This window comes from Streptomyces sp. JHA26, from assembly GCF_002005565.1.
GTDB lineage: Bacteria > Actinomycetota > Actinomycetes > Streptomycetales > Streptomycetaceae > Streptomyces.
In genome coordinates, this window is the sequence record NZ_BDJC01000035.1 from 1 (window position 1) to 81,605 (window position 81,605).

The 81,605-nt window shown below is 73.2% G+C and carries 70 protein-coding genes, 4 tRNA genes and 1 pseudogene; 31 read left to right on the forward strand and 44 right to left on the reverse strand.

From position 1 onward, the window contains the following. Nucleotides 1–135 precede the first annotated feature (135 nt). The 4 genes from JHAT_RS21225 (at nt 136) to JHAT_RS21240 (ending at nt 3,365) form a co-directional block, all read left to right on the forward strand. The gene (locus JHAT_RS21225; protein WP_077799828.1) at nt 136–915 is read left to right on the forward strand and encodes an HAD-IIA family hydrolase; all 780 of its coding nucleotides are present in this window, start codon (nt 136–138) and stop codon (nt 913–915) included. Nucleotides 916–1,018: 103 nt separating this feature from the next. Continuing rightward, the gene (locus JHAT_RS21230) at nt 1,019–1,585 is read left to right on the forward strand and encodes a hypothetical protein (RefSeq protein WP_077799829.1); all 567 of its coding nucleotides are present in this window, start codon (nt 1,019–1,021) and stop codon (nt 1,583–1,585) included. Between the two features lie 2 nt (nt 1,586–1,587). Further along, complete coding sequence (locus JHAT_RS21235; protein WP_077799830.1) at nt 1,588–2,277, forward strand: class F sortase; 690 nt, start codon at nt 1,588–1,590, stop codon at nt 2,275–2,277. A gap of 50 nt (nt 2,278–2,327) precedes the next feature. After that, nucleotides 2,328–3,365 carry a glycoside hydrolase family 6 protein gene (locus JHAT_RS21240; protein ID WP_077799831.1) on the forward strand — a complete coding sequence of 346 codons (1,038 nt, stop codon included), beginning with the start codon at nt 2,328–2,330 and terminating at the stop codon, nt 3,363–3,365. Nucleotides 3,366–3,453: 88 nt separating this feature from the next. On the opposite strand, the gene JHAT_RS21245 is transcribed toward JHAT_RS21240, so the two are convergent. From JHAT_RS21245 to JHAT_RS21255, 3 genes are all read right to left on the reverse strand, one after another. After that, entirely contained in the window at nt 3,454–5,391 is a 1,938-nt protein-coding gene (locus JHAT_RS21245) for a kelch motif-containing protein (protein ID WP_077799832.1), read from the reverse strand. After that, a complete protein-coding gene (locus JHAT_RS21250; protein WP_077799833.1) occupies nt 5,388–7,457 on the reverse strand; it encodes a glycosyltransferase family 2 protein in 2,070 nt (689 codons plus the stop codon). The genes JHAT_RS21245 and JHAT_RS21250 overlap by 4 nt, the downstream gene beginning before the upstream one ends. Before the next feature lie 287 nt (nt 7,458–7,744). Next, nucleotides 7,745–7,818, reverse strand: a tRNA-Lys gene (locus JHAT_RS21255). A gap of 199 nt (nt 7,819–8,017) precedes the next feature. Between JHAT_RS21255 and JHAT_RS21260 the strand changes: the two genes are divergently transcribed. From JHAT_RS21260 to JHAT_RS21270, 3 genes are all read left to right on the forward strand, one after another. Next, a complete protein-coding gene (locus JHAT_RS21260) occupies nt 8,018–9,106 on the forward strand; it encodes a peptidoglycan-binding protein (RefSeq protein WP_077799834.1) in 1,089 nt (362 codons plus the stop codon). Between the two features lie 69 nt (nt 9,107–9,175). Then, nucleotides 9,176–10,393, forward strand: coding sequence for an SPFH domain-containing protein (locus tag JHAT_RS21265; RefSeq protein WP_077799835.1), 1,218 nt, complete (start codon nt 9,176–9,178; stop codon nt 10,391–10,393). 155 nt (nt 10,394–10,548) lie between these two features. After that, nucleotides 10,549–11,154, forward strand: coding sequence for a lytic polysaccharide monooxygenase (locus JHAT_RS21270; RefSeq protein WP_077799836.1), 606 nt, complete (start codon nt 10,549–10,551; stop codon nt 11,152–11,154). Nucleotides 11,155–11,206: 52 nt separating this feature from the next. On the opposite strand, the gene JHAT_RS21275 is transcribed toward JHAT_RS21270, so the two are convergent. The 6 genes from JHAT_RS21275 to ehuB form a co-directional block, all read right to left on the reverse strand. Further along, a tRNA-Lys gene (locus tag JHAT_RS21275) sits at nt 11,207–11,280 on the reverse strand. Between the two features lie 98 nt (nt 11,281–11,378). Next, complete coding sequence (locus JHAT_RS21280) at nt 11,379–12,137, reverse strand: IclR family transcriptional regulator (RefSeq protein WP_171990995.1); 759 nt, start codon at nt 12,135–12,137, stop codon at nt 11,379–11,381. Between the two features lie 202 nt (nt 12,138–12,339). Beyond that, nucleotides 12,340–13,125: an ectoine/hydroxyectoine ABC transporter ATP-binding protein EhuA gene (ehuA, locus tag JHAT_RS21285; RefSeq protein ID WP_077799838.1), complete on the reverse strand. Its 786-nt coding sequence runs from the start codon at nt 13,123–13,125 to the stop codon at nt 12,340–12,342. Then, nucleotides 13,115–13,765, reverse strand: coding sequence for an ectoine/hydroxyectoine ABC transporter permease subunit EhuD (gene ehuD, locus JHAT_RS21290; protein ID WP_077799839.1), 651 nt, complete (start codon nt 13,763–13,765; stop codon nt 13,115–13,117). Before ehuD ends, ehuA begins: the two co-directional genes overlap by 11 nt. Continuing rightward, nucleotides 13,762–14,466 (reverse strand): ectoine/hydroxyectoine ABC transporter permease subunit EhuC, encoded by a 705-nt coding sequence (ehuC, locus tag JHAT_RS21295; RefSeq protein WP_077799891.1) that lies wholly within the window; start codon nt 14,464–14,466, stop codon nt 13,762–13,764. The genes ehuD and ehuC overlap by 4 nt, the downstream gene beginning before the upstream one ends. Next, on the reverse strand, nt 14,463–15,392 hold the full coding sequence (ehuB, locus tag JHAT_RS21300; protein ID WP_077799840.1) for an ectoine/hydroxyectoine ABC transporter substrate-binding protein EhuB: 930 nt from the start codon (nt 15,390–15,392) through the stop codon (nt 14,463–14,465). The genes ehuC and ehuB overlap by 4 nt, the downstream gene beginning before the upstream one ends. 107 nt (nt 15,393–15,499) lie before the next feature. Between ehuB and JHAT_RS21305 the strand changes: the two genes are divergently transcribed. After that, nucleotides 15,500–15,994 carry a DUF3830 family protein gene (locus JHAT_RS21305; protein ID WP_171990996.1) on the forward strand — a complete coding sequence of 165 codons (495 nt, stop codon included), beginning with the start codon at nt 15,500–15,502 and terminating at the stop codon, nt 15,992–15,994. 69 nt (nt 15,995–16,063) lie between these two features. Here JHAT_RS21305 and JHAT_RS21310 read toward each other — a convergent pair whose 3' ends face one another. Both JHAT_RS21310 and JHAT_RS21315 read right to left on the reverse strand, forming a co-directional pair. Next, on the reverse strand, nt 16,064–17,458 hold the full coding sequence (locus tag JHAT_RS21310) for an amidase (protein ID WP_077799842.1): 1,395 nt from the start codon (nt 17,456–17,458) through the stop codon (nt 16,064–16,066). A gap of 74 nt (nt 17,459–17,532) precedes the next feature. Continuing rightward, entirely contained in the window at nt 17,533–18,480 is a 948-nt protein-coding gene (locus tag JHAT_RS21315; RefSeq protein ID WP_077799843.1) for a D-2-hydroxyacid dehydrogenase, read from the reverse strand. A gap of 185 nt (nt 18,481–18,665) precedes the next feature. Between JHAT_RS21315 and JHAT_RS21320 the strand changes: the two genes are divergently transcribed. From JHAT_RS21320 to JHAT_RS21330, 3 genes are all read left to right on the forward strand, one after another. Next, on the forward strand, nt 18,666–19,502 hold the full coding sequence (locus JHAT_RS21320; RefSeq protein ID WP_077799844.1) for an aspartate/glutamate racemase family protein: 837 nt from the start codon (nt 18,666–18,668) through the stop codon (nt 19,500–19,502). Continuing rightward, the gene (locus JHAT_RS21325) at nt 19,499–20,230 is read left to right on the forward strand and encodes an aspartate/glutamate racemase family protein (RefSeq protein ID WP_077799845.1); all 732 of its coding nucleotides are present in this window, start codon (nt 19,499–19,501) and stop codon (nt 20,228–20,230) included. The genes JHAT_RS21320 and JHAT_RS21325 overlap by 4 nt, the downstream gene beginning before the upstream one ends. Before the next feature lie 170 nt (nt 20,231–20,400). Continuing rightward, nucleotides 20,401–20,853, forward strand: coding sequence for an iron chaperone (locus JHAT_RS21330; protein ID WP_077799846.1), 453 nt, complete (start codon nt 20,401–20,403; stop codon nt 20,851–20,853). Here JHAT_RS21330 and JHAT_RS21335 read toward each other — a convergent pair. After that, a complete protein-coding gene (locus tag JHAT_RS21335) occupies nt 20,850–23,831 on the reverse strand; it encodes a LuxR C-terminal-related transcriptional regulator (RefSeq protein ID WP_077799847.1) in 2,982 nt (993 codons plus the stop codon). The two genes, JHAT_RS21330 and JHAT_RS21335, sit on opposite strands and share 4 nt — an antisense overlap. A gap of 149 nt (nt 23,832–23,980) precedes the next feature. On the opposite strand from JHAT_RS21335, the gene JHAT_RS21340 reads away from it, so the two are divergent. Continuing rightward, nucleotides 23,981–24,451 carry a pyridoxamine 5'-phosphate oxidase family protein gene (locus tag JHAT_RS21340; RefSeq protein WP_077799848.1) on the forward strand — a complete coding sequence of 157 codons (471 nt, stop codon included), beginning with the start codon at nt 23,981–23,983 and terminating at the stop codon, nt 24,449–24,451. A 36-nt stretch (nt 24,452–24,487) separates the two neighbouring features. After that, nucleotides 24,488–26,350, forward strand: a complete 1,863-nt coding sequence (locus tag JHAT_RS21345; protein WP_077799849.1) for an SMI1/KNR4 family protein — start codon at nt 24,488–24,490, stop codon at nt 26,348–26,350. Between the two features lie 68 nt (nt 26,351–26,418). Here JHAT_RS21345 and JHAT_RS35375 read toward each other — a convergent pair. Further along, a pseudogene (locus JHAT_RS35375) lies at nt 26,419–26,614 on the reverse strand (IS5/IS1182 family transposase); the annotation flags it as partial. Nucleotides 26,615–26,725: 111 nt separating this feature from the next. On the opposite strand from JHAT_RS35375, the gene JHAT_RS21350 reads away from it, so the two are divergent. Next, a complete protein-coding gene (locus JHAT_RS21350; RefSeq protein WP_077799850.1) occupies nt 26,726–27,826 on the forward strand; it encodes an LLM class flavin-dependent oxidoreductase in 1,101 nt (366 codons plus the stop codon). On the opposite strand, the gene JHAT_RS21355 is transcribed toward JHAT_RS21350, so the two are convergent. Further along, nucleotides 27,802–29,787: a bifunctional diguanylate cyclase/phosphodiesterase gene (locus tag JHAT_RS21355; protein ID WP_290439810.1), complete on the reverse strand. Its 1,986-nt coding sequence runs from the start codon at nt 29,785–29,787 to the stop codon at nt 27,802–27,804. The genes JHAT_RS21350 and JHAT_RS21355 overlap by 25 nt on opposite strands. A gap of 300 nt (nt 29,788–30,087) precedes the next feature. Here JHAT_RS21355 and JHAT_RS21360 point away from each other — a divergent pair, with 300 nt between their 5' ends. Further along, nucleotides 30,088–31,446, forward strand: a complete 1,359-nt coding sequence (locus JHAT_RS21360) for a M6 family metalloprotease domain-containing protein (RefSeq protein WP_171990997.1) — start codon at nt 30,088–30,090, stop codon at nt 31,444–31,446. 90 nt (nt 31,447–31,536) lie between these two features. On the opposite strand, the gene JHAT_RS21365 is transcribed toward JHAT_RS21360, so the two are convergent. The 7 genes from JHAT_RS21365 to JHAT_RS21395 form a co-directional block, all read right to left on the reverse strand. Beyond that, nucleotides 31,537–31,610, reverse strand: a tRNA-Lys gene (locus tag JHAT_RS21365). Then, nucleotides 31,601–32,185 carry a bifunctional DNA primase/polymerase gene (locus tag JHAT_RS21370; RefSeq protein ID WP_077799851.1) on the reverse strand — a complete coding sequence of 195 codons (585 nt, stop codon included), beginning with the start codon at nt 32,183–32,185 and terminating at the stop codon, nt 31,601–31,603. The genes JHAT_RS21365 and JHAT_RS21370 overlap by 10 nt, the downstream gene beginning before the upstream one ends. A gap of 142 nt (nt 32,186–32,327) precedes the next feature. Next, nucleotides 32,328–32,699, reverse strand: a complete 372-nt coding sequence (locus JHAT_RS21375) for a hypothetical protein (protein ID WP_077799852.1) — start codon at nt 32,697–32,699, stop codon at nt 32,328–32,330. Between the two features lie 297 nt (nt 32,700–32,996). Next, complete coding sequence (locus JHAT_RS21380; RefSeq protein ID WP_077799853.1) at nt 32,997–34,349, reverse strand: AAA domain-containing protein; 1,353 nt, start codon at nt 34,347–34,349, stop codon at nt 32,997–32,999. After that, a complete protein-coding gene (locus JHAT_RS21385) occupies nt 34,346–35,944 on the reverse strand; it encodes a hypothetical protein (RefSeq protein ID WP_171990998.1) in 1,599 nt (532 codons plus the stop codon). Before JHAT_RS21385 ends, JHAT_RS21380 begins: the two co-directional genes overlap by 4 nt. Continuing rightward, nucleotides 35,941–37,137: a hypothetical protein gene (locus JHAT_RS21390; RefSeq protein WP_375603578.1), complete on the reverse strand. Its 1,197-nt coding sequence runs from the start codon at nt 37,135–37,137 to the stop codon at nt 35,941–35,943. The genes JHAT_RS21385 and JHAT_RS21390 overlap by 4 nt, the downstream gene beginning before the upstream one ends. Continuing rightward, nucleotides 37,034–37,987, reverse strand: a complete 954-nt coding sequence (locus JHAT_RS21395) for a phosphatase PAP2 family protein (protein ID WP_077799854.1) — start codon at nt 37,985–37,987, stop codon at nt 37,034–37,036. Before JHAT_RS21395 ends, JHAT_RS21390 begins: the two co-directional genes overlap by 104 nt. A 191-nt stretch (nt 37,988–38,178) precedes the next feature. Here JHAT_RS21395 and JHAT_RS21400 point away from each other — a divergent pair, with 191 nt between their 5' ends. Beyond that, nucleotides 38,179–38,805 carry a histidine phosphatase family protein gene (locus tag JHAT_RS21400; protein ID WP_077799855.1) on the forward strand — a complete coding sequence of 209 codons (627 nt, stop codon included), beginning with the start codon at nt 38,179–38,181 and terminating at the stop codon, nt 38,803–38,805. Between the two features lie 196 nt (nt 38,806–39,001). Here the strand turns inward: JHAT_RS21400 and JHAT_RS21405 are convergent, their stop codons facing one another. After that, a complete protein-coding gene (locus JHAT_RS21405) occupies nt 39,002–40,441 on the reverse strand; it encodes a hypothetical protein (RefSeq protein WP_077799856.1) in 1,440 nt (479 codons plus the stop codon). Between the two features lie 308 nt (nt 40,442–40,749). Here JHAT_RS21405 and JHAT_RS21410 point away from each other — a divergent pair, with 308 nt between their 5' ends. Both JHAT_RS21410 and JHAT_RS21415 read left to right on the forward strand, forming a co-directional pair. Further along, nucleotides 40,750–41,154, forward strand: coding sequence for a hypothetical protein (locus JHAT_RS21410; RefSeq protein ID WP_077799896.1), 405 nt, complete (start codon nt 40,750–40,752; stop codon nt 41,152–41,154). A gap of 87 nt (nt 41,155–41,241) precedes the next feature. Then, nucleotides 41,242–42,111, forward strand: coding sequence for a spermidine synthase (locus JHAT_RS21415; RefSeq protein ID WP_077799857.1), 870 nt, complete (start codon nt 41,242–41,244; stop codon nt 42,109–42,111). A 13-nt stretch (nt 42,112–42,124) separates the two neighbouring features. Here the strand turns inward: JHAT_RS21415 and JHAT_RS21420 are convergent, their stop codons facing one another. Then, nucleotides 42,125–42,688 carry a hypothetical protein gene (locus tag JHAT_RS21420; RefSeq protein ID WP_171990999.1) on the reverse strand — a complete coding sequence of 188 codons (564 nt, stop codon included), beginning with the start codon at nt 42,686–42,688 and terminating at the stop codon, nt 42,125–42,127. 142 nt (nt 42,689–42,830) lie between these two features. On the opposite strand from JHAT_RS21420, the gene JHAT_RS21425 reads away from it, so the two are divergent. The 3 genes from JHAT_RS21425 (at nt 42,831) to JHAT_RS21435 (ending at nt 46,582) form a co-directional block, all read left to right on the forward strand. Beyond that, a complete protein-coding gene (locus tag JHAT_RS21425; protein ID WP_171991000.1) occupies nt 42,831–43,547 on the forward strand; it encodes a response regulator transcription factor in 717 nt (238 codons plus the stop codon). After that, nucleotides 43,544–44,986 (forward strand): HAMP domain-containing sensor histidine kinase, encoded by a 1,443-nt coding sequence (locus JHAT_RS21430; protein WP_077799860.1) that lies wholly within the window; start codon nt 43,544–43,546, stop codon nt 44,984–44,986. The genes JHAT_RS21425 and JHAT_RS21430 overlap by 4 nt, the downstream gene beginning before the upstream one ends. 138 nt (nt 44,987–45,124) lie before the next feature. Next, nucleotides 45,125–46,582, forward strand: coding sequence for a cellulose binding domain-containing protein (locus tag JHAT_RS21435; RefSeq protein WP_077799861.1), 1,458 nt, complete (start codon nt 45,125–45,127; stop codon nt 46,580–46,582). 113 nt (nt 46,583–46,695) lie between these two features. On the opposite strand, the gene JHAT_RS21440 is transcribed toward JHAT_RS21435, so the two are convergent. Together JHAT_RS21440 and JHAT_RS21445 are read right to left on the reverse strand one after the other, a co-directional pair. Next, a complete protein-coding gene (locus JHAT_RS21440) occupies nt 46,696–48,123 on the reverse strand; it encodes a GH1 family beta-glucosidase (RefSeq protein WP_077799862.1) in 1,428 nt (475 codons plus the stop codon). Nucleotides 48,124–48,275: 152 nt separating this feature from the next. Continuing rightward, nucleotides 48,276–49,319, reverse strand: a complete 1,044-nt coding sequence (locus JHAT_RS21445; RefSeq protein ID WP_077799863.1) for a LacI family DNA-binding transcriptional regulator — start codon at nt 49,317–49,319, stop codon at nt 48,276–48,278. A gap of 494 nt (nt 49,320–49,813) precedes the next feature. Between JHAT_RS21445 and JHAT_RS21450 the strand changes: the two genes are divergently transcribed. From JHAT_RS21450 to JHAT_RS21470, 5 genes are all read left to right on the forward strand, one after another. Then, on the forward strand, nt 49,814–51,133 hold the full coding sequence (locus JHAT_RS21450) for an ABC transporter substrate-binding protein (RefSeq protein WP_077799864.1): 1,320 nt from the start codon (nt 49,814–49,816) through the stop codon (nt 51,131–51,133). A gap of 548 nt (nt 51,134–51,681) precedes the next feature. After that, a complete protein-coding gene (locus JHAT_RS21455) occupies nt 51,682–52,674 on the forward strand; it encodes a carbohydrate ABC transporter permease (RefSeq protein ID WP_077799865.1) in 993 nt (330 codons plus the stop codon). Nucleotides 52,675–52,688: 14 nt separating this feature from the next. Further along, nucleotides 52,689–53,612 carry a carbohydrate ABC transporter permease gene (locus JHAT_RS21460; protein ID WP_077799866.1) on the forward strand — a complete coding sequence of 308 codons (924 nt, stop codon included), beginning with the start codon at nt 52,689–52,691 and terminating at the stop codon, nt 53,610–53,612. Nucleotides 53,613–53,768: 156 nt separating this feature from the next. Further along, the gene (locus JHAT_RS21465) at nt 53,769–55,217 is read left to right on the forward strand and encodes a GH1 family beta-glucosidase (protein ID WP_077799867.1); all 1,449 of its coding nucleotides are present in this window, start codon (nt 53,769–53,771) and stop codon (nt 55,215–55,217) included. A gap of 175 nt (nt 55,218–55,392) precedes the next feature. Beyond that, complete coding sequence (locus JHAT_RS21470) at nt 55,393–56,448, forward strand: LacI family DNA-binding transcriptional regulator (protein WP_077799868.1); 1,056 nt, start codon at nt 55,393–55,395, stop codon at nt 56,446–56,448. A 92-nt stretch (nt 56,449–56,540) separates the two neighbouring features. On the opposite strand, the gene JHAT_RS21475 is transcribed toward JHAT_RS21470, so the two are convergent. The 3 genes from JHAT_RS21475 to JHAT_RS21485 form a co-directional block, all read right to left on the reverse strand. Next, nucleotides 56,541–56,613 (reverse strand) — tRNA-His (locus tag JHAT_RS21475). Between the two features lie 135 nt (nt 56,614–56,748). Next, on the reverse strand, nt 56,749–57,351 hold the full coding sequence (orn, locus tag JHAT_RS21480) for an oligoribonuclease (protein ID WP_077799869.1): 603 nt from the start codon (nt 57,349–57,351) through the stop codon (nt 56,749–56,751). A 172-nt stretch (nt 57,352–57,523) separates the two neighbouring features. Beyond that, on the reverse strand, nt 57,524–58,723 hold the full coding sequence (locus JHAT_RS21485) for a helix-turn-helix domain-containing protein (protein ID WP_077799870.1): 1,200 nt from the start codon (nt 58,721–58,723) through the stop codon (nt 57,524–57,526). Between the two features lie 815 nt (nt 58,724–59,538). Here JHAT_RS21485 and JHAT_RS21490 point away from each other — a divergent pair. Beyond that, nucleotides 59,539–60,066, forward strand: coding sequence for a universal stress protein (locus tag JHAT_RS21490; RefSeq protein ID WP_077799871.1), 528 nt, complete (start codon nt 59,539–59,541; stop codon nt 60,064–60,066). Between the two features lie 105 nt (nt 60,067–60,171). Here the strand turns inward: JHAT_RS21490 and glmS are convergent, their stop codons facing one another. The 14 genes from glmS to JHAT_RS21560 all read right to left on the reverse strand — a co-directional run bounded on the left by glmS (nt 60,172) and on the right by JHAT_RS21560 (nt 76,736). Then, on the reverse strand, nt 60,172–61,989 hold the full coding sequence (gene glmS / locus JHAT_RS21495; RefSeq protein WP_077799872.1) for a glutamine--fructose-6-phosphate transaminase (isomerizing): 1,818 nt from the start codon (nt 61,987–61,989) through the stop codon (nt 60,172–60,174). 38 nt (nt 61,990–62,027) lie between these two features. Beyond that, nucleotides 62,028–62,285 (reverse strand): hypothetical protein, encoded by a 258-nt coding sequence (locus tag JHAT_RS21500; RefSeq protein ID WP_077799873.1) that lies wholly within the window; start codon nt 62,283–62,285, stop codon nt 62,028–62,030. Between the two features lie 64 nt (nt 62,286–62,349). Then, nucleotides 62,350–63,243, reverse strand: a complete 894-nt coding sequence (locus tag JHAT_RS21505) for a DUF4429 domain-containing protein (RefSeq protein WP_077799874.1) — start codon at nt 63,241–63,243, stop codon at nt 62,350–62,352. A gap of 114 nt (nt 63,244–63,357) precedes the next feature. Continuing rightward, complete coding sequence (locus JHAT_RS21510) at nt 63,358–65,127, reverse strand: IucA/IucC family siderophore biosynthesis protein (RefSeq protein ID WP_077799875.1); 1,770 nt, start codon at nt 65,125–65,127, stop codon at nt 63,358–63,360. Beyond that, nucleotides 65,124–65,672, reverse strand: coding sequence for a GNAT family N-acetyltransferase (locus JHAT_RS21515; RefSeq protein WP_077799876.1), 549 nt, complete (start codon nt 65,670–65,672; stop codon nt 65,124–65,126). Before JHAT_RS21515 ends, JHAT_RS21510 begins: the two co-directional genes overlap by 4 nt. After that, nucleotides 65,669–66,952 (reverse strand): lysine N(6)-hydroxylase/L-ornithine N(5)-oxygenase family protein, encoded by a 1,284-nt coding sequence (locus JHAT_RS21520; protein ID WP_171991001.1) that lies wholly within the window; start codon nt 66,950–66,952, stop codon nt 65,669–65,671. Before JHAT_RS21520 ends, JHAT_RS21515 begins: the two co-directional genes overlap by 4 nt. Continuing rightward, complete coding sequence (gene desA / locus JHAT_RS21525; RefSeq protein ID WP_077799878.1) at nt 66,936–68,378, reverse strand: lysine decarboxylase DesA; 1,443 nt, start codon at nt 68,376–68,378, stop codon at nt 66,936–66,938. Before desA ends, JHAT_RS21520 begins: the two co-directional genes overlap by 17 nt. A 194-nt stretch (nt 68,379–68,572) precedes the next feature. Next, nucleotides 68,573–69,436, reverse strand: coding sequence for a siderophore-interacting protein (locus tag JHAT_RS21530; protein WP_077799879.1), 864 nt, complete (start codon nt 69,434–69,436; stop codon nt 68,573–68,575). A gap of 31 nt (nt 69,437–69,467) precedes the next feature. Continuing rightward, nucleotides 69,468–70,514, reverse strand: coding sequence for an ABC transporter substrate-binding protein (locus JHAT_RS21535; RefSeq protein WP_077799880.1), 1,047 nt, complete (start codon nt 70,512–70,514; stop codon nt 69,468–69,470). Nucleotides 70,515–70,616: 102 nt separating this feature from the next. Beyond that, nucleotides 70,617–70,868: a hypothetical protein gene (locus JHAT_RS21540; RefSeq protein ID WP_077799881.1), complete on the reverse strand. Its 252-nt coding sequence runs from the start codon at nt 70,866–70,868 to the stop codon at nt 70,617–70,619. A gap of 88 nt (nt 70,869–70,956) precedes the next feature. Next, nucleotides 70,957–72,117: an acyl-CoA dehydrogenase family protein gene (locus JHAT_RS21545; RefSeq protein ID WP_077799882.1), complete on the reverse strand. Its 1,161-nt coding sequence runs from the start codon at nt 72,115–72,117 to the stop codon at nt 70,957–70,959. Between the two features lie 4 nt (nt 72,118–72,121). After that, nucleotides 72,122–73,069 carry a hydroxymethylglutaryl-CoA lyase gene (locus tag JHAT_RS21550; RefSeq protein ID WP_077799883.1) on the reverse strand — a complete coding sequence of 316 codons (948 nt, stop codon included), beginning with the start codon at nt 73,067–73,069 and terminating at the stop codon, nt 72,122–72,124. Continuing rightward, nucleotides 73,066–75,081, reverse strand: a complete 2,016-nt coding sequence (locus JHAT_RS21555) for an acetyl/propionyl/methylcrotonyl-CoA carboxylase subunit alpha (RefSeq protein ID WP_077799884.1) — start codon at nt 75,079–75,081, stop codon at nt 73,066–73,068. The genes JHAT_RS21550 and JHAT_RS21555 overlap by 4 nt, the downstream gene beginning before the upstream one ends. A 38-nt stretch (nt 75,082–75,119) precedes the next feature. After that, nucleotides 75,120–76,736 carry a carboxyl transferase domain-containing protein gene (locus tag JHAT_RS21560; RefSeq protein ID WP_077799885.1) on the reverse strand — a complete coding sequence of 539 codons (1,617 nt, stop codon included), beginning with the start codon at nt 76,734–76,736 and terminating at the stop codon, nt 75,120–75,122. A gap of 97 nt (nt 76,737–76,833) precedes the next feature. On the opposite strand from JHAT_RS21560, the gene JHAT_RS21565 reads away from it, so the two are divergent. The 4 genes from JHAT_RS21565 (at nt 76,834) to JHAT_RS21580 (ending at nt 80,300) form a co-directional block, all read left to right on the forward strand. Continuing rightward, entirely contained in the window at nt 76,834–77,463 is a 630-nt protein-coding gene (locus JHAT_RS21565) for a TetR/AcrR family transcriptional regulator (RefSeq protein ID WP_077799886.1), read from the forward strand. Nucleotides 77,464–77,559: 96 nt separating this feature from the next. Further along, nucleotides 77,560–78,717, forward strand: a complete 1,158-nt coding sequence (locus tag JHAT_RS21570) for an acyl-CoA dehydrogenase family protein (RefSeq protein WP_077799887.1) — start codon at nt 77,560–77,562, stop codon at nt 78,715–78,717. A gap of 31 nt (nt 78,718–78,748) precedes the next feature. Then, nucleotides 78,749–79,615: an acyl-CoA thioesterase II gene (locus JHAT_RS21575; RefSeq protein WP_077799888.1), complete on the forward strand. Its 867-nt coding sequence runs from the start codon at nt 78,749–78,751 to the stop codon at nt 79,613–79,615. A 298-nt stretch (nt 79,616–79,913) separates the two neighbouring features. Then, a complete protein-coding gene (locus JHAT_RS21580; RefSeq protein WP_143660469.1) occupies nt 79,914–80,300 on the forward strand; it encodes a hypothetical protein in 387 nt (128 codons plus the stop codon). An 83-nt stretch (nt 80,301–80,383) separates the two neighbouring features. Here JHAT_RS21580 and JHAT_RS21585 read toward each other — a convergent pair whose 3' ends face one another. Next, complete coding sequence (locus tag JHAT_RS21585) at nt 80,384–81,184, reverse strand: phosphatase (protein ID WP_077799890.1); 801 nt, start codon at nt 81,182–81,184, stop codon at nt 80,384–80,386. 78 nt (nt 81,185–81,262) lie between these two features. Beyond that, nucleotides 81,263–81,605, reverse strand: a 343-nt coding sequence (locus JHAT_RS21590; RefSeq protein WP_143660471.1) for a helix-turn-helix domain-containing protein, incomplete at its 5' end; no start/stop codon positions are given.

The following is an 81,605-nucleotide window of genomic DNA, read 5'->3' on the forward strand; positions in this document are numbered from 1 at the left end:
CGACGGCCCCCGGCCGCCCGGCGAGGCCCGCGCGCCGGGCGGGGCCACCGGCGGCTGAGACGGCCGTTCCCCCAAGATCCCGCTCTGTTTAGGCTGAGGAGCACGCTGGACCGCGTACGGCAGGAGATCCCGCACATGGCAGACCGCAAGCCCATCGAGTCCTGGCTCACCGACATGGACGGGGTGCTCATCCACGAGGGCGTCCCGATCCCCGGCGCCGACGCCTTCGTCAAGAAGCTGCGCGAGTCCGGCAGGCCCTTCCTCGTCCTGACCAACAACTCGATCTACACCCCGCGCGACCTGCACGCCCGGCTGCGCCGCATGGGCCTGGAGGTGCCGGTCGAGTCCATCTGGACCTCGGCGCTGGCCACCGCCCAGTTCCTGGACGACCAGCGGCCCGGCGGCTCGGCGTACGTCATCGGCGAGGCCGGACTGACCACCGCCCTGCACGACATCGGCTACATCCTCACCGACCACGACCCCGACTACGTGGTCCTCGGCGAGACCCGCACCTACTCCTTCGAGGCCATGACGAAGGCGGTGCGGCTGATCAACGCCGGCGCCCGGTTCATCTGCACCAACCCCGACGAGACCGGTCCCTCCGCCGAGGGCCCGCTCCCGGCGACCGGCGCGGTGGCCGCGCTGATCACCAAGGCGACCGGCAAGCAGCCCTACTTCGCGGGCAAGCCCAACCCGCTGATGATGCGCACCGGGCTCAACGCGATCGGCGCCCACTCCGAGTCCAGCGCGATGATCGGCGACCGCATGGACACCGACGTGCTGGCCGGCATGGAGGCCGGGATGCAGACCTTCCTGGTGCTCACCGGCCTGACCCGGCCCGAGCAGATCGAGGACTTCCCGTACCGGCCGTCCGAGGTCGTCGACTCCATCGCGGACCTCGTCGAGCGGATCTGAAACCCCCGCGTCCCCCGCGTCGCCCGTTCGGCGCAACACCGCCCCCGCACCGGATGCGGGGGCGGCCCTCGCGGGGGAGTCTCCAGGTGACTGGAGGTACACGATGGGCTCGCTGAAGGTAACTCTCTGTGCCGGAGCCGCGCTGGCCGCGGTGTGCGCGCCGGTCGCACCGGCGGCGTACGCGGCGGACGGGACCGGGGTGTCGGTGGCTCCGTCCTCCCCCGCTCCCGGCACCGACGTCACGCTCCGTGTGCCCGACTGCACCGAGCGGACGGCCGTCGCCGTGTCGGCGGCGTTCGAGTCGGACGTGCGGCTCTCCGCGGCCGCCGGGGACGGCGTCCTCGTCGGTTCCAGCCAGGTCCGCACCACGGCGGCGGCCGGCGCCTACGCCGTGCGGGTCACGTGCGGCCGGGACGCCCGCCAGGGCACCATCACCGTCGGCGGACCGCATCGCACGGAGCACCGCCCGTCCGCGCCCGCCTCCCCCGTCGCCCCCGTCGACGCGGGCGGCGGCGGCACCGCGGAACTGGCCGCGCCGGACACCGGGGACGGGGCGCGCGTCGATCCCCCCGGCACCGCGCACACCGTGACCGGCCTGGCGCTCGCCGGGATCGCCGCCGTCGCCGTGGGGCTGCGCGGGGTGCGCAGCCGGAGCCGCAGGACGGACTGACCATGTCCGACCACGATCGACACCGGGAACCGGAACACATACCCCCCGTCGGCCCCGGCCGCCTGGTGAGCGGCACCGCCTGGGTGGTGCTGCTCCTCGGACTGTGGCTGTGGGGCCGCGAGGCCACCGACGTGCGCGAGGGCGTGTCCCGTCCGGCCACCGGCGACATGGCGGCGGCCGGACGGCCCCCCGGCACACCGCTTCCCCCCGCCCACGCCCCCCTCGGCGACGCCCCGCCCGAGCGGCTCGACGTCCCGGAACTCGGCATCAGCGCCCCGGTGCTGGCGCGCGACCTCGACGCGAAGGGCGCGATCGAGCCGCCCCCCTTCGACCGGGCCGGCGCCGTCGGCTGGTACGCGGCCGGTGCGGCCCCCGGGGCGGCCGGGACCGCGCTGATGGTCGGACACGTCGACACCGAGACCCGCCCCGCCGTCTTCTACAAGCTCAGCACCCTGGAACCCGGCGAGACGATCCGGGTGGTCCGCGCCGGCGCCGAGGCCGCCGAGTTCACCGTCGACGACGTCCAGGTCCTCGACCGCGACGGCTTCGACGCCCGGCAGGCCTACGGGCCGCACGACGCGGGACGGGCCGAGCTGCGGCTGATCACCTGCGGCGGCACCTTCGACCGCGCCACCGGCGGCTACACGGCCAACGTGGTCGTCTCGGCGTACCTCACGGGCACCGGCTCATGACCTTCGTGTGTCAGGATTGAGCCCTCGAACAGGGCACCGAGGGGGGCTGGATGTACGGCAGCAGGGGGGCCGGGGCGGCGGCCGCGAGGCGGGCGTCCGTAGCGCTGCTGGGGGCGGCACTGCTGGTCGCGGGGTGCTCCTCGTCCGGCGACGGCGAGGACAAGGGCGCCCCCGAGGAGGTGGGGGCGAAGATCACCCAGCAGCCCGAGGAGACCGACCCGTTCTGGGTCAACCCCGGCAGCAACGCGGCCCAGCAGGTGGAGTCCCTGGAGAGGGCCGGGAAGAAGGACCAGGCCGCCCTGATCCGCAGGATCGCCCAGCAGCCGACCGGCGAGTGGATCAGCCCGGAGAACCCGGAGGAACAGGCCCGCGGCTTCACCGAGGCCGCCGACAAGGCCGGACGCACCGCGCTGCTCGTCCTCTACAACATCCCGCGCCGCGACTGCGGCCAGTACTCGCAGGGCGGCGCCGCCGACGGCGACACCTACCGGAAGTTCATCGACGACGTGGCCAAGGGCATCGGCGACCGCGCCGCCACCGTCGTCCTGGAACCGGACGCGGTGCTCCACCTGGTCGACGGCTGCACGCCGGACCAGTTCCACGAGGAGCGCTACGACCTCCTCAAGGGTGCCGTCGCCAAGCTCGCGGCGCTGAAGAACACCAAGGTCTACCTGGACGCGGGCAACGCCGGCTGGGGCCGCCCCGACCAGATATTCGAGCCGCTCAAGTGGGCCGGCATCGACCAGGCCGACGGCTTCGCGGTCAACGTGTCGAACTTCTACAGCACCGAGGACTCCATCGCCTACGGCAAGCAGCTCTCCGCCAAGGTGGGCGGCAAGCACTTCGTCGTCGACACCAGCCGCAACGGCAACGGCCCCTACACCGAGGGCGCCCCGGACGAGCGCTGGTGCAACCCGCCGGGCCGCGCCCTCGGCGAGACCCCGACCGTCAGGACGGCCGACCCCCTGGTCGACGCCTACCTGTGGATCAAGCGCCCCGGCGAGTCCGACGGCGAGTGCAAGGGCGGCCCGAGGGCGGGCGTGTGGTGGACGGACTACGCCCTGGAGCTGGCCGGGGGAACCGGCTGACGGCACGGCCCCGCACCCGGGGCGTCCGGCCGACGACGAGGTCCCCGCGCCCTTCGGGCGCGGGGACCTCGTCGCATGCGGCGCGGCGTCAGGGCACGCGCACCCACTGCGCCTTGGAAGGCGTTCCCTCGCCGTCCGTGGCGAACAGCATGTACCACCCCGACTGCACCAGGTTCCTGCCCTTCGGCACGGTCACCGTCAGCTTGTCCCCCTCCGCCGTGAAGTCCAGGGCGATGGACCGCTGGTCGACGTCCGTGACGTGCGTCGAGGCGCTCGGCCGGATCAGCCGCACCTTCTTGATCGTCGAGGCCGCCCGCGAGGTGAACGTCCCCGACCCGCCGCGCGCGATGGTCTCCGGGCCGCTCGACAGGTCGGGCCGCGAGTCCCGGTACAGGTACGGCGGCGTGTAGATCTCGATGCGCTGCTCGAACTTGCCCGGCTTGGTGTTGGCCTTGTCGGCGTACAGCGAGTCCGAGCCGAAGAACATCAGGCGCCCGTCGGGCAGCAGGATCGACCCCGAGTGGTAGTTGCGGCCCACCAGCGGGTCGGCGACCCGCTCGAACGTGTTGGTATCCGGGTGGTACAGCCGCGCCTGGAGGATGTTGGAGTCGCTGCGGCCCCGGTAGTCCTCCGAGCCGCCGGAGACCAGCACGCTGTCGTCGGGCAGGATCGAGGCCTGCGGATAGCGCGTGCCCTTCTCCAGCGACGGCCCGTCCACGAACTTCGGGTCGTCCGCCTTCAGGTCGACGATGCGGGTCTTCTCGCTGGACAGCTTGGACTCGCCGACCCCGCCGCCGCCGATCACCATGTACTTCTCGTCCTGCGCCGGAGGCAGCAGCACGGTGCCCGAGGTCTCCAGCATGTTCGGGTCGCTCATGCCGGGGATCTTGGTGAACTTGTTGGTCTCCACGTCCCAGACGCCCGGGTCGCGCCCGACGTCGTCGGGGCCGTAGCCGGCGTTCGAACCCGAGTAGAAGACCTTGCCGTTCTGCATCAGGAACAGCGCCGGGTACGTCGGGAACTGGCGGACCTCGTCGGTGTAGGTCCACTTCCTGGTCTTCGGGTCGTAGACCTCGTTCTTGCCCGGGACCAGCTGGCCGATGTCGTCGAGGCCGGAGACGCTGAGGATCTTGCCGTCGCTCAGGGTGGTGAGCGTCGGGTACCAGCGGGCCTCGTGCATCGGGTCGACCTTGATGTACTTCTCGGCGACCGGGTCGAACTCGAAGGCGTCCCGGATCCCCTGGAAGTCCTTCTTGTCGAGGGCGAGCTTCTGCGCGATGCCGTAGGTGTTGCGCGCGTCCGCGCCCGACAGGCCCTCGACGGTGTAGTTGTCCTGGGTGCCCGTCTCGTACGCGGCGCCGCTCTTCTGCGCCTCGACGTAGATCCGGCCCAGGCCCGGGTCGTTGCGCAGGTACTCGCCGGTCACCGGGTCGAAGACCTTCTTCGCGCGCGGCACCAGCACCGGGTCCTTGGAGACGAACGTCTTGCCGTTCCCCTTGCCGGTGAACCTGGTGCCCGCGGGCAGCGTGATCGGCTTGTCCGGGTTCTCGTTGTGGACGATCATCAGGCCGCCGGCCTTGGTGACGTCACCCTTGAGCTTCTCGTACCGCTTGGTGCCGCCCGCGATCAGCAGGTTGCCGTTGGCGAGCTGGGTGTGGCCGGTGCAGAACAGGTCGGCGGGCGTCGGCACCTTCTTGATGGTCCCCTTGACCGGGTCCCAGATCCGGGTGTCGAACTTCTTGTCGTCGAAGTTGTCCTGGTTGTTGCCCGACCCCGCGACGAGCAGCACCTTGCCGGTGCGCAGCAGCGCCGCGTGGATGGTGTTCTGCCGGTACTCCTCGGGAAACTCGATGATCTCCCACTTGCCGTTGGCGGCCTTGTACTCCGGCTTGTTGATCTTGTACTGGTGGTATTTCTCGGTTCCGAAGCGGTAGAGCCACGGCCCGTTCATCCCGGCCAGCGCTACTACCACCGCCGTGCCTATCGCGAAGCGACGGGCCCGGCGGCGGCCGGCACGGTCCTTCATTCCTTACGTCCCCCAAGTCCACCAAGGGCGATCTGCATGGTCTGGTCGCTCTCCCCGTCGGGGGAGGCGGCCCAGCTGGGCTTCTGCTGCGGCGCGTGCGCGCCGTGGACGCCGGGCGCGGCGTGTGCGCCGTACGCACCGTGGGCGCCGTACGCACCGTGCGCTCCGTGGGGGGCGTCCTGCCCCGGCGGCGTCTGGTGCGGGTACGGGCCCGCGGGCGCCGCGTCCTCGGGCCGGGGCTGCGGGGCCGCGGGGGCCTTCGAGGCGGGCTTCTTCCTCGCCTCCCGCAGGGAGTGCCGCCAGGCGAAGATCGGCGAGGCGGTGATCAGCAGCGCGAACGTCGCCCAGATGATCATGGCGGGGTGCGAGTGGCCGAGGGTGATCCCGGCGGCGATCGAGGCACCGAAGATCACGATGAAGTACCAGTGGTACCGGAAGGTCCCGAACAGGGTGTCCGGGCTCGCCGAGTCGCCCTTGGGCGTGACCACGAACTTGCTCTTGCGGCGCAGCACGGAGTCGACGAGCGCCTTGGCGTACAGCGGCGCCGACAGCGCGGACATCACCATGCCGGCCACACCGCCGGAGCCCTCCGGCTCGTGCGGCGAGACGTTGTGGCGGCGGTTCCAGACGTACAGGCCGATCTGCAGGGCGGAGGCGTTGCCGTAGAGCATCAGCCAGACCACCGGGTCGATGTTCACGCCCGAGGCGCCGGCGCCCAGGAACAGCGCGCAGCTCAGCGCCGCCAGGATCCAGTTCAGGGCCGACATCGGGTAGAAGATGATCATCATCGTGTAGTTGAAGAGCTTGCTCGGCGGGAGCGAGTACCAGCCCTTCCAGTACTGCTTGAGGATCGTCTCGTACGTCCCTCGCGACCAGCGCATCTGCTGGGTGAAGAAGTCCGTCCAGGCGTTCGGGCCCTCGCCGACGGCGAGCACGTCCGGGGTGTAGACCGAGCGCCACTTGCGGCCGGTGACCGGGTTCTTGTGGCGGTGGATCTCGAAGCCGGTCGCCATGTCCTCGGTGATCGAGTCGTACAGACCGCCGATCTGCTTCAGCGCCTTGATGCGCACCGCGTTCGAGGTGCCCACGAACATCGGCGCGCCGTAGCGGTTGCCCGCGCGCTGGATCAGCGCGTGGAAGAGGAACTGCTGCGACTCGGCGGCCTTGGTGATCGGGTTGTCGTAGTTGCCGTAGACCTGCGGGCCGATGACGAAGCCGACGTCCGGGTCGCGGAAGAAGCCGAGCATCCGCTCCAGGTAGTTCGGCAGCGGCACGTGGTCGGTGTCGACGGAGGCGAAGAAGTCGTAGTCGTCGCCGTGCGCGTCCAGCCAGGCGTTGTAGTTGCCGTGCTTGGTCTTGGCGCGGTGCGGGCCCTTGGCCGTGTTCCACCTGGCGACGCCCTTGCGGGAGAAGTGGCGCACGCCGAGGCGCTCGCAGACCGCCTTCACCTCGGGGTCGTCGCCCTCGTCGAGGAGCCAGACGTGCATCAGACCGCGGTGACGGATCTTGACGGCCGCCTCCAGGGTCTTCGTGACCATCTCCAGCGGCTCCTTGCCGGGCACGAAGGAGGTGAGGAAGGCGACCCGGGTGCCGGTCTCGGGCACCACGGGCACCGGGTCCCGGGCGACCAGCGTGGCGTGCGCGTTCGACAGCACGTTCAGGCAGCGGAACAGCTCGATCAGGCCGATCGAGACGAGCATCACGATGTCGAGCGCGGGCAGCCAGTCGAAGGCCGGGTAGTCGCGCTCCGTCCAGTGCTCGGGCCGCAGCAGCCAGACCAGCAGCACCACCGAGAGCAGCGGCGCCGCGACCAGCATCAGGGCGACCCGGATGCGGTGCGGCTCCTGCGAGAGCAGCGAGCGGTACTGCACCTTGTAGGGCTTGTGCGGGTCCGGCTGGGTGAGGGGACCCGCGAGCCGGCTGTAGTGCTCGTAGTCGTACTTCGGCAGCGCCTTGCGTATGCGGCGGAACGAACCGGTGTTCCAGGTCCGGTGCGCGGGCACCCTGAGCTGGGTGGTCTGGGACGGGTCGTGGTCCTGCCCGGCGCCCGTCGGCGTCGACGTCATGAGTCATCCCCCCACACGCGGGTCACCGCGCGTTTGGTCGCTTACTTCGTCCGCCCGGTCCCCCACGACCTCCACGGACGTCACAGTGGTGGGTTGCTGTCACCACGGCATCCACACCTTATAGACATGGAACGGCGACCCCCGGTTGCATGATGCCCCCCACGGCACCCGGGCCCCCAACCGGACCAGGGTTCTACGGCGTTCGTCATGATCGCAAGGGGCCCGGGGCCCGGGCCCCGGGTACGCCGAAGGCCCTCCGTGTGCTACGGAGGGCCTTCGACCGTCTGTGCGCCGCCAGGGACTCGAACCCCGGACCCGCTGATTAAGAGTCAGCTGCTCTAACCAACTGAGCTAGCGGCGCCTGCTGACCTGGAGAACTCTACCCGACGCCGACGGGTGCCGCGGACCACGGCCGTGGCGGGCGTCCCCCGTGCGCACCACCCGGGTACATCGTTCGGACCGTCAACATGCGCGTGAACAAGACGGTTGGGAAACTGATCACCGTGCGCCGGTGCGCACACCGACGCGGACTTTTTCACCTGCAGTGTGAGGGGAATCGCATGGAGACTCCGGTATTCGAGGAAGTCGATCCCGTGAGCGACTGCGACTGCCCCGGGTGCCGGCACTGGCGCAGCGTCCTGCCGCACTCCCGGGCCGGCCGGGCCCCGGCCCATCCGGCCGCCCACCGCGTCCTCGCCGTCGCCACCGCGGCCACCGCCGCCGCCGCTCTTGGCGCGGGCCAGGCGGCGGCGGCCCCGGCCGCCCACGCCCTCCACCGGCCCGGCGTCCCCGCGGGCGAGGAGAGCGACACCCCGCAGGGGCTCCGGGCCCCGCTGCACGGCCCGGCGGGCCGCCCCGCGAGTCCCGCGGCCGGTACGAAGCTGCCCGCGATCACCCGTACGGACATCATCGCGCGGGCCAGGAAGTGGGTCACCGCGAAGGTGCCCTACAGCACGTCCTCCTTCTGGTCCGACGGTTACCGGCAGGACTGCTCGGGCTACGTGTCGATGGCCTGGAAACTGCCCACGAACGAATGGACCGGGAGCCTCGGCGCCTTCGCGGACCGGATCACCGAGGAGGAGCTCCAGCCCGGCGACATCCTGCTCTTCCACAACGCGTCCCACCCGCGGGCGGGCTCCCACGTGGTGATCTTCGGCGGCTGGACGGACGGCACGCGCACCTCCTACACGGCCTACGAGCAGACCTCGCCGCACACCCGCAAGCTGTCCACGCCCTACGCCTACTGGAGCAACTCCGCCAAGTACCTCCCCTACCGCTACAAGGGGGTGACGGACGGCACGACGTCCGCGGCGGGCGGTACGACGTCCACCGCGGCGGGTGAGGCGGTGCCCGCGACGGGCGGCACGGCGTCCGCCGCGGCGGGTGGGGCGGTGCCCGCCTCGCACGGGGTGCCCGGCTATCCGGGCCGGGCGATGTTCCGCCCCGGCGCGGACAACCCGTATGTCACCCGGCTCGGCGAACAACTGGTGAGGAAAGGATTCGGCACGTACTACACGAGCGGACCGGGACCGCGCTGGGGCGAGGCGGACCGGCGGAACGTCGAGGCCTTCCAACGTGCCCAGGGCTGGCGCGGGGGCGCGGCGGACGGCTGCCCGGGCCCGGAGACCTGGCGACGGCTCTTCTCGTGACCGGCCCCCCGGGGTCACCGTTCGTGATCACCCGTTCATGACGCATCTGGCGCGGAGGCTGGAGCACGCATGAGTACGACCTCTTCGACGACACCTTCGACCACCCCGGAGCCGGCACCGGTCCCGGAGCCGGCATCGGCACCGGTTCCGGAAGCGGCCCCGGCACCGGCTCCGGCTCCCGCCCCGGCTCCCGGGCCCGGTGGCCCGGTGGAGGGTGCGGCCCGGCCCACGCGGATCATCCACAACGAGGCGACCACCGAGATCCCGGTCCACCTCCTGTTCCGGGACGACCCCGCCCCGTCGCCGGTGCCGCTGCGGCCCGCGGTCGTCGGCCGCCGGCAGGGCACGGGGGAGCAGCCGCGGTTGCGGCGCCCCACCGCGGCGCGGCCCCGGCCCGTGGCCACGGTCGACCCGGAACTGTCGGAGCGTCCGGCCCGGGTGCTGCCCGGCGCGGCCGGTGTGGTCGCGGGTGTCTGCGGAGCGGTGGGCTGCGCGGTCACCTCCTGGTGGGCCGGAATCGTGCCGCCGCTCGCCGCCGAGGCGCTGGGGCTGCCGGCGCGGGCGGGCGCCGGGCCCGGTCCCGCGCAGTGGGCGGCGTACGTGGCCGCCGGGACGCTGGGGCTGTTCGGCTTCGGCGGGCTGGCCCGGGGCCGGACCGGGCAGGCGTGGGTGCTCGGCCTGTTCGGCCGCTACCGGGGGACCGTCCGGCGCACCGGCCTGATGTGGGTGAACCCGCTGTTCCTGCGCCGCCGGGTCGACGTGCGGCTGCGGCACTGGCGCAGCGAGCCGATGCCCGCGGCCGACGGCAACGGCGTCCCGCTGAGGACGGTGACGCTGGTGGTCTGGCGGGTGCGGGACACCGTGCGGGCCACGCTGGGCGTCGAGGACCACGAGGCGTACCTGCGCGAGTGCGTCGAGGCGGCGCTGGCCCGGGTCCCGGTGGAGCCGGCCGGCACGGTCCGCGGCGCGGCGGACGTGGCGGGGGAGACGCTGACCCGGCTGGTGGCGGCGGACGCGGCGCCGGTCGGCCTGGAGGTGTTCTCGGTGCGGCCGGTCCGGGTGGAGTACGCCCCGGAGGTGGCCGCCGCGATGCACCGGCGCCGGATCGCCGCGCTGGACGCGGCGCAGCGGGCGAGCGTGCTCACCTCGGTCGTGGACTCGGTGGAGGACACGGTGACCCGGCTGACGATGCGCGGGCTGGTGGAACTCGACGACTACGAGCGCAAGGTGCTGGTGAAGGACCTGACGGTGGCGTTCTGCGCGGGACGGGGTGAGCCGGGGGTGTGAGCGGGGCCGGGGTGGAGCCCGAGCGGGACCGGGGCGGGTCCCGGACCGGGTTTCCCATTGGTATGGACATGGTCAATCCACGGCCATAACCTGTGACTTGGTCTAGACCAAGAAAGTTCGCTGCACTTCCCTCCCCACGTCACAGGAGAAGCAGTATGCGCACAAGGACCAAGCTGTCCGCCGCCGCGGTGGGCATCGCGACCACCGGCGCCCTGGTGCTCTCGTCCGCCGGCGCCAGCGGCCACGGCTACACCGACCTCCCCGTCAGCCGGCAGAAGGTGTGCCAGAACGGCACCGTCACCGGCTGCGGCTCCATCCAGTGGGAGCCGCAGAGCGTCGAGGGACCCAAGGGCTTCCCGGCCGCCGGACCGGCCGACGGGAAGATCTGCTCCGCGGGGCACGGCACGTTCGCCTCGCTCGACGCCCCCCGGCAGCCCAACGGCCAGGCGTGGCCGACCACCAAGGTGAACGGCGGACAGAGCTACACCTTCCGCTGGCAGTTCACCGCCCGGCACGCCACGACCGACTTCCGGTACTACGTCACCAAGCCGGGCTGGAACCAGGACCACGCCCTGTCCCGGTCCGACCTCAACCTCACGCCGTTCTTCACGGTGCCCTACGGCGGCAAGCAGCCGCCGGCCACGCTCTCCCACAGCGGCACGCTGCCGTCCGGGCTGAGCGGGCACCACGTGATCCTGTCGGTGTGGACGGTCGCCGACACGGGCAACGCGTTCTACGCCTGCTCGGACGTGACCTTCTGACGGCCTTCCGCACGAAGGAGGGCCCCTCGCGTGTGCGAGGGGCCCTCTTCTGTGCGCCGCCAGGGACTCGAACCCCGGACCCGCTGATTAAGAGTCAGCTGCTCTAACCAACTGAGCTAGCGGCGCATGACTCCCGCCTTCCGCTTCCCGCGGTCGGCGACGAGGAAAATACTACCTGGTCCTCAGGGGTGCTCACGACCACCGGTCACGCGGACCGGATCGGCCTAGAGCGCCAGCGGCAGCAGGACCCGTGCCGCGCCCCGGTTCAGGGCGTCCGCGGCCCGCCGCAGCCGGTGCGCGTGCGCGACGGGCAGGGACAGGGCCAGGCAGCCCGCGGCGGAACCGGCCGTCAGCGGCACGGCCGCGCAGACCGTGCCCACCGCGTACTCCTGGAGGTCGAGCACGGGCACCGTGGGCGGCTGCGACTCCAGCCGGGACAGCAGCAGGCGGTCGCTCGTGATCGTGCGGGAGGTCAGCCGGGCCATCCGGTGCCGGGCGAGGTGGTCGCGGCGCCCGGCGTGGTCCAGCTGGGTCAGCAGGCTCTTGCCGACCGCGGTGGCGTGCGCCGAGACGCGGAAGTCCACCCACTCGTTCACCCGGGGAGCGGCCGGACTGTCGGCGTACTGGGTGACGCTGACCTCGCCGTCGACGTACCGGCTGAGGTAGACGGCGGCGCCCACCGAGTCGCGCAGCCGGTCCAGGGTGTGCTGGAGCGTGTCGCGCAGGGCCTCCTCGCGGCCGTGCGCCGAGCCCAGGCGGGCCAGGGCCGCGCCCGTGACGCAGGTCCCGTCGGCGGTCTGCTCGACGTAGCCCTCGCGGCGCAGCATGCGCAGGAGCGGGGTCAGCCGCTCCCGGCCGAGGCCGGACTGCCGGGCGAGTTCGGTGTCGGTGATTCCGGTGCTGTGCCGCGCCACCGTCTCCAGGACGCGCAGGGCGTCCTGGACCGAGTGGTACGACGCGGTCGGCTTGTGCTGCAGCGCCACGGTGGTCTCCCCCTGCGCTCGCTTCGAAGGCCCTGGTCCGGACAGCGGGTCCTCCTCACGATAGCCGCCGGGCGGCCCCCGCAGAGGGGACGTCGGCGAGAACGCGGGCCTCCCGGCCGTGGCGCCGACCCTCTGGCACATGCCAGGGGCCTGCCCCGTCGCCCCGGCCTCGGGCGTCGGGGCGTCGGGGCAGGCCCTGTTCTCACAGCACCGCGCTGAGGAACTCCCGGGTCCGGTCGTGCTCCGGCTCGCTGAAGATCTTCTCCGGCGCACCGGCCTCGATGACCCGTCCCGAGTCGAACATCAGGACCTGGTCCGAGATGTCCCGGGCGAAGTTCATCTCGTGGGTCACGCAGAGCATGGTGATGTCGGTGCTGCGCGCGATGTCCCGCAGCAGGTCGAGGACGCCGGCGACCAGCTCCGGGTCCAGCGCGGAGGTCACCTCGTCCAGCAGCAGCACCTTGGGCCGCATCGCCAGCGCCCGGGCGATCGCCACCCGCTGCTGCTGGCCGCCGGAGAGCTGGGCCGGGCGGGCGTCGCACTTGTCGGCCAGGCCCACCATGTCGAGCAGGCCCTTGGCGCGCTCCACCGCCTCGTCCCTGGACATGCCGAGCACGGTGACCGGCGCCTCGGTGATGTTGCGCAGCACGCTCATGTTCGGGAACAGGTTGAACTGCTGGAACACCATCCCGATCTGCTTGCGGGCCTCGCGGCGCTCCTTCTCGGTCGCCGGGAAGAGCTTCTGCCCGTCCACGGTGATGGTGCCCTCGTCGGGCTTGAGCAGCGTCATCAGCAGCCGCAGGATCGTCGTCTTGCCCGACCCGGACGGACCGATCAACGTGACGTGCTTGCCCGCGTCGACGGAGAAGTCCAGGTGGTCGAGGACGGTGTTGTCCCCGAACCGCTTGGTGACCTGCTCCAGGCGGATCAGCTCGCCGGTGCTGCGCTCGGGACTCTTCTCGGGATGGGGGAGGGTGTCAGTGGGCAAGGCGTCGCTCCAGGGCTCGCAGGGCAAGGGAGGCCAGGTAGGAGACGATGACGAAGGCCACGCCGATCACCGTCAGGGGCTCGGTGAACTGGAAGTTCTGCTGGGAGAACAGCCGTGCCTCGCCGAGCATCTCCAGCACCGTGATCGCCATCAGCAGCGGCGTGTCCTTCAGCATCGAGATCACGTAGTTGCCGAGGGCGGGCACCACCCGGCGGACGGCCTGCGGCAGGATCACCGCGGTCCACGTCCGCCCGAGCGGCAGGTTCAGCGCCGTCGCGGCCTCCCACTGGCCGACCGGCACCGCCTCGATGCCGGCCCGGTAGACCTGCATCGTGTACGTCGAGTAGTGCAGGCCGATGCCGATCACGCCGGTGGTCAGCGCCGAGGCGGTCACGCCCCACTCGGGCAGCACGTAGAAGAGGAAGAACAGCTGGACCAGCAGCGGGGTGTTGCGCACGAACTCCGTGACCACCCCGACCGGCCAGGTCACCCAGCGCGAGGGCACCCGCATCAGCAGCGCCCACACCAGGCCCAGCGCGAAGGAGATCAGCGAGCCGAGCACCAGGATCTGCAGGGTGACCAGCAGGCCGTCCCAGAAGTGCGGCATGAACTCGGAGACCGCGTTCCAGTCCCACGTCATCGGGCACCCCCGATCCCGGCCGGCTCAGGGGCGACGGTCCTCCCCTTCGGGACCGCCTTCCCGACGCCCGCCTTCAGCTTCTTCTCCAGACCGCGCATCCCCCGCGTGAGCAGGAAGGCGATCACGAAGTAGATCAGCAGGACGTACGTGTAGATCTCCGCGCTCTCCTGGAGCGCCAGGCGCACCAGGTTGCCGCTGAAGGCCAGGTCGCCCATGCCCATGATCGACACCAGGGCGGTGCCCTTGAGCAGCTCGATCAGCAGGTTGGAGAAGGGCGGGATCATCTCCGGCACCGCCTGCGGCAGCAGGATCAGCCTCATCCGCTGCCAGGGCGTGAAGCTCAGGGCGATGCCGCCCTCCTGCTGTGCCGGGTCCACCGCGGCGAGCGCGCCGCGCACGATCTCGGAGCCGTACGCCCCGTAGGTCAGGCCCAGCGCCAGCGTGCCCGCCCACATCGGCACCAGCTGCCAGCCGAAGGCCGGCGGCAGCACGAAGAACACCCAGAAGATCATCACCAGCGCGGAGGTGCCGCGGAACACCTCGGTGTAGAAGCCCGCGAGGAAGCGGACGATCCACAGCCGGTGGGTGCGCGCGACGCCGACCACGAAGGAGACGGCGGTCGCCAGCAGCGCGCTGAAGAAGAGCAGCTGGACCGTGACCCAGACGCCCCGCAGTACGAGTTCCCACAGTCCGGATGTCATCCGCCGCACAGCTCCTTCGCGGTCAGATCGGTCATCTCGTCCTCGGTGAACCCGAACGGCTTGAGGATGCGGAGCAGTTCACCGCTCTCCTTGAGCTTGCGGAGCTCGACGTTGAAGGCGTCCCGCAGATTGGTCTCGGTCGGCCGGAAGGCGAAACCACCGCCGTCGACGTGCGGCTTGCCGCCCACGAGCGGCTTGAACGCCTCCGTCACCTCGGCCTTGCTCGACTTCTTCACCACCTCGCGGGTGGTCAGCGCCGTACCCGCGAAGACGTCCACGCGCCCGGCCTCGACGGCGTTGAGACCGGCCACCTGGTCGGGGACGATCAGGATGTCGCCCTCCTCGTACCCGGCCTCCACCGCGTACTGGATCTCGGCGTAGCCGGTGCCGGTCGCGAACCTGGCCTTCTTCTCCACGACGTCCTGGTAGTTGCGCAGGCCCAGCGGGTTGCCCTTGCGCACGATGAAGGAGTCGAGCATCTGGTAGTCGGGGTCGGAGAAGACGACCTGCTCGCAGCGGTCCGGGTTGATGTACATCCCCGCCGCCACGACGTCGAACTGCTGCGACGCCAGCCCCGGGATGAGGGAGCCGAACTCCGTCGGCACCGGCTGCACCCGGTCCACCCCGAGCCGCTTGAAGACGACCTTCGCCAGCTCCGGCGCCTCGCCGGTCAGCTCCCCGTTCTTGTCGATGTACCCGAAGGGGATCTCGCCCGCGATGCCGAGCCGGGCCACGCCCTGCGCCCGCAGCCGGTCGAGCAGGTCACCACCCTTCACGTCGGACGCGGTGGCGACCCGCGAGCAGCCGGCGGCCCCCAGTGCGCCGAGCGCCGCGACCCCCGCGAGCAGCGTTCGGCGAGTGGGCCCCGAACTCCCGGGCCTTCGGACGGATATGCCCCATGGAGGGGTTCTGTGTGGTGGAGCCATGGGCGCGCAGCTACCCGAAGCCCCGAAGGTTATGCCGATCTTTTTCGGTCCGATACGTCGGCCTGCCACCCTTGACCTCGGCGCCCCGGCCCACTGCCATGGAGGGCATGGCCGATCGCTACATCGAAGTCTCGCTGGTCACCCGCGGAATCACGTGCACGGCCCGACTGCTGGACGAACGGGCCCCGCTCACCTGCGCGGCCGTCTGGAACGCGCTCCCCCTGGCCGGCGACGTGTACCACGCCAAATACGCCCGTAACGAGATCTACGCCCTCTTCCCGCCCTTCGCGGCGGAGGAGCCACCGCTGGAGAACCCGACCGTCACGCCCATCCCGGGCGACCTGTGCTATTTCGCCTTCGCGGGCGCCGAGTTGGGCACCAGGGCGTACGGCTACGACCGCGAGGTCCACCCCGGCACCACCCTCGTCGACCTGGCCCTGTTCTACGAGCGCAACAACCTGCTGCTCAACGGCGACGTCGGCTGGGTACCGGGCACCGTATGGGGCGAGGTCGTCGAGGGCCTGCCCCCGATGGCCGAGTCCTGCAACGACCTGTGGCGCACGGGAGCAGCGGGAGAAACCCTGAGCTTCCGCCGCAGGTAGCCGCGGGCAGGGGAGGCGCCCCGTCAGCGCCGGGCCGCGCACCCCACGCCCGGCCCACGCCCACGCCGGTCACCGACCGTCCGACCTCCCCACCCCCGCCCCGTACAACGCATGCGCCGCCCGCAACACCACATCATCCCGATGCCGGGCAGCCACCAACTGCAACCCCACGGGCAACCCACCCTCGTCCCACCCCACCGGCACCGTCGCCGCAGGCTGCTGCGTGAGATTGAACGGATACGTGAACGGCGTCCACCCCGTCCACCGCCGACACCCCGACCCCCTCGGCACCTCGACACCCGCCTCGAACGCGGTGATCGGCAACGTCGGCGTGACGAGCAGGTCGTACGTCTCGTGGAAGCGACCCATCCGGCGGCCCAGTTCCATCCGGACGTCCACCGCGGCCAGGTAGTCCAGCGCCGAGTACCGCGCCCCGGCCCCGCAGATCTCCCGCAGCCCCGGGTCGAGCACCTCCCGCTGCGCCGCCCGCAGCCCCTGCGCGACCCGCGCGGCCCCGCTGAACCACAGGGTGTGGAAGGCGTCCACCGGGTCCGCGAAGTCCGGGTCGGCCTCGGTGACGTACGTGCCCAGCTCCGCCAGCCGCTCCACGCCCCGCCGCACCGCCGTCGCCACCGCCGGGCGCACCGCCACCTGCCCGCCGAGCGAGGGCGAGTACGCCACCCGCAGCCCCCGCACCCCGTCCGCCAGGGCCTCGGAGTACGAGCCGGGCGCCGGGCCCAACGCCGACCAGTCGCGGGCGTCCGGCGTGCCGATCACGTCCAGCATCAGCGCCGCGTCCGCCGCGTCCCGGGTCATCGGACCGACGTGCGCCAGCGTGCCGAAGGCGCTCGCCGGATACAGCGGAACCCGGCCGTACGTCGGTTTCAGGCCGAAGATCCCGCAGAAGGACGCCGGGATCCGCACGCTGCCGCCGCCGTCCGTGCCCAGCGCCAGCGGCCCCGCCCCCAGGGCCACGGCCGCCGCCGCGCCCCCGCTGGAGCCGCCCGCGGTGCGGGACGGGTCGTGCGGGTTGCGGGTGACGCCGCTCAGCGGCGAGTCGGTCACGCCCTTCCAGCCGAACTCGGGCGTCGTCGTCTTGCCGACGAGGACCGCGCCGTGCTCGCGCAGCCGGGCGACGGACGGCGCGTCCTCGTCCCAGGGGCCGTCCGGGGACACGGCCAGGGAGCCGCGCAGGGTCGGGTGGCCGCGCATCAGCAGGATGTCCTTGACCGTGACCGGCACCCCGTCCAGCCGCCCGACCGGCTCCCCGCGCCGCCACCGCTCCTCGGCCCGCCGCGCCTGCTCCAGCGCCTCCTCGCCGGTCAGCCGGACGAACGCGTTCACCTCCGGCTGGACGCGTTCGGCCCGGTCCAGGACCGCCCGCGTCACCTCCACGGGGCTGAACTCGCCCTTGCGGTAACCGTCGACGAGCCGCACGGCGGTCAGCTCGGTGAGGTCGGTCATGCACCCTCCCGCTTCCTGGGAACGCTTCCTTGAGCCGCTTGCCGGGGACCTTGCCGGGACCGGTCGCGGGGACGTCAGGGCCCGGGCACGTACCCACGCCTCTTGTCGACCACGTTCGGCAGCGGCTCGCCCGCCGCCCACCGCTCGTACAGCTCGACGAACTGCGCCCCCAGGTCGTCCCGCCAGCCGACCGTGTCGCCGCTCATGTGCGGGGAGACGATCAGCCCGGGGACCTGCCACAACGGGCTGTCGGAGCCGAGGGGTTCGTGCGCGAAGACGTCCAGCGCGGCGCCCGTGATCCACCGCTCGGACAGCGCCTTCGCGAGGTCGGCCTCGACGACCAGCTGTCCGCGCCCGACGTTGACGAAGCGGGCGGAGGGCTGCATCACGCCGAACCGGCGGGCGTCGAACATGCCGCGCGTGTCGTCGGTGAGCGGCGCGGCGGCCACCACCCAGTCGGCGCGGGCCAGCAGCCGGTCCAGGTCCTCCGGGCCGTGCACCCCCGGCCGCGCGGTCCGGCCGACCAGCGCGGTGGTGACGCCGAGGGCCTCCAGCGTCCCGGCGACCGCCCGTCCGATCGGCCCCGAGCCGACCACGCAGGCACGGGTTCCGGCCACCCGCTGCGACGCGCGGTGCCGCCAGGTCCGCTCCCGCTGCAGCTCCAGCGTGCGGGGCAGGTCCTTGGCCATCGCCAGCACCAGGGCGGCGACGTACTCGGCGATCGGCTGGTCGAAGACGCCGCGCGCGTTCGTCACCACCGTGTCGGAGTCCGCCAGTTCGGGGCACATCAGGTGGTCGACGCCCGCGCTCGCCGTGTGCACCCAGCGCGGACGCGGCCCGTCACCGGGCCAGGCCCGGCGCACGGCGTGCGACGCGAAGTCCCACACGAGCAGCACGTCCGCGTGCGGCAGCCGCTCGGCGAGGGTCGCCTCGTCCGCGTGCTCGATCCGGACCCGGCCGGTCAGCCGGCCCAGCCGGGGCGGCTGACCGGCGTCCAGGACGAGGAGGGTGGGCATGGTCATCGGCGACGGCTCTCCGGAAGGCGGGAGGGGCGGCTGGCGGAGCGGCGACGGCGGGTCGGCCGGCTGTTCACCTCCTGGTGACACGGGCGGATTGACCACGCTCGCACCAGAACCTACCTTCGTCAACACGGCCGTGCGTACGGTGCGTTGCCCTCTCCTTCCTCTGTGTGAGGCCGGTGCGTGCCATGGACATCTCCTTTCTCGGCGGACCAGCTCCGCAACGCGGGGTCGGCGTGGTCGCCCCGTTCGACTTCGCGCTCGACCGCGAGCTGTGGCGGTGGGTGCCCGACGAGGTCTCGCTGCACATGACGCGAACCCCCTACGTGCCCGTCGAGGTCGGCCTGGACCTCGCCCGGACGGTCAGCGAGCACGAGACGCTCGGCGAGGCCGTGCGCACCCTCAACGCCATCACGCCCGAGGTCGTCGCCTACGCCTGCGCCTCCGGCAGCTTCGTCGGCGGCATCGCCGGCGAGCGCGCGATGTGCGAGGCGATGACCTGGGCCGGCGCGGTCCCGTCCGTCACCACCTCGGGCGCGCTGCTGGACGCGCTGACCGAGCTGGGCGTCCACCGGGTCGCGCTGGTGACGCCGTACACCGTGTCGGTGACCCGGGTGCTGGAGGAGTACGTCGCCGAGGCGGGCGTCACGGTCACGGGCTGCGCGTTCATGGGGCTGACCCGGCACATCTGGAAGGTGCCGTACCGGGACGTGGCCGAGATGGCACGCCGGGCGGTGCCGCACCCGGAGGCGGCCGACGCGCTGTTCCTCTCCTGCACCAACCTCCCCACCTACGACGTCATCCCGCAGCTGGAGGCCGAGCTGCGCATCCCGGTGATCTCGGCCAACCAAGTGACGATGTGGGCGGCGCTGCGCCGACTGGGTACCCGTGCCGTGGGGCCGTACCAGGCGCTGACCGACCCGGCGGCGCGGACCGGCCCCGCGGTGCCGGGGCCGGCCGGTCCCGTACTGCCGGAGACCCCCGAAGTCCCCGGCACGGAACAGCAGCAGGAAGGGTGGACATGACAGCACTGGGGTTCCTGTACCCGGGCCACTCCGGCGAGGACGACTACCCACGCATCGAGCAGCTCCTGGGCAGCGACATCCGAGTGGACCTGGTGCACACCGACATCGGCGAGGACGCGCACCGCGTCGACGCCCTGCGCGAGATGGGCTCGCCGCAGCGGCTCGAGGCGGGCACGGCGGAACTCCGTCTGGCCGGGGCCGACGCCGTGGTGTGGGCCTGCACCAGCGGCAGCTTCGTGCACGGCTGGGAGGGCGCCCAGGACCAGGTGCGCACCCTGGCCCGGACGGCGGGCCTGCCCGCCTCCTCGACCTCCTTCGCCTTCGTGCACGCGGCGAAGGAGCTCGGGGTGCGCCGGGTCGCCGTCGGCGCGACGTACCCCGACGACGTGGCCCGGTTGTTCGCGGACTTCCTGCGCACCGCCGGCCTGGAGACCGTCGCCGTCGTCGGCTCCGGCGTCGTCACGGCCGCGGAGGTCGGCACCTGGACCGAGGCCGAGGTGCTGGCGCTGGCCCGCGCGGCCGACCACCCGGACGCGGAGGCCGTCCTCCTGCCCGACACCGCCCTGCACACGGCGGCGCACATCCCGCTCCTGGAGAAGGAGCTGGGCAAGCCGGTCCTCACCGCCAACCAGGTCACCGTCTGGGAGGGGCTGCGGCTGGCCGACCGCCGGGTCAACGCGCCGGAGCTGGGGGCCCTGTTCACGCGGGAGCCGGTGGTCCAGGTGTGAGGGACGCGCGCCGGCGGGCCCGTACCGGCTCCGGGCCGGTTCCGTACCGGGTTCCGTGGTGCTGTCCGTGGTCGGCACGGAGGCGTGGGCGCGGCGGCCGGGAGAGGCTGTGACCACAGCGGCCGGACACGGACCCGGCCGAACCCGCATCACGACTCACGGGAGTGACCATGACCGCCACCGGCGACACCGCGTACGAGGGTTTCACGGCCGACGAGCGCGCCGCGATGAAGGAGCACGCCCAGGAGCAGAAGAAGGCGGCGCGGCGCGGCTCGAAGGCGGAGAAGGCGGCGGAGGCCGAGCGGGACCTGCTCGCGAAGATCGCCGAGATGGAGGGCTCCGACCGGATCATGGCCGAACGCGTCCACGCCGTCGTCACGGCCACCGCTCCGCAGCTCGCGCCGAAGCTCTGGTACGGGATGCCCGCCTACGCGCTGGACGGCAAGGTCGTCTGCTTCTTCCAGAGCGCGGCGAAGTTCAAGGCGCGCTACGCGACGCTCGGTTTCAACGACCCGGCGCAGCTGGACGACGGCGCGATGTGGCCGACCGCCTTCGCCCTGACCGAGGTCACGCCCGAGGTGGAGGAGCGCATCGCCGCCCTCGTGAAGCAGGCGGTGAGCTAGGACGTGCGCCCCGGGGCCGTGCGCCCCGGGCCCGTGAGCCCCAGACCCGTGAGCCCCAGACCCGTGAGCGCGGCCTCGCCGGCGGCGGCGTGCCCGCCCCCGGCGAGGAGCAGGGTGCGCGCCGACTGGTAGGGGCAGCCGGCCGCGTCGAAGGCCGCCGCGGCGGCGAGCTGCCCCGGCAGGTCACCGTCGAGCAGCGCCTCCGCGCGCTCCACCTGGGCGGTGGCGACCGGGTTCCCGGCGACCGTCTTCCGCGCGGCCTCGACGCGGGCCCGGGCCTCCGGGTGACCGGCGAGCACCGCCGCCTCCGCCCTGAGGGCCACGTACCAGTGCAGCCAGATCCAGCACACCCACTTCCACACCTCACCGGGGTCCGGCGCGAGGCGCTCCAGCGCCGCCCCGGCGTCCCCGTGGTGCAGCAGGACCATGGCGTCGAGGACCGCGCCGTAGCCGAGACGGTGCTGCTCGGGAGCCGTGTCCGCCCGGTCGACGACCGCCAGCCAGGCCGCCCGCTCGTCGTGCTCGCCGCGCAGGCCGTGCACCATGGCGACCGACGCGGCGGCGGCGCCCAGGGACAGCGACGGCCGGCGGCCACTGTGCTCCCACGCCTCCAGGAACCGCGTGCTGCGGCCCAGCACCTCGTGGCCGTGCCCGGCGAACGCGTCCGCAGTCAGCAGCCACGCCGTGGCGTGGTGTCCCGCCTCGGCCAGCAGCGGGTGGCCGGCGAGCCGTCCGCCCCACCGCCGGGCGTCCGCCAGCGCTCCCACGCCGAGGGCGGTGGCGGCCGCCATGGCGAGGGCGTCCATCGACTCGTGCGTGGCGGCCGGGGCGGGCGCGGCGGAGGCCAGGACGTCGACCCGGCGCCGGGCCGCCGCCGCGACGGCGAAGGCGTCACCGGCCCAGCCCCGGGCGCCGGACAGCGCGTCCAGGGCGGCGGACTCCGTCACCGGGTCACCCGTGCGCCGGGCGAGCGCGACGGCCTGCTCGGCGCGGCCGACGGTGTCGGCGACGGTGCTCTCCGCGGTGCCCTGGACCGCGCCGTACGCGTCGTCGAGCACCGCGGCCTCGGCCAGCGCGACGGCGGCCTCGGCCGCGGGGGAGCCGTCGGACCGCTCCCGCGCCCCGGCGAGCAGGGCCGTCACCTCCGCCACGGGGGGAATCCGCGGGAACAGGGTGGAGAAGCGGTACGCGACGGTGGCGGCCGCCGCCAGGTCGCGGCACGCCCCCGCACCGTCCCCGGCCCGCCGGGCGGCATCGGCGGCGGCGCGGTGCAGGCGGTACATGTCGTCGCCGAGCCTGCGGCACCCGGCCACCGCGGCGGCCTGCCGCAGCGCCTCGGCGGCGGCGGTGCCGTCGTCGGTGAGGGAGGCGGCCTGCTCGTAGCGCTGCTGGGCCTCGCCGAGCAGGGTGCGGGTGAAGGCGAGCCGGGCCAGCGACAGGGCGAGACGGTGGGCGTCCGCGCGCCGCTCCGGTCGGCCGGCGGCCCAGGCGAGGGCGGCCCGGCAGTCGTCCGCGAGCGCGTCGAAACGGGCCCGCCAGTCCGGCCCCGACGCGTCCTCCAGCGCGGTCGCCGCCGCCAGGCACCAGGCCAGGTGCCGGGCGCGCACCACGGCCGGCTCACCGGCCTCGGCGAGCCGCTCGGCCCCGTACTGGCGGATGGGCTCCAGCGCCTGGTACCGGGTGCCGGTCGGCGACGGCGTCACGATGAGCAGACTCTGCTCGGCGAGCCGCCCCAGCCCGTCGACGACGGCGGCGCCCGCGCCGGCGGCGAGCCCGACGACCTCGCCGGCCCCGGTGCCGGCGCCGGCGGTGCGTCCCGCGGCCCCGGTGGCGTCCTCGCCGACAGGCCGTCCCGCGGCGTCGGCGTCCCCCGTGGCGAGCGCCGCGTCCCCCGCCGCGAGCGCCGCGTCCCCCGCCGCGAGCGCCGCGACCTCCGTGGCCGCCTCCGCCGTGAACGGGGCGACGAAGACCGACACCCGGCGCAGCAGCGCCCGGTCCCACGGGTCCAGCAGGTCGTGGCTCCAGTCCAGTACCGCCCGCAGCGACCGGTGCCGGTCGTTCGCGCGGGGCCCGCCGGTGAGGATCCGCAGGGGGTCGGAGAGACCGGCCGTCAGACCGTCCAGGCCGAGCGTGGACCAGCGTGCCGCCGCCAGCTCGATCGCCAGCGCCATGCCGCCGAGCCGTTCGCAGACGGCCACGATCCCGTCGCCCGCCGCCGGACCGGGCGGCTGCCCGACGGCGACGGCCCGGTCCATGAACAGCGCCACCGCCTCCGACGCGTCACCGCCGGCCACGGACAGCGGCGGTACCGGCAGCACCCGCTCGAACGGCACCATCAGCCGGGCCCGGCTCGTCACGAGCACCCGCAGCCCTGGACAGGCGGCCAACAGCCGTTCCAGGAAGGGCGCCACGCCCTCGCGCACCTGCTCGCAGTTGTCCAGCACCAGCAGCGCCCGGTGGTCCGCCAGCGCGGCCGCCACCGCGTCGTCGACGCCGTGCCCGGGCTGCTCGCCCACGCCGACGGCCGCCGCGACCGCCGCCCCCACCCGGTCCGGCTCGGCCACGGGGACGAGGTCGACGAACCACACCCCGTCCGCGAAGTCGCCGGCCACGTCCGCCGCCACGGCCAGCGCCAGACGCGTCTTGCCGACCCCGCCCGGACCGGTGACGGTCACCAGCCGGTGCGCCTTCACCGCCTCGGCCAGCTCGCCGCGCTCCCGCACCCGGCCGACGAACGACGTCAACGGCGCCGGCAGCGCGGGCGCCGACCGCGACCGCTCCGCCCGCGCCACCTCGGCCGCGTGCCGGGCGAGTGCCCGCCGGTCCGGCAGCCCCAGCTTGCGCAGCAGCGAGGAGACGTGCGACTCGACGGTGCGTACGGAGAGGACCAGCCGGGCCGCGATCTCCGCGTTGCTGAGGTGCTCCCCGAGCAGCGCGAGCACTTCCGCTTCCCGCGCCGATATCCCTGGACTGGTCACCGGGTCATTATCCGTGGCGGTTCGTCGTCCGTGGCGATTTCCGTGGTCGGCACGGAAGCGGCCCGCACCCCGGCCGCGGGAGGCTCCGACCACGGCGATCCACCCGGCCCGAACCGGGTGGTCGCGACCCTCGGCCGACAGGAGTGACCATGAGCACCGCCACCGCCACCGCCACCGTCGCCCGCTCCCGCGCCCGGCGCCGCCGGGACGCCGAGCACCGGCTCACCCACGACGTCGACGTCTGGGTGGCCAGCGCCTCGGCGGACGGCGCCCCGTACCTCGTACCGCTGTCCTTCGACTGGGACGGCGAGGTGCTGCTGGCGGCCACGCCGGCGGACAGCCCCACCGGCAGGAACCTCGCCGCCACCCGGGCCGCCCGGCTCGCCCTCGGCCACACCCGCGACGTCACCGTGATCGACGTCGATGTCGAGGTCCTGGAGCTCGACGCGCTGCCGCCGCAGCGGGGCGACCGGTTCGCCGCGCGCACGGGCTTCGATCCGCGCGCTTCGGCCACGGCGTACCGCTGGTTCCGCCTCGTCCCGCGCCGCGTCCAGGCCTGGCGTGAGGAGAACGAGCTGACCGGCCGCGAGCTGATGCGCGACGGCCACTGGCTCACCTGACGCCCCGTGTCGGTGCCGGATGACAGGATGCCCGGCATGACGACGGACGGCGATTTCGACTGGTGCGAATTCCTGGGGCGTTGGCAGGCGGAATGGGTGCCGGACGAGCACGGGACCCACCGGGAGCGGCTCGGCGGGCCGCCCGCTCCGGAGGCGGCCGTCGTGGCGGCCGAGCGGCGGCTCGGCACGCGACTGCCGCCGTCCTACCGGAAGTTCCTGACCGCTGCCGACGGCTGGTGGGTGGACGCGACGGCGTCGGTGTACCGGCTGGGCGGCGTCGGGGAGATCGACTGGTTCGGGGACCCGTACGGGCTCACGGAGATCTACGAGGAGTTCCTGGACGAGGCCCCGAGCGACGAGAATCGCCTGCTGGCCGGCATGTGGCGGCGGGCGCTGCGGCTGGAGACGGAGTCCGACATGTCGCACGCCCTGCTCGACCCCGGGGACGTCGGCGAGGACGGCGAATGGGCGCTGTACGTGTACCAGGGCTGGAGCGGCGACCTCCCGGACCGGTACCCGTCGTTCCGCGCCTACATGGAGGCGCGGTACCGCGCGTTCCACGCGGACCGGGCCGGCTCCGTGCCCGGGTTCGAGAACGCCACCACCCGCGCCCAGGACGCCAACGTCGAACGGGCCAGGGAGGAGGCGCTGCGCGGACACGGGGACGCGGCCGCCGGACTGCTCGCCGAGGCATGGTCGTTCGGCCGCCCCGGGTCGGCGGCCCTGCTGCGGCAGCTCACCGTACGCCCGGCCGTCAACCTGCGCTTCGCCTACGCCGCCCTGGTCACCGACCCCCGCTACACCGACGAGCTGCTGCCGGTGCTGGCGGCCGCGCACCTGGAGGACAACCGGTACCGGCAGTCGCCCGGGCCCCTCACCCCCGGCTTCGAACTCGACGACGCGATGCGGGCGGCGGCGGACGACCTCGTCGCCCGCATCCGGGACGGTGTCCACCGGTACGAGCCCGGCGGGGCGTTCGGGCGGGCGGTGGCCGAGGCGCGGGAGGCGGCCCGCTGGGGTGACGTGGACGGGGCGTGGCGGACGATCCGGGCGGCGCTGCCGTCCTGGTCACCGCCCGGCCCGGCCCTGGTGGCACCGGTGGGCCTGACGGCCGACTCGGTACTGCGGCAGGTGGTCACGCCCGAACGCTGGCGGGAACTGGTGTCCACGCCCCGTGCGGGCCGCACCGGCCCGGCACCGGAGCCCGCGCCCGACGTGGACCCGCCGGGGCTGCGCTGGCTGGTGGACGACGCGCGCAACCGCATACGCACCGGCTACCGCTGCCTGTGGGTGGAGGGCACCGACCCGGCCGGCCTGCCCGGCCTGATCGGGGAGCCGGGCGGCACGGGTCTGAGCCCGCAGCCCGTCGGCCCCCGGGAGCGCGTCTTCGGGCACCCCGGCCCGGGGGCGGGCACCGGCGAGCCCTGGGAGGACCGGGCGGTGCTCTCCGTGGGCCGGACGGCGTCCGGGTGGACGTTCGGCTTCGAGGAGGCCCCCGCGCAGGCGCCGGGCGGCCAGTTCTTCGCCTCTCCCGCCGCGGCGGCCTCCGCGCAGGGGCGCTGCGTGACGCTCTGGGTCCAGCCGGCCCGGATGCACACGGACCGAGTGGTTCACCTGTCGGTGGCGGAACGCGGACGTGAGCAGTTCGCGTTCACCGTACGGGGCGAGGAGACCGAGACCACGGGGGAGGTCCCGGCCCCCTTGGACCCGGCCCGGCTGTTCGAGGACACGACGGACGAACGACGCCTGCTGGCGGCCCTGGAAACCGAGTTCGCCCTGTCCCTGCCCCGCTTCGCCCTCACCGACGGAGCCCTGCACCGCTTCACCACCCACTCGTGGACCAGGGCACCCCGCGAGGGGGAGGGCTACGCCGTCTTCACCTGGTCCCGGCTCGGGTGAGGCTCAAGCCGCTCGTCGCCACCTGAGCCGGGCGACCAGCCGACCGATCAGCCCCATGGAAAACGGGCCGACCGGCTCACGGCCTGCTGACCTGCGGAGAGCGTCTCCCAGCGGTCTCGGAACGGAACCCGGACCGTTCCGAGGGCGTCCTGACAGCCCTTGTCGCCCCAGCACGTGATGCCGGCGCCGACGAGGCCGTGCCCGCGGGCCGCGCGGACGTCGTGGGACAGCTCCGGGCAGGACTGGGTACGCCCTCACCGCCCTCACCGCCTTCCCCGACGCCCTCGAGGCACCCGCCGGGGAATAACCGGAGGCACCCTCCTGTTAGGCAGCGCAGCGACTCGCGAACCGGCATACAACAGGAGGCACCCCACCATGGCCGCAGACGCCGCAGAGGAGATCCGGGGCACCGCCCACGGCACCGCTCCCGTCCCCCTCTCCGTACTGGACCTGGTGACCGTCGGCGCGGGCCGCACCGCCACGGACGCGCTGCGGACCAGCGTGGACATCGCGCGCCTCGCCGAGGCCCGCGGGTACCACCGCTACTGGGTCGCCGAGCACCACTCGATGCCCGGCGTGGCCTCCTCCTCGCCCGCCGTGATCCTCGCCCACCTCGCCGCCCACACCGGCCGCATCCGGCTCGGCTCCGGCGGCGTCATGCTGCCGAACCACGCCCCGCTGGTGATCGCCGAGCAGTTCGGCACCCTGGAGGCCATGGCGCCGGGCCGCGTCGACCTCGGCCTCGGCCGCGCCCCCGGCACCGACGGGGCGACCGCCGCCGCCCTGCGCCGCACCGACCGGCTGAACGAGGGCGCCGACGACTTCCCGCAGCAGCTCGCCGAGCTGATCCGGTTCCTGGACGACGACTTCCCCGACGGGCACCCGTACCGCCGCATCCACGCCGTGCCGGGCCCGGTCCAGGCCACGTCCCCCGGCGGCGTCCAGTCCCCGCACCGGCCGCCGGTGTGGCTGCTGGGCTCGTCCGGCTTCAGCGCCCGGCTGGCCGGCGCCCTGGGGCTGCCCTTCGCCTTCGCGCACCACTTCTCCGCGCAGAACACCGTCCCGGCGCTGGACCTGTACCGCGAGTCCTTCCGCCCGTCGGCCGTGCTGGACGCGCCCTACGCCCTCATCGGCGTCGCCGCGCTCGCCACCGACGACGAGAAGGAGGCCCGCCGGCAGGTGCTGGCCGCCGCGCTGAACATGGTCCGGCTGCGCACCGGGCGCCCCGGACTGGTGCCGACGCCCGAGGAGGCGGAGGCGTACGACTTCAGCCCGATGGAGCGGGAGTTCGTGGCGTCCTGGAACGCCAACGTCATCCACGGCACCGCCGACGAGGTCCGCGCCGGCCTCGACGACCTGCAGAAGCGCACCGGCGCCGACGAGCTGATGCTCACCGCCAACGCCCACGGCGGCGACGTGCGCCTGCGCTCCTACGAGCTGATCGCCGACGCCTACGGCCTGCCGGCGCCAGCCTGAACCCCGGGCGTCCCGGAGGCGCCCAGCAGCGCGGAGATGCGGTCCGGCGCCACCGGCCGGGAGTACAGCCAGCCCTGGCCGGTGTCGCAGCCGATGCGGCGCAGTCGGCTCGCCTGGTCGGAGGTCTCCACGCACTCGGCGGTGACGGTCAGGCCGAGGCGGTGGGCGAGCTGGACCATCGCCTCGACGATGACCTCGTCGGCCGGGCTCGCCGCGTCGTCGGACGCCTCGGCGGCGCCGGCGACCCCGTCGTACTGGAAGCCCCGGACGAAGGCGCCGTCCAGCTTCAGCACCGACACCGGCAGCCGGCTGAGGTAGGCCAGGTTCGAGTAGCCGGTGCCGAAGTCGTCGATGGCGATGCGGACGCCCATGTCGCTCAGCGCCTTCAGCACCTGCAGCGGCCGGCCCGCCGAGCCCATCACCGCGGACTCCGTCAGCTCCAGCTGGAGCAGGTGCGGGGCGAGGCCCGTCTCCTCCAGGGTCGCCGCCACGTCCGCCACCAGGTCGGAGTCCCAGACCTGGCGGACCGCCACGTTGACGCTGACGAAGAGGGGCGGCCCGTCCGGGTGGTCGAGCTGCCAGCGGCGGGCCTGCCCGCAGGCGGTGCGCAGGATCCAGCGGCCGAGCGGGACGATCGAGCCGTCCTCCTCCGCCAGCGCGATGAACCGATTCGGCGCCAGGACGCCGAACTGGGGGTGGTTCCAGCGGACGAGCGCCTCGACGCCCCGCACCCGGCCGTCGTCCATGCCCACCAGCGGCTGGTACTCCAGGGCGAACTCACCGCGGTCGATGGCCGGACGGAGCGTGGCGGCGAGGGCCTGGCGGGTCATGCGGCTGGCGTTGCGCTCGGGGTCGAACAGGGTCCAGCGGGCCCGGCCGTCGGCCTTGGCCCAGTACAGGGTCGTGTCGGCCGCCTGCATCAGCGCGGTGGGCGTCGTCCCGGCGGCGTGCCGCTCGACCACGCCGACCGACGCGGTGACCGACAGCCGGCGGCCGGAGAGCTCGAAGGGCTCCTGGAGGGCCGCCAGCACGGACTCGGCGAGGTCGGCGAGCTGGTCGGTGCCCGTGGAGTCCTCCACCAGCAGGGCGAACTCGTCGCCGCCGAGGCGGGCCACCAGCGGCACCCCGGCCCGCGTGCCCGCGGCCTCCTCGGCGCAGCGCGTGAGCCGCTCGGCGACGGAGGCCAGCAGCCGGTCGCCGACGCGGTGGCCGAGGGTGTCGTTGACGGCCTTGAAACCGTCCAGGTCCAGGTAGCACAGGCCGACCCGGCCGGTGCCGCCGTGCTCGTACGCCTCCGCCTCCAGCGCGGCCGTCAGTCGCTCGAAGAACAGGGAGCGGTTGGGCAGCCGGGTCACCGGGTCGTGCATCTGGAGGTGGCGCAGCCGGGCCTGGAGTTCGCGCCGGGCGCTGATGTCGGAGACGGAGAGCAGCAGACCGGGCGTGTCCCCGGCCAGCCGGGTCACGGTGACCTGGACCCACAGGGAGTGGCCGTCGGCCCGCTTCAGACGGCGGGTGCAGCGCAGCCGGGGCTGCCGGCCGCACAGCACCTCGCGGTACGCGTGCCAGGTGTCCGCGTCGGACGCGAGGTCGACCAGGTCGGCCGCCGCGCGGCCGGTCAGGGACGCGGGATCGGTGCCGAGCAGCGTGCCCAGCGTGTCGTTGGCGCTGACGACCAGGCCCTCGGGGTCCACGACGGCCATCGCGAGCGGGGCGGCCGTGAACACCGAGCGATAGGGCGGGGGGCCCGTACGAGCGGCCTGGGCGGTGTCTGCGGCCGGTCCGGCGCCTGCGATCGGTCCGGCACCTGCGATCGGTTCGGTACTCGCGATCGGGACCGTGTCTGCGGCCGAGTCGATACCTGCGACCGGTCCGGCACCTGCGGCCAGGTCGGTGTCACTGTCCGTGACGGCCGACCGGTCGAGGTCTGCCGCGGGCGCCGGCCCTTCGGAGGTTCCGTTCACCGCTCGCTCCCGCAGTGCCTCGATCTCGGTCCGTCTGTCCGTGCAGGAAAGTGTGCCGATCATAGAGGTTGGCTCCGGGCCCTTCCAGCCGCCGATCCGCCTTCCGGACCTAGTAGGCCCTCCGGGTGATCGTTTCTGCCCGTCTCTGGACGACTCCGTCACGCCTCCGACCAGTTGTGACGTTCCGTGAAGGGGCCGGGGGCGTCGGCTCCGGCCCGCTCCGGCGGAATCCCGCGTGACTCACCCATCCGGTGCAGGCGAACAGGGCGCAGTACGACAAACCAGCACAAGCTGGGTGCGGTGTCCCGTGAACCGCATCCGGAGGTCCCCGTGCCGCGCCCGTTCCCCCTGAGGCGACTTCCCCGCGAGGCCCTCGAGGGGCTCGGCGCGAGGTGCCTCGCGACGGGGGCGGTCCGGCCCAGGCTGCGCAGCACGGCCGCGGTGTGCACCACCCTGTCGGCACTCGCCGCGACCTCCCTGATCGCCGCCCCCTCGGTCGCCGAGCCCTTCTCCCCGCGGCCCTGCGAGCTCCGGCGCACCGCGGTCCACCACTCCGAGGGCCTGGACACCTGGAACGCCGCCTACCCGCGCCCGGCCCGCGCGCTGGCCGCGGTGATGGTGTTCCTGTCCTTCCCGGACTCCCGGCCGCTGACCACACCGGCCGAACTGGCCGCCGACCACTTCCCGGCCACCACCCGCTTCTTCCAGCGCGCCTCCTACGGCGCGTTCACGCTGCGCCCGCACCCCCTGCGGAACTGGATCCGCATGCCGAGGCCGTCGACGGCGTACGACATACGGCGCGACTGGAGCGCCGAGCACCGGGGCGCCTACCTGCACGACGCGCTCGCCGCCGCCGACCCGCACGTGGACTTCTCCCGCTACGACATCGTCTACTTCGTCGCCGACCCGGACGCCCCCGGCGTCGACTCCGACGCCACGAAGGTCGTCAACCTGAGCTCCCCGCTGCGGGCCGACGGCGCCGACGTCCGGCGGGTCGTCACGGTGTTCGAGAACCATCCGCCGGACCGGCTGGTGCTGGCCCACGAGACCGGGCACGTCTTCGACCTGCCCGACCTGTACCACCGGCCCGCCGACGGCAGGGGCGACTGGGACACGTTCGTCGGCGACTGGGACCTGATGGGGAGCCAGTTCGGGCTGGCCCCCGACCTGTTCGGCTGGCACAAGTGGAAGATGGGCTGGCTGCGGCCCCGGCAGGTGACGTGCGTGCGCGGCAGCGGACCGACCCGGCTGACCCTGGAGCCGCTCGGCGCGGGCCCCGGCGTGGTGGTGGCGGGGACCGCCGGGGCGCCGAGCTTCGGGCTCGGCCGGGGCACCAAGCTGGCCGTGGTCCGCACCGGGACCGACAGCGCCCTCGCCTTCGAGGCGCGGGGGCCGGTGGGCAACGACGCCGCCGCCTGCCGCGCGGGGGTGCTGGTGTACCGGGTGCGCGGCGGGACGCGGTCCGGGGGCGGACCGGTCGAGGTGATCGACGCCCACCCGCACACCGAGGCCTGCTGGGAGGACTCGGTCTACCCGCCGCTCGCGGACGCCCCGGTGGGCCTCGGCGAGAGCTTCACGGTGCCGGGGGACGGCGTACGGGTCGAGGTGGAGGGGCGGACGGGCTCGGGGGCCTGGACGGTGAAGATCACGCCCGGCTGAGCCTCCCGGGCGGGCCGCGCCGCGACCGCGCGGGAACGACGATGGCGAGGCCGTTCGCGTTTCCGCGAACCCGCCTCGCCATCGACAACGTGCGCCGCCAGGGACTCGAACCCCGGACCCGCTGATTAAGAGTCAGCTGCTCTAACCAACTGAGCTAGCGGCGCCTGCTGACGTCGTAGACCTTAGCATCCGGGTCGGCGGAGGGAAAAATCGAAATCCGCACCGCGGCCCTGGCCGCCCGCACGGCCGCCCAGAGCAGGACCTCCGGACCCGGCAGCCACGGCAGGCGGGTGTCGGGGGCCACCAGCCAGCGGGCGCCGGAACGCGGGGACGGGTCGGCGAGGGCCGGGACGGTCACCGCGTCCCCGGCGCCGTGGCACAGCAGCGGCGGCACGGCGCCGGCACGGCCGTCCCGCCGGCCGCGCGCGCTCCACTCCTCCCACTCCAGCAGCGAGGGCAGCCGCTGGGCGGTGCCCGGCGCGGCGAACAGCAGCATCCGGCCCCGGAACTCGGCCACGGGTCCCGACCCCGGGCCCTCGTCCCACATCCGGTCCAGCATCCGGCGCCCGAAGACCGTGGGGGCGCTCACCACGTCGAAGGCCGAACCGCAGGGCAGGACGACCGGGGCGTCCGGCCGCTCCTCCCACAGGGCGAGGGTGCTGCGCGGGTAGGCACCCGCCGAGGCCAGCCAGGCGGCGCCGTCCGCGGTGACATCCGAGACATTCCGTGTGCTGCTCATGCTCCCCAGGTCTACCGGGCGTGAGGGAACCGCTCCGCTGGGTTGCGGGAAACCGGGACAGGGGGAGTGGCGAGCGGGTATCTTGCCCGTCTGGCATATGCGTCCGGCCTGGTCGAACAGACGGACGGGCGCCGGGGCGCGGTCACACCGGGTCGGCGTGCCCCGGTCCGCCGGCCTCGGCGCCGCGCAGCAGGTCCCGGCCGAACTCCACCATCTTCTTGGCGTAGTCCTCGGTCCACTCGGCGCGCTCGGCGATGTCCGCCGTCGTCAGCCGGTCGAAGCGGCGCGGGTCGGCGAGCTGGGCCGCCGCCACCGCCTGGAACTCCGTCGCCCGGTCCGCGGCGGCGCGGAACGCGAGCGTCAGCTCGGTCGCCCGCTCCAGCAGCGCGCGGGGGTCGTCGATCGACTCCAGGTCGAAGAAGTGCTCGGGGTCGGAGGCCGCCTCCGCGGGCTCGAACAGCAGGGGCGCGGGGCGTAGCCGCGGCTGGTCCCGACGCGGCGTGTGCTCCGCCATGACTTCTCCTTCGTACGTCGCGATCGACCCCCTCGATGTCGGGTGGGCCACCGTCCATTGTCCCGCGCCCCCGCAAGAGGGCCTGAGGACCCTGAGGGCCACACCCCCCGGGCACCGCGAGAATGGCTTCCCAGCCGTCCGGGCCGTATGCATGGACCGCTGTCCCATGCCGGGGGCTTCGGGGGAACAGGGACGCACTGCTCCGCGTCGTCCGCCCCGTGGCCCCCCTCTCCTTCGCCCTGCTGCCGTAGCCGCGGGCGGTCGGAGCCGCTCGGGTCGGGCAGGCGGGGCCGTCGGTCAGGGGCGCCACCTCACCCGGTGTTCCGCCAGGTGCGCCAGGACCGCGTGGTTCGCCTCCCAGCCGTCCGGGAACTTCACCAGCGTGCCCAACTGGACCGGCTCCGTGGACGGGTAGTCGTCCAACAGGTCGGTCACCCCCTCGCGGCAGACCACGATGCAGGCGTGGCGGTGGCGGGAGGCCAGGACGCACAGGCGGCCCGTCTCCAGGTGGAAGGCGGTGGCGTCGGGGCGGCCGGAGAGGGGGTGCAGGACCACCGTGACGTCGTACTCACGGCCCTGGAGCCGGTTCGCCGTGTCCACGGTGACGTCCGGCACGCCGAGTTCCGCGAGGGCCGCCCGGACGGCGGCGGCCTGGTCGCGGTGGGCGGTGCCCACGGCGATGCGGCCGGCGGTGAGGGGGGTGGGGTCCGGGGAGCGTTCGGAGGTCGCCGCTCCGCCCCGGTCCAGGAGGCGGCGGACCACCAGCGCGACCGCGCGCACCGCCTCCGGGTCCGTGCGCGGAGTGTGGCGGGCGGGGAGTTCCAGCAGGCCCCAGCCGGACTCCGCCGCCTCGTCGATCACCCGGTCCGGGGCCGAACCGTCCGACGGGACACCGAAGGAGAGGCGGCGGTCGCCGTGGCCCGTGCCGCTGCGGAACGGCGTGTACGGGTAGAACGCCGCCGACACCAGCGGCGCCGCCGACGCCGGGAGCCGCCACGACACCGGCAGCCGGTGCTGCGGCAGGTCCGGGTTGTGCGCGAGGAGCGTCGTCACCGCGGAGGCCGACGGGTCGTACGACAGCCCCGCCCACTGCTCGCTGCCCACCGTCGCGAACGGGTCGAGCTGGCCCGGGTCGCCCACGAACAGCGCCCGCTCGAACAGGCCCGCCACGGCCAGCAGCGCGTCGGAGCGCATCTGGTACGCCTCGTCCACGATCGCGTGCCGCCACGGCTCGTCCACCGTGACGTGCGCCCACTTCGCGGCCGTCGACAGCACCACCGCCTGCCCGGCGAGGTCCGCGGCCTTCGCCGACGTGCGGACGTTGGCCAGGCCGTCGAGCGCCTTGTCGTACGGGTCGGCGTCGCTGCTGTGCAGGCGGCCCACCGGGAGGTCCGGGTCCCTCTCGGCGAGCCGCAGCACCAGGTCGTCCACCTGGGCGTTGGTCTGCGCGACCACCATCAGCGGACGTCCGGCCTCGGCCAGCTCCAGCGCCGCCCGCACCACGAGCGTGGACTTGCCGGCACCGGGCGGGGAGTCCACGACGACACCGCGCTCGGCGCCGTGCAGGGTGTCGTGCAGGATCGCCGAGGTGGCGCGGGCCGCCTCGGCGCCCGGGTCGGATCCGGCCCGAACGGGGGCGGTGGTGGTCACAGGACGTCCTCCGGGGTCTGGGCGTCGGCGGGCTCCGGCACGGCGGCCGCCTCACCGGGCGGCCCGCCGTGCGTCCACGGCGTCTGTTCCGGGGCGGGCAGCTTCGCGCCGCCGCGCTGCTCGTGCTCGAAGAGGGTGAAGCAGACCAGGTCGCCCTTCTCGGGCACCGACCCGGCCTCGGGCTCCCTGCCGCGGCCCATCTTGTCCAGGATCCGCAGGACGAGGCCGCCCTCGTCGTCCTCGCCGACGTACTCCGCGGCCTGCGGCCTGCCGCCCAGCGACCGGTACACCTTCACGCGCTCGCCCAGGTGCGGCCGGTCGTCCGTGCGGACCGTGACCAGCGGGCGCGGACCGGGCCGCCTGCCCTCGCTGTACGCCATGACCACGTCCACGACCTCGCCCACGAAGGCCTCCCCGGACAGCCGTCGCCCGGCCATCACCAGCGGGTCGTCCAGCGCCTCCTGCGCCTCCAGCCGGGCCTGCTCGCGCTCGCGCGTGGCGAGCTTGTTCGCCGCCGTCACCGCGTCGTCCCGCCGCGGCTGCGGGGGCTCACCGGCCAGGACGCGGTCGCGGTGCGAGGTGAACGACCAGCGGTCGCGCGTCCACCGGTCCTCGACGTGCGCCCCGGCGGGCAGCTCCCGCAGCAGGTCCAGGCCCCGCCACACCGCGTCCCAGGTGGGCCGCGTACGGCTCTCCACCAGAGCGCGGATCTCCCGCTCGGCGGCCGCGAGCGCGCCCAGCCGGTCGTCGGCCTCCAGCCCGTCCTCGGCGGCGGCGAGCGCCGTGCGCGCGCGGTCGTAGCGCTCGACGGCCGGGGCGAGCAGCTTGTTGTCGAAGGCCGGGTCGGTCGCCGGGCCCGCGGGCGGGCACCGCAGCTGGCCGTCGGCGTCGCGGGCGAGTTCGGCGTGGCGCGCGGCCTCGGCACCGCTGGGGAACCCCTCCGGCGGGTCGATCCACCCGAGCAGCGCCCCCAGGTGCTGGTCCTCCAGGGAGGACTGACCGGTCGCCCAGTGCCGGCCCAGCAGGTCGGTCATGGCGAGGAGGAGGGACGAGCCGGGCACCCGCGCCCGTTCGCCGTAGTGGGTCAGCCACCGGCCGAGCAGCGGCACCCTCGGCGGCGCGGGATGCGGCGTCTCCGGATCCTCCTCCGCCGTACGCCGGAAGCGCATCGACCGGCCGAGCAGCCGCACGAAGTCGATGCCCGCGCGGCTCGGCACGATCAGCTGCGCCGCGTCCGCGCACAGGTCGACCTCGACCTTGACCCGCTTGCCGGTCGCCGGGTCGGTCTCGGTGCGCTCGGCGGCCTCGACGTCCTCCGCGCACGCCTCGACGTGCGGCAGCACGATGCCGGCCAGCTCGGCCAGGAACGCGAAGCGCAGGTCGCGGTCGCGGGGCTGCGGGACGACCAGCAGGTGCGGCGCCCGACGGTCGGTGCCGACCAGCGCGCCCAGCGGGGCGCCCGCCTCACCGGCGGTGGTCAGCGGCACGAGGACCAGCGGGCGGTCGGACAGGTGCCGGTGCCGGACGGTGGCGGCGGGCTGGGCACGGCCGCTGCGCACCGCCTCGAGCCGGGCGAGCGTGGTGATCAGCGTCATACGGTCACCCCGCCGGTCCCGGCACCGGCCGTCGCGAGGGCCTCCGCCCGCAGCCGCGCCGCCCGCCGCAGGGCCGCCACCGCCGGGTCGTCCGGGTCGCCGGCCTCCCCGCGCGCCGCCGCCAGCACGTCGTCCACCGTCGACAGCCCGCCGAGCTCGGCCCGCACCGGGCGGCCCAGCGAGGTCACCGCGCCGGTCTCCCGGGAGCGGGCACGGCAGTGGAAGGCCAGCTCGCACGCGGACAGGCACTCGGGCGCGTACGTCGCCGGGACCACCTCGACCGCGGCCGTCAGCTCGTCGGCCGGCAGCGCGGGGGAGAAGCAGACGCCCTCGGGGAGCGCCTCGGCGATCTCCTCGATGCGGGTGAGGCGGGCCAGCTGGCGACCGGTCACCGCCCGCTGCTTGCGCACGTCGACGGCGGACGCGGTGGGCAGGTTGGAGAAGTCCTTGGGGCAGACCAGGAGGACGCGGTGCCGCACGCGCGGCGCCGGGTCCAGACGGGCGGCGACCTCCTCCAGCGCCAGCACGTACACCGCGGCCTGCCGGGCGGCGGCGCCCACCTTCGCCGGGTCCGCGGAGCCGTCCAGCATCGGGAAGGACTTGATCTCGACGACCGTCCAGGTGCCGTCCGGGTGGACGACCACCGCGTCCGGCTCCAGGAAGGCGGGGGAGCCGGCGACGTCCAGGGCCAGCATCGGGTGGTCCAGGAGCGTCCAGGTGCCGGACGCCCGGGTCGCCTCCCGCAGCGCCAGCGAGGTACGGGCGGTGCGGCCCTCGGGGCCGGTCGCCGACAGGTCGGGTACCTGCGCCCCGGCGGGCGGCTCGGCACCCCGGTCCAGCCTCTCGTGCACGAGCCGCAGCAGTTCGGCGCCGCCGTCCGCCTTCACCCGCGCCTCGAAGGCGTTGCCCCGGGTCAGGGCGAACTGCGACTGCCCGAAGACCGACGGCGACCCCAGCGCACTCGCCAGCGAACCCTTGTCCACCCCGGCGCCGTCGAGGATCGCCCGTCGCCTGCACCCCGGGTTGGCGGCGAGGGCGGCCAGGGCCCGCGCGTCCAGCGCCTTCGCCGGGACGTCGGGACCGCGCAGCTCAGCGAGCCGGTGCCGGAGTCCCGTCCCCCGCGTCCGCGGGGGAGGTGTCCGGCTCGGCTCCCGCTCCGAGCCGCTGTTCGCGCTGCCGTGGAAATCGCTCACCCGCGGAAGTCTGGCATCCACCGCTGACAATCGGGGAGTCGGCACCGCCGGAACCCTGCGGGGCGGAAGCGGGACGCGCGGTGAACAGGGTCCGCGCCCGGTCCGCGACCCGCATCACGAACGGCGCCAGCAGGAAGCCCGCGCCCATCACGGCGGCGCCCGCCACCGCGTCGAGGAAGTAGTGGTTGGCGGTGCCCATCACCACGATCGTCGTCACCAGCGGGTAGACGACACCGGCCGCCTTCGCCGTGCGCGTGCCGCCGTGGCGCCACAGCATCACGCCGCACCACAGCGCCCAGCCCACGTGCAGGCTCGGCATGGCCGCGTACTGGTTGGTCATCCCGCCCAGACCGCGCGGCGCGCTCGCCTCGCCGCCCCACCAGCCGTACGAGCTGTAGTGGGCCATGGTGTCGACGAACCCGTGGCTCGCGTCCAGCAGCCGCGGCGGGCAGGTCGGCAGCAGTGTGAAGCCGATCAGTCCGATGAACGTGGACGTCATCAGCCAGGTCCGGGCCGCCCGGTAGCGCACGGCGCGCGAGCGGAACAGCCAGACCAGGATCGCCGGGGTGACGGCGTAGTGCAGCGACGCGTACCAGAAGTCGGCCGGGACGCCGAGCCACGGTTCGCGGGTGAAGAGCCGGTTGAGCGGGTGCTCCGCGTTGAGGTGGAGCGCCTTCTCGATGTCCAGGAGTGCCAGCCCGTGGTCCACGGCGTCCGAGACGTCACCGCGCACCAGGAGGCGGCCCGCGGAGTAGCAGGCGTACACGAGGACGATCAGCGGGAGCTCGGTCCACCAGCGGAGCCGAGTCTGCGGGGCCGCCTCGGTGCCCGGTGTCTCGGTGTGCGGCAATCCGATCGCCCTCCCCCTTCTTCTCGCGTGCCCGACGGCGTCGGGCGTGCCACTCTACGGCGTCCGGGGGCCCCGTCCGCGGAGCGCCCCCGGCCCTGAGAGACGCCGGGACGTCCCCCCGGGTTGCCCGCCCGCGGTGTGAGCGATGATGGAGGGGACTCCTGCGACACCCCTCCCGGAAAGGCCCCTCCATGGCACCGCGCATCCTGCTGGCCCGGCACGGACAGACCGAGTGGTCGCTGGCCGGCAAGCACACCGGCAGGACCGACGTGCCGCTCCTGGAGGAGGGCCGGCGCGGTGCCGAGCTGCTCGGCGAGCGCCTGCACCGGGCGCCCCTGGACGGCCTGCCCGGCGTCGAGGTGCGCACCAGCCCCCTGTCCCGCGCCCGCGAGACCTGCGAACTCGCCGGCTTCGGCGAGCGCGCCCGCACCTGGGACACGCTCATGGAGTGGGACTACGGGGCGTACGAGGGCATGACGCCGGCCGAGATCCAGGCGGTCCGGCCCGGCTGGCTGATCTGGCGGGACGGGGTCCCGGAGGGCGAGAGCCTGGCCGACGTCACCGCGCGCGCGGACGAGGTGGTCGCGTGGGCACGGGAGGCGGACCGGGACGTCCTGGTCTTCGCCCACGGACACATCCTGCGGTCGATCGGCGCCCGCTGGCTGGGCCTGCCGCTCGACTTCGCGTCCCGGATCCGGCTGAACCCGACGTCCCTGTCGACCCTGGGCTGGGCCTACGGCGAACCGGCCATCGAATCCTGGAACGACCTCGGCCACCTGACCGACCGGTCGACACCGCGTCACCGCGTCACCGCGTAACCGCGGCGCGGCGTCACCGCGTGGTCGCGGCACTGTGTAGCTGCGGCGCTGCGACACCGTGCAGCTGCGGGCGAGTCGTGCCTCCCCGGTGCCCGAACGGCTCGGGAGGCACCCCTGGGGCGGCACGGGCTGGCACAGCGGCACCCGGTCGGCACCGGCCGAGCGACCCACCCTTACGCCCGCCCCCCCCGGCCGGTCAGGCCGTCCGTGGCAACGACGCGTGCCGTTCCAGGAACGCCGACACCCCCGACGCCCGCCGGTGCGGCAGCAACACCCGTGCCGTCCCCGCCAGCATCGTGTGGATCCGCGACGACTGGACCTCGCCCAGCAGGTCCAGCACCCGCATCCCCGCCCCGGCCGCCTCGTCGGGCCGCCCGCCCCGCGCCAGGTCGTCGGCCAGTTCCGCCGAGTACAGCGCGAGGTTCCGCGTGAAGTGCGGGTCCTGCAGTTCGGCCGCCCGGCGCGCGTGCCCGGCCGCCCGGGACCAGTCGCCGAGCGTGGACCAGCACTGCGCCTCCAGCCCCTCCAGCTCGGCCTCCCCGTAGAAGCTCATCCACTCGGGGTCGGCGTCCGAGGGGCCCCGTTCGAAGAGGAGCTGCGCACGGGTCAGCGCCTGCTCGCAGCCGACGCGGTCCGCGAGCCCCGCCCAGCCGCCCGCCTCGCGCAGCGCGAGCAGGGACATCAGCCGCGCCGACCCCAGCGGGCGGGCGGCGCGCTGCGCGGCCTGCGCCGCCCGTACCGCCTCGCGCGGCCGGCCGGTGTCCCGGGCCAGGAACGCCGTGTTGCAGAAGGCGTGCGCCTCCAGCCCCGGGTCACCGGTCATCCGGGCGGTGGCGAGGGCCTCGGCGTAGTGGGAGCGCGCGTCGTCGAAGCGCCCCGAGTCGTGGGCCAGCCAGCCCACGGAGATGGCGAGTTCCCCGGCGCCCGCGTAGAGCCGGTCCGCCGTCGCCTGCCGGGTCGCACCGGCGTCCAGCAGCGCGTACGCGGCGCGCAGCGGGGCCGCCGCACGCCGGTAGAGCCCGTCGGCGCCGTGCCGGTCGTCGAGCAGCCGGATCCGGCGGACGGCCTCTTCGAGGGCGCCCGCGTCGCTCGTCCCGGCCCGGTGCGCGGCGCGCGGCGTCGCCTTGGCACCGGTGGCGAACCCCAGGGGACCCAGCGAGACGGCGGTCAGGGTGACGCCGCTCGTCATGAATGCGCGACGCAGCACGTCGCTCTCCTCGTTGTCGTCGTGCGTGTCGTACAGGCTGTGCGTGTCATACGGTTCGCCCGCCCCACCTGACTCACTCGTGGCACTCGGCGGCCGGCCGAGGTGCGCCGGGAGCGCGTCCTCGTCCGTGCGCGCCCGGCGTCCGCGTACGGACGAACGGGGCGCGAACCCCAGATCGGTGAGCGCGCGGCCGGGGAACATGTGCAGGAACACCCGCTCGTACGCGTAGTTGGGGCAGCGGATCTCGCCCGCCTCCACGCGTCCGATGTAGCGCGCGTCACAGCTGACCCGCTCGCCGATCTCGCGCGCGGCACGGCGTACCGCCGCGGCGAACTCGGCCGGCGAGCGCTGTCCGCGCAGGCGCCGGAAGGCGAGGTTCGGCCGCGGTGGCCGATCGGGCTGGGCGGAGGTCACCGTTGACGACGCCATGGCCGGGTCCTCTCGTGCGAACCGTCGAACCACGCCGGAAGGGGTGTGAGTTGTGGGGATTCTCCCGGTTGTCACCCCGTTTCCGGCGAGCAAGAACGTACCTGCTGTGACGGACCCGCCACGCGCGGTTCAGCCACAAACCGGATATCTCACCCGGGATCTGCCATGAAGTGCCATCCTTTGCGGCGGACTTGTCCCGTAGCCGTTGACGGCCTGCCGCGTTGAACCCTGTGGTCCGGGAGGTCCCCGACTCCCGGCCGACTCGTCCGAGGAGGAGTTCCGTGGTGGAGGCCGGGATGGAAGCCGGGATGCAGACCAGTCGGAGCGGCGGTCTCGCAGGCGTCCGAGGCGCGGGCGACGACGGTGACTGCGACGTCGTCACCGTGCCGGCGCGGCAGGGCCTGGAGGCCGTCGACATTCTCAGGCGGGGAGCCGGTGAGTCGGTGGGCCGTGTGCTCCACGACCACGGCTGCGACACCCTCGGTTTCCTGGTGCCCCCGGGCACGGCGGCCGCCTGGGACGTGCCGGGCAGCACCTGCACGGAGACGGCCGGCCGGGGGACGAGGCTCGCCCCGGTCCCCGAGCCCCCGGTGGAGGGCTCCGACTGGCTGCTGCCGCCCGGCGACGCGGACCTCGCGACCGACCCCGCCGTCCTGCGGGCCGCGCTGGGGGAGGCGGCCCGGCTGATCGAGGCCGCGGACAGCTGCCGCTGAGCACCGGGCGCCGCACGCCCCCCGGCGCCCGGACCGGCTACCCGCCCGGCCGGACGCGTCGGCGGGGAAGCGTTCGATAATGGCCCGATGGGAAAGTCCAGGAGCGCCCGCCGCGGGCGCGCTGCCGTGGAGGCCGTCGTCGAGGACGTCGACGGCGGGATCGCCGAGCTGATACCCGACCGCGAACGGGCGCGGGCCTGGACCCTGCTGATCGACGGCGCCCCGCAGTCGCACGTCGACCTGGACGACCCGGCGTACCTGTCGTTCGAGTACCAGCGCCGCATCGGGCACGTCATCGACCTGGCCGCCCCGCCCGGAAAGCCCGTCCACGCCGTGCACCTCGGCGGCGGCGCCCTCACCCTCGCCCGCTACGTCGCCGCCACCCGCCCCCGCTCCACCCAGCAGGTCGTCGAGCGGGACGAGGCCCTGGTCCGACTCGTCCGGCGCGAACTCCCCCTGGACCCCGGCGCCCGCATCCGGGTCCGGACCGCCGACGCCCGCGCCGGGCTCGCCAAGGTGCCCGACGGCTGGGCGGACCTGGTCGTCGCGGACGTGTTCGGCGGGGCCCGCACCCCGGCGCACCTGACGTCCACCGAGTTCCTCGACGAGGTGCGGCGCGCGCTCGCGCCCGGCGGGGTCTACGTCGCCAATCTCGCCGACGGCCCGCCGCTCGCCCACCTGCGCGGCCAGATCGCCACCGCCGCCGACCGCTTCCCCGAACTCGCCCTGATCGCCGACCCCGCGGTGCTGCGCGGCAAACGCTTCGGCAACGCCGTCCTGGCCGCCGCCGACCGCCCGCTGCCGATCGCCGAGCTCACCCGCCGCGCCGCCTCCGACCCGCACTCCGCGCGCGTGGAGCACGGCAGGGCCCTGACCGACTTCACCGGAGGCGCCCGGCCCGTGACGGACGCGGCGGCGGTCGCCTCGCCGGCTCCGCCGGCCTCGGCCTTCCGGTGATCCGGCAGCCGGCTCAGTAACTGCCGACCTCCACCCGCGGCGGGCCGTCGTGCCAGGTGCAGAACACCGACACCCGGTCCGCGCCGGAGGCGAACTCCACCCGGATCCACATCTCCGTCTTCCACACCTGCATCGACCAGCCCGCGGCCGGGGCCGCCGACACCAGCGACGCGGACGACGACCCGAGGGCGAACACCGCGCGTCCCCCGTCGGTCTCGTAGCTCCGGACCCGGCCGGAGGCGGTGGGGGGAGGGGGCGCGGGGGCGGGAGCGGTGGCCGGCGCGGTCCGCGAGGGCGCCGGACCCGGCTCGCGGGGCGTCCGGCTCGGCGTCGCCGACGGGCTGCCGGACCGGCTCGCCGACGGACCGCCCGACGGCGAGGGGCGCGTGGTGGACGATGCCGACGGCCCGGAGTCCCGCGCGTCCCGCGCGGCCGCGTCGACCGCCGTGACGGGCAGGGCGCGGGGCGCGTCGTAGGCCGTGCCCGCCATCACCGTGTGCACGCCCCACCACGACAGCGTGACCGCCGCGCCGGTGGCGAGCAGCCAGGCCAGTACGTGTACGAGTCCTCTGCGCATCGCGGCCATACTGCCCCACGCGTCGCACGCGTGTCGCCCGGACGGGGTGGTTCCGAAGGGCGTCCCCTCCCGCTCCCGGGGTCCGCCCGGAGTTGTCCACAGGCCCGCACCGGGCTCGTCCGCATGGCGTACGGTGCCGCCCATGGCAAGTGTGCTCGTGGTGGAGGACGACCAGTTCGTGCGCTCGGCGCTCATCCGGCATCTGACCGACGCCTCGCACCTGGTGCGCAGCGTCGGTACGGCGCTGGAGGCGCTGCGCGAGGTCGCCCATTTCCGGTTCGACGTGGTGATCCTCGACCTCGGACTGCCCGACCTCGACGGCTCCGAGGCGCTGAAGATGCTGCGCGGCATCACCGACGTGCCCGTCATCGTCGCCACCGCCCGGGACGACGAGGCGGAGATCGTCCGCCTGTTGAACGCGGGCGCGGACGACTACCTCACCAAGCCGTTCTCGGTCGAGCACCTGTCGGCCCGCATGGCCGCCGTCCTGCGCCGCGCCCGCACCGGCGGCGAGGTGCCGCCGTCCACCGTCCTGCGCGTCGGCGGCCTGACCGTCGACCCCCTGCGCCGCCAGGCCGAACTGGACGGTGTGCGCCTCGACCTGACGCGGCGTGAGTTCGACCTGCTCGCCTTCCTCGCCGGCCGCCCCGGGGTGGTCGTCCCCCGCAAGGAGCTGCTCGCCGAGGTCTGGCAGCAGTCCTACGGCGACGACCAGACCATCGACGTCCATCTGTCCTGGCTGCGCCGCAAGCTGGGCGAGACCGCGGCACGGCCCCGCTACCTGCACACCCTGCGCGGTGTCGGCGTGAAGCTGGAGCCGCCGGTCGCGGAGCCCTCCGGAGCGGAGCCGCCACGATGAGGTGGGCCCTGGTCAAGGTGTCGCTGGCGGTCACCGCCATGGTCGTGATCGCCTTCGCCGTCCCCCTCGGACTCGTCATCCGGGAGATGGCCCGGGACCGCGCCTTCTCCAACGCCGAACGGGAGGCGGCCGCCGTCGCCCCCGCGCTGTCCATCACCACCGACCGGGACCAGCTGGAGCGCGTCGTCGCCTCCGCGGGCTCGGACGCCGGGATGTCCGTGCACCTGCCGGCGTCCGCCGGCAGGAACGGCGGCGAGGACGTCGGCAAGGGTGGTGACAAGAACGGCGGCACCCGCATCGGCCGGCAGCGCGTCACCGACGAGGACATCGCCGCCGTCCGCGCGATGGGGCGCGCCTCCACCGCGGAGGTGCCCGGCGGCTCGGCGCTGCTCCAGCCGGTCGCGCTCAGCTCCGGCGAGATCGCCGTCGTCGAGGTGTACGTCCCCGAGTCCGAGGTCACCAACGGCGTCGGCACGGCCTGGGCGGTGCTCGCCGGGGTCGGCGCCGCGCTGATCGTCGGCTCGGTCGCGGTCGCCGACCGGCTGGGCGTGCGCATGGTGCGGCCCGCGCGGAAGCTGGTGGAGGGGGCGCACGAGCTGGGGGAGGGCAAGCTGGGCGCCCGCGTGCCCGAGGAGGGGCCGACCGAACTGCGGCTCGCGGCGGTCGCGTTCAACTCCATGGCCGACCAGGTCGTCCAACTCCTCGCCAACGAACGCGAACTGGCCGCCGACCTGTCCCACCGCCTGCGCACCCCGCTGACCGTGCTGCGGCTCAACGCGGCCTCGCTCGGCGACGGACCGGCCGCCGAGCAGACCCGGGCCGCGGTCGAGCAGCTGGAGCGCGAGGTCGACACGATCATCCGCACGGCCCGGGACGCCAAGCCGCAGACGGCCGCCGCCGGCCCCGGCGCCGGGTGCGACGCGGCCGAGGTGGTCCGCGAGCGGATGGGCTTCTGGTCCGCGCTCGCCGAGGACGAGGGACGCAAGTGGCGGGTGGCCGGCGCCGACCGGCCGGTGCGCATACCCGTGGCCCGCCCCGACCTGGCCGCGGCCCTCGACGCCCTGCTCGGCAACGTCTTCCGGCACACCGCCGAGGGCACCGCCTTCGCGGTCGACCTGCACAACGGCGAGGACGCGGTGATCGTGCTCGTGTCGGACGCGGGTCCCGGCATACCCGACCCCGAGGCGGCGATGGCCCGCGGCCGGGGCTCGGGCACCGACGGGTCGACCGGGCTCGGCCTGGACATCGTGCGCCGGCTCGCCGAGTCGACGGGCGGGGACGTCCGGATCGGCTCGTCCGTGCTCGGCGGGACCGAGGTGCGGATCTGGATCCAGCTCGACGGGCGCACGGCACCGGTGCGGCGCGGGCACCGGGGAGCCGTGCGGCGCCGCAGGCCCCGGCCGGCCCGCACCTTTAATCGGTCCCGATCCCTTCCTTAAGCCCACCCTAAGATCGCCAACCCCCGCCCGGATCAGGCACTTTGCCCGGTTCCCGCTCGCTAGCGTGCTGCCGCACCCCCACCCCGCCCCCGTCGGTCCCCCGCCGGGGGCACCGTGAGCAGCGAAGGCAGGCACGTGATGCGCACGCACCGACGCAAGGTCAGTGGCAGGAACAAGGCGATCGGCGCCCTCGTCGCGGCGGCCGTGGCCGGTGGCGGGGCGCTGCTGTTCACCAGCACCGCCCAGGCGGCCCCGGTCGGCGCCGTGTACACGAAGACCAGCGCGTGGTCGACGGGCTACACCGCCCAGTACGTCGTCACCAACACCAGCGGGCAGGCCAAGGCCGACTGGACCCTGGAGTTCGACCTGCCCCCGGGCGCGAAGCTCGGCTCGCTGTGGAACGCCGAGTCGAAGGTCAGCGGGCAGCACGTCACCGTGACCCCGCCCACGTGGGACACGGACGGGCTGAAGGCCGGCGAGTCCGTCACGGTCGGCTTCGTCGTCAACGGCACCGCCGACCCGACCGGTTGCCTGGTCGACGACGCCGAGTGCTCCACCGACACCGGCGCCACCCCCGAGCCCAGCGGCCGCCCCACCGAGCCCCCGGCCCCGACGCCGACCCCGACCGGCTCCGCCGAGCCGACCCCGACCGGCACCCCCACCACCCCGGCGCCCACCGGCACCCCCGGCAACGGCACCGCCGCGGGCGCCGGCTTCGCCCCGTACGTCGACACCTCGCTCTACCCGGCCTTCGACCTGCTCGCGCACTCCGCGGCGACCGGCGTGAAGGAGTACAACCTCGCCTTCGTCACCGACGGCGGCGGCTGCACCCCGAAGTGGGGCGGCGTCACCGACCTCGGCAACGACGCGGTGGCGAACCAGATAGGCGCCCTGCGCGCGAAGGGCGGCGACGTCCGGGTCTCCTTCGGCGGCGCCTCCGGCTCCGAACTGGGCACCACCTGCACGTCGGCCGACGCGCTGGCGGCGGCGTACGGCAAGGTCGTCGACGCCTACCAGCTCACCAAGGTCGACTTCGACGTCGAGGGCGGCGCGCTGCCCGACGCCGCCGCCAACACCCGCCGCGCCCGGGCCATCGCCGCGCTGCAGAAGCAGCACCCCGGCCTGGACGTCTCCTTCACCCTCCCGGTGATGCCCGAGGGCCTCACCCAGGCGGGCGTCGACCTCCTCGCCGACGCGAAGGAGAACGGCGTGGACATCGGCGCCGTCAACATCATGGCGATGGACTACGGCCCCGCGTACAGCGGCGACATGGGCACCTACGCCGAGCAGGCCGCCACCGCCACCCAGGCCCAGGTCAAGGGCGTCCTCGGCCGGTCCGACGCGGACGCCTGGAAGACGGTCGCCGTCACCCCGATGATCGGCGTCAACGACGTCGCCAGTGAGGTCTTCACGGTCGACGACGCCACCCAGCTGGTGGAGTTCGCCAGGTCCAAGGGCCTGGGCGGACTGTCCATGTGGTCCGCGACCCGCGACAAGGCCTGCCCCGGCGGCCCGAAGCCCTCGGCCGACGCCACCTGCAGCTCCGTGGACCAGCAGCCGAACGCCTTCTCCAAGGCGCTCGCCGCCTACAAGTAGGACCGGCATCCTCCCCGTGGGGCCGGCCCCACACCGGCCCCACGGGCGGGGTACGGCACTCCCCCCGGAATGCCGTACCCCGTGTTCATGTGCCCCGTAGGCTTCCCGAGGCCCTACCCGACCGCGTCCAGCGGCGGCAGCGTCCCCGTGCGGGCCGCCCGGCCGTACCACAGGGCGCTCGACTTCGGGGTGCGCTCCTGGGAGGCGTAGTCGACGTGGACCGCGCCGAACCGCTTCTCGTAGCCGTAGGCCCACTCGAAGTTGTCCAGCAGGGACCACAGGTAGTAGCCGCGCACGTCCGCGCCGTCGGCGATGGCCCGGTGGACCGCCCTGAGGTGGCCGTCCAGGTAGGCGACCCGCTCCGGGTCGTGGACCGTGCCGTCCGCGCCGGGCTTGTCGTCGTAGGCGGCACCGTTCTCGCTGATGTAGAGCGGCAGGCCGGGGGCCTCCCGGTGGTAGCGCATGATCAGCTCGTGCAGGCCGGTCGGGTCGACGCTCCAGCCCATCGCCGTGCGCTCGCCCGGCGGCTGGTGGAACGCCACGTCGTCCGCGGCCGGCCACGGCGAGTGGTCGCTCGCGCCGTGACCGTCGGCGCCCGGGACGCGGGAGTCCGCGTCGGCGGCCGACACCACGGTGGGCGTGTAGTAGTTGAGGCAGACCGCGTCCAGCGGCTGGCGGACCAGGCCCAGGTCGCCGTCCCGGACGTGCGACCAGTCGGTGACCGGCGCCGTCGCCTCCAGGAGGGTCTCCGGGTAGGCGCCGTGCAGGATCGGGCCGTGGAAGATGCCGCCGGACAGGTCGTCGATCTTCCGCGCCGCCGCCAGGTCCTCCGGCCGCTGCGACAGGGGCCGCACGACCGAGGTGTTGAGGCTGATCGCCACCGAGTTGCGGGTGGGCATCACGGAACGCAGCGCCACCGTGCCCAGGCCGTGCGCCAGGTTCAGGTGGTGGGCGGCGCGCAGCGCGGCCGCCGGGTCGGTACGGCCGGGCGCGTGCACCCCGGAGGCGTACCCCAGGAAGGCCGAGCACCACGGCTCGTTGAGCGTGATCCACTGCTCCACGCGGTCGCCGAGCGCCTCACCGACGATCTGCGCGTACTCGGAGAACCGGTACGCCGTGTCCCGCACCGGCCAGCCGCCGGCGTCCTCCAGCTCCTGGGGCAGGTCCCAGTGGTAGAGCGTGACGGCCGGCTTGATGCCGGCGGCCAGCAGCTCGTCGACCAGGCGGCGGTAGAAGTCCAGGCCGCGCTGGACGGCGGGACCGCGGCCGGTCGGCTGCACCCGGGGCCAGGAGACGGAGAAGCGGTAGGCGCTCAGACCGAGGTCCTTCATCAGCGCCACGTCGTCGCGGTAGCGGTGGTAGTGGTCGACGGCGATGTCACCGGTGTCGCCACCGGCCGTCTTCCCCGGTGTGTGGCTGAAGGTGTCCCAGATCGAGGGGGTGCGGCCGTCCTCCCGCACCGCGCCCTCGATCTGGTACGCCGAGGTCGCGGCGCCCCAGAGGAAGGCGGGAGGGAAGGAGACAGACGTCGCTTCTGGCATGGAATCGCTCCCACGGTGTCGGGGCCCTCATTATGCATGGGAGCGCTCCCACCGCAAAAGACCCGTCCGGACCGCGACCACACCGCAAAAGACCCGCCGGGGCCGCACCCGCACCGCGCCCGGCTCCGGCGCAGACCGCACCCGGGCCGCACTCAGGCCGACTCCCGCACCACCAACCGCGTCGGCAGGACCACCCCGCGGTGCCCGGCGCCGCGGTCGGCGATCTCGTCCAGCAGCAGCCTCGCCATGGTGCGGCCCATCTCCTCCAGCGGCTGCCGGACGCTGGTCAGCGGCGGGTCGACGTGCCGGGCCACGATGGAGTCGTCGAAGCCGACGACGGCCACGTCGCCGGGCACCCGCCGGCCCGCGGCGCGCAGCTCCAGCACGGCGCCGGAGGCCATCACGTCCGAGGCGGCGAAGACCGCGTCCAGGTCGGGGCGGCGGCGCAGCAGCTCCCGCATGGCCGTGCGCCCGCCCTCCTCGGTGAAGTCCCCGTGCGCGACCAGCTCCTCGGTGACGGCGGCACCCGCCTCCCGCAGCGCCTCCCGGTACCCGGCGAGGCGCTCGCGCGCGGCCTCCATGTCGAGCGGCCCGGTGATGGTGCCGACGGCCCGGCGACCGCCGGCCAGCAGGTGCCGGACCGCGGCCTCGGCGCCGCCGCGGTTGTCCGCGCGCACGTGCCCCAGCGGCTCCCCGTCACCGCGCCGGCCGGCCAGCACGGTCGGGATGGCCAGCGCCTCCAGCTGGTCGGGCAGGGTGTCGTCGCTGTGCACCGCCACCATCAGCACCCCGTCCACGCGCTGTCCGGACAGGTACGGGGCGAGCCGCGCGTACTCCTTCTGGTCGTGGACCATGACCAGCAGCATGCGCATCCCGGCGTCCGCGAGACCGGCGGACACGCCCCGGATGATCTCCGAGAAGTACGGCTCGGAGAACAGGCGGGTCTGCGCGTCGGGGACCACCAGCGCCACCGAGTCCGTGCGCCGGGTGGCCAGGGAGCGGGCGGCCTGGTCGGGGACGTAGCCGAGTTCGGCGATGGCCCGTTCCACGGCCGCGCGGGAACGGTCGCTGACCTTGGGCGAGCCGTTGATGACCCGGGAGACCGTGCCGCGGCCGACGCCGGCGCGCGCGGCCACCGCGTTCAGGGTCGGGCGCCGGACGTCCGCGGCGGTGGGCGGCTGTTCGGCAGGGCTCATCGTTCACCTTCCGGCGTTCGGTGGGGGGACCGGCTTCATTCTGGCCCAGGAGGCGCCGACCTCGTCCGCGCGGCTCCCTCCCGCACCCCGGTTGTCTGCCAACCGGCCCATGACCTGCGGGAATTCGGATCCGCCGGGCCGAGATCCCGGCAAAACGCGGCCCCCGGTGCGACACATTCCCGTGACGTGCTGAACACGCTTACGCAACAACGCCGTTTTCAAGTCTTGACACCCGACCCCGCCACCAACCAGTCTTCGGGGCAAGCCGCGTGGGAGCGGTCCCACGGAGTTCCGGGGCCGTCTTCCGTACGGAACGAAGCACCATCGGCCCTTCCCTCCACCTCGCATGGCACACCGTTGACCAGCATCTTCGCACCGCATTCCGCGTTGCTCTGGGCTGGCCGCTGCTCGAACCGAGAGGGCAGGTCCGGACCGTCGAACCCGGCGGTCTGATTCCTGAGGTCCCCGTTCCCACTGGAACAAGGAGTAGTGGAATGCGCATCACCCGAACCGGCGGCGTCCGTGGCCGCAGAGCAGCGGCCCTGACCACGTCGGTCCTGACGGCCTCGGCCCTGCTGCTGACCGCCTGCAGCAGCGACAGTGACTCGGACGCTTCGGAATCCGACGGGAAGATCGTCCTCAAGGTGGCCGACTTCGGGCAGTTCGGCTACAAGGAGGCCGGCCTGTTCGAGAAGTACCAGCAGCTTCACCCGAACATCGAGGTGAAGGAAGAGACCACCGCCAACGAGCAGGACTACTACCCGAAGCTCCTTCAGCAGCTGAACTCGGGCAGCGGTCTGGGCGACGTCGTCGGCGTCGAGGTCGCCCGCATCAAGGAGGTCGTGGACACCCAGGCGGACAAGTTCACCGACCTCAAGGGCAGCATCGACACCAGCCAGTGGGTCGACTGGAAGGCCAAGCAGGCCACCACCAAGGACGGCAAGGTCATCGGCGCCGGCACCGACATCGGCCCGATCTCCCTCTGCTACCGCAGGGACCTGTTCGAGCAGGCGGGTCTGCCGACCGACCGCGAGAAGGTCGCCGAGGCGATAGCGGGCGGCTGGGAGGACTACATCAAGCTCGGTGAGCAGTACAAGGAGAAGGCGCCCAAGGGCACCTACTTCATGGACTCCGCCAGCGCCATGTTCAACGGCGTCGTCAGCTCCTCCGAGAGCCAGTACTACGACGCCGACGGCAAGGCGATCTACAAGGACAGCCCGTCGGTGCAGAAGGGCTGGGACCTCGCCGCCGATGCCGCGGACAAGAAGCTGAGCCAGGGCGTGCCGCAGTTCCAGGACCCCTGGAAGGCGGCGCTGCGCAACGGCACCGTGGCCACCGTCGTGTGCCCGGCCTGGATGGCGCTGCAGATCCAGAACTACTCCGGCAACGACTTCGCGGGCAAGTGGGACATCTCGCGCGCGCCCGGTTCGACCGCGGCCAACTGGGGCGGTTCCTTCCTGACCGTGCCCAAGAGCGGCAAGCACGTCAAGGAGGCCACCGAGCTCGTCAAGTGGCTGACCGCGCCGGAGCAGCAGGCCGCCGTGTTCAAGGCCGCCGGTCTCTTCCCGTCCAACCAGGGCGCCTATGACCTCCCCGATGTGAAGAACGGCAAGCTCGAGTACTTCAACAACGCCCCCGTCGGCCAGATCTACGCCGAGGAGGCCAAGTCCATCCCGGTGGCCGTGCTCGGCCCGAAGGACGGCGTCATCAAGGACTCGATCTCCACGCAGATCAACAACATGGAGCAGCGGGGGACCAAGCCCGACAAGGCCTGGGACGCGGCGACCGAGGCGATCGACAAGGCCATCGGCTGACCCGCGCACGGTGCGGGCGGTCCAACCAGCCGCCCCGCACCGTCCGTACCGTGCGCACCGGGGACCGTGAAGTCGACGGCCCCCGCCCGCAGCAGACCCGGCCGTCCGCGTCGGGTCTGCTGCGCGGCGTCGGGTCCGCGCCCGCGCCGCGACCGCTCCACCCGGCTCGCGGGGCGGGCGCGCCCCTCCGCCCGAACGGCCTGCGGGTCCTCCCGGGCCGGCCCGGGAGGGCGCGGCGGGCCGCGGTCCGGCCGGACGGGGCCGGGAGCGGAGGAGGACCCGGGACGCCGGTGCCGACCCAGGCGTCCCGACCCGCCTCCCCGCCCCCGACGACCCGCCCCGACCACTCGTCCTGACGACCCGCCCCGACCACCCGGCCGCCGTACCCACCGCAGACCGTCGCACGGGCCGCCCGGCAGCGTGCCGCACCGCGCGGGCGGGACCCGGCGGAACGGGCGCCGGCCCGTCCACCCGCCTCCCGCCCCTACCCGGCCCGAACCTCCGGGCCCGACCTGCCAGGCCCGACCTCCCAGGGAAGGATTCCCTCCGTGGCAACGACAACCCCCACACGGGGTGCCAAGTCTCCGCACACCGGCGGCTCCGGCTCCGCGTCCACAGAACGCAGCGCGTGGCGTTCGCGACTGTGGCGCCTCGACGACAAGGTGTCGCCGTACGCGTACATCGCCCCCTTCTTCCTCGTCTTCGGTGCCTTCGGGCTCTACCCGCTGCTCTACACCGGCTGGATCGCCCTGCACCGGGTGGAGATGACGAGCCTCGACCAGTCGGAGTGGGTCGGCTTCGAGAACTTCACCAAGATCCTCCAGGACTCCGAGTTCTGGACGGCCGTCTCCAACACCTTCATCATCGGCGTCATCTCCACCGTCCCGCAGCTGCTGGTCGCCCTGGGCCTGGCCCACCTGCTCAACTACAAGCTGCGCGCCAGCACCTTCTGGCGCACGATCATCCTCACCCCGTACGCCACCTCCGTCGCGACCGCCGCCCTCGTCTTCGCCCTGGTGTTCCGGGCCGACGGCGGCCTCCTCAACTGGGTGCTGGGCTTCTTCGGCGCCGACAACATCGACTGGGGCAACGGCCACTGGACCTCGAAGATCGCCATCTCGATCATCGTGATCTGGCGCTGGACCGGCTACAACGCCCTGATCTACCTGGCGGCCATGCAGGCCGTGCCGACCGACCTGTACGAGGCGGCCTCGATCGACGGCGCCTCGCGCTGGCAGCAGTTCCGCAAGGTGACCATTCCCTCGCTGCGGCCGACGATCCTGTTCACCATCGTCATCTCGACGATCGGCTCCATGCAGCTGTTCGGTGAGCCGCTGCTGCTGCAGGGCGGCACGCTCGGCTCCGTCGGCGGCAGCGAGCACCAGTACGAGACGCTCAGCATCTACCTCTTCAACTACGGATGGAAGCTCCAGCACCTCGGCCCGGCCGCCGCCGTGGCCTGGGCCATGCTCGTCCTGCTGCTGCTCATCGCCCTGATCAACTGGATCGTCAGCCGGTTCGTGCGCAAGAGCGCGGCCTGACGGGAGCGACAACGATGACCACGACAAGTACTCCCTACAAGACCGCCTCGGGCCCGGTCCACGCGGCTCCGTCCCCCGCCTCCGGCGGCAAGGGCCGCCGCCTCAGGATCGGCGCCGGCCAGCAGCTCAAGGGCGGCCCCTTCACCTACCTCGCGCTGATCGTCGTCGGCCTGGGATCCGTCTTCCCGCTGTACTGGACGCTGGTGGCGGCCTCGCACGACCAGCAGAGGGTCCTCGACGACCCGCCGCCGTTCATCCCGGGCGGCAGGCTGTTCAGCAACCTCGAAGCGGCCTGGGAACAGGCCAACCTCGGCAAGGCCATCGTCAACAGCGTCATCGTGGCCGGCTCCATCACCGTGGCCACGCTGTTCTTCTGCACCCTGGCCGGCTACGCCTTCGCCAAGATGCGCTTCCGCGGCCGGAACGTGCTGATGACCGCGGTCATCGCCACGCTCACCATCCCGCCGCAGCTCAGCGTCGTCCCGCTGTTCATGATGATGTCGGACATCGGCTGGGGCGGAAAGCTGGAGTCGGTGATCTTCCCGACCCTGGTCGGCGCCTTCGGTGTCTTCTTCATGCGCCAGTACCTCATCGAGGCCCTGCCGTACGAGCTCATCGAGGCGGCCAAGGTGGACGGGGCGAACAACCTCCGCATCGTGTGGAGCGTCGTCCTGCCCGCCGCCCGGCCCGCGATGATGGTGCTCGGCATGCTCACCTTCGTCCAGGCCTGGAACGACTTCTTCTGGCCGTTCCTCGCCCTGAACCAGGAGAACCCCACCATCCAGGTCGCGCTCGGCCAGCTCAGCGCCTCCTACACCCCCGACCAGAGCATCGTCATGGCCGGAGCGCTGATCAGCACCCTGCCGCTGCTCGTGGTCTTCGTCGTCTTCGGCAAGCAGATCGTCGGCGGCATCATGGCGGGCGCCGTCAAGGGCTGACCCGGACACACCCCCTCCTGCCCGCCGACAGGGCCCGGCCCGCACCCGGGCCCTGCCGGCCGGGGGCGCCCACCCCCGCGCCCCACCCCGCCTTCCCCGCACCGCCGGGCCCCACCGTCCGGCCCCCTCCTCACGCCATTTGGGAGCGTTCTCACCATGACCGCCGTACGACCCGAGACCCCCGTCCGCCCGGCCGCCGGCACCTCCTTCCCGACGGGCTTCGTCTGGGGCGCCGCCACCGCCGCCTACCAGGTCGAGGGCGCCGCCGCCGAGGACGGCCGCACGCCCTCCATCTGGGACACCTTCAGCCACACCCCCGGCAAGGTCCGCAACGGTGACACCGGGGACATCGCCGCCGACCACTACCACCGCTACCGCGACGACGTGGCGCTGATGAAGGACCTCGGCCTGAAGGCGTACCGCTTCTCCGTCTCCTGGTCCCGGGTGCAGCCCACCGGCCGCGGCCCCGCCGTCGAGCGCGGCCTGGACTTCTACCGCCGCCTCACCGACGAACTCCTCGAGGCCGGCATCACCCCCGTCGCCACCCTCTACCACTGGGACCTGCCCCAGGAGCTGGAGGACGCCGGCGGCTGGCCGCACCGCGACACCGCCGACCGCTTCGCCGAGTACGCCGCCCTCACGGCCCGCGCCCTCGGCGACCGCGTCGGCGTGTGGACCACCCTCAACGAGCCCTGGTGCAGCGCCTTCCTCGGCTACGGCTCCGGCGTGCACGCCCCCGGCCGCACCGACCCGGCCGCGACCCTGCGCGCCGCCCACCACCTCAACCTCGCCCACGGCAAGGCGGTCGGCGCCCTGCGCGCGGCCCTGCCGTCGACCGCGCAGACCTCCATCACCCTCAACCTGCACCAGGTGCGCCCCCTCACCGACGCCCCCGAGGACGTCGAGGCGGCCCGCCGCATCGACGCGGTCGGCAACCGGATCTTCACCGGCCCCCTCCTCGACGGCGCCTACCCCGAGGACCTGCTCGCCGACACCGCGCACCTCGTCGACTGGAACGACCTGGTGAAGGACGGCGACCTGGCGGAGATCTCCCGCCCGATCGACGTGCTCGGCGTCAACTACTACTCGCCGACCGTGGTCTCCCGGCCCGCCGACGGCGCGGCCACCACGAAGAACGACGGCCACGGCGCCAGCGACCACTCGCCGTGGACCGGCTCCGAGGACGTCGCCTTCCACCTCGCCAACGACGACGTCACCGCGATGAACTGGGCCATCGACGCGAACGGCCTGCACACCCTCCTCACGGACCTGGCGAAGTCCCACCCCGGCCTGCCGCTGATGGTCACCGAGAACGGCGCCGCCTTCGACGACTACGTCTCCCCCGAGGGCCGGGTGAACGACCCGCAGCGCATCGCCTACCTCCGGTCCCACCTGGACGCCGTCAGCCGGGCCGTCGCCGACGGCGCGGACGTCCGCGGCTACTTCCTGTGGTCCCTGCTGGACAACTTCGAGTGGTCCTACGGCTACTCGAAGCGCTTCGGCGCCGTCTACGTCGACTACGCCACCCAGCGCCGCATCCCCAAGGCGAGCGCCCACTGGTACGCCGACGTGATCCGGCACAACGCGCTGCCCGCCTCCGACTGAGGCACCCTCACCCGCGCGTCGCGAGGGCGTGACCGGTCACCGGTCGCGCCCTCGCGGTCCCTTCCGGCGCGGAGGGGGGAATTCCGCCGTCTCCGAGGCACGATGGGGGGCGGAGGGGCACGGACCGGGGCTGTTAGATTCCTGGCCGGACAGCTGCGAGGGAAGGGCGACGACCATGACGGTCAACGGTGGGCGGAGCCGGGGCGTCAGACGCCCGACCCTCGAGGAGGTGGCCGCCCGGGCCGGCGTAGGCCGCGGCACGGTCTCCCGGGTGATCAACGGCTCGCCCCGGGTCAGCGACACGACGCGGGCGGCCGTCGAGGCGGCCGTCGCGGAACTCGGCTACGTCCCGAACACCGCCGCCCGCGCGCTCGCGGCCAACCGCACCGACGCGATCGCCCTGGTCGTCCCGGAGCCGGAGACCCGGTTCTTCGCCGAGCCCTACTTCTCGGACATGCTGCGCGGCGTCGGCGCGGAGATCACCGACACCGAGATGCAGCTGCTGCTGATCTTCGCGGGCAGCGACCGGGAACGGCAGCGGCTCGCCCAGTACCTGGCCGCGCACCGGGTGGACGGCGTCCTGCTGGTCTCGGTGCACGCCGACGACCCGCTGCCGGACATGCTGACCCAGCTGGAGATCCCCGCGGTGATCAGCGGCCCGCGCTCCGCGGCGGAGACGCTGGCCTCGGTGGACTCCGACAACTACGGCGGCGCCCGCTCGGCCGTCCAGCACCTGATGTCCCGGGGCCGCGGCCGCATCGCCCACATCACCGGCCACCTCGACGTCTACGGCGCCCAGCGGCGCGCCGACGGCTACCGCGACGCCCTGCGCGACGGGGGGCTCGGCGCCGCCGAGGAGCTGATCGAGCCGGGGGACTTCACCGAGGAGGGCGGCCGGCGCGCGATGACGGAGCTGCTGCGCCGCTGCCCGGACCTGGACGCCGTCTTCGCCGCCTCGGACGTCACCGCGGCCGGTGCCCGCCAGGCCCTGCGGGAGGCGGGCCGGCGCATCCCGGACGACGTGGCGCTGGTCGGCTACGACGACTCGGCCATCGCCCGCCACCTGGATCCGCCGCTGACCAGCGTCCGGCAGCCCATCGAGGAGATGGGCCGCGCGATGATCGACCTGCTGCTGGCCGAGATCGCGGACCGCCGTCCGGCGGGGGCGCGGGGACGGGAGCGGCACCAGGTGGTGCTGGCGACGGAGCTGGTGGAGCGCGCGTCGTCGTGAACGGGGGCGGCGCCGGTCCGCCCTCGCGCTCCGCGCCGCTCAACGCGATCAGCCGGTGACCTTCTTCCGAAGGTCACCGGCTGATCACTCAGGGTGAGTGACGGGACTTGAACCCGCGGCATCCTGGACCACAACCAGGTGCTCTACCAGCTGAGCTACACCCACCATGGCCGGTAGTCGGAACCTCTTGCGGGGCTCCCCGACCGGCTGAGAAAAAGTGTACAGGGTCCGAAGGGGTGCTCGCGCACGCCTTTCGCGACGCCCCGGGCGGCCTCCCCGACGGCGTCCTCGTCGGCCTCCCTACGGGGCGGACACGACGTGCTTCGCGGCGATCGCCTTCGCGGTGTCGGAGTCGGGGCCCGGCTGCGGCACGAAGACGGCCTCCCGGTAGTAGCGCAGCTCGGCGATGGACTCGCGGATGTCGGCGAGGGCGCGGTGGTTGCCGTTCTTCTCGGGACTGTTGAAGTAGGCCCGCGGGTACCAGCGCCGGGCCAGCTCCTTGATCGAGGAGACGTCCACGATCCGGTAGTGGAGGTAGTCCTCCAGCGTCGGCATGTCCCGCAGCAGGAAGCCCCGGTCGGTGCCGACCGAGTTGCCGCACAGGGGGGCCCTGCCGGGCTCCTTCACGTGCTCCCGCACGTACGCCAGGACCTGTGCCTCGGCGTCCGCCAGCGTCGTGCCGCCGTCGAGCTCGGCGAGCAGGCCGGACGCGGTGTGCATCTCGCGCACCACCTCCGGCATCGTCTCCAGGGCCCGCTCCGGCGGACGGATGACGATGTCGACGCCCTCGCCCAGGATGTTCAGCTCGGAGTCGGTGACGAGGGCGGCCACCTCGATGAGCGCGTCGTCGGACAGCGAGAGGCCGGTCATCTCGCAGTCGATCCACACCATGCGATCGTTCATGCGGCCACTGTACGGGTGGGCGCCTGTTTCCCGGGCCCCCGGTGTCGGGGCCGGCCTCGCCGGGAGCTGCCGCCCCCGGAACCCCGCTTCGGCCCTGAACGGGCCTCGTCCTCGAACGCCGGACGGGCCGGAGCGGCCCGTCCGGCGGTCAGGGCGTCGCCGTCGCCTCAGCTCACGGGGCGCTGCGCTGCCCCGGCAGGCTCGCCGCGCCGGCCGGGACCGGGGTGCGGCGGGCCTGGAACGGGACCTGGCTCTCCGCGGGCACGGCGGCCGGCTGCTGGCCGCCCTCGTGCGGGGCGGGCGGCCGGGACGCTCCCGCGGCACCGCCCTCCGCGTCCGCCGGCCGGTCGCCCTGCGGGCGGCGGGCCCGGTAGGCGGCCCGGTAGGCGGCCGGGGACGAACCCAGCTGGCGGCGGAAGTGACCGCGCAGCGCCACCGGCGAACGGAAGCCGCAGCGGCCCGCGACCTCGTCCACCGAGTAGTCGGACGTCTCCAGCAGCCGCTGCGCCTGGAGCACCCGCTGCGTGATCAGCCACTGCAGCGGCGCGCTGCCGGTCAGCGAGCGGAAGCGGCGGTCGAAGGTGCGCCGGCTCATGTACGCGCGGGCCGCCAGCGTCTCCACGTCGAACTGCTCGTGGAGGTGCTCCAGCGCCCAGGCGACGACCTCGGCGAGCGGGTCGGCGCCGATCTCCTCCGGTAAAGACCGGTCGAGGTAGCGCTCCTGGCCGCCGCTGCGGCGCGGGGGGACCACCAGGCGGCGGGCCAGCGCGCCGGCCGCCTCGCTGCCGTGGTCCGTGCGCACGATGTGCAGGCACAGGTCGATGCCCGCCGCGGTGCCCGCCGACGTCAGGACGTCGCCGTCGTCCACGAACAGCTCGCGCGGGTCGACGTGCACCGACGGGTAGCGCTTGGCCAGCGTCGGCGCGTACATCCAGTGGGTGGTGGCGGGGCGGCCGTCCAGCAGGCCCGCCGCCGCCAGGACGAAGGCGCCGGTGCACAGCCCGACGATGCGGGCGCCTTCCTCGTGGGCCCGGCGCAGGGCGTCGAGCGCCTCCTCCGGCGGTGGAGAGGTGATCGACCGCCAGGCCGGCACGACGACCGTGCCGGCCCGCGAGATCGCCTCCAGGCCCTGTGGCGCGGTGAGTTCGAGGCCCCCTGTGGTCCGCAGGGGGCCCTCCTCGCCGGCGCACACCAGTAGTCGGTAGCGCGGTACGCCGGCGTCCTGGCGGTCGATCCCGAACACCGACAGCGGTATGGAACTCTCGAAGATGGGACCGCCGCTGAACAGCAGTACCGCGACGATCTCCTTGCGGCGTCGCCCGGAGAGCTTCCGGGCCGCGGCTTCCGGTGCGGCAGTGGAGTCGTGGCTCATCCCGCTAAGCCCCCCTCGGTGGTCGCGGCGCCCTCAACCTTTCGGGTCTGTCGCTCCAACACGTTTCCCCTCGGTCCTGCACGAGTCCCCCGCCGTAGACAGTCAAGATCGAATCTACTGCGTCCTGTCGTACCGAGGTGGCCGGTTCGGCACTTGGGACATTGTCGACATGGCAACTTGGCGTGAAGCAGTCGATCACGAAGCGTCGCACTCCTGGGCGCCACAGGGAAGTGCGCCTTGTGGCAGTGGCCAATCCCCGTAGGGTGCGCGGGGCCCCGGAGACCCTGTCCGTGCAGGTGGAACGGGGGATGGAGGGTGGTTCGGACAGGGGGAGGAACCCCTGTGGAAGTTGGCTGAAAAGAAGCGGAGTGGGGCGCGGAAACCGGTCAACCGACCGGTGTGTTTTCCGCAGCCGGTCTACGCCCCCGCACCCGCCCCGGCGGCGGCCCGCGCCGCGCTCCCACCGGCGCGACAGCAGCCGGCGGACGCCGGTGCGGTGCGGACACGGACGCGCCCCGGAGCCGGCCCACGGTGATCAACGCCCGTCCGGCCCTCCGGTCACGCCGGGCCGCGGCCGGGAACGGACAGTTGAATCCCGTGCAAACCGCCTGTACAGCGCAGCAACCATTGCGTTACGGGCGTCCCCTCAGGCATGCTCCGGGGAACCCGTGGCGGACGTGCGCGGGATCTGGGCGAAGGAGGCGTGGCGCCGTACCCTTGGGGGTATGGGGTTGGGAAGACGATTCCCGGACACAGCACCGCTCCGCCGCACACTGTTGGCCCCCCCCATAGAGGATACAAACGCCGAGACAGTCATGGCCGCTCACGAATTCTTCGAACCCGCGGACCGCAAGCGGCCCGTCGCCGAACCGACGGCGGCCGAGCCCCTGGCGGCGGAAGAGCCACGCCGGTCGTGCGATCCGGCCTTCAAGCACGGGGTCGTCGTGGGCTTCGACGGCTCCACCTCCAGCGAGCGCGCCCTCGCGTACGCCATCGGCATGGCGCGGCGGCACGGCGCGGGCCTGGTCATCGTGCACGTCGCCAACCGGCTGCCGACCACGGTGTGGGCGGGCTGCGAACCCCCCGTCTTCGTCGACGTGCCGGACCACCGCACCGAGGTGCTGGGCCTGGAGCTGGCGTGCGCGGACTACCTGACCGAGGTGCCCTGGATCCTGGTCGAGCGCGGCGGCGACATCTGCCACGAACTCGAGGAGGTGGGACGGGAGTACGAGGCGGACGCGATCGTCGTCGGCTCCAGTCACGGCCTCGTGGGCCGGCTCTTCGGCTCCGTCGCGGGCCGCCTCGCCAAGCGGGCGCAGCGGCCCGTGGTGGTCATCCCCTGACGAGCCGACGCCCCGGCGGCCCGGCGCCCCGGCTCCCTGAACACCCGAGACGTCCGACGGCCCCGCACGCACGCGTGCGGGGCCGTCGGACGTTGTGCCGGTGTGCTACTCCACCGTGACCGACTTGGCCAGGTTGCGCGGCTTGTCGATGTCCCGGCCCAGGGCCAGGGCCGTGTGGTAGGCGAGGAGCTGGAGCGGGATGCCCATGAGGATCGGGTCGAGCTCGTCCTCGTTCTTCGGGACGACGATCGTGTGGTCGGCCTTCTCCTGCTCCTGGTGGGCGACGGCGAGGATCTGGCCGCTGCGGGCCTTGATCTCCTCCATGGCCGCGCGGTTCTTCTCCAGCAGGTCGTCGTCCGGCACGATCGCGACCGTCGGCAGCGCCGGCTCGATCAGGGCGAGCGGGCCGTGCTTCAGCTCGGAGGCCGGGTAGGCCTCGGCGTGGATGTAGGAGACCTCCTTGAGCTTCAGGGAGGCCTCGCGGGCGACCGGGTAGCCCCGCACGCGGCCGATGAAGAGCATCGAGCGGGCGTCGGCGTACTGCGCGGCCAGCTTCTTGATGTCCTCCTCCTGCTCCAGCATCTCGGAGATCTGCGCGGGCAGCTTGCGCAGGCCCTCGATGATCCGCTTGCCGTCGCGCACGGACAGGTCGCGGGTGCGGCCCAGGTGCAGGGCGAGCAGCGCGAAGGCGACGCAGGTGTTGGTGAAGCACTTGGTGGACACGACGCACACCTCGGGGCCGGCGTGCACGTACATGCCGCCGTCGGCCTCGCGGGCGATCGCCGAACCGACCACGTTGACGACGCCGAGGACCCGGGCGCCCTTGCGCTTGAGCTCCTGCACGGCGGCCAGCACGTCGTACGTCTCACCGGACTGGGAGACGGCGATGTAGAGGGTGTCGGGGTCGACGACCGCGTTGCGGTAGCGGAACTCGGAGGCCGGCTCGGCGTCCGCAGGGATGCGGGCCAGCTCCTCGATCATCTGGGCGCCGATCTGACCCGCGTGGTACGAGGTGCCGCAGCCGAGGATCTTCACGCGGCGCACGGCGCGCGCGTCGCGGGCGTCCAGGTTGAGGCCGCCCAGGTGCACGGTGGAGAAGCGGTCGTCGATCCGGCCGCGCAGCACGCGGTCCACGGCCTCGGCCTGCTCGTGGATCTCCTTGTGCATGTAGGTGTCGTGGCCGCCCATGTCGTAGGAGGCGGCCTCCCACTCCACGGTGGTCGGCTCGGACGTGGTCCGGGTGCCCTCGGTGGTGTAGGTGCGGAAGTCGTCGGCCTTGAGGGTGGCCATCTCGCCGTCGTCGAGGGTGACTATCTGCCGGGTGTGGGCGACCAGCGCGGCGATGTCGGAGGCGACGAACATCTCCTTCTCGCCGATGCCGAGGACGACCGGCGAGCCGTTGCGGGCGACGACGATGCGCTCGGGGAAGTCGGCGTGCATCACGGCGATGCCGTACGTGCCCTCGATCACCCGGAGGGTCTCGCGGACCTTGTCCTCCAGCTTCTCCGCCTCGGAACGGGCGATGAGGTGGACGAGGACCTCGGTGTCGGTCTCGGAGAGGAACTCGACACCGTCCGCCTCCAGCTTGCGGCGCAGGTCGGCGGCGTTGTCGATGATGCCGTTGTGCACCACGGCGACCTTGTGGTCGGCCGACATGTGCGGGTGAGCGTTCACGTCGGAGGGGGCGCCGTGGGTGGCCCAGCGGGTGTGGGCGATGCCGGTGGTGCCCTTGAAGCGCGCCGGGACCTTGGCCTCCAGGTCGCGGACGCGGCCCTTGGCCTTGACCATCTTCAGGCCGGCCGCCTTCGGGGACGTGACGACGATGCCCGCCGAGTCGTAGCCGCGGTACTCCAGGCGCTGGAGGCCCTCGAGCAGCAGGGGCGCGACGTCACGCTTGCCGATGTATCCGACGATTCCGCACATATACCGTATTCCTCGCAGGTCTCGTGTCCGGCGGCCGGTCAGCCGTAGACGATGCGGCGCAGCTGGCGGAGCGTCAGCTCCGGCGGTGCCACCGCGCGGTACTTCAGTTCCGCCGCGATCCGCTCGAAGATCGTCGCGTTCACCAGACCCTGGGTCTGGAGCTCGCGGTGGCGGCGACGGACGTACTCCTCGGTCGTCTCGTCGAAGTAGGCGAGCACGTCCTGGACCACGCGCAGCGCCTCGCCCCGGCTGAGGGGGGTGGACCGCGTCAGATGATCAACGAGTTCGTCGTGCACCCGGTAGATCCTGGGGTACGGGCGAGGGTTTCGCAAGAATCTTGCCCGATTTCGGGCAAGCGCCTCACATGCGCCGGAGAACCGCCTGCTTGGCGAGGGTGAACTCCTCGTCCGTCAGCACCCCGGAGCGGTACAGCTCGCCCAGCTCCCGCAAACGCCGCAACAGGGCGTCGTGGTCGTCCTCGGGAGCGGGAGCGGGAGCGGGGGCGGAGGCCGCGGCGTGCTCGGCCGGGCCCGGGTCCTCCGGAAAGGGCGCTCCGGACGGGTGCGGCAGCCGGGCCTGGACGGCGGCGGCCACCAGGGCCATCAGCGGGTCCTTCCTGAACCCCCACAACTCGACCGCGTTCCGGTCGTACTTGGGCGGCACCGTGGCCGGCGTGCCCCGCACGGTGAAGCGGAGATGGCCGTTCTCCAGGCCCGCCGACGGCCGCCACTCCACGGCGGTGATGTCCGGGAGCGGGAGGACGCGCGGTCCGCCGGCGGACTTGGCGTCCTCCGCCTGCCACTTCCACTCCAGCCGCACCCGCTCGCCGTCGAAGCTCACCGTGCCGTCCCCGGCGGACACCGAGAGGGGGACGGAGGGCCCCGCCAGCAGGTAGGCGTCCACCGGACCGGACGGAACCTCCTCCAGCAGCAGGGCGTTGCGCACCTCGTCCACCAGGTACTCGGCGACGCCGTACCGGTCGGACTCCACGATCAGCTGGTAGGGGTCGTGCGGCTCGATCAGCCGACCGCCGGTCGCGTGCAGCAACGGGTCGGCACCGTCCCGCAGCCGCAGCCTGAGCCGCCCGGACTTCTTGCCCTGCTCGAACGATATGCCCGCCAACGCACGCAGCGGGACGGTCACTTCACCCAGCTCGCTGCGGAGCGGACTGACGTTCTTGTCCCGCCCCGGGGTCAGCCGCAGGGTGTCGCCGTCGAAGACCCACGTTCCGTCCCTCTGGATGATTTCCGCCATGCGGGGATTCTTCCATCGCACCGGGCACCCCCCGGGGGAGAGGGGGCCGGCCGAAACGCCCGACGGGCACCCCGGGGGACCGTCCCCGAGGTGCCCGCCCGTCCGTGCGGGCCGTCACAGCCCCGCGAGGGGGTTCTTCAGACTCCCGACCAGCTGCAGCGCCCCGGACGGGTCCGCCAGGTCCACCATCTGCCGGTTGTCGCGCAGCTGGAGCCGGTTGAGGCAGGACAGCGCGAACTCGGGCGCGAACAGGTCGTACCGGGCGAACCTGTCGGCCAGCTCCGGCACCGACTCCTGGTACGCGCGGGCGACCTCCGCGACCGTCCGCCAGAAGCCGTCCTCCTCGAGGATCCCCTCCTCGGCGAGGTGCGCGGCGAGGAAGCGGAAGAAGCAGTCGAAGACGTCCGTGAAGATCGACAGCAGCTTCTTGTCCTCGGGGACCTCCACGGCGATGCGCGAGACGTCCGGCGGCAGCACGGCGTCCGGGTCCATCACCGCGATCTCCTCGGCGATGTCCTTGAAGACCGCCCGCCGCACCACCCCGTCCTCCAGGACCAGGATCACGTTCTCGCCGTGTGGCATGTAGACCAGGTCGTAGGCGTAGAAGCTGTGCAGCAGCGGGACGAAGTAGGCCCGCAGGTAGTGCCGCAGCCACTCGGCGGGCGCGAGCCCCGAGCGCTCGATCAGCGCGCCCGCGAAGGAGGCGCCCTCGTGGTCGACGTGGAGGAGGGAGGCCATGGTGGCCAGGGTCTCGCCGTCCCGCAGCGACGGCACCGGGCTCTCCCGCCACAGCGCGGCCAGCATCTTGCGGTAGGGCGAGTAGCGGTCGGTGGCCTGCTCGTACTCCAGGTGCCGGTAGCCGACGGCCGCCCGCTCCCGGATGATCGTCAGGCCCGTCCCCTTCAGCACCGGGTCGTTCTCGACGAGCCGGGCCAGCCAGTCGTTGATGGCCGGGGTGGCCTCCATGTACGCCGCCGACAGGCCGCGCATGAATCCCATGTTGAGGACGGACAGCGCCGTCTTCACGTAGTGCTTCTCGGGGTGGGAGGTGTTGAAGAAGGTGCGGATGGACTGCTGGGCCAGGTACTCGTCGTCGCCCTCGCCCAGGCACACCAGGTGCCGCCGGGCGACCTCGGCGGCGAAGGTCACGGCGAGCTTGTTCCACCACTGCCAGGGGTGGACCGGGATGAACAGGTAGTCCGCCGGGTCCAGGCCCTGCTCGCGCAGGACGCCGTGGAAGCGCTCGACGGTCGCCCCGCCCAGCTCGTCGCGCACGAAGGACTCGTACTCGACGCCCACGCCCGCCGTGAACGCCGCCCGCGAGCGGTGCGCGGCCAGCCACACCAGCCGTACCGGGCTCGCGGTCTCGGGGGCGTACGACAGGTAGTCGTGGATGCCGAAGCCGAGCCGCCCGTTGTTGGCGACGAAACAGGGGTGGCCCTCGGTCATGCCGGTCTCGACGGCCTGGAAACCGGCGCGGGCCAGCTCGGCCGAGGTGACCTGCGGCTTGGTGAGCTTGTAGCAGGTGCCGGAGAGCGTGGAGGAGATCTCCTCCAGGTAGACCGGCAGGATGTCGTCGCTCAGCCCCAGGGACTCCTTCAGCTCGATGAGGAGGTCCAGGGCGGCGAGCGGCAGCTGCGTGCCGTCGCGGTGGCGGGTGATCGAGTCGGCGTCCACCTGCCAGTGGTCCAGGGCGCGGACGGTGGCGGTGAAGCGGTAGCTGGTCAGGCCGTCGTCGCTGCGGACGACGTACGCCTCCCCGTCCCGCTCGGGCGTGAGCAGCCGCTCGTGGGTGAACTCGGCCAGCGCCTTGCGGACCAGGAGGCGGTTGGCCCGCTCCCAGTGGTCGGGGGTCAGGTGGGCCACGGCGTCGGCGAGGCTCATGCGGACACCGCCTCCTCGAACTGCTCGCGGGTGCAGAAGCTCAGCAGCGCCCTCTTCTCCGGCTTCCGGATCTCGCGCTCGGGCACGAACCCGACGGCCGCGTTCAGGGCGTGGACGGCCTTGTTGCCGACGTCCGGCTCGACGACGACGCGGGCGGTGGCCGGGTCGGCGAACAGCTCGGTCATCACGGCGGTGATCACGGCCCGGGTGAAGCCGTGCAGCGGCCGGTCGGTGGGGGCGACCAGGAAGTGCATGCCGACGTCGCCCGGCTCCGGCTCGTACAGGCCGACCAGCTCGCGGTGGGCCGGGTCGTACTTCTCCATCAGGAAGGCGGGGACGCCGTCGTGCAGGCCGAGGTAGGCGTGGTGGTGCTCGTCGGCGGCCATCTCCATGTAGGCCCGCTCGACGTCCACCAGGCTCGCGTCCTGCATCATCCAGAACGCGGACTTGGGGTGGGTGACCCAGCCGTGCAGCAGTTCGGCGTCCTTCAGGGGGTCGAGGGGGCGGAGGGTGAGGGCGCCGATCTTCGCGGCGGCGGTGCTCATACGGAAAACTCCTGGAACGCGATGGTCTTCTCGACCGGGTAGTACTCGGTGCCACCGAGCAGCTCCCGGATGATGTAGCTGTTGCGATAGGCGCCCATGCCCAGATCGGGGCTGGTGATGCTGTGCGTGTGGACACCCGCGTTCTGCAGGAACACGCCCCGGCCGGTGACGTCGATCGCGTAGTTGCGGCCGAGGTCGAAGTTGCCCTGCGCGTCGTACCGCAGCCGGTCCCGGACGGGTTTGAGGAACTCCGGCTCGGTGTACGCGTAGCCGGTGGCCAGGATCAGGCCGTCCGAGCTGATCTCGAAGTCCTTGCCCTGCTCCTCCTGGCGGAAGCCGAGCGTGTACGTGCCGTCGGCGTACCGGGCGCTGGTGAGCGCCGAGTTGGTGAGCAGGCGGGTGGGGACGGGGCCGTTGAGCCTCTTCTGGTAGAGCAGGTCGAAGATCTCGTTGATCAGGTCGCCGTCGATGCCCTTGAACAGGCCCTTCTGCTCGGCGGTGAGCCGGTAGCGGGTGTCCTCCGGGAGCGCGTGGTAGTAGTCCACGTACTCCGGGGAGGTCATCTCCAGCGTGAGCTTGGTGTACTCCAGCGGGAAGAAGCGCGGGGAGCGCGTCACCCAGTTCAGCTGGTAGCCGTGGACGTCGATCTCGCCGAGCAGGTCGTGGTAGATCTCGGCGGCGGACTGGCCGCTGCCGACCAGCGTGATCGACTTCTTCTTCTGCAGTTCCGCCCTGTGCTGCACGTAGCGGGAGTTGTGGATGACGTCGCCGGCCAGGCCGCGGCAGGCCTCCGGGACGTGCGGCGGGGTGCCGGTGCCGAGGACGAGGTGACGGGCGCGGTAGGTGGCGCCGGAGGTGGTGGCGACGACGTACAGCTCGTCCGTCCCGTCGTACGTGACCTCCGTGACCGTCGTGGAGAAGCGGACGCTGCTCAGCTGGTTCGCGGCCCAGCGGCAGTAGTCGTCGTACTCGACGCGCAGCGGGTAGAAGTTCTCGCGGATGTAGAACGAGTACAGCCGGCCCTTCTCCTTCAGGTAGTTGAGGAAGGAGTACGGGGACGTCGGGTCGGCGAGGGTGACCAGGTCCGACATGAACGGGGTCTGGAGGTGGGCGCCGTCCAGGAACATGCCGGCGTGCCACTCGAAGTCGGGCTTGGACTCCAGGAAGACGCCGTTCAGTTCGGCGATGGGCTCGGTGAGGCAGGCGAGGCCGAGGTTGAAGGGGCCGAGGCCTATCCCCACGAAGTCGTAGGGGGCACTGGCTTCAGGAAGCGCGGTCAAGGGACTCTCCCAGGTACTGCTCGGCGTGGCCGGCGATCAGGTCGAGGACGGCGGCGATGTCGGCGGTGGTCGTCTCGGGGTTGAGCAGGGTGAACTTCAGGTAGTGGCGGCCGGCCACCTTGGTGCCCGCGACCACCGCGTCGCCGGAGGCGAACAGGGCCTTGCGGGCGTACAGGTTGGCGCGGTCGATCTCGGCGGGCTCGGTGACGGCGGCCGGGATGTAGCGGAAGACCAGCGTGGACAGGCTCGGCTCGACGACCACGTCGAAGCGCGGGTCGGCGGCGAGCAGCTGCCAGCCCTCGGCGGCGAGGTCGCACACCTCGTCGAAGAGCTCGCCGATGCCGTCGGCGCCCATCACGCGCAGCGTCATCCACAGCTTGAGGGCGTCGAAGCGGCGGGTGGTCTGCAGGGACTTGTCGACCTGGTTGGGGATGCGCTCGCGCACCATGCGGCGCGGGTTGAGGTACTCCGCGTGGTAGGTGGCGTGGCGCAGGGTGGCCGCGTCCCGCACCAGCAGGGCGGACGAACTCACCGGCTGGAAGAAGGACTTGTGGTAATCGATCGTGACCGAGTCGGCCAGCTCGATGCCGGTCAGCCGGTCCCGGTACTTCAGGGAGGCGAGCAGCCCGCAGCCGTAGGCGGCGTCCACGTGCATCCACACCCCGTACCGGTCGCACAGCGCGGCGATCTCCGGCAGCGGGTCGATGGAGCCGAAGTCGGTGGTGCCGGCGGTGGCGACGACGGCCATGGGAACGAGGCCGTCCGCGGCGCAGCGCTCCAGCTCGCGGGCGAGGGCGACGGTCTGCAGGCGCTTGTCGTGGTCGACGGGGACCGCGACGACGGCGTCGGGGCCGAGGCCGAGCAGTTTCGCCGACTTCTGCACGCTGAAGTGGCTGACCTCGGAGGCGAAGACGCGCAGTTTCGCCGGCTCGCGGGTCTTCGCCTCCTCGCGGGCCAGCAGCAGCGCCTGGAGGTTGGACTGGGTGCCGCCGGAGGTGAACACGCCGTCGGCGGCGGGGCCGAGGCCGACGCGGGCGGTCGTCCAGTCGATCAGCTTCCGCTCGATGAGGGTGCCGCCGGCCGACTGGTCCCAGGTGTCGAGGGAGGAGTTGACGGCGGTCAGCACCGCCTCGGCGAGCACGGCGGGGATGACGACCGGGCAGTTGAGGTGGGCGAGGTAGCGGGGGTGGTGGAAGTAGACGGCGTCGCGGAGGTAGACGTCCTCCAGCTCGTCGAGGACCGCGGCCGTGTCGTGCAGCGGCCGGTCGAGGTCGATCCCGTCGATGCGGGGGGCGAGGTCGTCGACCGTGACGCCGGTGAACGGCCGGTCGATGGTGGCGAGTTTGGCGGCCACCCGCTCGACTCCTTGGGTCACGGAGCGGCGGTACTGCTCCGCGGTGGTGTCGTTGAGCAGGTGCGAGCGCATGAGGGGGTCCTCCGGTGGGGACGGTCCGAGAGGGACGGGTGAGGGCGGAGCCCGGACTTCGAACTTAGGTTAGCCTAACCTAATGAGCGTCGCTCAAACACGTGCCCACCGTGACGACCGTCACTCACGCCTCATCGGCTCGTCACTGACGGTGAGGGGGAGTGGGGCGGGGGAGCGAGACGGGGCGCCGGGGGTCAGCCCTGCTCGCGGAGCTGTTCCTCCGTCAGGCCCTGGCGCCAGTAGCCGACGAAGGTGACGCGGCGCCGGTCGACGCCGCGCTCGTCCACGAAGTGCCGGCGCAGCGCCCTGACCCGGCCGGACTCGCCGGCGATCCAGACGTAGGGGGTGCGGGCGGACGGCAGCCGGGCCGCGCGGAGCGCGGTGAGGGCGAGGTCGGCCGGGTCCCCGGCCCCCTCCCGGACCAGCCAGGTGATCTCGGCGTCCGCCGCGGTCGTCAGCTCCTGCACGTCCGCGGCGTGCGGCACCTCCAGCCACACGCGGGCGCGGGTGCCGGCCGGCAGGGACTCCAGGACGGCCGAGACGGCGGGCAGGGCGGTCTCGTCGCCCCAGACGACCACCAGGTCGGTGTCCTCGGGCGGGCGGAAGCGGATCGCCCGGTTGTCGGCGACCGCCGGGCCCAGCAGCAGGACCCGGTCGCCGGCGGCGGCGCGGGCGGCCCAGCGGGAGGCGGGACCCGCCTGGACCGCGGCCCCCGGCCCGACGCCGTGCAGGACGAAGTCGATGTCGATCTCGTCGGTGTTCCCGAGGGCGTCCCGGCGCAGGTCCCGCAGCGTGTACGAGCGCATCACCGCCCGCACGTCGTCCGGCAGTTCGCGCCACGCCTGCCACCAGCCGTCCCCCAGCTCCACCGGCACCGCCGGCTCCGTCTGGCCGGGGTGCGGCAGGAACAGCGACAGGGACTGGTCGCGTCCGTCGGAGCGGAAGGCGGCGAGGTCGGGCCCGCCGAAGGTGACCCGGGTCAGGGACGGGCCGAGCCGCCTCGTCCGTACGACCCGGAGGGAGAAGAAACGGAACGGGGCGGCTACGGCGGTCGTCACGGACGGCTCCTGCGAGTCGGGGCGGACGGGGTCAGCTGACCTTCTTCGCGTTCTCGATGGCCTCGGCGAGGTTGTCGAGCAGCGGCGTGCACTTGTCGTAGGACAGGATCGGCTCGGGGGAGCGGGCGATGACCTGGCCGGCCTTGACGGCGGGGAGCGCCTTCCAGGTGCCCTCGTTGATGTCGGCGGGCTGGATGGTCGAGGCACGGTCGTCCATGATGATGACGTCGGCCGGGTACTTGTCGACGTTCTCCCAGCTCAGGGTCTCGAACCAGCCGCCGGTCGCCTTCTTGGCCTCCTCCGGGGGCTCCACGATGTTCACGCCGAGGGCCTTGAAGTACTCCAGGTCGATGGAGTAGTTCGAGCCGGAGACGTAGAAGACGCTCGGCGCGGCGGAACCGGCCAGCACCTTGATCTCCGGCCGGGCCTTGGCGGCCTTGCGCAGCCGCTCGGCGGCGGCCTCGAACCTCTTCTTCGCCTCGACGACCTTCGTGGCCTTCATGTCGGCGCCCAGCGACTCGGCCAGCTCGGCCATGCGCTGCAGCGGCTTCGGCATCTGACGGTCGTAGACGGAGATGGCCACGCTCGGGGCGAGCTTGGCGATCTTGTCCTTGGAGGCTTCGGGGACGTACCAGAGGGTGCCGGCGTCGTCGAACGTCGTGCTGATGAGCACCTCGGGCTGGAAGGCCGCGTACTGCTCGAGGTTGAAGCTGTCGAACTTGTTGCCGAAGATCGTCAGCTTGCTGACGTCCATGTCGCCGGCCTGGACGTCGGCCTTGCCGTCCTTGGTCTTGGTCGGGCCGAAGACGCCCTCGACCTCGACGCCGTAGTCGTGGAGGGCGGCGGCCACACCGGTGAACGCGGCGATCCGCGTGGGGACCTTGTCCAGCTTCACGGTGGTGCCGCGGTCGTCCTTGAACGTCCACGGGCCGGACGCGGCGGCACCCGTCCCCCCGGCCGAGCCGCCGCTCTTCGCGTCGTCGTCCCCGCAGGCCGCGAGCACGGCACCGAGGCCGAGGGCACCGCCGGCGGCGAGGATGCCGCGGCGGGAGAGGCGGGCGGTTCTGGCGTTCGACATGGCTGGGTCCGCTTTCGTGCGTGCTGGGCCGGTGGCCTGAGACGCGATTAGGTTAGCCTAACCTCAAGAGCTCCCTGAAGGACCCCCGCCCTGTGAGGCGGGTCACGGTCCCGACGAGCGGAAGACGGCCTCCCTGCCCTTGTCGCACCTGCGGACCCGCGCCGGGCGCGCCGCGCGTTCGGCGTCCGCGGTCGGCCCCTCACCGGACTCGTCGTGCTCGGCGTGCTCGGTGCGCTCGGCGGCCTGGTGGGGGCCTCGCCCGGCGCCCTCACCGTGCCGACGGCCGCCGCGGCCCGCGACCGGACGCCGCTGCTCCACCCGGTCCCCGCCGCCGGTGCCCCGGCCGCCGGCCACCGGCCCGGGCGCCCGGCTGCTCGCAGGACCGTGTCCCGCCCGGCGGGCCGGCCGCACCCGGCCCGCCGGGGCCCGGGCGGGCGGTGGGTCAGCCCGCCAGTCCCAGCTCCCGGGCGATCAGCATCCGCTGGACCTCGCTCGTGCCCTCGCCGATCTCCAGGATCTTGGAGTCGCGCCACATGCGGGCCACCGGGTACTCGTTCATGAAGCCGTAGCCGCCGTGGATCTGGGTGGCGTCCCGGGCGTTGTCCACCGCGACCGTCGACGAGTACAGCTTCGCCAGCGCCGCCTCCTTCTTGAACGGCTCGCCCGCCACCAGCCGGGAGGCCGCGTCGCGCCAGGCGAGGCGGGACGTGTGGGCCTTCATCTCCATGTCGGCGATCTTGAACTGGATCGCCTGGTTCGCGCCGATCGGCCTGCCGAAGGCGTGCCGCTCCTTGGCGTACTTCACCGACTCGTCCACGCAGCCCTGCGCCAGCCCCGTGCCCAGCGCGGCGATGGCGATCCGGCCCTCGTCCAGGATGCGCAGGAACTGGGCGTAACCGCGCCCCTCTTCACCCAGCAGGTTCTCCGCCGGCACCCGGACGTCGACGAAGGACAGCTCGCGGGTGTCCGAGGCGTTCCAGCCGACCTTCGAGTACGGGGCGGCCACCGTGAAGCCCGGGGTGCCGGACGGGACGATGATCGCGGAGATGAGCGGACGGCCGTCGGGCTTGCGGCCCGTGACCGCCGTGACGGTCACCAGGCCCGTGATGTCCGTGCCCGAGTTGGTGATGAAGCACTTGGTGCCGTTGATCACCCACTCGTTCGTGGCCTCGTCCAGCCGCGCCGTCGTCCGCGTCGCGCCCGCGTCCGAACCGCCGTCGGGCTCGGTCAGGCCGAAGGCGCCGAGGATCTCGCCCGAGCACAGCTTCGGCAGCCACTCCCGTTTCTGCTTCTCGGTGCCGAACAGGTGGACCGGCATCGCGCCCAGCGAGACACCGGCCTCCAGCGTGATGGCCACCGACGAGTCGACCCGGGCCAGCTCCTCCAGGGCGATGCCGAGGGCCAGGTAGTCACCGCCCATGCCGCCGTACTCCTCCGGGAACGGCAGGCCGAACAGGCCCATGCGGCCCATCTCCCGGACGATCTCGTACGGGAACTCGTGCCGCTCGTAGAAGTCGCCGATCTTGGGCGCCACGACGTCGTGGGCGAACTCCTCGACCGTGCGGCGGAGTTCTTCCAGCTCGGGGGAGAGCTTGTGGTCCATGCTGTCACTGCTCCTGGTGGGAGAGGGCTCGTACGGTGCGGGACGGGCTGGGTCGGCCCAGCCGGGAGGCCATCCACGTGCTTGTGGCGACGAGACGGCCCAGGTCGACCCCGGTGTCGATGCCGAGACCGCGCAGCATCCACACGAGGTCCTCGGTGGCGAGGTTGCCGGTGGCGGACTTGGCGTACGGGCAGCCGCCCAGCCCGCCGGCGGAGGCGTCGACGGTGGTGACGCCGAGCCGCAGCGCGGCCAGGGTGTTGGACAGGGCCTGGCCGTAGGTGTCGTGGAAGTGGACGCCGAGCGCCTCGACGGGGACGCCGGCCCCGACGAGCGCGCGGAGCAGGGCCTCGACGTGACCCGGCGTCGCCACGCCGATCGTGTCGCCCAGACTCAGCTCGTCGCAGCCCATGTCCAGCAGGGCCCGGCACACCCTGACCACCTGGGGGACGGGCACGGCGCCCTCCCACGGGTCGCCGAAGCACATCGACAGGTAACCCCGGACGTGGACGTCCTGCGCCTTCGCCCGGCTCACCACCGGCTCGAACATCGCCAGCGCCTCGTCCACGGTGCGGTTGAGGTTGGCCTTCGCGAAGGACTCCGTGGCACTGGCGAAGACCGCGACCCGCCGGGCGCCGAGCGCCAGCGCGCGGTCCAGGCCGCGTTCGTTCGGCACCAGGACCGGGAGGTCGACCGGCAGACCGGACACCGCCGGGAACAGCTGCTCGGCGTCGGCCAGCTGGGGCACCCACCTGGGGTGGACGAAGCTGGTCGCCTCGATGGTGGTCAGCCCCGCGTCGGCCAGGCGGCGGACGAACTCCGCCTTCACCTCCGTCGGCACGGTCGCCTGCTCGTTCTGCAGACCGTCGCGGGCGCCGACCTCGTGGATCCGCACCCGTGCGGGCAGGCCCTCGGCGGGCACGGTCATGGGCAGGCCGAGTTCCGGGGTGTTCATGCCGTCTCCTCCTCCGCCGGGGCGATGACCGCCAGTACCTGGTCCATGGCGACCGTCGTGCCGGGGGACACGTCCAGCTCGGTGACGGTGCCGGCGTGCGGGGCGGAGATGACGTGCTCCATCTTCATCGCCTCCACCACCAGCAGGCTCTGTCCGGCCGCGACCTCGTCGCCGACGGCGACCTTCACCACCGTCACCGTGCCCGGCATGGGCGCGGTGAGCGAGTCGGCGCCCGCGTGGGCGGCGCGGGTCAGCGAGGCGGCGACCGGGTCGTGGTCGCGCACCTGCCAGGCGTCGCCGTCGCGGCCCAGCCAGGTGCCGTCCGGCAGCGCGGCGAAGGTGTGGGCGACGCCGTCCAGCCGGAACGCGTACCGGTGTCCGTCGTCCGACCGGGTGACCGCGGACGCGGGCAGGGGGTGCTCCGCGCCCTCCGGCAGCACCTCGGTCCCGCCCTCCGGGGTGGCGCGCACCCGCACGGTGACCGGGTCCCGGCCCGGCACCCGCAGGTGGTGCGCCGTCCAGGCCCGCTCCCCGCCCATGCGCCAGCCGTCCCCGGCGCCGAACGGGTCCGACCAGCCGGTGGCGTCCGCGGCCGGCGTCAGCGCCGCCCGGCGCAGCAGTGCCGCCGCCGCGTAGACCTCGGCCGGCACCTCGTCCGGGACGAGCGCGTCCACCTCCCGCTCCACCAGCCCGGTGTCCAGCTCGCCCGCCACCACCGCCGGGTGCGCGAGGAGCCGGCGCAGGAACCCGGCGTTGGTCTGCACGCCCAACGTCACGGTCCGGGCGAGGGCCGCCCGCAGCTTGCGCAGCGCGGTGGCCCGGTCGGGACCGTACGCGATCACCTTGGACAGCATCGGGTCGTAGAGGCTGCCGACCTCGGTGCCCTCGCTGAGCCCGGAGTCGGTGCGCACGCCGTCGCCCTCGGGCTCGTGCAGCCGCAGCACCGTGCCGCCGGAGGGGAGGAAGCCGCGGGCCGGGTCCTCGGCGCAGAGCCGGGCCTCGATCGCGTGCCCGGTCAGCCGGACGTCCTCCTGCGCGAACCCGAGCCGCTCGCCGGCCGCGACCCGCAGCTGCCACTCCACCAGGTCCAGGCCGGTGACCAGCTCGGTCACCGGGTGCTCCACCTGGAGGCGGGTGTTCATCTCCATGAAGTAGTACTGCGAGGGGTCGCCGCCCGGCACGATGAACTCCACCGTGCCCGCGCCCCGGTAGCCGCAGGAGCGGGCCGCCTGCACGGCCGCCTCGCCCATCGCGGCCCGCGTGGCCTCGTCGAGGAGGACGCTCGGCGCCTCCTCGACGACCTTCTGGTGCCGGCGCTGGAGCGAGCACTCGCGCTCGCCCAGGTGCACCACGTTGCCGTGGCCGTCGGCGAGGACCTGGATCTCGATGTGCCGGGGCCGGTCGATCCACCGCTCCACCAGCAGGGTGTCGTCGCCGAAGGAGGCGCGGGCCTCGCGCCGGGCGGCGGCGATCTCGTCGGCGAGCACGGCCGCGTCCCGCACCAGCCGCATGCCCTTGCCGCCACCGCCCGCCGACGGCTTCAGCAGCACCGGCGTGCCGATCTCGCGGGCCGCCTCGGCGAGCTGCTCGTCCGTCAGGCCGCTGCCGCTGGAGCCGGGCACCACCGGCACCCCGGCCGCCTTCACCGTCTCCTTGGCGCGGATCTTGTCGCCCATCAGGGCGATGGCGTCGGCGGACGGCCCGATGAAGACCAGCCCCGCCTCCTCGCAGGCCCGCGCGAAACCGGCGTTCTCGGCGAGGAAGCCGTACCCCGGGTGCACGGCCTGCGCGCCCGTCCGCGCCGCCGCCTCCAGCAGCCGCTCCACCGACAGGTAACTCTCCGCCGCCGGTGCCGGACCGATCCGCACCGCCGTGTCGGCCTCCCGCACGTGCCGGGCGTCCGCGTCGGCGTCGGAGAAGACCGCCACCGAGCGCACGCCCAGCGAGCGCAGCGTCCGGACGACCCGGACGGCGATCTCGCCCCGGTTGGCGACGAGCACGGTGTCGAACATGCGTGAAGCCTCGTGTGTGTTTCCCATGGGTCCCCTCCTCACATCCGGAAGACGCCGAACTGGGGGTCGCCCAGTGGCGCGTTGGCGCACGCGGTCAGGGCCAGCCCCAGCACCTGCCGGGTGTCGGCGGGCTCGATGACCCCGTCGTCCCACAGGCGGGCGGTCGCGTAGTAGGCGTTCCCCTGCCGCTCGTACTGCGCGCGGATCGGCGCCTTGAAGGCCTCCTCCTCCTGGGCGGGCCAGTCCTCCCCGCGGGCCTCCAGCTGGTCCCGCTTGACCGTGGCCAGCACGGACGCGGCCTGCTCGCCGCCCATCACGGAGATCTTGGCGTTGGGCCACATCCACAGGAAGCGCGGCGAGTACGCCCGCCCGCACATCGAGTAGTTGCCCGCGCCGTACGACCCGCCGACCACGACCGTCAGCTTCGGCACGCGCGTGCACGCCACCGCCGTCACCATCTTGGCGCCGTGCTTGGCGATGCCGCCCGCCTCGTAGTCCCTGCCGACCATGAAGCCGGAGATGTTCTGGAGGAAGACCAGCGGGATGCCGCGCTGGTCGCACAGCTCGATGAAGTGGGCGCCCTTCTGGGCCGACTCGGCGAACAGGATGCCGTTGTTGGCGACGATCCCCACCGGGTGGCCGTGGATGCGGGCGAAGCCGGTGACGAGGGTCTGCCCGAACTCGGACTTGAACTCGGCGAACCGGGAGCCGTCCACCACGCGCGCGATGACCTCGCGGACGTCGTAGGGCGTGCGCGGGTCGACCGGCACCACGCCGTACAGCCCCTGCGGGTCGACCTTCGGCTCGACGGCGGGCCGCACCTCCCAGGGCAGCGTGCCGCGCGCGGGGAGGGTGGAGACGATGTTCCGCACGATGCGCAGCGCGTGCGCGTCGTCCTCGGCGAGGTGGTCGGTCACGCCGGAGACGCGCGAGTGGACCTCGCCGCCGCCCAGCTCCTCCGCCGTGACCACCTCACCGGTGGCCGCCTTCACCAGCGGCGGGCCGCCCAGGAAGATCGTGCCCTGGTTGCGGACGATCACCGCCTCGTCGCTCATCGCCGGGACGTACGCCCCGCCCGCGGTGCAGGAGCCGAGCACGGCGGCGATCTGCGGGATGCCGGCGCCCGACATCCGGGCCTGGTTGTAGAAGATCCGCCCGAAGTGCTCGCGGTCGGGGAAGACCTCGTCCTGCATCGGCAGGAAGGCGCCGCCGGAGTCGACGAGGTACAGGCACGGCAGCCGGTTCTCCAGCGCCACCTCCTGCGCCCTCAGGTGCTTCTTCACGGTCATCGGGTAGTACGTGCCGCCCTTGACGGTGGCGTCGTTGGCGACGATCACGCACTCCCGGCCGCCGACCCGGCCGATGCCGGCGATGACGCCGGCCGCCGGGGCCTGGCCGTCGTAGAGCCCGTCGGCCGCGAGCGGCGCCAGCTCCAGGAACGGCGAGCCCGCGTCCAGCAGTGTGTCCACGCGCTCGCGCGGCAGCAGCTTGCCGCGCGCGGTGTGCCGGGCCCTGGCCCGCTCACCGCCGCCGAGCCGGGCCGCCGCCAGCTTGGCGCGCAGCTCCTGAACGAGGAGGCGGTGCGCCTCCTCGTTGGCCCGAAAGGCCTCCGACGCGGGGTCGGCCGCGCTCGTCAGCTCCGGTGCCTCGTGCATCCTGCGGTCCCCTCACCCAGTGGTCGACCAGTTAATGAGCGTTAACGCATTTCCTTCAGGTTAACGACCGCTAACCTCCCTGTCTAGAATCGATCCCATGACCACCAGAACCGACGCCCCCACCCGCCGCGAGCAGATCCTCAAGGAGGCCGCCCGGCTCTTCGCCGAGCGCGGCTTCCACGGCGTCGGCGTCGACGAGATAGGCGCCGCGGTCGGGATCAGCGGCCCCGGTCTCTACCGGCACTTCCCCGGCAAGGACGCGATGCTCGCCGAGCTGCTGGTCGGGATCAGCGACTCGCTGCTGACCGGGGCGAAGCGGCGCCTGGCGGAGGCCGAGGGGGCGTCCGGCCCGGGCGCGGGTCCCGAGGCGGTCCTCGACTCGCTCATCGAGGGCCACATCGACTTCGCGCTCGACGACCGCCCGCTCATCACCCTGCACGACCGTGAGCTGGACCGCCTCCGGGACGCCGACCGCAAGATGGTGCGGCAGCTGCAGCGGCAGTACGTGGAGCTGTGGGTCGGGGTGGTCCGCGAGGTGTACCCGACCGTGGCCGAACCGAGCGCCCGCTCGGCGGTCCACTCGGTCTTCGGCCTCCTGAACTCCACCCCGCACCTGGGCCGGCCCGGAGCGCTCCCGGGGCGCGCGGTGACGGCGGACCTCCTGCACCGGATGGCGCGGGGGGCGTTCGCGGCGATGGGGGCGGAGCGGGGGCCCGCCACGGAGTGACGAGGGTTACCCGCGCCCCTCTCTGGACGCCCTCCTTACCCACCGGTACGGTGAACTCTGAGCAAGCGCTTAGACACGTACCCTGGAGGTGGCGCCGTGCGCCGTACGGTGTTCAACGAGGACCACGAGGCGTTCCGGGAGACCCTCCGCGCCTTCATCGAGGCCGAGGTCGTCCCCGTCTACGACGAGTGGTTCGCCGCGGGCCAGGCGCCGCGCGAGTTCTACTACAAGCTCGGTGAGCTGGGCATCTTCGGCATCAACGTGCCCGAGGAGTTCGGCGGCGCCGGCCTGGACAGCCACAAGTTCGAAGCCGTCCTCTACGAGGAGACCGCCCGCGCGGGCGTCCAGTTCGGCGGCTCCGGCGTGCACGTGCTGCTCGCCCTGCCCTACATCAAGATGCTGGCCACCGACGAGCAGAAGAAGCGCTACCTGCCGAAGTTCGTCACCGGCGAGGAGATGTGGGCCATCGCGATGACCGAGCCGGGCACCGGCTCCGACCTCGCGGGCATGAAGACCACCGCCAAGCTCAGCGAGGACGGCACGCACTACGTCCTCAACGGCGCCAAGACCTTCATCACCGGCGGCGTCCACGCCGACAAGGTCATCGTCTGCGCCCGCACCTCGGCCCCGCGCGAGGACGACCGCCGCTTCGGCATCTCCCTGTTCGCCGTGGACACCAAGGCCGAGGGCTACTCGGTCGGCCGCAAGCTGGACAAGCTGGGCCTGCGCACCTCCGACACCGCCGAGCTCGCGTTCGTCGACGTCAAGGTGCCCGTCGAGGACCTGCTCGGCGAGGAGAACAAGGGCTTCTCCTACCTCGGCCACAACCTGGCCTCCGAGCGCTGGGGCATCGCCTTCGGCGCCTACGCCCAGGCCAAGGCCGCCGTCCGCTTCGCCAAGCAGTACGTGCAGGACCGCACCGTCTTCGGCAAGCCGGTCGCCCACTTCCAGAACACCAAGTTCGAGCTGGCCGCCTGCCAGGCCGAGGTGGACGCCGCCGAGGCCGTCGCCGACCGCGCGACCGAGGCCCTGGACGCCGGCGAGCTCACCCCCGCCGAGGCCGCCAGCGCCAAGCTGTTCTGCACCGAGGTCGCCCACCGCGTCATCGACCGCTGCCTCCAGCTGCACGGCGGCTACGGCTACATGAACGAGTACCCGATCGCCCGCCTGTACGCGGACAACCGCGTCAACCGCATCTACGGCGGCACCAGCGAGATCATGAAGACGATCATCGCGAAGGACATGGGCCTGTAGACCGGTCCCCGGGCCACAGAGTCACAGGAACATGAGCGAAGCACTCCAGTCCCTCCTCGACCTGCTCGACCTCGAGCGGATCGAGGAGGACATCTACCGCGGCCGCTCCCGGCCCGCCGTCATCCCCCGGGTGTTCGGCGGGCAGGTGGCGGCCCAGGCCATGGTCGCCGCCGGCCGCACGGTCCCCGAGGACCGGCACGCGCACTCCCTGCACGCGTACTTCCTGCGCCCCGGCGACCCCGGCGCGCCGATCGTCTACAACGTCGACCGCCTGCGCGACGGCCGCTCCTTCACCACCCGCCGCGTCGTCGCCGTCCAGCACGGCAAGCCGATCTTCACGCTGTCGGCGTCCTTCCAGACGTACGAGGAGGGCCTCGACCACCAGGCCCCGATGCCGGCCGCCCCGGACCCGGCGACCCTGCCCACCGGCGAGGAACGCCTGCGGAGCTACCCGCACCTGCCCGCCGAGACCGTGGAGCGGTTCCTGGAGGCCCGGGCCGCCGTCGACCTGCGGTACGTGGACGATCCGCCCTTCGGCGACTTCGGCACGCCGCGCGAGCCGCACTCCCAGGTGTGGTTCCGCACCAACGGCAAGCTCGCCGACGACCCGCTGCTCCACGTCGTCCTCGCCACCTACGTCTCCGACATGACCCTCCTCGACTCGGTGCTGCTCGCGCACGGCCGGGGCGGCTGGGCCGTCGGGGACGTCGTCGGGGCCTCGCTGGACCACGCCATGTGGTTCCACCGACCGTTCCGCGCCGACGAGTGGCTGCTGTACGACCAGCAGTCGCCGTCCGCGTCCGGCGGCCGGGGCCTCGGCCAGGCCCGCATCCACACGCAGGACGGACGGCTGGCCGTCTCGGTGGTCCAGGAGGGGCTGATCCGGGTCCCCTGGTGAATTTGCGCCCGATGGGCCCCTCGATATGACGTGCGCCACATGGGGGGCTAGGCTCTATGAGTGAAAAGCCGCAGACACGGCTTACCCGGCCGATCCGGCTCAAATGCCTCCGAGCCAGGGCCATGTGCCCGCCCGTGAACCGTTCCGGGCGACTCGGCGGCGCCGGTGGTCGAGAGCGTGTCCATGAACGTGCGGTTACACCCCACGACCGTGCCGCGTCTTCCGCGGCGGCGGCCATCCGCTCCCGTCATTGCTCCGCGATATGTGCGGGAGTCGGTGGAACGAAAGGGAATATCTCATGCGAGCACAGCGCGCAAGGCGTCTCTTCGCGGTGTCGGCCGCCGGACTGATGATGGCCGGTGGCATCGCGATAGGCACAGCGGGCACCGCGTCGGCGAACTCGTCGCACAACGACCACCACGGCTCCTACAGCCGCTACTGCGACGACCACCACAACCGGTGGTGGGACGATGACGACGACTGTGACTGGGGTTACAACGGCCGCGGTCACGACCGTTACGACAACGACCGTCACGACCACGGCCGTTACGACAACGACCACGGCCGTTACGGCCACGACCACGGCCGCGGTGACCACGACAACGGGCGTGGCGGCCATGACAACGGGCGTGGCGGCCATGACAACGGGCGTGGCGGCCACGACGGCGGGCGCGGCGGTCACTGATCCGTCGGTGAAACGAGACACGGTGTGCGGTTCCGTCCCGACGGAGCCGCACACCGCGGTTCTCGGCCGCTCCCGGAGGTGCCCTACGCGGGACCGGCTTCCAGCCCCGCCTCCGCCAGCAGGTACGCCGTCATCGGGTCGTAGTGGCGCGGACTGACCACGTGGTCGTCCAGCGGCACCGCGACCTGGAGGACGCCCTCGGACTCGGCGAGGAAGAGGGCGGGGTCGTTGCAGTCGGCGTACCCGACGGAGTCGACGCCGTGCCGGCCGGCGTACCCCGCCCAGCCGTGGTCGGCGACGACCAGGTCCGGCAGCGGGCGGCCCGCGCGCTCCAGGCCGGTCAGGACGGCCCTCATCGGCTCCCCGGAGTGCGTGTGCCACAGCGAGGCGCCGTGCTCCAGCACCGCCACGTCCGCGAACTGCTGGACGTAGCCCTCCTCCGTCGTCAGCCCCTCCGGGATCACGACGATCTCGCAGCCGGCGGCGCGCAGCGCGGCGGCCGTGGCGCGGTGCACGTCGAGCAGGCCGCCCGGGTGGCCGGTGGCGAACAGCACCCGCTGCCCGCCGTCCGCGGCCTTGCGCAGCCGCCCGGCCATGCGCTCCAGCGCGGCCACGGTCAGCTCGGGGTCGATGGTGTCCTGGCCGTACCGGTACTCCGGGTCGTCGTTGACGCCGACCCGCTCCGCCATCACCGCGAGCACGTCCTGCTCGTCGGTCCAGCGGTCGCCCAGCTCCAGACCGAACCAGTAGTTGCGGTCGCCGTTCGCCAGCTTCCGGTAATGGGAGAGGTTGTTCTCGCGGGGAGTGGCGACGTCGCCCGCGATACGGGTTCTGACGAGGTGTTCGACGAGTTCGGCGCGGCTGGGTGTCCCGGGTATCGGCATGGCTCCATTGTGGAGCAGCCGCCTGTCCGCGTCTGCCGGGTGCCGTCCGCTGGGACGCGGCTCACCCGCCCCGCCGGGTCACAGTGTGCGCAGGGCGAACCACAGCTCCATCCGTACGTCCGCGTCGTCGAGGTCGGCGCCCAGCAGCGTCGCGCAGCGGGCGATGCGCTGGCGGACGGTGTTGCGGTGCACGGACAGGGCGACGGCGGTGCGGTCCCAGCTGCCGTGCAGGGAGAGCCAGGCGCGCAGCGTCTCCGTCAGCGCCGGCACGGCCGCGACCGGCGCGAGGAGTGCACGGGCGTAGGCCTCGGCCTCGGCGTCCGGGACCAGGTCGGCGAGGGCGGGCCGGGCGGCGTGCCGCACCAACGGGACCCGGGTGGCCCGGGCCCGCGCCAGCGCACGCGCGGCCTGCGCGTCGGCC

What these genes read in the sequence shown, in the direction of transcription:
- JHAT_RS21225 (WP_077799828.1), top strand. Translation starts at nt 136, where the DNA reads ATGGCAGACCGCAAGCCCATCGAGTCCTGGCTCACCGACATGGACGGG.
- JHAT_RS21230 (WP_077799829.1), top strand. Translation starts at nt 1,019, where the DNA reads ATGGGCTCGCTGAAGGTAACTCTCTGTGCCGGAGCCGCGCTGGCCGCG.
- JHAT_RS21235 (WP_077799830.1), top strand. Translation starts at nt 1,588, where the DNA reads ATGTCCGACCACGATCGACACCGGGAACCGGAACACATACCCCCCGTC.
- JHAT_RS21240 (WP_077799831.1), top strand. Translation starts at nt 2,328, where the DNA reads ATGTACGGCAGCAGGGGGGCCGGGGCGGCGGCCGCGAGGCGGGCGTCC.
- JHAT_RS21245 (WP_077799832.1), bottom strand. Translation starts at nt 5,391, where the DNA reads ATGAAGGACCGTGCCGGCCGCCGCCGGGCCCGTCGCTTCGCGATAGGC.
- JHAT_RS21250 (WP_077799833.1), bottom strand. Translation starts at nt 7,457, where the DNA reads ATGACGTCGACGCCGACGGGCGCCGGGCAGGACCACGACCCGTCCCAG.
- JHAT_RS21260 (WP_077799834.1), top strand. Translation starts at nt 8,018, where the DNA reads ATGGAGACTCCGGTATTCGAGGAAGTCGATCCCGTGAGCGACTGCGAC.
- JHAT_RS21265 (WP_077799835.1), top strand. Translation starts at nt 9,176, where the DNA reads ATGAGTACGACCTCTTCGACGACACCTTCGACCACCCCGGAGCCGGCA.
- JHAT_RS21270 (WP_077799836.1), top strand. Translation starts at nt 10,549, where the DNA reads ATGCGCACAAGGACCAAGCTGTCCGCCGCCGCGGTGGGCATCGCGACC.
- ehuD (WP_077799839.1), bottom strand. Translation starts at nt 13,765, where the DNA reads ATGACGTGGGACTGGAACGCGGTCTCCGAGTTCATGCCGCACTTCTGG.
- ehuC (WP_077799891.1), bottom strand. Translation starts at nt 14,466, where the DNA reads ATGACATCCGGACTGTGGGAACTCGTACTGCGGGGCGTCTGGGTCACG.
- ehuB (WP_077799840.1), bottom strand. Translation starts at nt 15,392, where the DNA reads ATGGCTCCACCACACAGAACCCCTCCATGGGGCATATCCGTCCGAAGG.
- JHAT_RS21305 (WP_171990996.1), top strand. Translation starts at nt 15,500, where the DNA reads ATGGCCGATCGCTACATCGAAGTCTCGCTGGTCACCCGCGGAATCACG.
- JHAT_RS21310 (WP_077799842.1), bottom strand. Translation starts at nt 17,458, where the DNA reads ATGACCGACCTCACCGAGCTGACCGCCGTGCGGCTCGTCGACGGTTAC.
- JHAT_RS21315 (WP_077799843.1), bottom strand. Translation starts at nt 18,480, where the DNA reads ATGACCATGCCCACCCTCCTCGTCCTGGACGCCGGTCAGCCGCCCCGG.
- JHAT_RS21320 (WP_077799844.1), top strand. Translation starts at nt 18,666, where the DNA reads ATGGACATCTCCTTTCTCGGCGGACCAGCTCCGCAACGCGGGGTCGGC.
- JHAT_RS21325 (WP_077799845.1), top strand. Translation starts at nt 19,499, where the DNA reads ATGACAGCACTGGGGTTCCTGTACCCGGGCCACTCCGGCGAGGACGAC.
- JHAT_RS21330 (WP_077799846.1), top strand. Translation starts at nt 20,401, where the DNA reads ATGACCGCCACCGGCGACACCGCGTACGAGGGTTTCACGGCCGACGAG.
- JHAT_RS21340 (WP_077799848.1), top strand. Translation starts at nt 23,981, where the DNA reads ATGAGCACCGCCACCGCCACCGCCACCGTCGCCCGCTCCCGCGCCCGG.
- JHAT_RS21345 (WP_077799849.1), top strand. Translation starts at nt 24,488, where the DNA reads ATGACGACGGACGGCGATTTCGACTGGTGCGAATTCCTGGGGCGTTGG.
- JHAT_RS21350 (WP_077799850.1), top strand. Translation starts at nt 26,726, where the DNA reads ATGGCCGCAGACGCCGCAGAGGAGATCCGGGGCACCGCCCACGGCACC.
- JHAT_RS21370 (WP_077799851.1), bottom strand. Translation starts at nt 32,185, where the DNA reads ATGAGCAGCACACGGAATGTCTCGGATGTCACCGCGGACGGCGCCGCC.
- JHAT_RS21375 (WP_077799852.1), bottom strand. Translation starts at nt 32,699, where the DNA reads ATGGCGGAGCACACGCCGCGTCGGGACCAGCCGCGGCTACGCCCCGCG.
- JHAT_RS21385 (WP_171990998.1), bottom strand. Translation starts at nt 35,944, where the DNA reads ATGACGCTGATCACCACGCTCGCCCGGCTCGAGGCGGTGCGCAGCGGC.
- JHAT_RS21400 (WP_077799855.1), top strand. Translation starts at nt 38,179, where the DNA reads ATGGCACCGCGCATCCTGCTGGCCCGGCACGGACAGACCGAGTGGTCG.
- JHAT_RS21405 (WP_077799856.1), bottom strand. Translation starts at nt 40,441, where the DNA reads ATGGCGTCGTCAACGGTGACCTCCGCCCAGCCCGATCGGCCACCGCGG.
- JHAT_RS21410 (WP_077799896.1), top strand. Translation starts at nt 40,750, where the DNA reads ATGCAGACCAGTCGGAGCGGCGGTCTCGCAGGCGTCCGAGGCGCGGGC.
- JHAT_RS21415 (WP_077799857.1), top strand. Translation starts at nt 41,242, where the DNA reads ATGGGAAAGTCCAGGAGCGCCCGCCGCGGGCGCGCTGCCGTGGAGGCC.
- JHAT_RS21420 (WP_171990999.1), bottom strand. Translation starts at nt 42,688, where the DNA reads ATGCGCAGAGGACTCGTACACGTACTGGCCTGGCTGCTCGCCACCGGC.
- JHAT_RS21425 (WP_171991000.1), top strand. Translation starts at nt 42,831, where the DNA reads ATGGCAAGTGTGCTCGTGGTGGAGGACGACCAGTTCGTGCGCTCGGCG.
- JHAT_RS21430 (WP_077799860.1), top strand. Translation starts at nt 43,544, where the DNA reads ATGAGGTGGGCCCTGGTCAAGGTGTCGCTGGCGGTCACCGCCATGGTC.
- JHAT_RS21435 (WP_077799861.1), top strand. Translation starts at nt 45,125, where the DNA reads ATGCGCACGCACCGACGCAAGGTCAGTGGCAGGAACAAGGCGATCGGC.
- JHAT_RS21440 (WP_077799862.1), bottom strand. Translation starts at nt 48,123, where the DNA reads ATGCCAGAAGCGACGTCTGTCTCCTTCCCTCCCGCCTTCCTCTGGGGC.
- JHAT_RS21445 (WP_077799863.1), bottom strand. Translation starts at nt 49,319, where the DNA reads ATGAGCCCTGCCGAACAGCCGCCCACCGCCGCGGACGTCCGGCGCCCG.
- JHAT_RS21450 (WP_077799864.1), top strand. Translation starts at nt 49,814, where the DNA reads ATGCGCATCACCCGAACCGGCGGCGTCCGTGGCCGCAGAGCAGCGGCC.
- JHAT_RS21460 (WP_077799866.1), top strand. Translation starts at nt 52,689, where the DNA reads ATGACCACGACAAGTACTCCCTACAAGACCGCCTCGGGCCCGGTCCAC.
- JHAT_RS21465 (WP_077799867.1), top strand. Translation starts at nt 53,769, where the DNA reads ATGACCGCCGTACGACCCGAGACCCCCGTCCGCCCGGCCGCCGGCACC.
- JHAT_RS21470 (WP_077799868.1), top strand. Translation starts at nt 55,393, where the DNA reads ATGACGGTCAACGGTGGGCGGAGCCGGGGCGTCAGACGCCCGACCCTC.
- orn (WP_077799869.1), bottom strand. Translation starts at nt 57,351, where the DNA reads ATGAACGATCGCATGGTGTGGATCGACTGCGAGATGACCGGCCTCTCG.
- JHAT_RS21485 (WP_077799870.1), bottom strand. Translation starts at nt 58,723, where the DNA reads ATGAGCCACGACTCCACTGCCGCACCGGAAGCCGCGGCCCGGAAGCTC.
- JHAT_RS21490 (WP_077799871.1), top strand. Translation starts at nt 59,539, where the DNA reads ATGGCCGCTCACGAATTCTTCGAACCCGCGGACCGCAAGCGGCCCGTC.
- glmS (WP_077799872.1), bottom strand. Translation starts at nt 61,989, where the DNA reads ATGTGCGGAATCGTCGGATACATCGGCAAGCGTGACGTCGCGCCCCTG.
- JHAT_RS21505 (WP_077799874.1), bottom strand. Translation starts at nt 63,243, where the DNA reads ATGGCGGAAATCATCCAGAGGGACGGAACGTGGGTCTTCGACGGCGAC.
- JHAT_RS21510 (WP_077799875.1), bottom strand. Translation starts at nt 65,127, where the DNA reads ATGAGCCTCGCCGACGCCGTGGCCCACCTGACCCCCGACCACTGGGAG.
- JHAT_RS21515 (WP_077799876.1), bottom strand. Translation starts at nt 65,672, where the DNA reads ATGAGCACCGCCGCCGCGAAGATCGGCGCCCTCACCCTCCGCCCCCTC.
- desA (WP_077799878.1), bottom strand. Translation starts at nt 68,378, where the DNA reads ATGCGCTCGCACCTGCTCAACGACACCACCGCGGAGCAGTACCGCCGC.
- JHAT_RS21535 (WP_077799880.1), bottom strand. Translation starts at nt 70,514, where the DNA reads ATGTCGAACGCCAGAACCGCCCGCCTCTCCCGCCGCGGCATCCTCGCC.
- JHAT_RS21545 (WP_077799882.1), bottom strand. Translation starts at nt 72,117, where the DNA reads ATGGACCACAAGCTCTCCCCCGAGCTGGAAGAACTCCGCCGCACGGTC.
- JHAT_RS21550 (WP_077799883.1), bottom strand. Translation starts at nt 73,069, where the DNA reads ATGAACACCCCGGAACTCGGCCTGCCCATGACCGTGCCCGCCGAGGGC.
- JHAT_RS21555 (WP_077799884.1), bottom strand. Translation starts at nt 75,081, where the DNA reads ATGTTCGACACCGTGCTCGTCGCCAACCGGGGCGAGATCGCCGTCCGG.
- JHAT_RS21560 (WP_077799885.1), bottom strand. Translation starts at nt 76,736, where the DNA reads ATGCACGAGGCACCGGAGCTGACGAGCGCGGCCGACCCCGCGTCGGAG.
- JHAT_RS21565 (WP_077799886.1), top strand. Translation starts at nt 76,834, where the DNA reads ATGACCACCAGAACCGACGCCCCCACCCGCCGCGAGCAGATCCTCAAG.
- JHAT_RS21575 (WP_077799888.1), top strand. Translation starts at nt 78,749, where the DNA reads ATGAGCGAAGCACTCCAGTCCCTCCTCGACCTGCTCGACCTCGAGCGG.
- JHAT_RS21580 (WP_143660469.1), top strand. Translation starts at nt 79,914, where the DNA reads ATGCGAGCACAGCGCGCAAGGCGTCTCTTCGCGGTGTCGGCCGCCGGA.
- JHAT_RS21585 (WP_077799890.1), bottom strand. Translation starts at nt 81,184, where the DNA reads ATGCCGATACCCGGGACACCCAGCCGCGCCGAACTCGTCGAACACCTC.